This is a genomic window from Trichocoleus sp. FACHB-40, assembly GCF_014695915.1.
In the GTDB taxonomy this organism is placed as follows: Bacteria; Cyanobacteriota; Cyanobacteriia; order Cyanobacteriales; family FACHB-T130; genus Funiculus; species Funiculus sociatus.
This window is the reverse complement of record NZ_JACJPF010000055.1, coordinates 1-115,343: the sequence shown is the minus strand read 5'-3', so window position 1 is coordinate 115,343 and position 115,343 is coordinate 1. Positions and strand designations below refer to the sequence as shown.

The window sequence follows — 115,343 nt, the reverse complement described above, 5'->3', positions numbered from 1 at the left end:
CAGTAGCGATCGCTTTTCGGTAAACTACCTAAAGAAGTATTCTTTAAATGTGGGTGAATCCAGTAGGGAAAAATTTGCCTCTAGTATCGCTAGTGACAAGTATTGTCTGCCTTGGAGCTTGTACAAATCAGCCAACGGATAAGCAGCTGGAGGCATGGCGAACTGAAGCGATCGCTCTCAACGCCCAGATGGTGAAAGCCAATACCAAAACATCACCGGAGGAGTGGAATCTGGTTATTGAGGGGCAAGTTACCAAGGGCAAAGCCGTGACATTGAGCTGGCAACAGTTACAGGCATTGGCAACAAATCATGTAAAAACCACAGATCCCAATGCCGTACTCAACCAAGAGGAGATTTTCGACTTTCGCGGCATCCGTGTATCTACACTATTGAAAAAGTTAGCGATCGCGTCGGATATTACAAATATTACTTTTGTCTGCTTTGACGGCTACCAAGCGACGATCAGCGTGAAGGATTTGCTTGCCTACCCGATTACTTTAGCGATCGCTAGAAATGGCAAACCAATTCCCCGCGATCAAGGTGGCCCTATTTATTTAGTCATTCCGCATACACAATACCCTAATTTGAAAAAAAAGTATAACGAATTATCCTGGGCGTTTTACGTTACCCACATGATAATTGGTACTGAACCAGTAAAATTACGTGTAGGAAAGCGCGAACTAGACTTAGCCGCTCTTGATAAACTTCCCCAAGTTACAATTTTGGAAAATGTCGGCTACAGAATGGGTTGGCCCAGCGGCGAAGTCAAACTTCACGGGGTGCGTGTACGCGATATTCTAGCCTTCGCAGGTATCCAGCTGCCCGCCAATGGGGAAATTGTAGTTCGCGGGAAGGCACCAATTTACCATGACCCCTCCAATCCAGTCCGCTTGGGATCAACCGATTTGCGGGAGTGTGACATTCTGGTGGCGACCAGATGGGGCAATGACAAACAACCTATTCCCGCAAAAATGGGGGGGCCATTGACGCTGGCTTTTAGTTCTGAGTGTCAAGCAGGGACGGGGTTTTCGCGCCCTTTGAATAGACAGCGATGGGTGACTTTCTTAGAAGGTTTTTATCCCTAATAGGAATTAATACCGAACTATTGCCACCCCATAAGGTAAAACTCTGATAGATGTTAACTAGATTGTACCGAGTAAATAGTAATCCTAATTCATTTATGAAATTCTCTTTTTCCCCTTTATGGAGCCTCCTGAATTGGCGGAAACTATTTTATAGAAAAGGTAGCTTGTACCCATTCAATCGGACTGCGACAGTTTCTCAACCATTAGATGTATTTGTACAGCGTTTCTCAGTTGGGTGGAATATATTGTGGTTCTGATGTTCACGCTGCCTTGGTAGGGGCATGGGAATGCCATGCCCTTACAGATGTATCGCACCCAACCCTTGAATTGCTATACATCATCTCTAATAGGTTTATGGGAATATAAATTATGCTATCAATCAAATAAAAGCTTTGAAATATAATCTAAGTTACAGTCTTTCTTCTCAATGTATAATTTTAACTTTTACTTTGCTCATAGGACTCTTCGAGATAGAAACAATAAAAGACTGAGCTATACTATACAAAAAAGAATTAAAAACTTCAATCTCTTTTAAGGATTCCCGATGAACAAACCATTAGATGAAACTCTCTCAAAAGAACTTTCCGAGCGCATTAAAAGCAAAGCAAAAAATCCCTTTGACAATGCTTACAAAGCGGCATTATTAACTGAAGGATGTATGTATGTACAAGGATTTTTAGTTGGGGATGGAAAGCCATACAGACCGATTGAGCATAGTTGGATTGAGCTTGAGACTTGTATTATCGATCCCACACTGCCACACCTCAATAAAAATGCAGAACAATTTTTCTACTTTCCGGCACAAAGTTTAACTGTGAAGAAACTTGTTGCAGCAGTAGAAGAAGCCAAAGAAGATTATCCAGACGATGAGCCACTGCCTGTTTATGATGCTTTACCACATGAATATTACGGAAATTTAATCATGGGTAGTAAAAAGTATTCAGAAGCCTATAAAGAGGCTGAAGCTAAATGCAGAGAGTTGAATAAACCCAAGAAAGAAACTGATTCAACAAGTTAACTTGCCTAAGCGTAGCAAGCCCCATTCTTCTATAAAGAATAGCTTAGGAAGCATAGGTAATAGGTTGTAACTCGTAGGACAAAAGAGCCTATCTACAACCGGAAAAAGATTTCCCACTCCTGCAAAGACTGCTATAGATAATTGGCAGCAACCTATTACCTAAACCAAGATTCCCCAACTCTTCCTTAAATTGCTAAATGACGCTAGTTGTATTTAAACCAAAACAGAATGTTATAAATAAAGCCGGATGAAAGTTTTTGCTTTTCGCTCAATCCACACCCAATTTATGACCGCTACGACGTTGTTGATCGTCGGACTGGTTGGCTCCATAGTCTGGGTTTGGGCGAATACTGAGAGTAACCTCTACCGTCAGCAGCAGCAGAGTCAAGCAAAGTCCTTAGTTAAGTTGTCAGCTTATGCTTTGGGTAACGAACTCTCTGAAGAAAATTGGGGTCAAATCCGCGTGGATCTGGATTTATTGATGAGGGAAAACCAGGATTTTTTATACATTCTTGTTTCTGATGCCCGGAAAAAAAATCAGATTCTTGCCTCGTCGCCCAGCGATTTCCAAAACCAGTATATTCCAGATATTGTCCCAGTAGAAGTGACAAATGCGGCGCTAAAATCCCGACAGTCTCATGCTGTAGAAACATTTCTTCTGCGAGATATCAAGTTCTTGGGGCGTGTGCGGGCGAAGCGTGGCGAACGATTTATAGAAGTAAGTTCGGACATCAAACTGGTATCGGGTGAAACAATTGGCACGTTGCGGATCGGAATGTCGTCACAGCAAATTAACCGTGCTGTTGTCTATGCAATAAATCAGGCTGTGTTAGTAGGTGTTGTGGGACTCGCCGTTAGTTTAGTGTGTGCATATATTCTGGCAAAGCGGTTGAGCGATCCGGTGCAGCGTTTGCAGGTGAGTGCTGCCAGAATCGCCGCTGGGGATTTACAGCATCGTGCAGAAATTAACTTGTCAGATGAAATCGGAGATTTAGCAAAGTCTTTTAACGAGATGTCGGCAGCGTTGCAAGCATCGTTTAGTAAGTTGCACAAGACTTTGGAATCGTTTGAGCGGTTCGTGCCGGATAAATTTCTTTCAGTTATTGCACCAGAGGGAATTGAAAATATTCAGGTGGGTGTATCGGCGACGCGAACTATGACGATTTTGTTTTGCGATATCCGGGGTTACAGTTCAATGGCGGAACAAATGACACCATTCGAGACGTTTTCGTTTTTGAATGACTTCTTGGAATGTATGGGATGGCCGATTGAGAAGAGTGGCGGCTTTATTGACAAATATATTGGCGATGCGATTATGGCATTGTTCGATGATGAAGCAACTGATTCCGCTCTGCGTGCAGCAATTTTGATGCAGGGGACACTCTCTCTTTTTAATGAGGAGCGGGTGGAAAAAGGTTTGCCTGCGATCGCAGTCGGTATCGGTATCCATCGCGGTGACGTGGTGATGGGTACTGTAGGATTTAACTCGCGCATTGACTCTACAGTGATTGGCGATGTGGTGAATTTAGCCTCTCGGGTTGAGGGTTTAACTAAGCAGTATGACTGTCAGATTTTGGTAACAGAGTCAGTGGTAAATAGTTTGTACCACCCAGAAACCTTCTCGTTGCGACTGGTAGATAAGTCGGTGAAGGTGAAGGGGAAAGAGGAAGCGATCGCTATTTACGAACCAAGCTATAAGCAATTAAAAGTTTAAAATATAAACTACCCTATTCTACTAAATAAAAAAATTATTTCTGAGCGAAATACTCTAACAACAATCGGTGAACAAAAATATACCCGCCGCCAACCTTTTGTAAAAAAATGCGCTCAGTAGCATAGTCGAGAAAACGGGCATAATTCCAAGGAATAGAACCACTACAATATAGAATAACTCTCAATACAAAGTGTTTAACGCAAGCTTCCCCGCCACCTGCTGCTACCCCAAACGATAATCCGAAAATTCCCCAAAACCAGGCAGCCCAATTTAATATATTAGCCGATGTGCCTAACACAAACAAGCCAATTAAACCAAATACAAGAGCATTTTTACTAGACTGCCGAATCCCTTGATTAGGAACCGTCCTTGTTTGGATACTAGGAGCAGTTAAACCACTAATTAAACCATAAACTAGCCCCATACTTAGCCCAAAAACTATGCCGCGAGTCAATGAATAAAGCTGTAAGGGTAAGAACTGAGGATAGATTATCTTCCAGTGTAGCGGGTTAAAAATTATTTCATAAGTGACTTTAATAACTAATCCCGAAATCGAGCCAAAAATAATTCCCCGAATCAGACTATTACTACCTTTTTTCCAAGACCATTTGAGATTTTCAACCGTTTTAATACGATAAACACCAAAAATTAGCCAAAAAATTACACTGCTAGAGATTAACGACAAAATCATTTTACTGGTGGGTAGAAGTAGTTCGCCTACTGTTGCAGCCAAAATAAAGAAAGTAAGCCAAATACTAATCGCATAAATTAATTTTTGTCTTTTTTTCTTTAGCCAATCTGGTTGTAGTCGTTCTATTAAAAATACAGTTTGCGACTGCTGAGAGAGTCTTTGCGCCAGCCAACTCAGCCAGCGGATTGATTGCTCTTTTGAATATTTATTATTAATGCCTCGACGCTCAAACATCCTTTGAATATACTTATCAAATAAATGTTGGCGGCGTTCTTCCAAGTTCATTCCTGGCAATTCTGTAATGGACATTCCTTGATAAGCGAAAGTCATAATACTCAGCATCAGCGGTGACTTGGCTAATTCTTGCAGTATGGTATCTGCTTGCAGCGCTGTGTTCACTGCGTCAAGTTCTGAACCTGCATTCTTCAGATATTGATGAATTTGCTCTAGAGTTAGTGGTTGAATGAAGACTGCACCTTGAAATCTCAGGCGATTTGATAATAGCTCGTAATCTTTGACTCGGCTACAAACTACTATTTCGGTTTCTCCGTATTCTTGGCTAAATTTATTAATCGCCTCTACGCAATTTTCTCGCAGTTTAGTGCTAACTTCATCTAACCCATCTAGTAGCAAAATTAATTGTTGATTTTTAATCCAATTTTTGCCAATCTCTTTGGAAACTTGATATTTCACGTTGAGTTCTCGAACTAGCCAATCAGCAATCTTTATCTTCTCTTGTGTCCAAGCAGAGAGGTTAAATACTACCGGAATTGGCTGATTGGTGTCTTGTTCAGCACTTGCAATTAAATCGCGGGTGAGTTCTAGTAGCGTTGTTGTTTTGCCTGAACCTGGAGAGCCTAAAATTAAAAGCGATCGCCCGATTCCCATTTGTTGGAATAAATCGCTAATCCTGATATTATTAGATAGAGTTTCTCGGGCTTGATCGGGGGTTTCCCAGACCATACCCCAAGGACGATCTAAAGCATCTAGGCGTTTTTCTAAACCTAGTTCAATTAATGCTTTACCGTGTAAGGAAGTTTCTAAAACGCCTTTAACCCAGTAATTTTTTACCTTGTTAAGTAATATCTGGCGGTTGCGATATCCTTGTTGGCTGTAGGTGATTTTAGGCGCTGCTGCTTTTTGACTAATAGTAGGAATAGAAACGGGTAAAGTTTCTATATCTGCCGGGTTAATGGTTTCCTTCTCAGAAGGCGGGATGGTTGTTGGAAGTTTTGGCAGAACCCTATCTTGAGTGTGCAAAGCTGCTAACATTGCTTTAGCAGTCGGATAGCGATCGCGTGGATGGTAGCAAATCGCTTTATCTAAAATTGGTGCAATTTGGCTCCCTAAAGCATCGGTGCGCCAATTCATTTCCCCCGTGTCCGGGTTTGTCTGCAAATCTTGCGGACGTTTCCCAGTAAGCAAATAAATCGCCGTCAATCCTAAACTATATAAATCACTAGAATATAGTGGTTTACCTGCCGCTTGTTCTGAAGGCATAAACCCCAACGTACCGACGGCAATTGAGTTAGTAATTTCTCCTTGGGCATCCACGACAGTATTCATCATTTCTTTAGCGATGCCAAAATCAATTAAAACGGGTTTGCCATCCCTTTCTCGCCAAATAATATTGCTGGGTTTAATATCTCTGTGGATAATTCCTTTAGAATGGATATAGTCTAAAACTGGCAAAATATTTACCAGCATTTCCTTAACTAAACTTTCACTTAAAACCCCCTGCTGTTGTAATTTTTGATTCAGGGTGACACCTTCAACCCATTCTTGAACTAAATAAAATTGCTCGTTTTCCGCAAAGTAGGCATATAACCGGGGAATTTGCTGGTTACACTCACCTAGTTCTTCTAAAATTGCCGCTTCCCTATCAAACCGTTCTTGAACGAGTTGATAAACTTGGGGGTTGTTGGTGATGGGTTTGAGTTGCTTAATGACACAAGTGCGACGGGAAGGCATATGCGTGTCTTCCGCCAGAAAGGTTTCGCCAAAACCGCCTGTTCCCAACGCCTGGATGATGCGATAGCGATTGTTCAATAGCGTCGGTGTCATCTGGTTTCACGCTGCTGGTCGTTATCTTAATACAAGAATCATAGCTGAGTGGGACTACAGATTAGTTGTGAAGGATGCACGAGGCAGTTAACGTAGTTCAAGATACTACTTCAACAGGCGTTGCAATGTTTTGTAACTTACAGATTGCTTTTAGAACTTGTAGCAATTGGATTGAAGGTTCAGAGTCAATCAAGTTCAGTGCTAGCAATAGTTGATAGCTTGGGGAAATTCCTTGCTGTAGATACGCGAAACGATAATCCATTCCGTTCGTTGTCAATCCCCAAACTGATTCTTGATACTCTAGACTTTTATAAGCATAAGTGAGCAATTGAGGTAAACCCTCCATTGCGTTAACACTACTGTTTTTAGCTTCAATCATCAAAATCCAGAAAAGTGTATCTGTTGTTGTTTGAGTTTTATTTATTGCCAAAATATCCATCCGTCCTTTGATGATGGTTTCTTCATCTTCGATGGAAATATCAGCAATCCCCTCTTCTAGGGTTATCTTAATACTAGGCTGATAGAACCCAGCCAACCACATCAACCGAGCGACGAATAAGAATTTAACTTGCCCTTCGGAAATTTTACCCTCTGCGTAGTAATCGCGAAATAAATTGCGAATTTGTATAATCTCTTGCTGTTCAAATTCTGTTAAAGGTTCCAGCGTTAGTAATGATGGAATTGAAGCATTGAAATGCTCTTCAATTTTTAAAAGACGATGAACATCTCTCAAGGTTAGGCTTTTTGCGTCTAGATTAGCAGTCATCGCTCTATTGCTATTTTCTAATAAAACTTATAACTATTATTTTATAGCAACCCGAAATAATAGCGAAGGCAAGATCCCCGACTTCTTTAAGAAGTCGGGGATCTGAACCGCTGGCATCTCACCACTCAAATAAAATTGCTATATGCAGTTACATTTTGGCAAAGTGTTCTCTTAGCAAGTCGTGAATGAAGCGATAGCGTCCGCCGACTTGTTTAATCAACCTACGCTCATTTGCATAGCTGAGGAAACGCGCATAGTTCCAGGGAATCGCGCCACTGTTCCACAATATTAGGCGCAAGGCGAAGTGTTGAATGACAGGTACACCAGCAGCAGTGATGCCAAAAAATATTGCCCAACTAAGCCCATTAATTACAATATTAATAGGCTCAATAGACTGTCCATTAGCTACTAGCGGTACTGTGTAAGATAGCATTGCTACAGGCAAGCTAACTAAACTAATGACTATAATATTTTTTGCTGAATCTTTAATCCCTTGATTGGGTTTACTTCTGCTTCTTATCTTTTCTCCTGTCACCCCAAACATCAGCATCAAACTCATCCCCAAAGTTAGTCCTATAATCAGTCCCTTAATTAGTTGTTTATCAGTCAGTCCAAGAAACAGCCCAATTATTATCCCCCCTATCAGCCAACTTACAGCTTTTTGCCAAGTCATATCTAAGCCATCGGCAAGCTTTATTTTATCCCTAGATATCCCAGTAATCCTAATAAAATCAATGCTTATATAAATTATCGCTAATAATAGCCATATTTCTATACCACCAATCAAAGCTTGATTCAACCCATCAATTAATGCAGAACGCACTGTATAAATTAATCCGCCACTCAATCCGAAAAATACTCCGTTAATCAATCGATAAATTGTTTCAATAAAAAGTATGGTCATTAATTGATTTTTAGTTAGAAGTAAAAACTCTGGCTGTATTTTTTCAATAAAAAACTCTGTCTGCTGTTGCTTTTTCAGGGTTTTAGCCAGCCAAATAAACCAGCGTTTACTATCCTTTGGTTTATATCCTTGATAGTTGTGAGGCAGTTCTAAGCGGCGTTTTATGTATGCGTCAAACAAATCTTTACGGCATTTTTCTTGATATACTTCAAGTTCAGCCGGAGAATTGAAGCGTTTAGCTTTGCTTTCTAAACCATTTGGATAAGCTACCGGAATAAGATGTAAAAACAGCGGCATCTTTGCTAACGCTAGCAAACCATCTGGGTCATGCTGAATACCTTGCCAGAGATGTCCGCAGTTCAACCGTTGCAGATAGCCTTTGATCTGATTATCTTCCAGTGGCTTCAGACAAACTGCTCCCCGTAGCGTTAAGATTTCCTCACCTGCTTTGTACTCTTCCTCACGACAGCAGACGACAATTTGAGATAGGCGAGAAGTAGTTTGCAAAAATTTATTAATTCTGGCGATACCTTTTCCCTGACGGCTTTGCAATTCATCCAAACCATCCAACAACGGCAATAATTTACCTGTCTCTAACCACTCGCGAGTAATTGCTTCTGGGATATTATTGCGGAACTTCAAGTCAGCTACCAGCCAGTCAGCGATCGCTTGCTTATCATCTTTCCAGCTAGAAAGTTCAAATATTACCGGGATTGGCTTTTCTGGCTGCTGTTGGGCAGCTGTAATCAAGTCTTGCGCTAGTTCCAGCAGCATCGTAGTTTTGCCCGATCCGGGCGCACCTAAAATTAGCAATCTGCCAGCAATATCATCTCGCTCAAAGACATCTATAATTTTCTTGCCAGGTTCAGACTCAGCGGTTACTCGTATAAATTTTGGTAGCTTCTCCCACCAAGCGGGAGACGGTTTAGCATTCACCGTTACTTCTGGAGGTCGTCCTACCTCTTCCCGTTGGTCTTCCATCAGCAGCGGAATCAACTGATCATCATGCAGAGAGTCTTCCATCCGCACTGTTACATCAGTTAGCATAATTGCCAACAATTCCTGCCGCCATCGCTGTGAAATTGCCTCTGGCATATTGCTGGAAGTTTCAGCGTTATTTCCTTGCCTACTTCTGAGCAAATACAGCGTCGTTGGCACCGCAAAGACGTAGCCAAAGCCCAAAGTCCAGTAAACGTTCTGAATCCAGTCAGCGTTTTGCTCTGCCTGTGGTGTACCGAGTAACGTGGCACCAACGATGCCTATCACTCCAAACGACATTCCTATCCCAAAGATGAAGCACTTGCCGCGTAAGGAATTCTGTTTATCAAATGCGCTAGGCAGAAGCCCCCCAATCACGGCAAGCAATCCCAGCAGCAATAAAAGCAGTAGCGGAAGCAAGTCAGGAGTTGTCATATTTGGAGATAAAGAGGTGTGGATGCGAAGCGGAGGATGCAACGAAGGTGCGATCGCGTTCTCCTGACTCGTTACTTAAACCAGTCATAGGCATTAATCATATTCAGGCAGTGGCAAGTAAATAATTTGGTCTTGATACTCTTGATCAAAAGACCCTTCAGCAATCAGAATTAACTCATCGATAGTCTGACTAATACTGAGCTTATCGTTCAAAATTAAAATACCCGGTATGTGACGGCCTTGTGCAATATGGTCAGTCAAATGTATAGGCATAGATGTGCGGTTATTTGTCACCAATACGAAGTTATGCTCCTCGCACCAGCACAAAATTTCTGGGTCTAGCGTGCCTCTTGTGGGAGCGCCAGGATCGCCAACCACCCACATGATTAAGCTGGGATTTTGCCGGAGGAATTGACGCTGATAGACTTTATCAACATTTTCATCTAGCAGATATTTCAGACTCATTTACTTTCTTAATTTCTTCTCTTTCAGTTTTTAGTTTCATAAGTTTAACAACAACGGGTGAAGGATTGCGTCGCTGTTCTTCTCGCATTTTATGATCATGTTCTAGCCAATCAGCTATGTAAGCGCTGACAGATTCTTTATTATGCAGATAATAGAGAATAGTGGCATAGACCTGTTCTAAATTGATTGTGGGATAACTTTGGGCAATTTCTTCGGGAGTCCGACTCCGATGAATGAAATCATAGAGGATAGTTTCAATTCCTACTCTTGTACCTTTCAACCGAATATCATCGGGGCGCTGAAAGTCGAAATAATCTTCTAGTTGCATGGCTCACCTCGTTATAGGTTTATGAGATAATCTTACATTTTGGGAAAATGTTCGCGTAGTAAGTTGTGGAGCGTGCGACCAAGGAGCGATCGCGTTCTTGACCAGAAGCATTCTCGCAATATAACCAAAGACATAACACCGCTACACTTTCTCCGGGTTCTCAGCGCCTCTGCGGTTCGATATTCTTATCACTGTGCTAACCTGTTGAGAATCCTTCACTGATACACCTGTACTTTCCGGCAACGCCCAGCGCCTATGGTCTATATCAAGCGCGTGGAACTCACCAACTTCAAATCCTTCGGTGGCACGACGAAAATCCCCTTGCTGCCGGGGTTTACTGTCGTATCGGGCCCAAATGGATCGGGTAAGTCGAATATTCTTGATGCGCTGCTATTTTGCCTCGGACTTGCCAGTTCTAAGGGAATGCGGGCGGAACGCTTGCCCGACTTGGTGAATCACAACCATCCCCATCGAGGGACTGTAGAAGCCAGCGTCACAGCTACGTTTGATTTGTCAGATGTTAGCGGTACGGTTGTTGGCAATAGCAACGGACATCGGACAACGGCGGGAGATTCCCCCCAACCCACCCTAGAAAAGGGGGGGCTAGATATGACGGAGAAAGAGTGGAGTGTGACGCGGAAGCTGCGCGTCACCCAGCAGGGAACTTACACCTCGAATTACTACATCAACGGCGAATCCTGCAACCTGACGGAACTCCACGAAAAGCTTAATCAACTGCGAATATATCCCGAAGGCTACAACGTGGTGTTGCAAGGCGATGTCACCGGGATTATTTCTATGAACCCGCGAGAACGCCGGGAAATTATTGATGAGTTGGCTGGTGTGGCGGCGTTCGACAGAAAGATTGTCCAGGCGAAAGAGACGTTAGACTCAGTTAAGGAACGGGAAGATAGCTGTCGCATTGTGGAGGCAGAATTAATTGCCCAACGCGATCGCTTATCTCAAGATCGCATCAAAGCGGAAAAATACCAAAAACTCCGCGCCGAACTTCACCAGAAAGAACAATGGGAAGCTGTTCTCAAATGGCGAAATCTTCAGCAACAAGAATCGAAACTGCGCGAACAAATTGAAGCAGGCGATCGCACTTCAACTGAATTAACCGCCCAACTTCAAGCATTACAAGCGCAAATTCAGCAAGCAACGGCAGAACTCGATCAACTTAATGCCCGTGTGAAAGCTTTGGGGGAAGAAGAACTCCTGGCTTTGCAATCACTTCTGGCAAATCAGGAAGCCGAACGGCGTAATTTACAACGCCAGCAACAAGAGTTAGAAACAGCAGCTCATCATACCACTGGCAATATAGAACAAGAGCAGCAGTTAATTCAACAACACCAGCAAACTCTACAACAACTGACTGAAGAACAGCAGCGCGGACAAATGCTGATCGCGCCTCTGGAGGAACAACGCAACCAAGCGCAGCAAACTCTATATCGGCATCGGGAAGATGCGGAAGCGATCGCATCTGCGTCCGAAGCTTGGGTGCAGCAACAAACTGCCCTAAGTCGCCAAATCGAAACTTTATTACAAACTGTCGAACCCCAGCGCACCGAACAAGCTCAACTGAGAGAGCGTTATACCAATCTGGGGCGGCAAATCGAGGAGCAAAGTCAACTTTTACAAACAATTGAGCCGGAAATTGCCGCAAAACAGTCTCGTTTGGCTGATTTTGAAATACAATTATCTGATTACGCCCAAGAAATTCAATCTTTAGCTCAAGGTTTGGCAGCAGGCGATCGCGATCTGCAAATTCAGCAAGACACGCAAAAGCGCCTCTTACAAGAGCAACGGGATAAACAACGCCAACTCGATAAACTAGAAGCCCAAGCCCAAGCTGAACAGGAAAGCTTAGGCACCTTCGCCACCAAAGTTATACAGCAATCAGGATTACCCGGCGTGTGCGGCTTAGTTGCCCAATTGGGGCGAGTCGAACCCCGCTACGCCTTGGCGCTGGAAATTGCTGCTGGTGGGAGACTGGGAAATCTAGTGGTGGAAGATGACGGCGTGGCGGCGGCGGGAATTGAACTGCTGAAGCAAAAACGGGCAGGGCGGATTACATTCTTACCCTTAAATAAAATTCAGCCACCGCGATTTGCGCCAATGGTGGCGCTGCGTTATGCCGACGGATTTGTCGATTATGCGGTGAATTTGATTGAATGCGATTCCCGTTATCGGAATATCTTCGCTTACGTCTTTGGGAGTACCGTTGTCTTTGAAAATATTCATGATGCTCGTCGTCACTTGGGACAACACCGCATCGTAACCTTAGAAGGGGAACTGCTGGAAAGTAGCGGCGCAATGACTGGCGGTAGTAGCAGTCAACGTTCTGGGCTGCATTTCGGTACTGCTGACGCGGGAGAATCTGCGGAAGCGATCGCGTTGAGAAATCGCCTACAAGAAATTGACCGAATTTTAGAACGTTGTGGCGAGGTGATTTATACCCTTTCTGCAAAGACAAAGCAACTGAATTTAGAATTGACAGAAGCGAAGGCTAAGCGGCGGGAGCAAGAGTTACATTTTGAACAGTTACAGAAGGAAATTAAGAGTTTAGTTGCCCAAGCTGAAACAACGCGATCGCTTCTTTCAAAAAATACCCAAGAATTCCACACTGCCGAATCTCGCTTACAATCTCTAGACGCTGAATTACCCGTACAAGAAGCACAATTGCAACAATTGCGGCAAGCTTTGGCAGAATTAGAGCAATCTCAGACGCATAGCGAATGGCAACAAATTCAGGCAACAATTAAAACTGATGAGCAACATCTCTCTGAACGGGAAAAAGCTCTCCGCACCGCCGAACAAAGATTAAAAGATTTAGAAAATCAGCAGCAGCGTCTGCAAGAAAAAAGTCAAGAATCCCACCATCGTTTGCAGGAATATCGCACCCAGCTATCAGGAGTTGTAGAGACGCGAAATTTCGCATCTCTACAGTTGTCAACACTCAGCGAACAAATTAGCCAAACTCAAACAGGCTTGAAACAACAAGAGGAAAGGTTGGGCGAAGCAAAAATACAACGCGACGCCAGCGAAACTCAACTGCGAGAACGTCATCTTTCTCAACAGCAGCTGGAATGGCAACTGCAAAAACTCCAAGAAACGCAACAATCGCGGCGGGAAGAACTTACTGCTGTGAAAATTCAACTGGAAACGCAACAAGCAGAATTACCCGATCCTCTGCCAGAAGTGCCAATGCTGGTAAATCCAGAATCTAGTGAGTCAAATGCGATCGCATTTGACAAGTTAAGCGATCAACTAGAACAAATGCACAAAGAGATGCGTAACCTTACCAAACGCCTGCAAGCAATGGAACCTGTAAATATGCTGGCATTGGAAGAACACAACCGCACCACCACCCGACTTGAAGAACTAACTCAGAAATTAACAACATTAGAAGCCGAACGCACCGAATTATTATTACGAATTGAAAACTTCACCACCCTGCGCTGCCGCGCTTTCCAAGAAGCATTCGACGCAGTAAACGAAAACTTTCAGGCAATATTCGCCGAACTCTCCGATGGAGACGGTTATTTACAACTTGATGATTCCGAAGATCCGTTCAACGGAGGACTTAACTTAGTCGCCCATCCCAAAGGCAAACCTGTGCAGCGGCTTGCTTCCATGTCTGGCGGCGAAAAATCTCTAACCGCCCTTAGTTTCATCTTCGCCCTGCAACGCTATCGCCCCTCTCCTTTCTACGCCTTTGATGAAGTTGATATGTTTTTAGATGGAGCAAACGTAGAGCGATTAGCTAAAATGATCAAACAACAAGCTATGCAGGCGCAGTTTATTGTTGTAAGCCTCCGCCGCCCAATGATTGAATCATCTGAGCGCACTATCGGTGTCACTCAGGCGCGAGGAGCTTACACCCAAGTTTTGGGGCTAAAATTGCATTCCTAAAAAGAGTCTGTATGATTTGATTTAGCAATCTTCGCCGAAAGTCCGACACCATAGCGGTATTTCGTTTGGTATTGGGATGGATAGGCGGTCAATCGATGGAGTTCAATACCCCGGAGATTGGCAATCTCCTGCTAAGCAATAGTCGGATTCGCTGAGAAACCGACACAATACCTGTACTCAGGTTATTGTAGGAGTATGTCACTATAAATAACTAATAAGATTCGAGATCGGGATTGGGCCTCCAATGACATCTGAACAAATCCTTCAACGCTCTGACATCTTAAATACCCAAGTCATTACCCGCGACACTGGTAAGCGCTTGGGGATTATTAAGGAGCTATTAGTAGACATCGACCAGCGGAAAGTTGTAGCACTGGGTTTGCGAGACAACCTACTCTCGATTGCGGGGATGCCACGGTATATGCTCCTCAGCAGCGTTCGTCAGATGGGTGATGTCATCCTAGTTGATAATGATGACGTTATTGAAGATATCGACGTTGAAGCCTACAGCAGCCTGATCAACAGCGAAGTAATTACCGAAACAGGTGAACTTTTAGGCAAAGTGCGGGGTTTCAAGTTTGATGGTGAAGACGGCAGAGTTTTCTCGCTGATTATTGCTTCTTTAGGGCTGCCGCAAATTCCCGATCAGGTTGTAAGTACCTATGAGCTGCCAATTGATGAAATTGTCAGCAGTGGCCCAAATCGTCTGATTGTTTTTGAAGGTTCCGAAGCACGCTTGGTTCAGCTAACTGTGGGTCTTTTAGAGCGTCTTGGCATTGGCAAAGCCCCTTGGGAACGCGACGAAGAGGAAGCTTACTTCCAACCAACAGTCCGTCCTGAAAATCAACTGCCTACTGGAATTCCCGTCAACGCGAAACCAGCAACCTCTATTCGCGCTTCTGCCCCTGTAATTGAAGAAGCTCGCTGGAGCGAGGACGAGGAGTATTGGGAAGAACCAGAACCACAGCCAATTCGGGCGCGGCGGGCGGAATCAATTTATTACGAAGAAGACGAAGAAGAGGATAACTGGAGCGAAGCGACAACCGAGACGCGGCGAGTAGTTCGCTATGAAGAAGAGCGAACCTATGTAGAACCGGAACTATACGAGGACGAGTACGAAGAAGACGAATACGAAGAGAAAGATGTTTGGGAAGATGCTGAGGAGCCACCTTACAAAGCACCTCGGATAAACATCCCTGAAAAAACCAAAGCGCCAGAATACGAAGACGGCGCTTATTAAAAGGCAAAAGGCAAAATTCCCTCGTTCCCAGGCCGCAGCCAAGGAATGAGGGAATTTTGCACCTAAGCTAACTCAAAACTCAGCACTTTTTTAAGCGCGTCAGTAGCAGCACAATTTCATCAATTGCCTGCCGTACCGTCGCCGCCGATTGGTCGGATTGATTCACAATAATGCTAAAAACGATAGTTTCATACTCTGGGTGGCTCATATACCCCGATAAAGAAACTACTCCGCTCATCGTTCCTGTCTTCGCTTGCACAATACCTTGAGCTGGCGTATTTTGAAAGCGATTTAGAAGACTGCCACTTTTTCCAGCCACAGGTAATGATGCTAAATATATAGCTGCTTCTGGAGTCTTTGCGATCGCTTTGAGAGTTTGCACCAGTGCTGCTGGACTCACCAGGTTATGGCGAGACAGCCCAGAACCATCATCTAGCACGTAGCTGCTAGGATCTACTCCTAATTCTGTTAATGTCTGTTTAAGGGCAGCTAAGCCCTGTTGTAGGGATGAATCACTCTGGACTGTGGCTGTGGCACCAAGCGATCGCAACAGCACTTCCGCATATAAATTATTACTATTCTGATTTGTCTGAGCCAACAAAGTCCCCAAGGGCGGTGATTCCACAGCGGCTAGTTCCTGAGTTGGAAGTTGAGAGTTTGATCCAACCATTGCCTCTGCAACAGTAATTCCCTCAATTGCCAAGGCGCGTCGCAAGTGTCGCAAAAAGTAATCTGCTGGATTAATAATTGCCATATTCAAAGACACAGGTTTAGCATCAGCAGGCAATTGTCCTTTAATCTGTAACACTGGTTTCCCTAACACAGCATTAAGTTCTATGGAGGCTGGCGATTTTGCTTCTGTTGTTACCGAATTATTTTCAATTCTCCATTGAGTTAGTGCCAGAGGATCTGCCCACGATGTTTGCAATGGTTTTCCTGGGGTTTGCGGTGATATTGTCAGCGTCGCAGCATTTTGATTCAAAATCAAACTATTAACTGGTGCGCCATAGTTTGCCTGCAAATCTCCCCATTCCCAACTGGTATTTACCGCCTGTCCTTTAAAATAATCGTCCTCTACAATTAACTGTTTTACCTGAGTAATTCCCCGCCGCTTCAACTGTTGCGCCAAATCTCTCAATTGGGTATCCGTTAAACTGGGATCTCCTCGTCCCACAACGCGCAAAGAACCATCACCCGTTCCATAAATAGAGGTGCGAATCCGATACTGAGAACCCAATTTGTGTAAGGCAGCAGCTGTTGTTAGCACCTTTACATTAGATGCTGGTATGAAGTAACTTCCTTGTTCGCGGCTGTAGAAGATGCTATTTTTAGTTAACGGTTCAATCAAAATCCCCCAACGAGCGCGACTCCACTGCGGACGGTTTGTAATAGCATCAATTGCAGTTGTTAGTTGGGAAGGACATAAAGCAGCAGCTTGAGGCTTTTGGGTTTGAGAAACTTGTGCTGTATTCAGCTTATCTGGATGGGACGATTGATTATTTGCTTGCGCTGCTTGGTGCCACGATAGCAACGGAGTGTTTAGTATTAGTATCAGGCTACTAATTTCACTAATTTTAATTAATCTTGAGTAACCTTTTCCTTTCTTAATAGACGTAGCGCAGCCATCTTGCCTGCCTTGCTGAGAACCAGAATTGGGATGTCCTGTATCCTTAAAATCTGATTTTTCCCGATGGGCTGCTATCTCACTTATTTTTGATGATATTTTTATCATTAAGATTTTTTCTGAATAAAAATGCTTGGGATTTTATAAATCTTACCGGAGACAGGTGGCAATATCAAGAATAGTTTATAGCAATTCTATTTTATGTATAGAGATGTTGCATACAACGTCTATAGTTTTATACGAACCGTAGAGGCAAGAGAGGACACAGAGGAAAAAAACAGAAAGTTTATAAATGAATTGCCAGTAGTTCAGATACCCGACTTCTTAGAGAAGTCGGGTATCTCGCCTTCACAAATCATTTAGGAGTGCTATAGCAATTCTATTTAAGTTGTGAACGAGTATTCACCCTGGTGTAGGGACATGGCATTGCCATGTCCCTACAGGGGTTCAGAAACCATTTAGGACTGTTATATATTTATGAAAATATTTCTAATGATAGAGCTTAGTAGGCTTCGTTAATATAAATAATATACATAATAATCAAATTTTTATATTTTCAACAAAAGAGATTTAGGTAATTATAATCATGGCGATACAAGAGCGAGATGTTGACAAAAATAATATTCCAAGAGAGCGATACCGGGACAACAACGGGAGAAAATATCTTTGGGTCGTCTTAGCGAGTGTACTCTCGACCTTGGGTTTAGTGGCAGCTGGCTTCTGGCTGTATCAGCGGCTGGCATCAAGAGATGCGATCGCACCCGTTACTACCGTCAGCCCTTCTATCAGTCCGACAGTTGAACCACCCGCCGCATCTCCCCTGCCTAGTGTTGGCATTCAACCCGCTCAATTTGTCCAGCCTGCTTTAGGCAACAAAGCGCAAGTAGAATTAACCGCAGTCCGGAGAGTTCTCGGCGCACCCGATGAAGTTACCGTTGAGATGCGAATTAATCGTCTTTCAGACGATGTTGGGGGTAGTGACATTATTAGTCCTGGGTCTACAACCGCCCGTAATCCTATCACCAACGAAACTTACTATGCAGTAGATGTTCTTAATCGTTCATCCGGATCAACTTCTTTATATCAGTTGAGTCGAGGTCAACCACAGGAAGCTTATGTTGTGTTAAATGTGCCAGCAGGCATTAACACTATTGACATTTTTGTTGAGAACACGGGAGTATTTAGGAATGTGCCAATTGCTGATGCCACCGCTAATCCAGTGAGTAGAATGGCACCCGCACCTCCAGCACCCATTAACACAGCGCCAATTGCCCCAGTTCCCCAATCTCAAGTCCCGTATAGCACAGCCAGTACGCCTCGCCGCAACGTTGGAATTCAACCAGGTCAATTTGTGCAGCCTGCTTTGGGTACAAAGGCACAAGTAGAGTTGCTTTCAGTAAAGCGGGTCGCAGACCCAGAATTGAGAACCCGCGACGTAGTGAACGTGCAGATGCGCGTCCGCCGTCTGGCAACGGATAACATAGTTGGGAGTGACATTATCTCTGTAGGCGGGACAACAGCCAGAAATCCTGTCACCAGCGAAACCTACGAAGCAGTTGACTTGCTTAATCGTTCCACGGGAAACGTTTCTTTGTATTTATTGCGTCCCCAAGCTTCGGGTGATGCGTATGTTTGGCTGAGGGTACCAGAGGGAACCAACACCCTTGACATTTACATACCTGAGACGCAGGCATTTAAGAATGTGCCTATTTCCAATTAGATAGGCGTAATGAGATAGTTATGAGTTGTGAGTTTGAAATTCATAACTCGTAACTCCTAACTATTAAGAGCGTATGAGCAATTTTTTATCTGGCGTGGCTGTTGTACTTTCTATTTTGGCGTTGATTACCAGCAGTTACAGTGCCTATCAAGTTTTGGAACTGAGAAAGGACGTTGATACTGCTGATAATTTACAAAGCAATGCAACGGCTACTGATAATCAAACACCTGTGCCAACACCTGATGCACAAACCACTCCCGAAGCCAATAGTACGATTCAACCAAGGCAGTTTGTTCAGCCTGCTTTGGATGGTAAAGCGCAGGTAGAGTTGCTTTCAGTGCGGCGAATTGCACACCCTGATAATGGATTGCGAAATGTGGTAAATGTGCAATTTCGGTTACGACGTGTGACACCGGACGTGGCGGGGTCAGAAGCTTTATTTCCGGCAGCGACAACTGCTAGTAATCCCATCACAAACGACAGCTATAAAGCTGTTTGGGCTAATCGTGCCACGCCGTCTATTCCTCTGGATAGTATTGGCCAAAATGCCTCAGTTGATGCTTATGTTTGGCTGCAAGTACCGCAGGGAACCAATTCGCTAGATATTTACGTTCCCAACACGCAGCCGTTTAAAAACGTGCCGATTTCAAACTAAAAACCGAAAATAAGGGTGGGCTTTTGAAGTCCATCTCACAAAATTAAAACAAAATTGCTTACTTATGGGGCAGGTATCTTGTCTGCCATTTTAGATAAATTTTTAAAGTAAAAATAAAAATCATGGATCTCATGCAGATGAGCGGTTCGTTACCTAACAACTACGTAAAAAGCACTAGCACACCACCTGAATTAGGCTTAGTTTGCATCACCACGTCTGATAAAGTGCGTTATCGCGCCCTGACGCGCAAGCGACTATTACAGCTGCCGACTGTGGAGCAAGAGCAAGTTTTGCGGCAGTTGTATACTGATAATTTGCAACGCTTGAATGCGGCAATAGATTTCTGTAAAGAGAATAATATTAGGCTTTATCGAATCCCCTCTGGGTTGTTTCCGTTTGCTGATACGGAACAGGGGGAGGCAATACAGGATGAGTTTAAGGAACAGATAAAAGCCACAGGCGATCGCGTTCGTCTTTCTGGCATCCGATTGGTGGTACACCCAGATCAATTTGTGGTACTCAGTTCCGATACGCCGTCTGTGATTGAGAACAGTATTAAGATTCTCCAGATGCACGCCCGAAATATGGATTTACTGGGGATGCCGCGATCGCCTTGGGCGATGATGGAGATACACGGTGGTAAAGGCGATCGCGCTGAACGTCTGATCAATGTCATCCGCGATCTACCTGATGAAATTCGCTCTAGATTAGCACTAGAAAACGATGAATACGCTTACAGTGCAGCAGAAATTCTGGCTGTTTGTCGGGAAGCTGGCGTACCAATGGTTTTCGACGCACACCATCATGTAATTCACGAGAAGCTGGATACTTACGAAGATGCCAGCATTGCCGAGATTTTAGCAGCCGCGCGTACTACTTGGCCTGTACCTGAATGGCAACTGGTGCATATTTCCAACGGGCGGGAAGAGTTTGGCGATCCGCACCACAGCGATTTTATTACAGTGATGCCGAGTTCCTATCGAGATGCTCCTTGGATTGAGGTGGAAGCTAAGCTGAAGGAAGATGCGATCGCTAAACTGCGCGAAATTTGGCCTCCTGTCTTTGGTACTGCACCTGCACCGAAACCGGCAGAGGACAAGCCAATAGACGAAACTCCCCAGAAAACTAAGCAAAAGAAACGTTCTCTTAAGAAGGTTGAACAATTGGAGGATCAACCTCAGAAAACTAAGCAAAAGAAACAACCAGCCAAAAAGGTTGCAAAAAGCAACAGTGAAGTTTTGAGTGCAAACTTAAGCGGCGAGTAAAGGTGATAGTGCATCCCAGCAAAATACCAGGAGAAAAGGAAGTCTGTGGGCAATTTGCAAATACGGGATGCTCCCACCCCTCATCCCAAGCTACAACTTATTTACCGCTTCTGGTTCTAGCTTCTGGACTTCTCTCAATCGTGCGACGGATATCATTAAGCGATCGCCCTTCTTGCAACGCTCTCAATTGGCTTTGCATACCATTGCTATCGGCATCGCGTCCCAGCACTTCCCGATAGATTTGGTTAATTTTGTCACGGGCTTCTTGACTTTGAACAATCGAGCGACGAATATCCTGAAGTGACTCACCATCTTGTATAGCTCTTACGTGACCTTGGATGCCTCTGAAATCACCATCCCGTCCCAGGACTTCTCGATAAATTTTATTTATCTCCGAGTAATAATTCTTTGTTGAATTACCTTGCTGCGAAGTGTTGGAACGCCAAATCTCATCCTGAGTTGCTGGCCGTCCGCAAACTACTTGGTTGGAGTTATCCACGATACATAACCGTTGCTGTGCGCGGACTGGGGCTACAAAAATAGGTGTAATCAATAATGCTGCGGTGAAGAGGGTTGTTAACTTCATATGTTTTATCCCCTGAATATTTGTTGTATATTCACAGTACAGTTGACTTCTGTTTCCTCTCTTCACCTAAGTTACTCATCCAAGTGGGTGATTGGCAAGATCAGCAGAACTGGGGATAAATCTGTCGCCACGCCAGCACCGTAAATATAGTGTTTCTCAATTGAAGTCCAATACAGACCTAACCCCCCAACCCCCTTCCCTTGTAGGGAAGGGGGAGTTAGCCACTGCCCTTGTAGGGGTGGTTGGGAGAGGTCAGATTGTATTGCATCCAAAGGGTTAGGCGTAACCTTAACCCATCCTAAAGCTACTTATTTGCTGTCATCGTTGCCTATTACCTTCTCAACCAGTTCTTTTGCTCCTTCAATCAACCCAGGATTGGATTGATTGGTTGCTTTGACACTTTCTTGGTAAATTTCATCCTGCTTTTGCGGATCGCGAGCCTGCTCTGCGGCTTCTTCATAAGATTCTTCCCGAAGCTCAATTGCTGCGCTGTTTCCAGAGGTACTGTCAACTTCCTGTGCAGTCAACTGTGATGCTGCATAAGCTGGCTGACTGGCAAAAATGAATATATTTGACAGAGTAAGCAAACTTATCAAACCTACAACCAAAATGCTCTGGCGAAATGCTTGACGTAAAGCTATTAAAATGCGTTGCATATAAATCTCCTCCCAATCGTTTTTGGTACAATCTGACGCTAAGCGCGATCGCATTTGTCGCCTGGTGCGACATCGCTACACTGACCAAAGGCTATCTCTTAACGTCAGAAAAATCTCTTGACCAGAGAGATTTTAAAGGTTTAACTACAACACTCCCTTCTGCCGCAAGATACATTCAAGCACTGGGAAAAATTAAGGATTGTTATCGCTCGATTACGAATGGGAAAGTTTTAAATTAATAACTTAATAACTCATAGCTTTTTTTAATTTTTCAGGTAGTAAGATTCGGTTGAGGCAATTTCCCAAAAGCATCTAAGAGCAGTTGCGGAATCGCTTTTGGGCGCATCGCTGTTATATCCACCCACACCCACAGTGCCTGGGCTGTCACCAACAGCTTTTCCTCTGGCTGTTTGCGAATTTCATAGCGGCGAATGGCACGCGGGCCACGCATCTCGGAAAGCCAGGTGGTGACTTCCAGCCACTCGCCTGCAACGGCTGGGCGCAGATATTCTATCTCAATCCGCCGCATCACGAAGACACCGCCCAACTCTTCGCAGCGTTGCTGGGTAAAGCCGAGGTGTTCTGAGTGTTCAACAGCCGCCTGTTCTAGGTAATGCTGATAAACGGCGTTGTTGACGTGGCCGAGGGAGTCCATCTCGTGATATCGTACCCGCAGCTGAGTTTTGAACGGTTGCATGCGATCGCTTAGTCAAGATATTTCTTTTCCATTTCCAGGCTAACTGATACCGTCCCGCCTCTTATGCTTTCTTCTGGTATAAATAGCGTTTCTCAGTTGGGGTTACACCCATAAGAGTTTGCCGTCCATCCCTATGAATTTGCTTTGGCGATGGGAAATTCGACAATTCTTTTTCTAGGAATTGGTAATTGGGAAGATATCTTTCCCAATTACCAATCCTCAATCCCCCTTTTTTAGCCCTCTTCATCCGGGGAGTCATTCTCATCAAGTCGCTGCAACAAAGCTAGATGAAAAGCTTGCCGAGTTTGAGCATTCAGATATCTCTCTTGTAACGGTTGCCATTCCTGCCAAGCTTGGTAAGCAGTTTGATGCAGCTGTTCGGCAAGAGTTGGAAGCTGGTTTTTGACCTTAGAGTGTAAGACATCAGTCAGCACTTCGGCTAACACTACACTGTCTTGAATTTGCCCCAAAATTTCCTGAATTGATTTCACATCTTGCAGATAACCTGCATAAGCGGGGCCATAGAGGTCTGTAAATAGTTCCATCTGATAGCGGACGCGCTTTGCTTCTTTACGCAAACTGTGGAGAGCTTCCCCTTGATCTGCTAAAAGTTGCGTTACAGCTTCTGGTTCTAAATCTTTGGCAATTTTAATTTCTGCTGCTTTGACATCAGTTCCTAGCAACCAACCAGGGTGGAGAAAAAAGCGACTGACTTCCGGTAAAAGTAAATCTGGTAGAACCTGACGTAAAGGCATCTGAGCAATTTCTTGATAACTTGGATGCTTTAGCCATGTTTGGAACGACTGCTTCAGTTTCTGGTAACGCTGATGATCTAAAGTTTGGCGTACTTGCTCTAGGGCGTGGTGACGCTGTTTATTTAAAGATGCGATCGCTTCCTCTAAGGTTTTTTGCTCTTTTGAGGGTAAATTAGGATAATAACGATTTTTTAGCGCTTCCTGAAGTACGTCTATATCTCGCAACTCCCCAAGACTATGACCTATTTTCCCAATCTTGTTTTCTTGGGCTGACTTAGGAAGATCCAGTGCTGGAGCAAAGCCTGTTATTGCTGAACGCAAGCGACGCATCCCGACGCGCATCTGGTGTAAGGCTTCTGGGTCTTTGTCTTTGATGACGTCGCTTTCGTGTTTAAGCGTTTTGTGAAAGTGTTTTTCAATCGCTAGGTAAGCCCAATCTCCTAGATTCTGGGCTTTTTCTAATGCACTCTTTTTCATGGCAATATTGCCTCACCCGTGTAAAAAATTAATAAATCCTTAAGATGGAATTAAGCTGAATGTTCACACTAGCACATTCCTGCTCAAATTTCGGTATTTCACTTTAACGCAACCAAATAGGATTTATGATATTACCTGGGGAAGAGATCCATAAGTCGTATCGGGTTAGTGTTTCCCCAGTTTGCAGGTTTTTGATGAATGGCTTGCCAGTCCAGATTTGGCAGCTACAGAGATTTTTCGGTTCCTGAATCTCAAAGTCACCCTCAGTTTGTTGCAACCGGAAAAACTCAATATGCCAGTGAGCAGGTTCAACAGCAACACACTCGTTTGAATGTTGCCGTTGAACCTGCTTAATTGCAGTGGGCAGAAAATCGATATCTAGCACATATGATTGATAGTTATGCTGGCAGGCAAATTCTACAACTTTCTGCCAGTCATAGACTGGATCTTTCTCGCCATGAAGTTTGCTATCGTCGCCAAAGCAGTAACCTCCAAACAGCCAAACCAGTTTTGATAAGATGGTTTCTTGGCGGATGCGATCGCTTCTTAAAAGTTCTAAATCTTCCTCTAGGAGGACGCGATCCGGAATGCACCACCAGTATTCCCAATAAATTTGTGCATCTAATGGTAGCGTCCGCTTGATGACTCCGGGGATGCGATCGCGTCGCTGAATCAAGCGTATTTCCTCCTTAGATGCACTCCTACCATCCGGAATCGGCAGATCCATATTTGCCGCCAGAGGATGTTTCGGCGCGATCGTCATCTCATTAGGGACGAAGGAGTCGAGGTTCAACACAGATACTCTCCGAATCGGGCTACTGCAAATGTAATTTTCTACTCTATATCTTAGAATAGGTCGGTTTTGGCTATAAATTTTTATATATAGCAATTCAAGGGTTGGATGCGATACCTCTGTAGTGACATGGCAATGCTATTCCCTACCAACGTTAGAACCGCAATATATTTTACCCAACTGAGAAACGCTATATTAAATTTAAGTTTAAGCTTTTATTATCTTCGGGGAAATTAGCTAACCTGAAATCAGACCTGATGCACGACTATCTGAATCGGGTAAAATTCCGTGATTATTAAGAAGAGGTAAAGGAGCGTGTCGGTAACGATCCTCATTATTTTTTCTCTAGGGTTGATGCCACTGTTGATTTCAATGTGGGCGATGCGTAAAGCAGAGGAACGAACGCGATCGCGGTTGAGATCGGCTATGCGGAGGGTATCTGCTAGAGAGTTGCAGAGAATGTCAACTTCTATAGATCAGCATTATATTGAAGGAGTTGGTTATTTAATTGGCGATATAACTTGTCAATTTAATGCCCACTCTCCTTACATCCGTTGTGCTATTAATCCTAGTGGCCCTTGCCAAGATTGTTACCACTATCAATCAAGGGAATATAATTAATTTTACTCGGTAACAATCCGCCCAGAAAGATAATTTAAACCCAAGAAAATAGCCGCAATTGTTCCAGAAACACAAATTTTTCCTTTTGTTATTAATTCCATAACTTCTGTTATAGGAATTAACACAACTTCAATGTTTTCGGTGATATCCAAATTTTGTTTACTTCTTTGCTGAACATTTTTAGCTAAACATAAATGTATTTTATTAGTGTCTTTGGGCGGGTTATCGTATAACGTCGCTAGTTTAATTATTTGGTCAGCCACATAGCCTGTTTCTTCTTCTAATTCTCTAGCGGCGGCAACAATACTATCTTCTGATTCTGAAAAAGCCCCAGCCGGAAGTTCTAATAATATTTCTTCGACTGCATGGCGATATTGCCGCACAAAAACAATTTCTTTTTGTGGGGTTATTGGTAAAATTACAGCAATATCTGGTCTAATATTTACAAAGTAGTCGTCTATTATTTGTTCGGTAGGTAATTCTATTTCATCTTGCCGAATTTTACACCATTGGTTGTTGACAACCAATTTTGATTTAAGAATTTTCCACTTTTTGAGAGGTTTCATATAAGAGAATAGATAAAAAACGGCATACACCTTAATTTACTGTGGGGCAGGTGTCTCGCCTGCCATTATAAAACAGGTAACATACCTGTTTTATAGCGTTTCTCAGTTGGGTAGAATATATTGCGGTTCTAATGTTGGTAAAGAGTGGGAATGCCATCAAGGTTTTAGGGACATGGCATTGCCATGTCCCTACAGATGTATCCCACCTAACCCTTGAATTACTGTACTATCGCGTTAACAATCAATTTGGAACTCTTCTCCAACTCGGTTGGGTGACAGAGGACGAGAAAAGAAGGATACAACAAATAATATGCGAATTAGTATTGAAACCTTCACAGTAAACAAGCGATTTCCTCTAACCATCAGTCGCGGTACGACAGCGCAGACGACTAATGTGTGGGTACGTGTAATTGAAGATGGGATTGAGGGATGGGGGGAAGGAACGCCCTTTTCCATCGGCGAACAGCGGCAAACGACAGAGAGTATTTTGGAGCAATTGCAGCAAATCGCGCCAAGTTTGGAGAAATTCCATACCTGGGAGAAGCAGCAGATTGAAAGCGTGTTGCAAGAGGCACTTCTTCCTTCCTCAGCGCAAGCAGCAATTGATGTGGCATTGCACGATTGGATGGGAAAGCGGTTGGGATTACCTCTGTGGCGGTTGTGGGGGTTGGATTGCTCGCGGATTGTCCCGACCTCTGTCACAATTGGGATTAATTCTCCGACAGCAGCCGTAGAGCGATCGCGCGACTGGCGACAACTGACTGGGGCAAAAGTTTTAAAGGTAAAATTGGGTAGTTCGCTGGGCATTGAAGCAGATCAGGCGATGTTGATGGCAATTCGGGAAGACGCGCCAGAGGCAATTTTGAGTGTAGATGCCAACGGTGGTTGGAATTTGGAAGATGCTGTGACGATGTGCGCTTGGCTGTCGCGTCTTGGCGTTAAATATGTCGAACAGCCGTTACCGCGAGGAGAAAATTTAGGAGTAATGGGAGAATCGCCGCTACGGGAACTAAAAGCGCGATCGCTTCTCCCAATTTTTGTCGATGAAAGTTGTTTTACCAGCAGGGATATACCTCTACTCGCAGATAAAGTTCATGGCGTTAATATCAAATTAATGAAATGTGGAGGTTTAACTGAGGCGATTCGCATGGTGCATACAGCGAAAGCTTGTGGGTTGCAGGTAATGTTTGGTTGTTATTCTGACAGTGTTATTTCTAATACGGCAGCAGCGCAGCTTTCGCCACTAGCTGATTATCTGGATTTAGATTCTCACTTAAATTTAATAGACGATCCTTTTACAGGTGCATCCTTGCAAGATGGGCGACTGTTACCGAATGATTTGCCAGGGTTGGGAATAAGTAAAAATTAGAAATTAAAAATTAAATGCTAAATCCTAAACATCGAGTTGCAATTCTGCTGCATGAAGGGATTCGCGGCATTCATGGGAAAACTGGATTGGCGCTATTACGTTACAGTGAATCGCCAACAGTGGTGGTAATCGATCGCCAGTGTGCGGGCGAATCTTTACGACAATTGACTGGTATTGAGTGTGATGCTCCGATTGTGGCTTCAGTTACAGAGGCGCTAACCTACGCACCCGACGTACTTGTAATTGGCATTGCGCCGTCTGGGGGTGCGTTACCGGAGGAATGGTGGCAAGAGGTGAAACAGGCGGTGGCTGGGGGTTTGTCGGTGGTGAATGGACTGCATACCCCGATGGCATCACCGGAACTTCAGGCATTGTTGAAAGAGGGACAGTGGATTTGGGATGTGCGCCAGGAGCCAACAGAGTTAAAAATAGGGAGTGGTTTGGCGCGATCGCTTTCTTGTAAGCGTGTCCTCACTGTTGGCACGGATATGAGTGTTGGCAAAATGTCAACCAGTTTGGAACTAAATAAAGCAGCAACAAAGCGGGGTTTACGTTCTAAGTTTCTTGCTACTGGTCAAGCTGGTTTAATGATAGCGGGTGATGGTGTGCCGTTAGATGCCGTGCGCGTGGACTTTGCCGCTGGTGCAGTTGAGCAGTTGGTGATGCGTTTTGGGCAAGAGTATGAGATTTTGTTTGTTGAGGGACAAGGTTCCCTATTGCATCCCAGTTCAACAGCAACGCTGCCACTGTTGCGCGGAACGCAACCAACGGGGTTAATTTTAGTGCATCGAGCGCAACAAGCAGCTATTCGCAATCATCCTCATGTGGTAATACCGCCGTTACCAGAGGTGATAAAGCTTTACGAGACAGTAGTGGCGGCTGGTGGTGCTTTTGTGGCGGTGAAGGTGGTTGCGATCGCTCTGAACACTGCTCATCTGGACACTGCAACTGCACAGCAAGTTATCGCGCAGATACAGACAGAAACTAAATTACCTTGCACAGATCCAGTCCGTTTTGGTGCCGAGTTGCTGTTAGATGCTGTTATGAATAATTAGTCAAAGATAACTCACAATTAGGGGTTGAATTATCGAGATAAATATTTCGTCTTCCAATTTCTAAAATTACCTGTTGGGATTAGCGCATTGCTTCAAGCATTTGGCAAAATATGAATACACTAATAGAAAAATAGATATACTATCCACCGCTATGAAACCTATCTGGAATTCCCTGTTTGCTCTTGTCTTGTTGTCATCTTCTCCCGCAACGGTGCTAGCTGAACCGACATCGCCTCCCACGGTAATAGTTACTCCAGTTCCCAAAAAGACTGAAACCAAACCAGAAGAAACTACCACCCCCGAAGTTAAACCATCTGCGGAAGAGGCGGAACCGCAACCGGGTTCGGAAGCTACCCAAAAGCCGGACACCAAACCAGAGTCCGACGCTGAGGAAAAACCAGAGGAGGAACCGGAACCGACTCCAGAAGAAATTGCCAAGCAGCAAAAACTGATTGAAGCTGATAGTCTTTATCTGGGGGGACAATTTGCTGAAGCAGAAAAGCTGTATCGGGAAGTTAAAGCGCCATTTGCTAACGCAACAGAAAAGACTGAACGCAAAGAGCCAATTACCGATGCGGAACTATTACCACCTGCGGGTAAAGTTTACTGGCGCGAGGCGCAAGCTGGTTTAGAACAAAAGCTGGAAAGTAAAATTTTCGTACCGCTGCAATTTTTGGTAGAACAGTATCCGGAATTTATCGCCGGTCATGTGCAGTACGCCAAAGCGTTGCAAGAATATAACAAGGCAAAAGAATCTATACAAGTTTTGGAGAAAGCAACAACTTTATATCCCGCCGAACCAACCTTACTTAAAGCAAAAATTGAAGCTTACAGAAAGCAGGAGGCGTGGTTAGAAGCTTCGCTGGCGGCGCGTCAATTTGCTTTATTAAACCCGAATCATCCGGAGGCGGCTGAATTTACAACTTTGGCGGATGAGAATTTGAAACGTTACAGAAAGCATCTTCGTGCCGAGTTGAGGGGGAATGCGATCGCTAATGCGATTACAGGCGCTTTAAGCTATGCAGTTACTGGCAGTTTATATGGGCCTTTAACTGCTGTTGAAACTTCTGTATTAATGCTGCGTGGCGAATCTGCTATTGGTGAATCGGTAACAAAACAGGCAAAACGCCAATTGCCTCTGGTTGAAGATGAAGAGGTGTTAAAATACGTTCGCGACATAGGAAATAAACTGGCAACTGTGGCGGGACGTAGTGATTTTGAGTATGAATTTTACGTTGTCTTAGATGACAAACTAAATGCTTTTGCTCTCCCAGGCGGCAAAGTTTTTGTAAATGCAGGTGCAATTACTCGCACTAATTCAGAAGCAGAATTAGCTGGTTTATTGGCCCATGAATTATCTCATGCTGTATTATCTCATGGGTTTCAACTGGTAACGCAAGGAAATCTTACTTCCAGCGTGACAGGATTTATTCCCTATGCGGGAGGTACTGTCACCAATCTCATCGTTTCCGACTACAGCCGCGACATGGAACGTCAGGCGGACATTCTCGGAACTCGCCTAATTGCTGCTACCGGATATGCTGCTGATGGGTTGCGTAATCTGACGGTAACGCTGAAAGAGGAAGATAGCGATCGCCCAATTTTTACTTGGCTCTCAACTCATCCTGTCACCGATGAGCGGATTCGTTATTTGGAAAGTTTGATTGAAGGCAACGGTTACAACCGCTATGCTTATGAAGGAGTAGCGCGACACAATGAAATCAAGGCTAAAGTGAAACAACTCCTAGATGAGGCTAAGAAGAAGGAAAAAGAACGCAAACGACAACGCGATCGCAATTAGATGTAGGTTGGATTGAGAAACCTCACCCAACATTGATATGGGTTTGATGGGTAACTACAAATAATGATCTCCATCTACTTAGTAATTAGTAATCAGCCATGCAAAGAATATTAGAACCCGAAGTCATGGACAGTTGGGAAGAAGCAACTGAATATGACGCAATGGATTTCACTCAGATAAACGCGGCTTTTGCTCAACGTGCGATTGAGTTAATAGACTCCCCAACTGCAACCATTCTCGATGCTGGAACTGGTACGGCGCGAATTCCTATTTTAATTGCACAGCAGCGAAGTCAATGGCAAATTATCGGCATTGACATGGCAGAATCTATGCTACAAATCGGCAGGAATAATGTAGAGAAGGCAGGCTTACAACAACAAATAAGCTTAGAATTAGTTGATGCCAAGCACTTACCATATCAAGATGGTAAATTTGATATGGTTATTTCCAATAGCCTTATCCATCACCTGCCAAATCCACTGCCTTTTTTACAAGAATTGCAGCGAGTGCTAAAGCCTAATGGTGCGATTCTCCTCCGAGACTTAATTCATCCTCCTAGTGAAGAAATTATCAATTCTCTGGTTCAAAGTATCGGAGAAGAGTACAACGAACACCAGAAAAAGTTATTTCGCGATTCTCTCCACGCCGCCTTTACTCTAGATGAGGTGAACGAGTTGGTGCAACAGGCTGGATTGTCCAATGTTACAGTTTATCAATCAAGCGATCGCCATTGGACAGCAGAACGATTTTGGAATGCCTAATTTATGACTTTTGCTAACATCAATAGGAAGCTGTTTTACCTCTAAAACAGCTTCCTTAAAAATATTAACTTTGTTCCAAAGAACGTTGACAATTTTTGAAATTCATACTTTAATATAAGTGGTATTGACAGGGTAGGCATGATGCCTGCCCTCTCGCTTTTTTAGTCTTAAGATTTAGTCGGGTCGGCATTGCCAACCTTAGAGTCCAACACCAGTTTTTAGAGGTCAGGGTAATTGTGAAAGTAGGATTTTTAGGAACTGGGTTAATGGGACAGCCGATGGTTAAAAGGCTGTTAGAAGCTAAAATTTCGGTGGTTGCATACAATCGCACCCAGTCGAAATTAACACCTTTGCGAGATGCGGGTGCTAAAATTGCCGACTCTCCGCAAGAAGCAATTCGCGAGTCTGAGTGTGTAATTTTGATGCTGACAAATGCTACAGCAATTTATGATACTTTATTGTCCGAAGCTTCTCGACAAGAATTAAAAGGTCGGACAGTCGTTCAAATGGGGACGATTTCGCCAAGCGACAGTAAAGCGATCGCATCTGAAGTTGTTGCTGCTGGTGGCGAGTATATTGAAGCACCCGTACTGGGAAGTATTCCGGAAGCCGAGGCAGGTAAATTAATGGTAATGGTGGGTGCTTCTGGCGAACAATTTCAAAAGTGGTTGCCATTACTAAAAAACTTTGGTTCAGAACCCCTGTATATTGGTGAAATTGGTGCTGCTGCTGCTGTGAAATTAGCACTCAATCAACTGATAGCTTCTTTAACAAGTACCTTTGCACTAAGTTTAGGATTTGTTCAGAATCAAGGTGTCGAAGTCGATAAATTCATGCAAATTCTGCGACAAAGCGCCCTTTACGCACCAACATTTGATAAAAAGTTGCAGCGGATGTTAGATAGAAACTATGAAAATCCCAACTTTCCGACTAAACATCTGCTGAAAGATACTAACTTATTTCTTAGTGAAGCTAAGTCAGAGAGTTTGAATGTCAGCAGTTTGGAAGGCATTCGCGAAATTTTAGAACTAGCACAAAATATGGGTTTGGCTGATGACGATTATTCAGCCTTGTTTTCTGCTATTAATCCAAAAAATGAATAATTAAACGCAGAGGGAGGCAGAGGATTATTTGCCTCCCTCTGCGTTAAAAATTCCCTTAGAAAAAATAAACTGTACACGCCATAATAATTTCTGAACAAAGAATTAACTAGAAGTTAATCAAAGCTTTGTCTAAGGTTGATGAACGCCAATTAAGCTGTTCTACGCATAAATCCGGAGAACACCATGTCTTTATCACGGCGGCAATTCTTCACCTTAGCAGGCACAAGTGCTGCGGGTGTTGTTTTAATGTCCCCTCTAGAAGCTCTTTATACCAGAGTAGCCAACGGTCAATCAGTGAGTGGGGGAGGTTATGGCCCGCTTATTCCAGACCCTAACGGTTTATTAGATTTACCTCGCGGATTTCAATATCGCGCCTTCTCTCGCACCGGGGACATGATGAACGATCGTAACCCAGTACCCGGTGGTCACGATGGCATGGCTGCTTTCCCCGGCCCCAATAACACAACTATCTTAGTTCGCAATCACGAATTAAGCCCGAATTCCACCACGCAAGTTGCCGGACTCAAGTACGATAATCTCTGTAAAGGTGGCACAACAACGCTGATTGTAGGGCCGGATCGCCAATTAAAGAGTCATTTTTCTTCCCTAGCGGGAACCTACCGTAACTGTGCGGGTGGCCCTACTCCTTGGGGTTCGTGGATTAGCTGTGAAGAAAATACCTCGACTCCCGCTACAAACGATCCAGTTAATACGACGGGTAATGTCGAGAAACGTCACGGTTATAACTTTGAAGTTCCGGCGGAGGCAAAAAGAACAGTGGTTCCTGTGCCTCTAAGAGCAATGGGGCGTTTTAACCACGAAGCAGTTGCAGTTGATCCCAAAACTGGAATTGTTTATGAAACTGAAGATAGAGGAGATAGTCTCTTCTATCGCTTCATTCCAAATCAACCGGGCAAACTTGTGGAAGGCGGTGTTTTGGAAGCTTTGAAAATTAAAGGAATGCCCCAGGCAATTACTAAAACTAATTTCCCGGTGCGTAAGCCGATGGAAGTTGAATGGGTTCGCATCGACAATCCTGATCCTGATACGGATACTTTCAATCGTCTTGCTACACCAGAAAGCACTCGCGCCCAAGGTTTTAGCAAGGGAGCAGCCCAATTTACACGCGGGGAAGGAATCTGGTACGGCAAAGGGGAATTTTACTTTTGCTGCACGGATGGTGGAGAAAAAGAATTGGGCCAAGTTTGGCGCTACGTTCCTGGTACAAATGCACAAGAAGGCGGTACTCTCGAACTATTTGTTGAACCAAACAATGAAAATGTATTAGAGGGCCCGGATAACATTGTTGTGGCTCCTTTTGGCGATTTGATCATCTGTGAAGATGGTGACGACGAGCAATTTGTAGTCGGCGTGACTCAAAAGGGCGAACTCTATCAATTTGCTCGGAATGCGATCAATGATAGAGAGTTCGCTGGTGCCTGTTTTTCACCCGATGGACAGACCATGTTTGTTAATATTCAAACCCCAGGCATCACGTTTGCTATTTGGGGGCCTTGGGCAAGAGGATAAGAATTGGTAATTGATAATTGTAGAGACGTTTTTATGACATCTCTACAATTATCAGCCCCGATTACCGATTATCTGCAACGTAAACATTGGTGGTATAGACTAAATAGACAAAGCCTCGCTCATTACAAGCGCTTGCATATAGTTCTTGTAAATCAGAGATGAGTTGTTGTTGTGCTTGTCCTTCTTTTGGAATGTAGGATACACTTTGCACTCTGCCAATTAATCCCTGTAAATCTAACTCTTGCTGATACTCAAAAGTTAGGCAGCGGACATTAGGAAAATGGGAATTGGACAAAAGCGGATCTGCACAAACCATCCGCTTTTCTGCTGGATGATTGTTTGATGCAGCCTGAATTATGCGGCTGTAACTTGCTGTGAATTCGTCGTTGCACTCTCGATTATTCCACACTACAGCTAATCTACCATTGGATTTAAGAATGCGGCGAAACTCTTGCAAAGTTGGTTCCGGATTAAACCAATGGAAAGATTGGAAACAAGTTACCAAGTCAACTGATGCTTCGGGTAAATTAGTTGCTTCCCCTGTCCCTTCACGAAACTCCACTACCGGATGCGGTAATGCAGCTTCTCTCATGGCTGCATTTGGTTCGATAGCAATTACCCGCACCCCACGTTCAGCTAAAAGACGTGAAGATATACCCGTACCCGCGCCAATATCTGCTGCTACCAGTTGCGAAGGTTCTCCCAATCTTTCCAGAATAGCGTCAATGGCAGGGGTTGGATAACTCGGTCGATGTTTCGCATAATCCGCCGCCCTGTCAGAAAATCGCGAGAGGGGATTCATTGCGTGTAGGGGAGTGTCTTTTGAGTTAGTTTCGTTCACGAGTAGCACCAACTAACAACTTTTCACTATAGCAGCCCTATTTAATTTGTAAAAAAAACGAACCGCTGAGACGCAGAGAACACAGAGAAAGAGACGGGGGAGAATTTTACAACTATTGCAAGGATTGTTATATATCAAGTCAAAAAGACTAGAGGAAGTAACAAGAAAATACGCAAGTGTGTTGTTTAAAATTGGCTTATACGTTGTGTCTCCATAATAAGAGAATAGATGTATCGCGCTATAGTGATAATTGCTATATAAATTATCAAAATTGGCAAGGTTTTTTCCTAGCTCTAGACTTTACTTTGATGTTTATGATACAATAATTCTGACTAGGAATAATTAGGCTTTAATATTCTTCAAGACAGACTTCTATTATTTTAATAATAGCCCTATAACAGCCGCTTTTTAGTAACATTCAATACAAGGTTTTAATTTCAGATGGCGTTTGGTGGGAGATGCCCACCAAACAAAACCTACTTAAAATTCCCCTAGAGCATCGCTACGTTTTCTTCTGGTTCGTCTCCGTAGTTTCTGTGCCACCAAAGCTGCTTCTCGTTCAGCTTTATATAAATCAATTGGTCGCGTGGTTAACACTAATGAGCCATCTTGCTTTTGTTTCATGTAAGGTACAGTCCTTGTTTTGTATTCGCAAATTTCAGCCTTCTTGTTGATGGCTCTCAATTCAGCGTTAATTTGAGTGGAGATGTCTTGGAGTTCAAGGATTGCCGCATCTAACTCACTTGAAAGTTGATTGATGCGTTGTGCTTGTGCCTCCAAGCTTTTCAATCTGTCATTCAGCCTTTGCTGTAGCAGTTCTTTGTAGCTTTTTACTGGCAAAGATGGAATAAACCTCGATGAGTTAGCTGTCGGTTGTGGCAGTGCTTTAGTAGTGGTAATAGTTTGCAATGAAACGCATTTTTGCTGAGAATCCAACTGTGCGGGATGCCGTTTTGATTTGCCGCTTAAGAGTGGAACTACTTTGAGGTTTGCTTGCCCTTTTCTCATGTCGAGGCTCGGATTAGCTTAATAATACAAATGTACTATACAACGAGTGCGATCGCTACCCGCTATAGCAATTTGCATTCCTGTAAAGCAATATAGGTGGGAACGCAGTTAACAAACGGAGTGCATATAATGGCAAGAGTTGCCTCAACCATGTTGCCGCTAGGCACATTAGCCCCCGATTTCCAACTACCGGATGTTTTTGGTGAAACAATTTCCCTCGCCACCATGAAAGGGAAACAAGGATTATTGGTGATGTTCATCTGCAAGCATTGTCCATTTGTCAAGCACCTAGAGGCACAATTAGCGCAAATTGGTAAGGATTACGAAGATAAAAATCTTGGAATTGTGGCAATCAGTGCCAACGATGCCAGCAACTACCCGGATGATGCCCCCGACCAACTTCAGGCAATGGCTAAAGAGTTGGGATTCACTTTTCCCTTGTGCTATGACGAGACTCAGGAAACTGCCAAGGCTTACACAGCAGCTTGTACTCCGGACTTTTTTCTTTTCGATGGAAACAGAAGTTTAGTGTATCGCGGTCAATTGGATGATAGCCGTCCTGGTAACGATAAGCCTGTAACTGGTCAAGATTTACGAAATGCGATTGATGCAGTCCTGGCAGGTAAACCAATCTCCGATGTCCAGAAGCCCAGCATCGGCTGCAACATCAAATGGAAACCCGGAAATGCACCAGCCTATTTTTCATGAGGGATGAGGGATGAAGGATGACTAAAAAATTCGCCCTCTGTCCCTCTGCGCCTCTTGCCGTTTGCCTTTACTTGCTTGCCTTACTTGCGGGATGTGGGGATAGTCCAACAGATGCCCAGTTGGAGGAATGGCGAAAACAAGCGATCGCGCGAAACACGACGATGATTGCTGCCCATAAAAAAAATCGGCAGCAACAACAGTGGGAACTAACGATTCAGGGGCAAACCGCTAGGGAAGTAAGATTATCTATGCAACAATTAGATGCCCTAGCAACTACCCGTATAAAGACGCGATCGCCTCATAACACCAACAAAGCTGATGAAATTCTCGACTATCGAGGCGTTGCCATCTCAAAGCTGCTGGAATTGGGTACCACTCCCGCTACTGAAATTACCTTTGTATCTTTTGATGCCTACCGAGCCACAGTTAGCCGCGAAGATTTGCTTAAGTACCCAATCATCATCGCCTTAGAAAGCAATGGTAAACCGATTTCCCGCAGCGACGGTGGCCCGCTTTCCCTAGTTTTCCCCTATACTAAGTACCCGCAACTCCAGCAAAATTATCCCGACCGCTTTTGGGCATTTTACGTTACCAACATGATAGTTGGCACCGAGCCAATACAGTTGCGAGTAGGAAAAAGCCAGCTTAACGCCAAAGACCTCGACCAACTAGAACAAGTCACCATTGAAGAAGCCGTCGGCTACCCAATTGGCTGGCCGATCAGCAAAGTGAAACTTCAGGGTGTGCGAGTGCGAGACGTTCTGGCGGCTGCTGGTGTGACCCTGCCAGAAGTTGCTGCGGTTGTATTTCGGGGGAAAGCGCCAGCCTCCCGCGATGCCAAGAATCCGATTAGTATCTTGGCAAAAGATATACGTGAGTGTGACATTCTACTTGTCACACGCTGGGGCGACAAACTCGACCCTATTCCTGCCAAGATGGGTGGCCCGGTAACGCTGGCGACAAGCAGCACTTGTCAACAATCAGGTGGCAATCGAGAACGCGCACCTCAACATCAGCGCTGGCTTACTTTTGTTGAGGAACTAGAAGTCAGCAAATAATGGGGACTGGGGATTGGGGACTGGGGACTGGGGATTGGGGATTAGGAACTGGGGACTGGGGACTGGGGATTAGGTAAAACTTTTCCCAATTAGCAATTAGCAATTAGCAACTAGCAATTATGAAGGTTCCCGCGTTCCGTTCTATTCACACCCAAATTATGACCGCCACAACACTTCTGATTGTGGCGATTGTCTCCTCTATGGTGTGGCTGTGGGCTAAGAACGAGAGCCGTCTTTACCGCTACCAGAAGCGGCGCGAAGTTCAGCAACTTACGGTAGCTTTATCTAATGCCTGGACGAACGAATTACAGGATCAAAACTGGGGACAGATCCGGCTGGGTGTGAATTCACTTGCTAGAAGAAACCAAGATTTTGTTTACATTTTAATCTCAGATGTGCGGTTATCAAATCAAATTGTTGCCGCCAGCCATAGCGATTTTCAAGAACAGTTTTTTCCGGATATTATACCTGTAGAAATTACCGAATCTGCCCTGGAAGTATATGATCAAACTCTGGTTGTAGAAACATCGCTTTTACGGGATATTAGCTTCAACAGCAAGACAAGGGCGCGTCGAGGGGAAAAAATAATTGAAACTGCCGCAGCTATCCGCGACTCATCAGGGCAAAAAATCGGAACTTTGCGGATTGGGATGTCTTTGCGGCAGGTAAATCAAGCGGTAGCGAACGCAGTGGAAAAAGCCTTTTTAGTTGGGGTTTTCGGACTTTCCTTCGGGCTTTTCGGGGCATACCTTTTGGCAAAGCAATTGAGTAACCCGGTGCAGCGACTGCAAATAAGTGCTGCCAAAATTGCCGCAGGCGATTTAGAACATCGCGCGGAAATCCACCGCCGAGATGAAATTGGCGCACTAGCGATCGCCTTCAACGAAATGTCAGCCTCGCTACAGACTTTATTCAACAGATTCCAGAAAACCATCGAGTCGTTTTATCGCTTCGTGCCAGAAAAATTTCTATTGGTGATTGCACCCGAAGGCATCGAAAATATCCATGTAGGTTTCGCCTCAACACGCATTATTACCATTCTGTTTGCCGATATTCGCGGCTATACAGCAATGTCGGAACAAATGACACCGTTGGAAACATTTTATTTTTTAAACGATTACCTTGCCTGTATGGGGCAGGTAATTGACAGCACAGGCGGCTTCATTGACAAGTATATTGGCGACGCAATTATGGCGCTATTTGACGATGAAGCGACCGACAGCGCCCTCATAGCGGCTTTAGCTATGCGGCAGCAACTAAAAGTATTTAATGAGGAGCGAAGTCATCGAGGTTTGCCAACCATCGACATCGGCATTGGCATCCACCGGGGCGAAGTAGTCATGGGTACAGTCGGTTTCAGCTCCCGCATCGATTCTACAGTCATAGGCGATACAGTCAACGTAGCCGCTCGTGTAGAGAGCCTGACCAAAAACTACGACAGCAGCATTTTATTAACGCAGCCAGTCGTCACCGCCCTACGGCATCCGAAAACCTTTCCCCTGCGCCTAGTAGATAAGTTTGTCAGAGTCAAGGGCAAAGAAGAACCTGTAGCCATTTACGAACTAGATGGTTAAACAACGTTGAGTTTTACAAAGCCCTAGACTTCCATTGCTCCGGAGTTTTGAATTCAAAACTCAAAACTCTTACAGTGCTTGCGCCCGCAACCAAGCGACGGGCAAACTCAGCAACTTTCGGGGAGTAGGGACATAGGCTCTTTTGGTAAATACGTCGTAATCATTTTTTTCAATCGCATCAAGAATCTGGCTGTACAACATTAAAGCTGCCCAGACAGGCCAGCGAACCTCCGGACTCAGATAGCTGATGCCTTTTTCTGCCTCCCTATAAAATTTACGCGCTCGTTGAATTTGGAATCGCATCAATTCGCGCCAGCGCTCGTCAACCACACCATTGATTAAATCCTGTTCAGTGTAGTTAAAGAGGGCTAATTCGTCTAGAGGGAGGTAGATCCGGCCCCGACGGGAATCTTCCCCAACATCTCGTAGGATGTTGGTAAGTTGGCTGGCAATTCCCAGTGCGATCGCTTGCTGTGTGGGAACATAAGCATCTTCATTCCAAGGTGTCACGTACTGCTTGGTATCGACACCCATCACAGATGTTGACATCAAACCTACAGTACCAGCCACCCGGTAACAGTACAGATGTAGCTCCTCAAAAGTCTTGTACCGACTGCGGTATAAATCCATCCGTTGTCCGGCGATCATATCCCGAAACGGCTCAATATCTATTGAGAAGCGTTGCAGCGCATCCACCAACGCCACATCTGGGTCATCTACTGGCTCGCCAGCAAAGACCGATTCCAGCTGTTGTTCCCACCGATCCAAAGTTTCAGGGGTTGTAATTCCGGCTTCGGAGCCGTCTACCAGTTCATCCGTTAGCCGACACCAAGCATAGATAGCCCAAATGGCTCGCCGCTTGGGTTTTGACATCAGCAGCGTACTCGGATAAAACGTTTTCGCGTACTTAGCCGTAATCTGACGGCAGAGTTCGTAGGCATCCTCTGTTGAGGCCAGCGTTCTCATGCGGGGGAGTTTAGACAGTTGCAGCATTCATTGCAGGCTGAAAAGTGGGTCAGTTGTTAGTTGTCTATTGTCCGTTGTTTGTTGCCAGTTGTCTGTCCTCTGTTGTCAGTTGTGGGTTCTGTGTTGTCAAATTTGAATGTTGCCAGGTTGGAAGGTTGTTAGAACGAAAATCCCTACCCAAACTTTCAACTTGGCAACTTGACAGCTGTTCCCTGACGACCGACGACTGATGACTGACTGCTGACGCTTGGCAACTGACGCTCGGCGACTAAGGACTGATCGCTTACAATTGCCTGCGCTGTCAGCTTACCAGAAAGTACGGCACCCTCCATACTTGCCAGGAAACGCTGCATTGTATAATCGCCTGTCAGATAGAAATTTGCAATCGGTGTTTTTTGTGACGGGCGATACTGTTGACGGCCTGGAATTGCCTTGTAGACTGAGCGCGGCGTTTTTACAACGTGATATTTCAGCAATTTTGTGGGGTTATCGCAGCCGAAATGATCGGGGAAAAGTTTTTTCAACTCATCCATCGTCGCATCGATAATTTCCTGGTCGGATTTGCTAATCCAATCTTTTGCAGGTGCTAGAACTAATTCCAGCATGGATTTATCCGGGTTAGCGTAACCGCGACAAGTGTTGCTCATATCAGCATATACGTTCAAAAGAGGCGATCGCGAAAACAGCAATTGGTCGATTTGCGTCAGCTTTCGATCAAACCACAGATGCACGTTAATGACCGGGACACCCTCTAAACCGTCCAGCTTTTGAAAATACTCCATCTTTTGCCAAGGCTGGGGTAGCATCACCTTCAGGGGGTCTACAGGCATCGCCGAGACGTACATATCAGCCGTGAGAATTTCATCCTCAGCACCATTCAACCCGCGAATCAGAAATCCTCGCACCGTGCCATCTGGATTTAGTAAAAATTCTTTAATTGGTGCATTCAAGCGCACTTCACCGCCACGCTCGGTGATATAATCCACCATCGGCTGACACAACCGCTCTGTCGGGGAGCCATCCAGAAAAGCCATTTTCGAGCCATTCTTTTCCTGAAGGAAGGCTCTTAGGGCAGTTAGCAGAACTACAGCCGAAATCTCATCTGGATTGATAAAGTTTAGCGATTTAGATGCAGCGATAAAGATATCTTGTTGTACTTCCTCACTTACACCTTGCCGCTTCAGCCATTCAGAAAAGGTATAATTATCCGTTTCGTCAACATACTTTTGCCCCCGCAGCATCGCTGGAACCAAACCTTTAGCTAACTGGATTTTCTCACCCCAGGTCAGCATATCGTTGTTCCGCAAAATTGCTACTATCCCATTCAAGGGCGCAGGCAAATCGGGAAAATCAAACCTACTATAAGTACCTGGTTTTTCGGGCTGGTTGAAGATCATAGTGTGTTCTTTCCACTGCAATCGATCTTCGATATCCAGTTCCTTGAATAACTGCAACATATTGGGATAAGCCCCAAAAAAGACGTGCAGCCCAGTTTCGTACCAGTCGCCGTCAGCATCTTTCCAAGCAGCAACTTTACCGCCCAGTACGTCCTGCCGTTCGAGGACGATGGGAGTGTGTCCGGCATCTGTCAAATATTTAGCGCAGGAAAGTCCTGCTAACCCCGCCCCAGCGATCGCAACGCGCATTTGATGGTCTACCCTTATAGGTGAAAAGCGTGTTTTCTCGCTCTCATTATACTTTGCATTTCGTAACAAAACCTAGAGGCCGAAAATAAGTGCTAATTAGAAATTGCTAATTGGGAAGATATTTTTCCCTCCTCCCCAGTCACCTCTCCAATCTCCAGTCCCTAGCAACAGATGAGTCAAGACAACCCCGATGCACCTCAACCGCTCTCTGAGCAAGATACAGCACTCTCTAGAGAGCTGGCGGCAGTACGGGATCAACGACACCGCCTGTATTTAAAGCTTAATGGCTCGCTCAAAGCGTTGTTTAGTCATTGTGAATGGAGAATTACTCGTCACGACAACGGGATGACTGAACTGGAGGTAATTTGTCCAAGTATGGTGGTTTATAAGCGGCTATTACAAAAAGTGATTATGATTCAAAGCCGCTTGGAGGATACAGTGAGGATTAAGCACACTAAATTTACTCTTTGTTATCCGCCAAATCCTCAAGCTTATTATGAGCATGAAGTCACTTTTCAACAGTGGTCAAATACTAATTCTTATGATGAGGATCAGGAGTTTTAGGTTTAAATAAAAAACCTGCTCTTTAGACGCGAAAAACTAGCAAATTCCCTTATATTGCGGAATGCTGGGTGTTTAATATCGCCATGCCTGAGCGGGTGCATCTTATGTTTTGCAAAAATAGTTAGCGATTCCAGTCTGTGGGCGTGCAAATACGGGATGCTCCCTGTCTGAGCCTTTTTGCTAAGTATGCGCTCAGTTGCAATTGCCCATAGAGTGTTATTTCGTCCGCTTGTTTTATCAACTAAAATAACTTTTTAGACGTTTAGCTTCATCGAAAACTACCAGTAATTAATAATTCCCATGTATCTCTCATTTCGGCTTACCTTTAATTTAACGCCAAAGAAATCGCTTTACGTAACAAAGAAGCAGCATTATTCTGGGAAAATTATTGCTTACCTTTGCGTTAAAAATTCTTATCAAGGCCAAGGAATCCTGGGGTCGCGGGCGATTCTATTTGCCACAGCAGCAGCACCAAAACGATTTAGATGGCTGGGGTCGGCAAAATAACCATTTTGGTTGCGCCACTGTCCAGATAAGTCTAGAAAGACAAATCCTTTAGCAGTGGCTTGTCGCTGCATATATCGCCGAAATTGTTGCTCATACCTTTGGCGGGTTCGATCTAAGTAATCCTGACTCAAAGGTAGGTTGACGAAAACTACAGGAATTCGCCGCTGTTTGGCGAATATCATCATGTTATTTAAAGCTACTTCTTGCTTACCTCCTAATTGGAATGCAGCATAATCAGCATCGTAGAGTCCGGCAACTCGCGGCTTTTGGCGATAGTAAATTACCGGATTGAAACGGATATTTACCGGGAGAAATCCATTAGCGTCAACAGCAGCTATGGAATAGTCAGTAGTCAGACCTTCTACATTGTTCTGAGCTATTATTCTTTCACTGTTGGATGGCAAAAGGTTGAAAGAACTAACACTGTTAGAAGTAACATTGTTTATCTGATTCTGTGCAACTAAGTTGTTCAAACTCTTAGCGTGGATGGTATTTGGGTCATCTGGTGGAGAACTACTCTGGGGGCGATCGCCACTTATTAAGCGCTGATAACCAGGAGATGCCAAAATAAGGTTATAAGTTCGATCGGTTCGTCCACTGTTAAAGGCTCTGACTCCATCCGCCCACACAATTAATTTAGGCAACTGGTCTTGTGTCAAGAGTCGCCGCACTAAAAAATCAATTACTTGGGCCGTTGCGCCATTTACCCCAAAATTAAAGATTTTCTTTCCCGAAATCCCTCTTGCTGCCAAAGCTTGCTGCATTTGTCTGGGGTCAACACCCTGCAAAGATCGGGAACTGCCGACAATTAAAATATCAGGTGGGCCAACAGCAGCCACGTAGGATAAATAAAGTACCAGCTGATTGTCAAGCAACTGGTTATTAAAAGTAGGGTATTGTGATTGATAGCTGGTTGCCGCTGCTCTTTGTTGGGCTACCTCCAAAGACCGCATGTACTCGGTGACTTTTTTTTGGGCGTAGACTCGTTCGGGGCTATCTGGTGAAATTGATTGCAAAGATGCGATCGCACTTAACCATCCTTCGGCAACTTCATCCCAGTCTTGGGCAGATTTAGCCGATTGAGCCTTGAGAGCAGCACTCATAGCTTGATTTATTCCTTCCGTCAAGCGATCGCTCATGTTGGCCGCTGTCGTGGCCGCCAAAGGCTGGACAACCGCATTTGAAGGGGTAGCTTGGATTAGGTGAGTGCGAGAACAACCAATAAATAACAGGCAGCCTGTCATTATGGCAGCAAAGCGGTAAAAAAAGCTTAAGTTGGCAAAAATCATAGAGTTTCATGGAGTCAACTAACTTTCTGGCGTTGCCAAATACCGTGCAATCCCTGACAGCAAGATAGAATAAATCCAAGCATTTGTTCTCAAAATATCAAGGAAAGGCAAGGAGAACACACTAGGCATGGGTAAAGTAGTCGGCATTGACCTGGGAACAACCAATTCAGTAGTAGCTGTCATGGAAGGCGGCAAGCCCGTTGTCATTGCCAATGCAGAAGGCATGAGGACTACTCCCTCCGTGGTTGGTTTCAGTAAAGAAGGAGAACGCCTCGTCGGACAAATGGCGCGACGGCAAGCTGTTCTCAACCCGCAAAATACATTTTATGCGGTGAAGCGCTTCATCGGGCGCAAGTACAGCGAACTCACCCCGACATCGAAGCAAGTCCCATACACGATTCGCAAGGATGAGGAGGGCAACGTTAAAATAAAATGCCCTCGACTCAAGCGGGAATTTGCCCCAGAGGAAATCGCGGCAATGGTACTGCAAAAGTTGGCAGCGGAAGCGAGTCGCTACTTGGGAGAGCCGGTGACGGGGGCGGTGATTACAGTTCCAGCTTATTTCAATGATTCTCAGCGACAGGCAACAAAAGATGCTGGGAGAATTGCCGGACTGGATGTATTACGGATTCTGAATGAACCAACGGCTGCATCTTTGGCTTATGGGTTAGATCGCAAAGATAGTCAAACTATTTTGGTGTTTGACTTGGGCGGCGGTACCTTTGATGTCTCCATTCTAGAAGTAGGGGATGGAGTTTTTGAAGTTAAGGCAACTAGCGGTGATACTCAGCTGGGCGGTAACGATTTTGACAGAAAAATTGTGGACTGGCTGGCACAACAATTTTTAGAAACAGAAGGGATAGATTTAAGACGCGATCGCCAAGCCCTACAGCGCCTCACAGAAGCTGCGGAAAAAGCGAAAATTGAGCTTTCTGGGGTCGGCGTCACCGATATTAACCTCCCCTTTATCACCGCCACGGAGGAAGGCCCCTTACACGTAGAAACCAGGCTGACTCGCTCCCAATTTGAAGGTTTGTGTGGGGATTTGGTGAGTCGATTGAAGGCACCTGTAAAACGCGCCTTAGTTGATGCCAATCTCACTCCATCCAGAATTGACGAAGTGGTATTAGTGGGTGGGAGTACCCGGATTCCCCTGGTAAGACAGCTGGTACGCAGCTTAATTGACAGAGAACCAAACGAGAACGTTAACCCGGATGAAGTGGTAGCGGTGGGTGCGGCAGTTCAAGCGGGAATTCTAGCTGGTGAAGTTAAGGATGTACTGCTGCTAGATGTAACTCCCCTATCCCTTGGTTTAGAAACCATCGGCGGCGTGACGAAGAAACTTATTCCGCGTAACACGACTATACCCGTGCGACGTTCGGATATCTTCTCGACATCGGAAAATAACCAAACGGTGGTGGAAATTCACGTTCTCCAGGGCGAACGAGAAATGTCATCTGATAATAAATCTCTGGGAAGGTTTAAGCTGACTGGCATTCCTCCTTCCCCGCGAGGAGTCCCCCAAGTTCAGGTGGCTTTTGATATTGATGCCAACGGAATTCTACAGGTGACTGCCTTAGATAGAACTACCGGGCGAGAACAGAGCGTTACTATTCAAGGGGCTTCTACTCTCAGTGAGGGTGAAGTTAACCGGATGATTCAGGATGCGGAAGAATATGCCGCAGAAGACAGACAACGACGGGAACGGGTGGAGAAGCGCAACCGTGCTGAAGCGGAAGTTCTGAAGGCAGAACGGCAACTCAGGGAAGTAGCGCTGACTTATGGGATGCAGTTTGCAGCCGGACAGCGGCGGCGCATAGAATCTTTAGTTCAGGAACTGCGCGAGAGCATGAAGCGTGACGACGATCGCGCGATAGATCGGGCGCAAGGCGATCTTCAGGATGCCCTTTATGAGCTTAACCGAGAGGTGCGGCTGGAAGCGACTGAGGATGAGGATGACTTTTTTGGATCGATCCGGCGCACGTTCTCTGGAGAGGGTGATTCGCTGTTTGGTGAGGGATTGCGTGATCGCGATCGGGATGAAAACATACGGTATCGCGATCGCGATGATGACCGTCGCTACTCCGGAGGTGCAGGTAGAGAGCGGTATAGTCGTGATAGCGGCAGTTCCTATCGCCCTACTTCCAGAAAAGTCCAACCTAATGATGATTGGGATGATGATGATGATGATGATTGGCTCTAAGGATTTGGGATTTGGGATTTTAGATTTTGGGTTGCCATCTACAATCTAAAATCTAAAAACTAATTTCTAAAATCAAAAATAGACGTATGCAAAATTTTCGGGACTACTACCAGATTCTAGGTGTGAATCGAGATGCTACCGGTGAAGAAATTAAAAAGGCGTATCGACGGCTAGCGAGGCAGTATCATCCCGATGTTAATCCGGGAGATGAAACAGCAGAAGAAAAGTTCAAGGAAATCGGTGAAGCCTACGATATTCTCTCCGATACGGCTAAGCGATCTGAGTACGATAAGTTCAGTCGTTTCTGGAACCAGAGAGGATTTGGCACCAGAAGGACGGGAAAAACTACAACTGGGAAAAGTTGGAGCGATCGCAGTGGGAATGGTCGCAGTTCCACTGAAGAATTAAATTATGAGGAGTATCCGGACTTTCCCAGCTTTGTCGATACTTTGTTAGGTCGTCGCCAAACAAAGACGGCACAAACGCCTCCAAGCAGTACAAACCCTAGAGTTGCTGCCTCTGACGAATTTCGCCCCGGCAACACCAGAACCGCTTACACTATTCCTTCACGCCAAACTCGTCGGGATGTGGAAGCTAGATTAACGATGCCACTAGAAAAAGCTTATCAGGGAGGGCGAGAACGAATTCGTCTGGAAGATGGGCGAAGTCTGGAAGTTGATATGCCACCGGGAATGTTAAATCAGCAACGCATCCGGTTAAAAAATCAAGGCATTGGTGGTGGCGATTTGTATCTGAAAATTACCGTATCCTCCCACCCTTTCTTTAAACTAGAAGGGTCAGATATTTTCTGCCAATTACCAGTTACGCCGAGTGAAGCGGTGTTGGGAGGAGCTGTGGAAGTTCCGACTCTCGATGGTATGGTGAAAATGAAGGTTCCAAGCGGTGTCGGACACGGGAAGCGTCTGCGTCTGGCTGGTAAAGGCTACCCTACTGGTAATGGTAATCGCGGCGATCAGTTAGTCGAGATTCAAATTGCGGTTCCCCCATCTGTCAGCCCCCAGGAACGGGAACTTTACGAAAAGCTGCGCCAAATCGAAACCTTTAAACCTCGTTTGGATCTTCCTGTTTAATGGATGCAGAGCATACAAATACTCGTTCCTAGTCTGAGACTAGGAACGAGTAAAATATTTTACAACTTGTTTAGAATTCCTATATTAGCGATCGCGATCGCACAAACCTAACAGCGTACCGCTGGCAATAAGTTTCACTGCTTCTAATACCCAATAACCTGCGTGTAGCTGATTCATACCCGCCGGAGTCTCGGCAACAGCATCAAAAAGATTGAGTTGTATTCCCAAAGCACTCATATGCGGTGTTAAGAAATATGTATCAATAATGGCGATTGTTAGCAACAGCAAAGATAGGAAAATAACTTTGCGTCCTGCCAGATAAGATGCAATATGAGTGCGGTTTAGAACCAAAATTCCTGTTAATACTAAAGCGGCGCACAACAACTCGATACGATTAAAAATCCAGAAGATTGAATAAGCTGCTGTGGCGAATCCAGGTTCAGTCATCATCCCTGTAGCAAACATACTGGGCATAATTACCCAGTCCAAAATCAGACTGCCACTTAGCCAGAAGGCCAGCGTAAACATGACTGTTCTTTGCCATGCCGAGCGCTTTAAGTTAGCACCAGAAAAAGCGGTCATAGAATTTCCTCACCTTTGGCGTCTTCTTTTAGCTTAACCAATAGGCTTGAAGAAAAATATGAAATAATCTTGCATTTTTTTAACGTTAGGCTCTTAACATTTATTAGTAATAATAAATGTTAAGAGCCTAATTGGTTATGAAAAATCATGTTATTAGACATTTAGCATCTACAAGAGGAAGGGCAAAAAAGGCAAGCATTTAAGCGATCGCTGTGATGGCGCGTAGTGTTATGTAATATAGATCGCCCTACCAAACATCTGTAGCACCTAAGATGTTTACTAGAATTGAAGTAATGATTCGCTCACCGTGGAGAGTTTTATGTATGGATTGGTGAACAAAGCCATTCAAGATATGGTGTGCGATCGCTTCGGGGAAGAAACCTGGGAGGAAATCAAAAAAAAGGCACAGCTAGACGTCGATGTTTTTATAAGCATGGATGGGTATCCGGATGATGTCACCCATCGCTTAGTTAAAGCAGCAAGCGAAATTCTGGCAATATCGTCCTCAGAAATTCTGCAAGCTTTTGGAGAATACTGGGTGCTGTACACAGCCAAAGAAGGCTATGGCGAAATGATGGACATGGCGGGAGACAACCTACCAGAATTTCTCCAGAACCTAGACAGTTTGCACGCTCGCCTTGGTTTGACCTTTCCTCAACTTCAACCACCCTCTTTTGACTGCACAGAAATTGAAGACGATTCTCTGAATTTACACTATCAATCTACTAGAGAGGGACTTGCTCCGATGGTAATCGGGCTGGTGAAGGGGTTGGGAGCGCGATTTAATACAGAGGTGGATATTAAACAGACGAGTAGCCGGGAACAAGGAAGCGATCGGGACGAGTTCTCGATTGATTACAAAGAAAACGAATAGTTTAAAGTGGTCAGGGGAACTTTCGAGAAAGCAGACCAAAACCCATTTTATAATACCATAAAAGCTTATATATAAAAGCAGCCAAATAGCAGATCCGTTTAAAATGGCAGCTAAGTAATAATTCACTTAATATTCTTGAGGGCAAGCGTTCCCGGCTGCTCTCCATCTAAACGTAAGCTACTAAAGGCAAAAACTGTGGAACTGTACGTTAGTAGCAGCGTCTGTGAATGTTTAAAAACTTAGCCAGACTTTTTAGAATTGCAACCTGTTATGGTTCCACCAAGTTTCAGTTTACCACCGGAGCAGCTAGCAGAAATTTTCCCCTTCCATTTAGTTTTCAATCGCCATAAAGAAATTGTGCAGATTGGGGACGTTTTGCAGCGTTCCTGTCCCGGATTATCTGTAGGTAGCCAGATAGAAGAGCATTTTCGGTTCAATCGTCCCACCGTTGCAGTTGAATTTGATGCCATCCGAAAACAGTCTCACGCCCTCTTCCTTCTGGAATCTGTGCATAATGGAATGCAACTTAAAGGACAGGTAGTGTACGTAGAAGAGTCAGATGTCATCTTCTTCCTTGGCTCTCTCTGGGTAACAGATATAGCAGATTTAAAACCACTTAAAATTAAGCTCAAAGACTTTGCAATTCACGATCCGATTGGGGATTTTCTCTTCTTATTACAGGCACAAAACACCGTGGTGTCCGATGCTAAGAAGTTGGCAAACCAATTAACTCAGCAACAGTCAGAACTTCAAGAAGCGCTAAAAGTCAAAGAAGAACTCGCCGCAACTGCTCAGGCACAAAGCTTGAAATTGGAACGAACTCTACTAAAACTACGAGAAGCTCAAATTCAGCTAATTCAAGCTGAAAAAATGTCTAGTTTGGGACAATTGGTAGCTGGCGTAGCGCATGAGATAAATAATCCCGTCAGCTTTATTTACAGCAACCTCAATCCTGCCAAAGAATATACACAATACTTGCTAGAACTCATCCGCCTATATCAGAAATTTTATCCCAAGCCTGCTGAGGAAATTCAAAAGCATAGCGAAGACATTGACCTAAATTTTATCATTGAGGATATGCCAAAAGTGCTGGAATCAATGAACAATGGGGCGGACAGAATTCGTCAAATTGTCCTATCTTTACGAAATTTCGCCCGACTTGACGAGTCGGGAATGAAGCGGGTAAATATTCACGAAGGAATTAATAGCGCCCTACTAATTTTGCAGCATCGGCTGAAATCTAAAAAGGAGCATCCCGACATTGAAATTGTCAAAGAATTTGGCGTACTACCACCTGTTGAGTGTGATGCAGGACAGCTAAATCAGGTTTTTATAAATCTTATTGCTAATGCGATTGATGCTTTTAAGGAGTCAGCAGCCAGTGGAAAAATAATTGACGCTCCTCGGATAACTATTCGCACAGAGGCAGCGCACCCATATTATGTCATGGTGCGGATTGCTGACAATGGGCTAGGGATGATTGAAGAGATGAAAAAACGAATATTTAACCCCTTCTTTACTACGAAGTCAGGAGGTAAGAGGACGGGATTAGGATTATCAATTAGTTATCATATTGTGCAGAAGCATAAAGGGATACTGCGGTGCGTGTCGTCACCTGGGAAAGGTACGGAGTTCTGGATTAAGATTCCGGTGCGACAGCATTTAGGAATGTCTGCTGGTTAACTTCGGGAGCCATACTCGCAAGTAGTTATCCCATATTCGGCTAACTCTGTCAAAGCCATTTGTGTTGACATTGAAATTCACCTAATTTGTTTTAATTCTAGGTTAACTACCCTAACTCATCAGTTGTAACGATTGCTGTCATACCTTCAATGACGGCTTCGGATTGGTGAACTAAGCTTCGCAGTTTTTCCAGTATTTCTTTATCAACGTTTTGCCACAAACCGCGTTGATTGGCTTCTAACAATCTTTCTGCCATGTCTCGTAACGCCCAAGGGTTCTTCTGCTGGATAAAATCTTGTACAGCGGAGTCAAACAAATACGCCTCTGCTACTCCTTGATACATGAAATCTTCTACGCAGTTAGCTGTCGCATCGTAGGCGAATAAATAATCTACTGTTGCTGACATTTCAAATGCGCCTTTGTAACCGTGACGCATAGCACCAGCAATCCATTTAGGATTCACGACGCGGGAACGATAAACTCGTGCAATTTCTTCGCCCAGTTGCCGAACTTTGGGATTTTCCGGAAGAGAATTATCGCCAAAATATGTTTGCGGATTCTTGCCAGTTAAAGCCCGAACCGCTGCTGTTAAACCGCCTTGAAATTGATAGTAATCATCAGAATCTAGTAAATCGTGTTCGCGGTTATCTTGATTGTGCAATACTATTTGCATTTGCTGTAGACGCTTCTGGAAGGCTTCTGGGGCGCTAACCCCCCCAAGCTCCCCTGTCAAAGGTTGGAGAGGGGTGCTAGTGTAAGCGTAACTGCTCCAGTTGATGTAAGCACGAGCTAAATCTTGGTCATCTGTCCAATTTTGTGCTTCAATTAAACCTTGCAATCCAGCACCATAAGCACCAGGTTTAGAACCAAAGATGCGATAACGCGATCGCATTTGGGCTTGTTCTTGACTCAACCCGGAATTTTGCCAAAACTCGGTTTCTTGGGATACTTGCGCTGCTAATGGGTTTTGTTCTGCTGGTTCCTTTAACGCCGCCACTGCTGCTACAGCTTGATCGAATAAATCGATTAAATTAGGGAAAGCATCGCGGAAAAAGCCAGAAATTCTCAGCGTCACATCTACGCGGGGACGACCTAAAACTGAGACTGGCAATATCTCAAAGTCTACCACTCGTCGCGAGGCACCATCCCAGACTGGTTGCACTCCAATCAATGCCATTGCTTGCGCCAAGTCATCGCCACCAGTCCGCATGGTACTCGTTCCCCATACTGACAATCCGAGGGTTTTTGGATACTCGCCGTGTTCCTGCGTGTATTGTTCAATTAAAGCTTCAGCCGCTTTGCGTCCGACACTCCAGGCTGTTTCTGTGGGAATTGACCGGATATCAACTGAGTAAAAATTGCGACCAGTAGGCAAAACATCAGGTCGTCCTCGCGTTGGTGCGCCAGATGCGCCACTGGGGACATATCGCCCATCTAACCCGCGTAACAAGTTGGAGATTTCTTGGTTGGTTTGTTGGAGGGAAGGGAGCAGGTAGCGACGTATCCAGTCTAATTCTCTTTTTACGGTTCCCTCGTTGACGGGGAGGTTAGGGAGGTTTCCCATCATCAGCTGTTCTACTAACACACTGGCTTGTTCTTCCAATGCCTCAATGACATCGCCAACAATCTGATATCTTGTAGGACAGGGCTGTCCTACAAAAGGTTGAGAAGGATCTGCTGTGAGAGGGTCGAAATCTAGATTAGAATCAAGAGCGATCGCTCTCGTTAAGCCTTTGCGATCGCTTCCGGGATGACGTGCGATCGCCACTATCAAATCTCGCAGTTGTCGCCCTTGCGGACATTGCCCAAAAATGTGCAATCCATCCCGTATTTGAGCCTCTTTCAATTCGCATAAATAACCATCCAGATAATTTAAAATTGACAACTCAAAATTATCTTCTTTTTTGATTTTCAAATCTTGGTGTAAATTTTCCTGAAAAACTAGATCGGCAATGCGAGAGCTGATCGCTGGTAATCTTGAAGGATCTAAACTTTCAGCCTGATAATATTCATCAATTAAACCTTCCAACTGTTGCAAAGGGCCATAAAGTTCAGCCCTGGTCATCGGCGGAGTTAAGTGGTCTATAATTACAGCTTGAGCGCGACGTTTAGCTTGAGAACCTTCCCCCGGATCGTTAACAATAAAAGGATACAAGTGAGGCAAAGTCCCAAACACTGCTTCCGGATAACAATTACTTGAAAGACCCACACTTTTACCCGGAAGCCATTCTAGATTCCCGTGCTTCCCCACATGAACAAACGCATCAGCCCCAAAAACTTGCCGCACCCAATAATAAAAAGCGAGATAACTATGAGGCGGCTCCAAATCTGGAGCATGATAATTTAAACTAGGGTCGATATCATAACCACGCGCAGGTTGAATCCCTACAAAAACATTACCCAACTGTAAACCAGCAACAGCAAAAAATTTCTCTTCCTCTGCGTCCTCTGCGCCTGGGCGGTGCATTTCCAAAACCGAACCCCAGCGATCGCATACTCCCTGCTGCACCGCTTCTGGCAAACTAGAAAAATACTCTTGATACTCCTGAAAAGCCAAACTCTGCTGCACCGAACGCAATTCTCGCCCCTCCGGATCGTTAGTCACCCCAGCAGTCAAACGCGAAATTAACTCATCCCCAGTAGCGGGAATATTTTCCACACAATACCCAGCCTGTTGCAAAGCCTTAAGTATTTCTACACAACTTGCTGGAGTATCCAACCCGACACCGTTAGCTAAACGCCCATCGCGATTAGGGTAATTTGCCAAAATTAAAGCAATTTTTCGCTGTTGTGGTGGAGTTTGGCGCAGACGTACCCAGTTAGATGCTAAATCAGCGACAAATTGAATGCGATCACGCACAGGTTCATAAACCACAACATCCGTTTGCAGCAGAGGATTTCGGGTTTGCACAGCTTTAAAAGAAACTGCACGACTAATAATTCTCCCGTCCACCTCTGGTAAAGCCACATTCATCGCCATATCCCGCGGCGAAAGCCCTTGAAATCCACTCTTCCACTGTTCCACGGTACCGCCGCTGAAGATTACCTGCAAAGTAGGGATATCTAGGGATAAAGGAATGGTAGGAGTAGGTTTTCCCGATAGGTCGGAAGAATCGACAATTGAAGCCGCCCCATCGTTGGGGTTCAGGGGAGAGATAGAAAAGCTGGTGGTGTTGAGTAAAAGCTGGATTTCCTCGCCGTCTTTCGGTTGGAAGTATTGCAATAATTCTTCTTGTACATCGCGATCGCGCAGAGAAGAGACAAAAACGGGAATTGGTTCTAAATTTCGCTCAGCTAAAGCTTGACATATTGCATCAATTGGCGCTGTATTTCCCGCTAGATAATGAGCGCGATAGAACAAAATACCAATTTTGGGGATTGGGGATTGGGGATTGGGGATTGGGGATTGGGGATTGGGGATTGGGGATTGGGGATTGGGGATTGGGGATTGGGGATTGGGGATTGGGAATTGGGGATTGGAAGAACTCTTACCCAGTCCCTTGTCCCTAGTACCTAGTCCCCAGCCCCCAGTACCTAGTCCCCAGTCCCCAGTCCCCAGCCCCCAATAAACCCCGACGCGGGGAACTTCTTGCGGTGGCGGAGGATTGTAGGTATTTCCCAGACAAATATCAGCGACAAATTTTAAGGCATTAACGAAATTTTCTACGCCCCCTTCGGTAAAGTAGAGCCACAGCTGGTTACTAGATGCCAGAGTTACGGTGGAGTGGCTGATTAAATCTGGGTCTGGACGATCGTCTCCAGGTAAGACAAACAGCGACTTCTGGGTACTTTCCACTGTCTGGCGCACCACTTCTAATCCATAAGACCAGTAGGAACGTCCTCCCAGTAGCCTTAAAATAATTACCTGTGCCTGCTCTAGCACTTCTTCAGCGTAAGTATCAATACTGAGTTGTTGCTGCAACTGCAAGAGATTAACGACTCGTAGCGCCGGAAATGAGTCTGGCAATTTGGATACTGCGGCGGCGAGGGTTTGAATATCGGTATCCGCTGCGGTGAGCAAGACGATGGGAGCAGGTGTTTGCTCAATAAAAATGACACCCTCAGCTTGAGGATTCCATCCCCCAGGAGTAGCGGCTAGACGATGCACGATTTTGTTTTCCCCCGTAGCAGCGAGATATTAAACGCTTTGAGTCAAGGCTTGATTGTATCTTGTCAGGCTCCGGTTGAGTCGCCGCTGCACGAGCCGTCAGTTATTGCCGCGATCGCGCACGCTTCTGTTCTCAATGGCGCTGTTGGTGTGCGTATTGATACGCCAGCTCATATAAAGGCAGTGCGCGAAAAGGTTAAACTACCGATAATTGGTCTGTGGAAACAACAAATACCGGGTTACGAAGTATACATCACTCCGCAGTTTCATCACGCGGAAGCGATCGCGATCGCTGGTGCAGACATTATCGCTATTGATGCCACATTACGCGATCGCCCGGATGGCGAGACACTACAAACACTGATTAGCCGAATTCACGATGAATTGGGTAAGCCAGTGATGGCAGATGTGGATACGATAGAGAATGCTCTAGCCGCCGCCGCCGCAGGTGCAGACATCGTAGGCACCACCCTTTACGGCTACACCCCTGCTACACAACATCTAATTCCCCCAGGCTTTGACTTACTAACCCAGATGGTAGAACAGCTAAACGTTCCAGCTATTTGTGAGGGTGGCATTGCCTCACCCCAGATGGCAAAGCAAGCGCTGGAACTGGGAGCCTATGCCGTCGTTGTTGGTACGGCAATTACAGGTATCGATATTAACGTAAAAGCCTACGGAGCTGTTTTTCCTAATAGCCACCAAAAATAGTTCTTAGCCATATTGGCAATGTATAAAATCGAACTTTAATAATTTGAGCCTAAGTAGTTCACCAAATTCCACAACATTTTCTTAAGTACCTAGGTAATTTCCTGGATATACTACTATAGGTAGATGCCACCAGAAGATGACCGTAGTTAAGTTGGTGGTCAAAAAAAGTATTCGGAATTGCCGGAAGGCACTACTTAGGGTAATTTTATGAACACGTTGCCACGAGCCATAAAAAAGACAGGTTTTATATGGGCGTTGGTTGCAGTAGGTGCTATTCAGGGATTGCTGATTACCTGGATGCTGCCAGAACAGAGTTTAGATTTTAGAACACCACCCCAATCTGTGCGCGCAGTCGAAGGTAGATAAATATAAAAAGAGAGACGCGAAATTTCACGTCTCTGGTTTGGTAGGCGCATGACAATGCCATGCCCTTACCAATCGCAAATTCTGTAAGTTATTAAATCCACGTTCCTAACCTGCGGCGAGTACGCGGCGCTTGAGAATTACCATTTTGTCTCCCACCACAGGAGAACGAGCTAAAAGCGCACCTTGAGAATCAGAGATTTCCAACTTGCTAAAGTCGAGTTCTTTAGCGCGTTGCAACATTTCGCCTGCTAACTTGTCCTGTTTGGATAAATTGAGGTCGTACCAAGCATTACTGACTTGGACGACTAGAAGACTAGCGGGAAAGTTAGCTTGAATAGACCCAATTAGCCCATTTGCATATTGGGTAGTAGTTTGGGCAACTTGATCTTGAATAGAAGCAATCAATTTTTGTTCTGGGGTTAGCACCGGGGGAGGCGGTGGGGCAATTTCCACGGCTTGGGGTGCTTCTGGCGCTTTTAATTCTGGAGGTGTGTCGATGTTGGCGGGAGGCGGTGTTGGTTCCGGAACAGGCGCAACGGGAACAGGCGTTGGTGCAGGAGAAGATATCTGTTCGGGAACAGGTGTTGCTGCGGGAGGAACCTCAGCTACTTCAGTCGTCCCAGGTATAAGGGTAGTTGTTGTCCAGAGTAGTAGAACGAGAACGACTGCGATCGCGCCACTCAAAGCTGTATCAGAAAGCTTTTGATTCAGCGATGTTGGCAGCAAAGAGCGGATTATCCCTATAATGCCATTCCACAAACTTAAAAAACGTTCCAGAAGGCTTGGCTTGGCAGTTGTAAGTTGGGAGGTAGCCGTTGGTGGCTCCTCCAATTTCTCCACTGTCCCTTCAAGCAGTCTAATTGTCCCCCGCAGAATCTTAATGCTTTGAGCTTTCAGAAACGATTGGCGGATAGGCGGTGGTGTCACCTTTTTCGGCGCTGGTGGTATATTTGGCTGATTTGTTTGATCTTCTGACATGAAATCTCCCTTAAAAGCAGCAAAAATAATTGCGATCGCCTCCGGCGTAGGCGCGTATGCGCTACTCGCGGTAGATTCTTACCGGATGCTGCCTTCACAGCCCTAATCTACCACTTTGCTATTCTGCTTTTATCTGACTTGCCATCAACTGACTTAACTTTTAATCTATGCCCCTTAAACGCCGTCACTTTCTAGTTTTAAGTACCCTCAGTGGTTTCGGTCTAGCTTTTCTGGCAAAGGCATTCCGCAGTCAAAGGGCTACGAGTGCTGTCTCTTTCAATCTTGCCGCCGAACCAGCAACGCCTGAGTCAACGCTAGGAACCCCGCGACTGCGCTTTGTGTCCGTGGCAGACACGGGAACTGGTGCAAAAGGTCAATATGCTGTAGCAGCAGCCATGACTCGTTATCAGCAGCTAAAGCCCTTTGATTTGGCAATCCTGGCTGGTGACAACATCTACAACAATGGTGAAATTGAGAAAATTGTTGATGTTTTTGAGCGCCCTTATCAAGTTTTATTGCAACAGGGTGTCAAATTTCAAGCTGTTCTAGGCAACCACGACATCCGCACAGATAACGGCGACCCCCAAGTTAATTATCCAGGCTTTAATATGCAGGGGCGACGTTACTACACATTTCGGCGCAACTCAGTACATTTTTTTGCTCTAGATACCAATAATAATGCTGACTGGAAGGCTCAACTAACTTGGTTAGAACAAGAACTCAGCAGCAGCGATGCGCCTTGGAAAATCGTTGTTGGTCATCATCAGATTTACTCATCTGGTGAATACGGAGTAAATGAACCTTTTATTGAAACACTAACTCCGCTTTTCCAAAAATACCGCGTGCAACTTTACATCAACGGTCACGACCACAACTATGAGCGCACAAAGTCTATTAACGGTACTACCTATCTAACTTGTGGTGCTGGCGCAGGAGTTCGTAAAGTTGGACGTTCAGAATGGACGGCGCATTCTGTCAGTGAGTTGAGTTTTGCTGCATTGGATGTGTTTGCAGACAAAATAGTAATTAGCGGCATCGGCACGAATAACCGCGTTTTCGACAAAGGTGTTATTCCACTTCAATCAGCTTAATTCAAACTTATGAAAGTCAAGCGTCTAAAAATGACTTCGTTCCGGGGAATCAGCGATTTGACGCTAGATTTCCAAACAGAGGAGCCAAATGTACTCATCGGTATTAACGGAGTGGGAAAATCAAGTATCCTTGACTGTCTCGCTATTGTCTTCTGTCCTCTCATAGAGCTAATTCGACTCAACCCGGACTACTACAAATTTCTGGAGAGAAAGAGTATCGTACCTTCATTTACTTGGCTAGATATCAAAAATGGGTGTAATAATATACGCACCGAAATAACGATTTCAGGGGACGGATTCCCAGAGGTGAGTTGGTCTATAATTACAACTTACCAAGAACGGCACATAGAGACAAACGTTGACATTATCCAGTTAAAAGCCTTTAGTGAAAATATTCACAATCAGTTAAAAATAAACCCGAACGCTACAGTACCTCTTGTAGTTTACTATCCGGTCAATCGTGCAGTTCTTGATATTCGCTTAGAACTTCCTAATCAACATCCGTTAACAGGAATTTTAGACGAAGAAACTGATGATGAGGGGGATTTACAACCTCAATTTCCTAGTCTCAGTGCCAAGAGGGTAATCTATCCGGTTGATGTTATTGATCAGATAGATGCGTATGCTCAGGCACTTACGGAAAAACAAATCGGCTATGTAAGGTTCTTCCAATGGTTTAGAACTTTGGAAGATGTGGAGAACGAAGAGCGGCGGGACAATCCCGATTATCGCGATCGCCAGTTAGAAGCAGTAAGACAAGCCATATCTTCATTAATGCCTGGTTTCTCCAACTTACGGGTTAGGCGATCGCCCTTGCGAATGACTGCAAAGAAACAAGGTCAGGAACTCATCGTCAATCAGCTATCAGATGGTGAAAAAGGCTTGCTGGCAATGGTGGGAGATTTGGCAAGACGGTTAGCGATCGCAAACCCTGGTCTACCAAATCCGCTCCAAGGCGAAGGCGTTGTTCTCATTGACGAAATTGAACTACATCTTCACCCGAAATGGCAACGCGAAATTATTCCCGCACTAACAAGAACATTTCCTAATTGTCAGTTCATTGTCACAACCCATTCGCCACAGGTAATCAGCGAAGTCAAACCTAATGGAATATACATTTTAGAAGCAACATCTGAAGGAGTTGTTGCCAAACGTCCAGAAAGTTCTTATGGGAGAGACAGCAATCGTATTTTAGAAGACCTCATGGGTGTTCCAGCCCGTCCCCAAGAATTTAAGGACGATCTTCTTGAATTGTTTCGACTCATCGACAAAGGTGATCTTGATGGTGCTAGGCAATTACGTCAACAAATTGCTGATGAAATTGGAGCTGATGAGCCTGAGTTAGTCAAAGCAAGTGTGTCCATCCGGCGCAAGGAGATTCTGAGTCGGTGAGATACATCCACAAGGGTAAGGAACCGACAGACTTCTCAAAATGGAAAGGTCGGAAAAACGAAGATTGGACACCTGCTTGGGATGACCTACGCACACCACAGAAACCAATGGTGCATGATGCTTTGTTGCGGGAGCAGGGTTATATCTGTTGCTACTGCGGGAGGAGAATTACCAGAGACACCAGCCATATCGAACATCTAAAGCCCAGGAAAATTTATCCAACCTTAGCACTGGAGTACACAAATTTATTGGCTTCATGCCAAAGAGAAAGAGAACGTAGGGAACCCCTGCATTGTGGAAGTAAGAAAGATGATTGGTACGACGAGCATCTTATGGTTTCGCCTCTAGATGCGAACTGTGCGGAGTTCTTCAGATATACCGATGATGGACAGATTCTAGCAACAGAGGTTACAGCGAAAAAATCTGCTGCCCACACAACAATTGATAAACTCGGACTTAATATTGATAAGCTGAATGCCATGCGTCGTGCGGCAATTGAAGATATCTTGGAAGTCATTGACTCCCTGACAGATGAGGAAAAACAGAAGCTGCTTCTAGGCTTCGAGCAACCTGATGCTAATGGCCAATACGAAGAATTTTGCGATGCGATCGCGTATATCCTCAAGGCGTACTATCCTTAATTTACTCGCCGTGCGCGATCGCGATCGCAGATAGAATGGCAATTCATACTGTCACTGATTATAAAAACTTCAACCAGTCAGGTTTTTATTGGTAAGGGGAGCTGGGGACTGGGGGCTGGGGACAAGTGACTGGGTAAGATTATTCCCAATTCCCAATTCCCAATTCCCAACCGACTATAAACAAAGCAATAAGCCGGACATAATATTAATTCTTCCGTTTCTCAGAGGATGAATTAAGGGGAAGGCGAAAAGTGAAAGTTGTACCTTGAACAGGGGCGCTACTAGCGGTAATAATTCCGCCGTGTGCTTCGACAATTCGCCGCGCGATCGCTAACCCTAAACCAGTACCAGTGCCTTTGCGGGAACGATCTGCGGTATAAAATTGTTCAAAAATGTGGGGAAGATCGCGATCGCTAATTCCCGCTCCTTGGTCGCAAATTTGCACAGAAACCTGAGAACCTTCTACACTTCCAGAAATATAAACCTGAGAATCCGCTACCGAGAACTTAATCGCATTATCAAGTATATTCAGAAAAGCTTGCAACAACCTTTCTGGATCGCCTTGTAGCGCAACATCGGGAACATTGATGCTGATGTCTACACCCTTAGAGCGCATCCGAGACTCCATTGCTCGCGAAGCACGATTAATCAAGTCTCGCAGATTGACGGGTTGCTTCTCAAGTACAGTTACACCTGCTTCCAGTCGTCCCAAATCTAGCAAATCCTTAATTAGCCGGGACAGGCGCATAGTCTCTTCCTGTGCAGTTTGCATGAAGCGATCGCGTAATTCCGGTTCCTCATCAGCGCCACTCGAAAGCGCCTCCAAAGTCACATGGACGTTACTAACTGGAGTCCGCAACTCGTGAGACACATTCGCCAAGAATGCTCGCCTCTCCTTATCCAGCGAAGCCAGCCGTTCGCTCATCCGGTTTAACTCAATCGCTAACTGACCTAGCTCATCGTTTTGACGGATATTCAGCTTCTCGCCTAAATGACCAGCACCAACTTGAATAGCAAAGTTGCACATCGCCTGGATTGGTCTTGCAATATTGCGTGCAAGTCGTTCGCTAATAAGCGCACACAACAAAACAGTCAAGAAGAGAGTTCCCAGAACAGTGAAAATAATTATCCGGAATTGACGCTGAAACTGATTAAGCGTTATCGACATCCGCACAACACCAAGCAAGCGACCATTGCGGGATATCGGCTTCGCTGCATACAACCTGTCATCATTTGACAGAACACCTTTCGCCACCCCTTGCATCGGCTGATTTTGCAGCGCTTCCCTCACTCCCGGAACGCTTAACCAATTGGTTATCTGCCGATCTAGCTGGGGAGCGGAAGTGAACAGCAGGCGACCATCTGTCCCAAAAATCCGCAGAGTTACTGATTCCGGTGAACCGTAGCGTTGTACTAGCAATTCCACCCGCCGGAGATCGTTTTCCTCCAACGCATCAGCTACACTTTCGCCCAAAGCAGTAGTCCAGACATCTAAATCACCCTGTCTCGTCCTCATAAAATAGGCATGGAAAGAAAACAGGATATAGCTTGCCAAAATTGATGTCCCCAGTGCAGTGAGCGCCAGGTAAGTAAGAAAAAGTTTTCGGTAAATTGAATTCCAGCGGATGCGAATGGCTATCAACTCCTCAGATTTTCAAAATGTGCTTTTGATAGACTTCTGACAAATTGCCTGAAGGTAGATATGGGCGGGCTAAACACAGGTAAATCCCTATTATTGATTGACATTACCAGCAGCACGACCGCGTAAAACAGCTTTTATCCGTGCCAAAAGTTCGCGAGTATTGAAAGGCTTGGTAATGTAGTCATCTGCACCCGCTTCTAAACCCCAAACTTTATCAATGTCCTGGTCTTTAGCCGTCAGCATCAAAATAGGAATATTAGAAAAAGCTCGGATGCGCCAACACAATTCCATCCCATCTATCCCAGGTAACATCAAATCTAAAATCATCACATCCGGCACCTGTTTATGAAACAATTTCAGCGCCGTCTGTCCATCTGCCGCAGTTGTCACCTGATAACCTTCTTTGATTAAAGCATAGCTGAGGCTAGCTCGTAATGCCTCTTCGTCATCTACCAGTAAGACGTGTGTCATGTTGATACCTCTTGCTTAAAGTGTATTTATTTGGGCTAGGTTTCGGTAGTTAGCACTTTAAGGAAAATGTTTCTGAATTGGGAATGCTGACTTAAACCAGAAAACATCATGAATCAATATCTATTTCAACCACCTTATTCCTAGACGATAAACCAAACTTAATGCTAATTCTCGATTTTGACACCTCAAATTTTTTCGCCAAAATTTGAATTGACTCCTCATTTGCCTTACCATCCACAGGCGGTGATTTCAGATTTATTATAAGGCTACCATCCGCAGCTTCCTCAATGTTTTGATTTTTGGAATTTGGTTTAACCTTTACTTGTTTCTTCATGGTTTCTTTAAAATATTTCTGTCGGGTGGGCAATGATACCCCTATTACTTATTTTCGAGTTGTGATTTTCCTCTAGCCAAATTTTCCAATTTTCCGCAAAAATAACCAGCCGATGATGCAGCCCACAGCGTAATGAGGGAAATCCCACCAGCTAAAGGTAGTTCCCAGCAGCAATTTTCCCAACACGGTTGAGCGAAACGAATCCAAAACAGGTTGGTGCCATAGTTGCAAAAATTCTATCGCGCAGATGACACTAAATACCCACAATGGAATTTGGTTTGCAGCTTGGCGAGTTGGAATCAGCAAAAATACTAATAAACACCAGAATATTTCGTATAAAATATCTCCTGAGGAATCATTTATCCACTTGGAAGCAAAACCGTCGTATCTTTTTGACAATAACCCTAATGGCACAATGACGAGCATGGTGATGAGTATACGCCAGCTTTGGATTCCGTCTCGAAGCATTAGCTATTTCCAGCGTGAAGTTATGCACGATATCCGTATATATTTCCCTTGTTTTTTCTGGTATCAATCTATACCCTAGATGGGCTAGTTATTTTATATATGAAAAGTTTAACTCTAAAGATAGAGTATATAATTATACAAAAAAATTACAATCTGATGTAATAAAGCTGCTTTGTTAGGAGGAAATAGTCATGAATAATGAAACCAATACGAATTCAGAAGTTAGTGTAGATGTCGATACCTATGACAGAGGTATTGTACCCGCTGAGACGGCAGCACGTAAGGAAAGAGAAGGTAATGCTTTTAAAACTACTCCATCACAAAGAGATGAGGAAAAGTCTCCAACTAACGATCAAACAGATGGTGGAAGCATCAATACCACAGATGGTTACACGGTAGACAAAGAAGGTCTACTAAATAACTATGCTATTGAACCCGAAATGTATGTCAACGAACCCGGAGACTTAAGGGAACAAGAGCAAGCTGAAACTGCCCAACGCGCTGAGGAACTAGCCAATTTGCAGCACGATGAGGAAGGAAACCTAACAGATGATGGCGATAAGCGTCCGAAAGGGCAAGGATTTATCTAACCTTGGCAACAAAGGGAAAGGCAAAAGACCAAGAAAAAATTATTCAGCTTTCTCTTTTCCTTTTACCTTTTTCCTTCGCTATGCCCGTAATACTAAAACTATAAAAAAGATTGGGGATTTTCCCCAATCTTTAATTATCTGTTCGGATCGCCGTAGCCAATCACAGCCACTTTATGCCGATAAACTAGCTCGGCTCCGTACCAACCGGAAAGACCAAGAAGCGCCGCTACAATTATTGAGAGAGTGAGTCCTAAAGGTAATATTGCCCCAGAAGTGTTGCCCCAACGGAATATTAGGTTGACAATGGTCAGCACCATAGCGGTGACATTAAGTACCATGTGCGCCCAGCCAGCGCTACGCTTGCGGACTCGTTCAATTTTCAGGAAGTCCATCATACCTGTGATGGCTGCTACTACAGAAGTTGCCAAGCCAACGATTAACATCCAGAAAGCCCCTTGCGCCCAAAAGACATCTTTAGTCCACCAGTAGGCGAGATCAGCTGCGGGTGCTAAGGAGAGAAAGGCAATGGGGAAGGTAACGATTAAAGGATGCAGTGGATGGGCTGCGATCGCAACCGTACTGGTCACGCCACTGTCACGATAATCTGACTCATCACTTTCAATAAGCGGAGGGACATTTGGAGTCTGCGTCATGGTGATTAGTAATTGGTAATTGGCTAATAGCTAATTGTGTATTGCTAATGGCCATTTTTCAAGGACAACCGATAACTGACAAATAACAAATAGTTAACTTGAAGGGATTTTCTCGACGTGTGCTTCCGCAAGCACTGTTAATTTGCCTGCTTCCGCATTCAGCTGTTTGATCCGCAGCGACATTCCCTCCAAGTCGAAATTGCTGAGATTTAAAAGCTCGCTTGCCTTATCTAACAACGCTTTTGTTAGTTCTGCCGATAGTTCCTCGCCTTCGGTATACTGAACGTCTTCCAGAGAAACGTTCTGCCCATTGGCACTAACTCTGGGTACTGCTGTGAAGGAAACTTGCTTAGTTTCTCCAGTTTCGCGTAGGAATACGGTGGTATTCAATGCTACTTTGCCCTCACCCGGTAGCTGGAAATCTACCTTTTTGGTGTCAATTGTCATTGGTTGCCCATTGACCTGCACCTGCTGGTTTTGTAGCATACTGCCAACATATTCCGAGTTGAAGGCACGGTTGATGTCCGCTTCCGTCAGCACCACGCGGGTACTTGCCTGGGTGGGTTTGTTCAGTTCAATTTTGCCGAAAGCAGCGCTGAGAGGATTGATGTCTATGTTCGTCATTTCCATCTCTAGTTCCTCCATGCGGAGGTCACCCTGCATCACCAAACCTTCCCCTTCAATGGTGACTGACTCCACCTTTCCCTGCACCAGGGAAAGTGGATCGGCTGCAACGTCCACCTCCAATTTGTCCGCTTGATCCAATTGGCTGGATAACCCAATTTCTGCTGCTTTATTAAGCGCCTGTTGCCCTAAAGAAGAATCGTTATTAGTCGTCACAAGAGCGAATTCCTGGTGTCCTGTTATTGAGTCAATCTAGGCGATCTGTATTAAGAAGTGTATCTGTCTGGCGGGGGAAGGAAGGTTAGGCTTTTATTCTCAATAAACAAGCAAAGAGCTATTCCTCTAGAGGTAAATATAAGTACCTATAACTAAATAGTTGATTGTTATGGTTCAAAATCCTATTTTAGATAGATGATATTTTTTTTAATATAAACATCACTACACTCAATACAACCATAGATAAAATAAGCATTTTGTATAAAATTCTGTTTTTAGATTTTTGTATAAGGTAGTTACCGTTTCTAGAGTTTTCCTAGATAACCAGGGGTATCAGTCAAAAGAGAGATGAATATACTGAAAACGAATGTGATCGTATGTATAGATTCCGATCCTATGTTTATCAGTGGAGAACAACGAATGGTAACGACAATTGATGATGCAAAGCGCATGGCAATTGGCATGAAGTTGGCAGACATGAAAGCTCTGCAAAATCTTCTTATTGCCAACGAGCAAAAATTTATCTCTGCGGTTCCCGATGATGATATTCGTCACCGCATACAAGATATGCTCAACGACGATCAGAAAAACCTTGGCGTTCTAGACACTGTAATTGTGCAATACGGTATCAAATCCGAACCCTCACAAGGAAGCACAAAAGTGATTGAAGAAGCTCAGAAACTAATGGAAAGTTCTGAACTTACTATTTTTGAAAAAGTAGCTCAGCATGAATTGCTTAAGCATAAGCAAACTATGACTGGACTGCTCATTCATAAAGCTGCACAAGTTGTTGGTGCTGATATTGAAGCTGCCATCACTCCTTTAAATACCCTTAACTTTGAGAACCGCGCTCACCAAGAGCAACTAAAAGGTATTCTAGAAATCCTAGGCGTTCGCGAACTGACTGGGAAACAGCCAGATCAAGGGCTGTGGGGTCGCGTACAAGATGCTGTTGCTGCATTAACTGGTGTGGCGGGTAGTGTGGTTACTCGCATTGATGATGAGATGAAGATCCGCGATCTTATCAGAATGGATCACGTTAAAGTAAATACCCTGTTCGCGCAAGCTCAAGCTACTGACGATCCTCAAAAGCTGCAAGAATATTTCGGTCAAATCTACAAAGACCTAACTGCACACTCTGAAGCTGAAGAACAAATTGTTTATCCCGCAGTTCGTTCTTACTACCAAAACACTCAGGATCTGTACAATGAGCAAGCTGAAATGAAGCAGATGTTGGAGCAAATTAAGTCTCTCAACCCCTCTGCCTCCAATTTCAAACAACAGCTTTCTCAGTTGATGCAAACTGTTATGCATCACGTACAGCAAGAAGAAAACGAAATGTTTGCGAAAATTCGCGACAACTTCAGCGACGAGCAAGAGAAGCAAATGGCTACCGAGTTCAAAACTGCTAAGAGCAAGGTACAAGATCAGTTTGCTGCTTCCAGTAAGTAAGCTGAAGCAAAATCATAATAGGGGCAATTTAATAATCGCCTTTAAAGGCTAGAGTTCTTTACTTCCACCACATAGTTAGTGGTGGAAGTTTTTTTATTAGCCTCTCTATCAAGGTGCATATAGGGATGCTATTTCATTTGTAAAACTGTACAATATTCATCCTGCCTGCCGTCAAAAGTATTGCCATGTTTAATCAAAAATTAGCATTTTTGATCGGTCGAGAGAAGGATGTTATTAGTAAAATTCCTGTGACATGATTGTAATATATCTTTAATGACAATTTAACAGGAGAAATACGAATGGTAACGACGCTTGATGATACAAAGCGCATGGCGATCGCACAAAAATTGGCCGATATGAGAGCGATCCAAAATTTATTAATTTCCACTGAGCAAAAACTGATAAGTGCGGCTCCCGCTCAAGATGTTCGGGAACGCTTGCAAAATATGCTCAGTGACGACCAGAAAAACTTGGGCGTTCTGGAAACAGTTCTTGTTCAGTACGGAATTCAGTCTGAACCCCACGACACAATGAAAAAATTTGTGGAACAGGCTGAGCAAATGATGTCAGGCTCGGAACTGTCTTTTTACCAGAAATTAGTTCAACACGAACTGCTTAAGCACGGTCAGGTAATGAGCGGAATTGTTGTTCATAAAGCGGCTCAAGTTGTTGGCGCTGATATTGAAGTGGCAATCGGGCCTTTGAACACAGTTAACTTTGAAAACCGCGCTCATCAGGAACAGCTTAAAGGTTTGCTGGAACTTGTAGGTGTCCGCGAACTGACTGGCAAAGATGCAGATCAGGGACTGTGGGCGCGGGTTCAGGACGCTGTGGCAGCACTATCAGGCGTAGCTGGTAGCGTCCTCACCCAAAACACTGACAAACAGGATATGAACATCCAGACCCTAATCCGGCTGGATCACAACAAGGTTAATACCCTGTTTACCGAAGTTGGTGCTACTAAAGATCCTCAAAAACTCCAAGAGTATTTTGGACAGATTTACAAAGATTTGTCCGCTCATGCTATAGCAGAAGAGCAAGTCGTGTATCCGAAAGTTCGCCCCTTCTACGGTGAAGGCGATACTCAAGAGCTGTTCGATGAGCAAGCTGAAATGAAGCAGATGCTGGATGAAATCAAGTCTATGAGTCCTGCTGATGCTGATGCGTTCCGCTCGAAAATTAAACAGTTGATGGATGCAGTTGGCGATCACATTCGTCAAGAAGAAAGCACCATGTTCGCCGCAATTGACAAAAATTGCACCGACGAGCAAAAAGAACAAATGGCTACTGAATTTAAAGCAGCTAAGGCTAAAATTCAGGAAGAAATGGCAGCTTCTATGAAGTAATACCATTTTACTTTTGTGAGGCTACACATCTGATCCCTGAACCCCCTTTAAAAAGGGGGGCTAAGAAAAGGGGTTAGCGCAGGATAGAAAAAGGTGAAGTCTAACTACTATAAGTAGTTAGTTTAAGGAAAGAGGGGGATGCGATCGCATCCCCCTCTTTTTCTAATGGACAGCCTGGTTTTGACTACTGAGCGCGTTGAATGTAAGTTTCTACATTGCGAATCGCTTGTGTAGCATAAGAATCGTTAGGACGTGCCTGAAGCGCTCTTCTAAAGTTAATCAAAGCAGTTTGGTAGTCTCCTCTTTGGGTTGCAGCATACCCAATTCTCATGGCTTGAGTATAATTCTGCGCCCTATTGGATCGCCCATTGCTCGGAGTAGAGGCACCGGGAGTTGTATCTGCACCACCGGGAGTTGTTGTGCCACCGGGAGTTGTTGTACCTGCACCACCGGGAGTTGTTGTACCACCGGGAGTTGTTGTGCCACCGGGAGTTGTTGTACCACCGGGAGTTGTTGTACCACCGGGAGTTGTTGTACCAGGAGTTGTTGTACCTGCGCCACCAGGAGTTGTTGTACCTGCACCACCGGGAGTTGTTGTGCCTGCACCACCGGGAGTTGTTGTGCCACCGGGAGTTGTCGTACCTGCACCACCGGGAGTTGTTGTACCACCAGGAGTTGTTGTACCACCAGGAGTTATTGTGCCACCGGGAGTTATTACACCGGGAGTTGTTGTACCTGCACCACCGGGAGTTATTGTGCCACCGGGAGTTGTTGTACCTGTGCCACCAGGAGTTATTGTGCCACCGGGAGTTGTTGTACCTGTGCCACCGGGAGTTGTCGTACCTGCACCACCGGGAGTTATTGTACCTGTACCACCGGGAGTTATTGTGCCACCGGGAGTTGTTGTGCCACCGGGAGTTGTCGTACCTGCACCACCGGGAGTTGTAGTCGTGCCACCGGGAGTTGTAGTCGTGCCACTGGGAGTTGTCCTTCCCGGAGTAGTGGTGCTACCGGGAGTTGTAGTTGTTCCACCGGGAGTAGTCTGAGCTAATAATTGTCTGCTTTTGCCAGTAGAATTAGCACTGCTACTGACTTCATTCAGAGATGCCAATGCTGGGAAACTGAGTAAAACACTAGCGCTGGCAACTCCGAGCAAGCTAAAAAGCGTTTTGATAGAATTTTTCTGATTTCGGGTATTCATGGTAATCTTTTGAGTTTTTTTTTCAGTAAAGCAGGCAAGCATCTTGCCTTACTTTGAACGAGTAACGAGACTGTCTTGAATTGTTAGCCGTTGACGACTTCGCCGCCGTTGGGATGCAGAATCTGACCTGACATATAAGAAGAGTCATCCGATGCCAAAAAGACATAGCTTGGTGCAAGTTCTTCAGGTTGTCCAGCCCGCTTCATTGGCACTTGTTCACCAAAGTTTGCAACTTTTTCTTCTGGGAAAGTTGAGGTAATTAGCGGTGTCCAGATGGGGCCTGGTGCCACGCCATTAACGCGAATTCCTTTTTCAATTAAGGATTGAGAGAGCGATCGCGTAAAGGCAACAATTGCCCCTTTAGTGGAGGAATAGTCGAGCAACTGCTGATTTCCTTTATAAGCCGTTACCGAAGTCGTGTTGATAATCGCGCTGCCTTCTTTAAGGTGCTTGAGTGCAGCTTTGGTCATGAAAAACATTGAGAAGATGTTGGTGCGGAAAGTGCGCTCCAACTGTTCGGCGGTGATATCTTCAATGCTTTGTTGAGGATGCTGTTCGGCGGCATTGTTGACGAGAATATCAAGTTTTCCAAATTCGTCAACTGTCTGCTGTACAGCTTGCTGACAAACTTTTTCGTCGCCAATATCGCCAGGAATTGCGATACATTTACGCCCTTCTTGTTCGATTAGCCGCTTGGTTTCTTGGGCATCATCGTGTTCATTTAAGTACGAGATCGCAACATTGGCTCCTTCTTTAGCAAAAAAGATGGCAGTCGCACGACCAATACCGCTATCACCACCAGTAATTAGCGCTACTTTGTCGCGTAACTTATCACTACCGCGATATTTAGGATCGTCGGACTTGGGTTTTGGTGTCATTTCTGACTCACTACCCGGTCGATTATCTTGATGCTGGGGTGGCTGTAAGGTTTGCTCTGGTGACATACAATTCTCCTTGCGCGTGAGTGAACTTTTAAATTGAAAAAAACCGTTCCCTTGAATTACACTCAATTCAAGATTTAAAGTTTACATAGATATAGGCATCTATATCTATGCTTGATTTGGGATAACCTTGTCACAATAGAAATCTATACTTCAAAGCGCTCAGCCCTAAAGTTGTATCCCGTATTGGTAGTAATAAAGTACAGAAAGCGACAAAAACGTACAACTTATTGCTACTTTTGCATCAAGAAAGCATTTATCCTATGGATTAAACTTCTTTCTACATACGATGCTGAGCTACAGCTAGATTATCCTCATCTAATGCACGGTTGTTTGTGGTTGTCACTGTTAAACAGTAGCAACCACTCAAAGTGAGTTTATCAACCTGTGGGTTGAAACCGAAAAACTATTTACTCAACCTTTGGATGTATAACTATTAGGAAGTTGTTTTTGATCCAAATCCTTAATTGGCGGCCCATTTAATACGTCACCCGTAGGGCTGAAACGTCCCCCGTGGCAAGGACAATCCCAAGTATTTTCGGCGTTGTTCCAGTTAACAATGCACCCAGCATGGGTACACACTGGAGACAGAGAGCAGAGATGACCAGTTTCATCACGGTAAACGGCATATTTTTTCCCGTCGATGTCAAGAATTTTGCCTTCGCCTACTTGAACTTCAGACGGTTCCTCTCCATCCGACTTGAATAACCTGTCAGCGATAAAGTGTTTGGCAACTCCCAAATTTTCTGTGACAAACTTTTGGGCGCTGGCGAGGAGGTTGGCGCGGTTAGGGTCAAAAACTTCCCTCCAGGGGTTTTCGCGCCCCAAGATGAGGTCGCTGACGAGCATTCCGCCAACGGTGCCGAAAGTCATGCCGTTGCCAGAATAACCTGTAGCAATGTAAATGTGAGAGTGGGCTGCGGTTTTGCCGATGTAGGGTATACCATCGACTGGTTCGTAAAGTTGGGCTGACCAGTGATAATCGATGGATGCGACATCAAAATGCGATCGCGCATACGCTTCCAAATCCCGAAAACGATCCTCGGTATCCACATCCTCCCCTGTCTTATGGTCTTCACCGCCGACAATCAGCAAATCTTTGTAGCTGCGGGTGTAATGATAAGGCTCATCTGTATCCCAAAATAAACCGGAGGGTAAGGCTGAATTCAACCGCACGCCCAGCACGTAAGAACGATACGGGGCAATTTTTGTAGTCATTACATACAAGTCTGGGAGACTCGATAAGTCATGAATTGGCGTATGAGTGGCAATAATGACATTTTGAGCCGTCACAGTACCTTGTTCGGTAGAAACCCGACTCGGTTTGTCGCCAGTAATATCGACAACAAACGAATTTTCAAAAATGAAGCTTTCACCGTCTTTGGTAATAGCCTTAGCAAGCCCTTGCAGGTAACTAAGAGAATTGAACTGCCCTTGATTTGGGAACAACACCGCAGATTCTACTCCGAATGGCAGCGGCACATCTTTGGTCAAAGCACTAGGAATTCCCAACTTACTTGCTGCTTCCGCCTCTGATTCAATTTCAGAAACATCGTCAGATTTCTGGGTGTAAAGATATCCCGGCACTCGCTCAAAATCACAATCAATTTGCTCCTCACTCACAAATTGAGCAATACGTTCAATTGCTGCCCGACTAGATTCTGCTACCAGCTTGGCATTTTCTTCCCCCAGCGAAGAAATCAAATCCTTGTAACGTTCGTCAGCAGCTTCGGTGATGTGTGCAGTAGTGTATCCTGTGACACCGCTACCAATTTGCGATGCTTCAATAACAGCAACCGTTAACCCAGCGCGTTTCAGCAGCAAGGCAGCAGTCAAGCCAGTGATACCGCCGCCAACAATGGCAACATCTACATAAATATCATCTGCTAATTGAGGAAAAGAAGTGCCTGTAGTAGTGTCCAGCCAAACAGATACAGATGTCCCAGATAAAGTCATTAAGTGTTCTCCTTGCAAAGGATAATTTGATACCTTTTTATGGGATAACGTTGTAGGTACTACTTAGGGATCGGCTACTAGAAGTAATTCCACACTGGTAGTGTTCCAGAGGAACTCTGTAAACAGCTAGATGATTTTTAGCAAGTTTTAGGCAACTTCGCTTTTATTTCTCTTCCCTGTGCCTTCTGGCGCGCCTCTGGGGTTAAATTTTTTTCGATGGGTAGCACACCCTACTACTTGTCACTTTGTGCAGGATCTCGGTTAAAGTGGCAATGCCCTTAAATTACCGCCAGAACTCTATGAAAATAAAGAAATTAATTTCTTTGGGACTGTTAATCTTTATCCCCATCTCAATTGCAGCGGAATTTTTTAAATGGGGTACGCTAAGTGTATTCATCACATCAGCTATAGCGATTGTACCCTTAGCGATTTGGTTAAGCACTGCCACTGAAGAAGTAGCTGTCGTTACTGGCCCTTCTATTGGCGCTTTGTTAAATGCAGTTTTTGGGAATGCGACTGAGTTAATTATTGCTTTAGTTGCCCTAAATGCAGGATTGGTTGATATTGTGAAAGCAAGTATTACTGGCACGATTATCAGTAACTTACTGCTAGTAATGGGACTTTCCATGCTTTTAGGCGGTCTACGCTACAAGGAACAGGATTTTAAACCAATTGTGGCGCGGGTGAATGGTTCCTCGATGACGCTGGCAGCGATCGCTATCATCTTACCTACAACAGTAATCTACACCTCAAATGGGGTAGAGCCTACAGCGATTCGCAATCTCTCCCTCACAGTAGCTACAGTTTTAATCGTAGTTTATGCTTTAACGCTGCTGTTTTCCTTGAAAACTCACAGCTATCTTTACGATGTGGGATTACTAGATTTAGAGGCAGAAACGCCACCCGGTTCTGGAGGTGAGGCGACTGAACACAAGCCGAATTTATGGCTGTGGATGGGTGTTTTAGTTGCCGCTACTATTGGGGTTGCTTTTGAGTCGGAGATTTTTGTCGGAGTTGTAGAGGAAACAACAAAACAACTGGGCTTAACTCCACTTTTTACAGGTGTTATTCTTTTGCCTTTAGTTGGCGGTGCAGCAGAATATGTAACGGCGGTTAGTGTAGCACTGAAAAATAACATGGATCTATCGGTTTCTGTAGCGATGGGTTCCAGCTTGCTAGTTGCCTTACTTGTAGCGCCGATTTTAGTTTTGGTAGGCGTTGTAATTGGTCAACCAATGGATTTGAATTTCAATCCTTTTGAGGTTGTGGCGGTAGCGATCGCAGTAATAGTTGCCAATCTTATCAGTCTAGACGGACGTTCTAATTGGTTAGAAGGGGTGCTACTTTTGGCTACTTACACAATTCTAGGAGCAGCTTTTTACTTCCATCCAGCGTAATAAAAAGGCAATACCCCCAAGCCCCCTTAAAAAGGGGGGCTAATAAGAACTTTACCTTCTAAAAAAGGGGGCTTGGGGGTATCAAATTTGTTGCATCAAAACGCGAGAATATGTCACGCGATCGCCATCTCTGGATGCTCGATCTTCGTTCCCAACAGTTTCAGAAATTCCGCCAACCAGCGGGGATGTGCAGGCCATGCTGGTGCTGTCACCAAATTACCATCAACCATTGCCTCATCTGGGGGAATATGCACATAAAGACCCCCAGCGCGGGTTACATCTGGCCCGCAGGCGGGATAAGCCGTACAACTTTTGCCTTCTAAAACCCCAGCAGCCGCCAAAACTTGTAACCCGTGACAAATTGCAGCAATAGGTTTATTTGTTTCGGAAAAGTGGAGGGTTATTTCTAACACTTTCTCGTTAAGACGAATATATTCTGGCGCACGTCCACCAGGAATTACCAAAGCGTCATATTCTGTCGCTTCTACTTCATCAAAAGTAGCGTTTAAGATGAAGTTGTGACCGGGTTTCTCGCTATAAGTTTGGTCGCCTTCAAAGTCGTGAATCGCTGTCCGCACTTTTTCCCCAGATTTCTTGTTGGGGCAGATAGCATGGACGGTGTAACCAACCATTTGCAATGCTTGAAAGGGAACCATCACTTCGTAGTCTTCCACAAAGTCGCCCACAATCATTAATATTTTCTTTGCAGCCATTTTCTGTACTCCTGCTTTATTAATCGGATGTTGGAGATTTTGGCTCCACGATTGAACCCATAAATAGCACAGTTCCAGTTTGATTGTCCCGGATGCAGCAGAAGAATGGGCGATCAACAATCATGGTAAAAGTTGGTGCTGAAAGTCCTCTTTCCATCTCCACAGCAGTGACGGCGGCGGCTTCGGTGCCTTCTTCGTTGACTTCTAAAAAGGTTTTGTGGATAACCTTTCCCACACAAACGGGTTCCCCACACATCTGGTCAAAATTTCCCTCCTCAAAAGCTGCTCCCATGCCCAAGGCAATCAGGGCATCTTTGAGTTCTACTTCATACTCCAATTGAAAGCGAGGTAAAATGACCTTTCCTTTCATCTTGTCGAACTGGTTCATCCATTTCTCCCAGTTCTCAGCGTTCAGATTGGTGTGGAATGCTTCCAGGTTTGAATCTTGATCTGGGAGGAAGATATACATACTCACCCGTCCAGTACCATAAGGCAAGCTGACCGCCTGAAAGTTATCACCTCGATAGTAGCGGTGGTCGGTTTCGTCCAGAGACATCATCGGGTGCTGTGTGGGCGTGCCATCAAGCAGGGTAAAAACTCTATTGTGCGTATTTTCTTTGTCGAAAGGGTTTGTCCAAATACCTTTGAAATAGATGGCGTTGATCAGGATTAAAATCGTTTGGGAGTTGAGTTTGTTGAGTATTGTCTTGATTTTGCCGTTGGTATTTTTGCTCACCCAGTTGTTAATAGTTGCCAGCGAATCGGCAGCACTTAAGTCGAGATTGGTAACTTTGGCTTTGTAGAAATCCTGAGTTCGTTGTAAAAAATCTCGCTTAAACGGGAATTCCTGCTGCGCCCAAAGTGAATTAGCGATCGCTAACTCCACCTGACCGTCCAAGTTTTCTAGCGTCTTCAATAGCTGTGCATTAGCTTCGTTGACTTGTAGCAAGCTCATTTCTTGCAATTCCAAAGCGATCGCCATTGCCGCTTGTGTCTGTCCCACAGCACCGTTATAGGTCATCGCCAGAGCGATACCTACACTTGCTGGCGAGATAAAGATGTTTTTGTCAGGTTCCTGTTTTGTAAGTTTCCCAAAAAGCTTAAAGGCAAATTTAGTGTTAGCAGCAACAACTTTATTTTTCATTCAGCTAACTTTCCCTACTCATAACAAGGCGATTTAAAGCTGTCAATAATTAAATTTTTAGGGTAATTTGTAGCTAGCCACTCGCAAGATTAATTCGCCTTCTTGGGGGTTGCGGCTAAAGATAAATGCGCCTTCTTGTTTTTCACCGCCGGAGAGAAAGTCGATATTCTGTTCCCCAGTTTCCTCCACTTCCCCATTGACGCGCAATTCGGCGATAATCTGCACTGATTCTGCTGTTTCTCCGCCAGAGTTGGTAATTTCAAATGGGACGTAAAATTGCCCTTGTTCCTGCCTAATTTCAGCGTTGGGCGTGACTGATAGAACTGGTGGACGATCTTTATCGTTAACCCAGTTATAAAGCAGCAGCCCGACGAGCGCCGCCAAAATAGATGTAGCTATACCAAAGCTAGTCCATTCCGCAGGCGATCGCTGCGGTTGCTTTTCCTCTTTTTCTGATGAATTGCTGTCTTGATTTGTCTGAGTCATACGGCTAACCTTCCGGCAGCACCGCCAATTGTTGCTGGTAGTCCTAGTAATAATATGTAGCTCAACCAAGTTTGCCACGGATCGTCAAAGCTTAACTTGTGGAAGAACCACAACATCAATGTTGCGGCAAAAAGCGACACTAAATAGGACATAACAGTTTCACTCAGGGGACGCTGAAAAAGACCTCGCTGCTTGATGCGCTTGCCTTCACCAGTAAAGCCAGCCTGAAACACGATGCCATAAGAAATCAACAGCGATGCAGCGATAATAGCCAGCTGCCAAGGGGGTGAGGAGGCGGCGGCAAGCATTGGTACTTCGTCAGTCGGCGCAATATTAAAACCAACGATGGTGGCACCGATTAAAGTGGCACCGATGTCTGCAAGCGTGGCATTGATGCTGGTTTGGTTTGCGGGTGGAGGCGTATCCTGACCATCTGAAGCCTGATAGCGATCGCCACTCAACAAGGCACGAGAAAGCGCCACACCTAGCGAAAATGGGATACCCTCGAAAATCGCTTTTCCCACAGCCTCACTCAACGAGGTATCCTGGGTGATTTCGCGCAACAAAATCAGGATAATAGTAGCGCAGACGATGCCGATAGCGATCGCTTCCACGCTATCCATCAGTGCATCACTTGCTTTAATTCCCTTGGTTTTGCGGAATCCTTCGGTACGATTTAGCAGAAAAACTCCAACAAAACTGGATGCGATCGCCCCCAAAAGTACGGGCGGTTTGGTAAACGATCCTATCCACCAAACTTCCATCGTATACAGCAGCGGAATTCCAAATAAAAACCCACCCGCTGCGCCCCGAATTAGGTCGTTGCATTCCTTCGACCATATATTTTCGGCTTTACGTTTTCGAGTGTGTTTGTACATGATGAAAATTTTAAAAAATGCTGCCTCTAAATGGCATCCACTTTTAGGTATAGGGTGCGGTAGTCGCAACGTAACATCGCACCTAAATTTTAAATAAAACTGTGATATTTAGATTTATTCCTCGTTCCTATACTTACCTTAGTAACGAAGATTAGGAGGCTTTGTATTCTTCTTATTGCCCCTACTATGTGTAAATTTTCCTTAATTAAGATTCCGTAGGGTGAGCATTGCCCACCCTACTCAATTATTACTTTTGGTTACGCCATCTTTTGGCAAACTCTTCCAGAGTTGCTTTAGGAACTTGCGTTTGCAGCCACTCCATCGCATCATCTTGGTGAGGCAATCCCTGGTAATATTTACACATATTAACCAGATTAATTGGAGGCGGTGTAGCAGGTTTTGTTAACGCATTCCAGGTAGTAGTACCAACAATTCCATCAGCCTTTAGCCCTTGCGACTTTTGAAAAGCAATTACAGCGGTTTCTGTACCGCTACCAAAACTCCCGTCAATTGGCCCAGGATTAAAGCCTCTGTCTTTCAACAACTGCTGCAACTCTTTTACTTTTGCACCACTAGCTCCTACCCTTAAAGAGTCATCAGTTAGCGGCACACCTCCTGTAGACAACTTTTGGCGCACAGCTTGACGTAAACGTGGCAGTTGAGCATATAACCAATCACCAGGACAATCAGTAGCAGAAAAGTCTCGATGTCCTTTGATATTGTCAGGAGAAATTTTGCAGGAATCGCAAATCGAAACACATAATTCCACTAAGCTATTCCATTGTTTTTCGCCCATTTGGTAGGTCATGAACCTGCCTTCATTTTCTATTCCCGGTGATTCGTTACCAACCGGGTTGCCAGAATGAGCTGATTTAACGCATAAACCCCGCTTGACTTTTGCTAAAGAACCCTGTCTTCCTTCTAAAAGAATGCCCCCAGTTGTGTTTAAGAAGTTGTGACCGGAATCATCCCATCCAAAAACATCCATATGTGTATTCTGGACACTTTTGGCAAATCTTTTAGCTCCATCCACAGTTGCTTTCGAGATATCAGTTGGGGAATTTGGCGTATCGGTGTGGTGAATAATGACGTATTTAGGCACTGTTTCGGCAGGCCACTTTTTAGGAGGTCTGGCTCCCCATTCTTGGGCTGAAATGACGCTAGCGGTGAAAGGCATTTTGATACTTCCTCTAATGCTTACTGGCAGATGAATTACGAGTAGTAGGGCAGGCAAAAGCCCACCCTACAAGAACATTATTTGAAGGTGCAACGCCAGAATAAGAGCGTAAATGCACTCTAAGCGCCTCATTTTTAACCAAATAATTATGCTGTAGCAAGGTTGGAGGAAGATTTTTTACATTTCTTGATGCCTTACATTAGGTGAAATTCCTTGAGTGCTGGTAAAAAGTTCATGTTTTCGTGACTGGGGCGACTGAGTTTAATTAGGGCAAAGCGTTGGGCGGGAGTCAAGGCTGCCCACTGTTGGCGAGTCACCGTTACCCCTAATTCAGCTGCTTTTTCCTGAATACTATCTGGCACGTTGATTGCATCCATCCAGGGGGGGTGAGGTTCTACTGGCAAGTCAGTTGGGGGAATGCCTGTGTGTTCGATAACGCGCTGGTGGAGAAATTGGCGATATGCTTGAATTTCGTCTGGTGTGGTGCAGGGCATATCTACCACAGATTGACGCTCAGCTTGGCTAAATTGATACCAGTGGGGTAATTTTAATTTTACGCCGCAAGTGTCTAGTTTCATCCGCACTTGCATGGGAATGCAGCGTAGCGAATCTACGAAGTCTGCTTCAAATTGAAAGAAATCAGCCATTTGATTTTAGATTTTGGATTTTGGATTTTGGAGCCATTTTTGAGGAGATTAATTCTTCCCAAAACATCGCGCGCGTGATTTTGCCAACATCGAATTTGTTCGTTACTCCGACGATTGATTCCAAAACTGAAGTTAAGAATAATTGTAGGTTAGGGAGCCACCCCCATGCGCGGGTTTCCCTGGTTGAGAAACTAATAGCAATTCACTTTTTTACCGCTAAGCTAATGGCTTTTCTTAGTCCCTTGTCTTGCCCGAAGATTTGGGTAAGTGCCTACACTCAAATTTGGGGCGGTTTTTTAAGGAGATTGAGGGATTAGATGTAGTGTTACCCAAAAAATACTGATATTACGTTGGGTTTTTGGACTAAAAGCAACAACCTACTATAACAATTCCACGGTTGGGTGGGATACATCTGTAGGGACATGGCATTGCCATGTCCCTACCAAGGTGACAAAAACAAAAGAACCGCGATATCTTCCACCTGACTGAGAAATGCTACATTCTTAAGTATTTGCAACACCAGCAGGTAATCTTACTTCCGGGGATTTTCCGCCAAAGACAGTACGCGATCGCTGCGTTTTAATCAATGATACTTGAGTGGTCAACAGGAAACTGACAAAACTGGCAATTACCAGCACCGGAACCATCGCTGTATCGGAGAGGACGCCCAAAATTACAGTGGTACTGATGGGCGTTTTTGTCACCGCCACATTCACCGCCGCCATCATGCAAATCATCCCAATTGTCGGATGGATTGCGGGGAAAGCCAGTGAAATAGCTAAACCCACCGCCGCACCAATGTAAAACAGCGGAAAGATGAATCCACCCCGGAAACCAGAGTGCAGGGTGCAACATACCGCTAACATTTTCGCAAAAGCGATCGCAAGCAACATCGTCATCCCAAAAGTAGAACCTGTTTCAACGACGGTTTGAATTTCTTTCTCGCCAAAAAACAGCGTTTGGGGGAAAACCAAAGCAATCAAACCAATTGATAATCCTCCCAGCGTGGCCAGTAGAATTGTCTGGTGTCGCAGGTACTCACTCAGATGTCCGATCATCCGGAATAGATAAATAAAGATGACAGCAATTAGCGCCCCTAATATTCCTAGCATTGCACCCTGAGCTAAATTAGTTAGCGACAGTTTCGGAATAGCAGCAAAGTGGTACATCCCACCAATCGTTAACCCGGTGTTAAACCGAAACACAACAAAGCTCAAAATCGCTGAAAGTACGGCTGGGATTAGGGCTTCGTAGTATTCCAAGCCTCGACGATGGGGAAGTTCCAAGGCGAAGAGTGCGCCGCCAAGAGGCGCACCGAAGAAGGCTCCAAGGGCAGCACTCATCCCGCAAAAGGTCAGCACGCGGGTCGCTGTCAGGGTTAGATGGAGCTTTTGACCAAGCCAGCCGCCAAAACTGCCATTAATCTGTACAAGTGGGGCTTCTGGGCCAGCGCTACCGCCTGCGGTAATCGAAAATAAGGATGCTAGAATCATCGCTGGAGTTTGGCGCACAGAAATTCGCCCTGGATCGTGTACTTTATCGACGACAAAAGAAACTTCACCAGGAAGTCCCATTAAGTGCAGCGTAACACCAACCAGAAATCCGCCAATGGTAGTGGCTATCCACACGTAATTCCATGCGGGGAAGTTGCTGGGGAAGTAGGGGTTGAGAACATCAGGAAGTGTGTGCCAGACAAAATGTAAACTTCCTTCCAGCACGTAGTAGTAAGCTGTTGCAACTAATCCTCCAGCAATGCCAATTACTGCGGCACAAAGGATTGTTTGCTGGTAGGTAAGTTCGCGATCGCTACTTTGTAGTGTATCGGCCGCCGTTGTTTGAGATTGAGCATTTGATGACATGAAATATCCTCAATTTTAGTAGCCATCGAATCAGAAGAGTTTCTCGTTTGTAGTTGGAGACAAAGAACGAGGGGAAAAATTGCTAATGCCCGATTATTGCTGCATCGTCTAGGAAATTTTCCTAATTAACTGTCTGGGGTTCTTTGAGAAGAAATCCGCTGTTTTTCCCCAGATAGTTGAGAGGATGTCCCAGAAGTGTCAAAAGTTAGCTTGAGCCCCCCAACCCCCCAATTCATAGGGGGGAGAATCAAGTCTTAGTCCCCCTTTTTCAGGGGGATGCAAGGGGGATCTCCACCGTCTAAGCGTCTCGATTATGACTTTTCAGACATCCTCTGAAATAATGAATGGCCTTTTTCAAATCTCTAGACAATTAAACCTACCCAAGCAGTAAAAGTGAAAATGTATTGAAAGTAGCTTTTAGGGCTGAAGTTAAAAATAGATGACATAACCCGGACGCCAAACTTGCATCCGGGTTAGCTCAAACCGCATTTTCCACAGACGCGATCGCTTCCCAAACCCAATACTGGGTTAAGACTCGCTCCTGCCTAGCCTTTTCATCACTAACTGAGATGTATTGTTAGCAAGCCTTCCTGATCGAGGCAATTCCAAAATTGCCCCGATCTGGTGATGAATGTCTAGTCCCAGAAATGTACAATAGTATCAATGACTACAAAATACTTTTAAAATTTGTGCAGCAGGGAAGGCAGGGAAAATGGTTTTAGGTATAACACAGGCACGGTTTAACGCTTTCAGCTTGTCGAACAGCCCAACAGGCGTTCAATCAGCTATGAAATTCAAACTTAATTTTCTAGCTGCGTGTTTAGCGGCTTGGGGATTGCTTGCTTGTGCGAGCGCATCTGCGGCTAGCGTGGAGCCGGTTTTAGATGCAGAACAGGTACAGCATTTATCCTGTGTAAAACAGGGAGAGCGTTTGCTGTGCGAGGTGGAAAAGACTAGCGATCGCGCTTCGGCTCCTAACCAAGCACCTGAAAGCCTAAAATCATCTACTGTCACTATTAATTTGCAAATGCTTACTCCCCAAGAGCAAGAGTCACTTGCAAATATCCTTCTCTGGCTTACCTATCTTATTCCTAGTGGCGCTTGTGTAGGAATATTGTTGTATGACAAGTATTGCCTTCATCGCACTACGGCTCTCAATCAGAAAATAGAGGTTTTGGAGAAGTTGTGGAAGCAAACTACCCAAAACTAATCCCTTGGTAGCCTTCCACTTTTAGAAAAATAAGACTGAAGCCCGATGACTGTACACGAGAGCTTGCGCTCTCTTCAGTTAATCGTGCCTCTCGCGTATAAAGCCCGCTTTCGCGGGCTTTGTTTGTGTAGCCACACCCTTGTAGGGTGTGGCTGTATTTGGTAGTAGTTGAAATTAATGTCGTTCCTGTTCGTGGGAAAAAACTTCAGTTTTTGGAGATAAAACTTCTGCTTCTTCACCTTCATGAGAGTCTTCCGGTTCTTTGAGGAAGAATGCACAAAAACTAGCTGCAATTAAGCCAACTAAGCCTAGCATCTGGAAAAAGATGCGATCGCCCGCAGCACCTTGAGGTAACAAGCTATATACAGTGAGGAAAATTACCGCCCCCACATTGCCGTAAGCACCGACGTTACCAGCAATTTGTCCCGTCACTCGCCGCTTAATCAGCGGCACAATCGCGTAAGTTGCTCCTTCTGCTGCCATCACAAAGAAGGAAGCAATCATGGTCATAATTACTACAACCAAAAGCGGTATATTACCACCCAAACTGCTAAATATTAAATACCCCATTCCGGTGCCTGCCAGCGTCGCCGCCAGCGTCCATTTTCGGCTTCCGATTTTGTCAGAAATCAAACCACCACCTGGACGAGCTACTAAGTTCATAAATGCGTAAGTTCCAGCAACTGCCCCAGCGATCGCCGCCGTTAAGCCAAAGCTTCTTTGAAAAAATGTAGGCAGCATGGAAACAACTGCCAGCTCAGAACCAAAACAAGCGAGGTAAGCCAATTCTAAATTAGCTACTTGCGAAAATTTGTAGCGTTCTTCAGCAGGATATCTTTTTGTACCATTCATCAATTTCTTATTGGCTTTCCAGCAATTGTAGGACTGGAACGCATATAAGCAGACCAGCAGAAACCAAGCGGTATACAGTTGCGTAGTGTTGATGAAGTTAACTCGATTTAAACGCCAAGCAATTAAGCCCAAAACCCCAACTAAGGGAATGTTCATCAGCATCATAAACCAGAAATCTTTCTGAGTTGTGACTTCCATCCCCGCGCTGCTTTCTGGGCGCTCGTAAACTTTGCCGGGGGGCGTATTTTGGACGTTGAAGTAATAAATTACCCCGTAAATAGCGGAAACAATTCCGGTGAGTGCGATCGCAAACCGCCAGTTAACTTGACCCGCACTTAAAAAGGCGACGGCGGCGGCAATAGTCGGTAAAGTGAACGCAGCACCCGCCGACCCAAAGTTACCCCAGCCGCCATAGATGCCTTCCGCTAAGCCAATTTCTTTGGCAGGAAACCACTCCGCCACCATTCGGATACCAATCACAAAGCCACAGCCAACAATACTCAATGCCAAGCGGCTATAAACTAATTGTTCAAAGTTCTGTGCCAAGGCAAACGCTAAACAAGGTATGGCAGCATAAACTAGCAGACATGAATAGGTAATCCGAGGGCCAAAGCGATCTAATATCATCCCCACAATAATTCTGGCTGGAACTGTGAGAGCGACATTACAAATAGCCAAAGTTCTAAGTTGTGGTTCCGTTAAACCCAAATCGTCTTTCACTGCTGTGGCAAATGGGGCAAAGTTAAACCAAACCACAAATGTCAGAAAGAAAGCAAACCAGGTTAAGTGTAAGATGCGGTATCGACCGCTAAATGACCATACTCCAGACATTTAAAAATCTCCTTTTTTAAAACAAAGTACAACAGTCTTCCTCTCACAACTAGATTGGGCATAAACTTAGTAAAAACAAAACTTTTGTTTACCCAAAAACTAATTTTGAATACTTAGGCGTTCTTTAATTGTTCAATATCAATTTTTTTTTAGGGATTTGAGTTGAAATGCAGGTAATTGATTTCATTTTGTTCTAGAGAAGGCTTTCCTGTTAGATTAATTAGGTTTGTGTAGGATTTTCGTATACTTTGTTACCAAAGTTCAAATTATTTTTAAATCTCTTTTATTTTGATAATTGAATCTATTTTTATAATTATTAGCTAATCCAGTATTGCAATTTACGCAACCATAGGATGCAAAAAGTGCCTAATGCGTTGTGCTATACAACCCCAAAAAGCCCAATTTGTGTTATCACAACAAGTTGGCGCGTCCGAAGCGATCGCGTCCTCTAAACATCTGCTAATTTATAATCCAATACAGTTTACTGAAAGCTAAAAATCCAAACCCTACCTAGAGAATGGTTGAACAACGTGAAACCCAACAGCACTCATGAATTCCTTGGGTTTCCTGATCACCCAACCATTCCCCACAAACTAATAAGGGTTATAGGATACCAACAGCATCCATTCCAAGGGCTTAACTTACAATTAATCTTGAGATAATAGAAAAGTTGCCACTATTTTGATGTTTTTGTTAACTCATATCTTCCACCTGCCCTAGCGTTTTTATTTTGATGCCATCCTTCCCCCCGTTGCGGAGGGGCTGAGGAGGTAAAAGACTTTTCCTCAAACCGAAATTGGTGGAGAAAAAGTCTCAGAATAAGCGTTTGACGGCAGATACTCAGATGAATCCATCTGGGTTGCAACGGGTACAAGTTGCACCGCACAGGCTTTTAACTCTGGTTGCAGGGATTGAGGACAAGAGACTGGATGGGTAAGGGCGTTGGCTTCTGCCTTGTCTGCCCAAAGAAAGCCCCAGTGTATGGGGACAAAGACAGTTCCAGGGGAAATTGTCTTTGTGACTTTAGCTGGAAATCTGGATGTACCACGACGACTTCGGACTTCCAGCAAATCGTTCTCCTGAATACCCAGCTTTGTAGCATCGCGGGGATGAATCTCAATAAACGGATTCGGGTGCATCTGCCGAATTTTCTCAATGCGTCCAGTACGGGTTTGAGTGTGCCAATGTCCGTAAAGTCTGCCAGTAGTGAGGACAAAGGGATAGTCTGGATCTGGTGGTTCTGCTAAACCCCGTGAATGATGGGCAACAAAACGCGCCCTTCCATCAGGCGTGGAAAAACGGGAATTTGTATACAGCCTTTTCACCGCCTTGGGTAAAGATTGCAGTTCTTTTTTGTCCGGTTCGGGCCATTGTATAGGGCCTTGTGCTGCTAACCGTGCATGACTGATGCCAGTTTGTTCGCAGACGCGATCGCGTGTCAACTGCACAAATTCCGCATAAACTTCCGCTGAAGAAGTAAAAGCAAAGTGTTCAGCAAATCCCAAGCGACGACCGACTTCTGCAAAGATTTCCCAATCTGCTCTCGCCTGTCCTACTGGCGGACGGAAAGCTGGACAAAGCGTTACTACTCGCTCAGAATTGGTCATCGTGCCAGTTTTTTCGCCCCACTGCGCTGCTGGTAACAAAACGTGAGCAAATTCGGCAGTTTCTGTAGGATAGTAAGCGTCTTGATAGACAGTAAAAGGCGAAATCTTGAGGGCGGCTTTTGTCCGTTCCAGATCCGGCATACTCACGGCTGGGTTAGTCGCCGCAATCCACAAAAATTGTACTTCTCCCGTCTCTAGTCCAGTAATAATTTCCCAAGCGCTGCGGCCGGGAACGGGCGAAATTTTCCCAGGTTGTAATCCCCAAAACTGCTCAACTTCAGTTCGGTGCTGCTCATTTTTTACCAAACGATACCCAGGTAAAAGATGCGCCAAACCGCCAACTTCCCTTCCTCCCATCGCGTTCGGCTGACCTGTCAGCGAAAAAGGGCCGCTTCCGGGAAAGCCAATTTGACCAGTCATGAGGTGCAAATTGATCAGACTGCACACTTTGGCGGTACCTTCTGAAGACTGGTTTAAACCCATTGTCCACATAGACAGCACACGCTTCGATTCAGCCCAAGCTTTTGCGGCTGTTATCAAGTCATGGATGGAAATACCGCATCGTTCAGAGACAACTTCCGGCGGATACTGCTGAATTACCTCAGTGTAGGATGGAAAACCTGTAGTGCATTCGTCTACAAATTCGATGTTGAGACGGTTCCAACGCAGCAGCAGATAAGCAATACCATTGAGTAGATCGATGTCTGTACCTGGTCGAATTGCCAGATGCAAATCTGCGGCTTCAGCTGTGGTGGTGCGGCGCGGATCGACCACAATCATTTTGACATTCTTGTTTTGCTTGTGGTGTTTCCGCAGTCGGTTGAAGATAATCGGGTGACATTCTGCCGTATTGGAACCGATGATAAAGGCACAATCTGTTAATTCCAGGTCTTCGTAGCAACAGGGGGGGCCGTCTGAACCTAAGCTGTAATAATACCCGGCTGTGGCGGAAGACATACACAGACGCGAGTTGGTATCAAAGTTATTAGTACCCAAAATACCTTTAAAAAGTTTTTGGGCAAGATAATAGTCTTCCGTGAGGAATTGACCGGAACCATAGAGGCAGATTGCATCTGCACCAGAAGTATCGCGCACAGTTTTAATGCGACTTGCGATCGCATTTAAGGCTTCGTCCCAAGAAGCGCGACGGAAAGGTTCATCCAGGGAATCGCGCATCATTGGATACATCAGTCGGTCTTTACTGATAGACTCTGTAACTGTGGCTCCTTTGACACATACCATACCCTGACTCGAAGGATGAGCGCGATCACCCCGAACTTTCCAGACAGGATTGCCTTTACTATCTCGATTCGTTTCCCGGTTAGCTTGGGCTGGCGGCGAAACTTCTAAACCACACCCAACACCACAGTAAGGGCAGAGCGTTTTGATTAAATCACTCATATTATTAGTTATTTGTTATTGGTAATTAGTCATTTGCTAATGGCTAATGGCAGTTAAGAATTACCTATTACCCATTAGCAACAAACTAACGACTAAGAACTAATGACTGCTTAGGTTTTGCCCCAAAGTGTTCAACCAACAAATCTCGCAGCACTGGCTTAAGATCGTCGCAGGGAATCGATTTCATCACCCGGCTACCAAGTTCAGCTTCATAGCCCACTTTTCCGCCCATCCAGATATCCACGGCTTCGACTACTTTGCCATTTTTGCGTCCCTTTGTTCCCATCAACCCAATATCTGCCACTTGCGGTTGACCGCAGGAATTGGGGCATCCCGTCCAGTGAATTCGTATTGGTTGAGGTAAAGTTAATTCGGCTTCCAATGCTTTTACAAAAGCCAAAGCGCGGTTCTTGGTTTCTATTAGTGCAAAACCGCAGAATTGACTTCCCGTGCAGGAAACTAACCCGCGCATCAAGTTTTCTGGATCAACTGGAAAACGTTCTAAAAGTGGTTCTTTTAAAAACGCTTCCATACGAGTATCGGGGATATTGGGAATAATCAAATTTTGCTCGACTGTAAAGCGAATTTCCCCACTACCATACACTTCGGCAATTCTGGCTAAGTCAAACATATCTTGGGCATACATCCGACCGACGGGAATATGTAACCCCACAAAGTTTAATCCAGGTTGCTTCTGTTTATAAACTCCGATGTAATCTTTCTTTTCCCACAGGAATTCATCTTTTTCAGCAGCCGATTGTAAAGGTATTCCGGCAATTTCACCAAAGCGTTTTTCTATCTCTTCTCTAAACTTCTCAATTCCCCATTTATCAATCAGATACATCAGCCGCGACTTTTGCCGATTTGCCCGAAGTCCGTGGTCGCGGTAAACTTCTAAAATTGCTCGACTCAAAGCCACCACGTCTTCTGGTGGAACCCAAGCATTCATGGGAACTGAAGCTTCGTAACGTTTGGGTGAGAACATCCCGCCGACGATGACATTAAAGCCGATGGTGTCGTTTTTGTAAGCCGGGATGAAACCAATATCGTTAAGTTCGGCGTGAACTGAATTGTCACGACAACCTGCGATCGCAATATTAAATTTTCTTGGCAAATTCGTAAACTCTGGATTCCCTTTGCCCATATTAGTGATCATGTCCTGCACCATGCGACACAATCCCCGCGTATCGATCAATTCATCTGGATCGATTCCTGCTAAAGGTGAACCCGTAATATTACGAACATTGTCCACACCAGACTGAACCGATGTTAATCCAGCTTGTTCTAATTTTCGGTAGATGTCTGGTACATCTTCAAGGCGTATCTGTCGCAGTTGAATATTTTGCCGTGTGGTGATATCGGCGTTTCCCTCATCTCCGTAATGCTGCACAATTTCAGCCAAAACCCGCATTTGGTAAGCACTTAAAATTCCATTCGCCAGCCGCATCCGCAGCATAAATTTGCCTGGTGTCACCGTGCGGTAAAATAAACCCAAAACTCGCAACCGATAGTCTCTATCGGCTTCTTCCATCGCTTCCCAGCCAATCTTTGCTAAATAGTCTAGTTCTTGCTTTAATACCAGACCATCTTTTTCGGATTTAATCCTTTCAAATTTGTTTTGGGTTGGTGTTGCTTCGCCTGCATTTGTCAAATTTTCAGATGATTCGACGGTTGCTGGGGAGCCGTTCGCTTCCACCTGAGCTTTACCTACCTTTCCTGGTACTTCGGTTGCTTCCGTCATAAGTTTTAGCCTCGTTGCATATTATGTATGTAGCGAGTGCGCGACTCGCCTCAACAGCTATTTATCGGACAATCTAGCCAGATTTTTATCTAACCTTATGCCCTCTTATGCCAGGAATCGGTAGACTTTGCTACAGAAGATGCCTATTTCCTTAGAACCCACCTTTTGAAATATTTATAATTTTTTAACTCTTTCTTTTGGAAGATTGCTAAAACTCTCATTGGATGTCTGCTTCTCTCCCTCAGCGCCCTCAGCGCCTCGGCGGTTCGTTCCGCCAAAAAGGACTAATTTTTCACAAATTTCTACCAAGCTAAACTCGTGAAGAAAAAGCCGGGGATTTAGTGTCACAACGCAAATAACCTCCCTCAGATTTTTGGGCAGCAACAGGTACAAGTTTCACCGCACAAGCCTTTAATTCTGGTTGCAGCGAGTCGGGACAGGATATGTGATGAGTCAGGGCATTAGCTTCTGCCTTGTCTGCCCAAAGTGCGCCCCAGTGCATCGGGACAAAGACAGTTCCGGGGGAGATTGCTTTTGTTACTTTAGCTGGAAAACGAGATGTGCCGCGACGAGTTTGCACTTCCACCAAATCATTCTCCTGAACATCTAAATTGGCAGCATCGCGGGGATGAATCTCAATAAATGGATTCGGGTGCATCTGCTTGATTTTATCAATCCGTCCCGTGCGGGTTTGGGTGTGCCAATGGCCGTAAAGTCTGCCTGTAGTTAGGACAAAGGGATAGTCTGGATCTGGTGGTTCTGCCAAACCGCATGAATGGTATGCCCCAAAACGCGCCCGTCCATCAGGCGAAGGAAAGCGCCCATCTGTATATAACCGCTTCACAGCCGGGAGTGTAGATTGCTTTTCCTTTGGGAAGGGCCATTGTAGCGGGCCTTGTGCTGCTAGTCGTGCGTGACTGATGCCACTCATATCGCAGACGCGATCGCGTGTCACCTGAGCATATTCGTCGTAAACTTCAGCTGAGGTAGAGTAGGGAAATTTGTCGCCAAAGCCCAGTCGCAGTGCTACTTCCACAAAGATTTTCCAATCGGCTTTCGCTTCACCGGGAGGAGTACGAAACGCTTTACATAAAGTGACAACTCGCTCAGAGTTAGTCATTGTCCCAGTTTTTTCGCTCCACTGCGCGGCAGGAAGCAGGACATGAGCAAATTCGGCAGTTTCCGTGGGGTAATATGCGTCTTGGTATACCGTAAAAGGCGATCGCATTAACGCTGCCTTAGAACGTTCCAAATCGGGTAAACTCACAGCCGGGTTAGTTGCTGCAATCCAGAGCATTCCGACATCGCCAGTTTCCAGACCCGTGATGATGTCCCACGCCGCCAAACCTGGAACAGGCGAAATCTGTCCGGCGGGAAGTTGCCAAAATTCTTCTAATTCGGCGCGATGTTGGGGATTTTTTACCACTCTATACCCTGGTAGGATGTGGGAAAGTCCCCCAGTTTCCCGTCCGCCCATCGCGTTTGGCTGACCTGTCAGGGAAAAAGGGCCGCTCCCCGGTTTACCAATCTGAGCAGTCATCAGGTGCAGATTAATAATAGTCCGTACCTTGGCAGTCCCTTCCGAAGACTGATTCACGCCCATCGACCACATAGACAGCACCCGCTCAGAATCAGCCCAGTAGCGAGCAGCTGTTTCCAGTTCCTTTACGGATATGCCGCACCGTTTGGCGACAACTTCCGGCGGATAGTGTTGAATCACCTCAGCATAAGCCGGAAAATTGGAGGTGCATTCGTCAATGAAAAAAGTATCAATTCTGCCCCAACGCATCAACAGGTGGGCGATACCGTTGAGTAAATCGATATCAGTCCCTGGTTTTATCGCTAAGTGTAAATCTGCTGCTTCCGCTGTGGTAGTTTTTCTGGGATCGACCACAATCATTTTCACCTTGGGATTTTTCTTGTGGTGTTTCCGCAGGCGGTTAAAAATAATTGGGTGACATTCTGCCGTGTTGCTACCAATGATAAAGGCACAATCGGTTACATCTAAATCTTCGTAGCAGCAGGGAGGGCCATCGCTTCCAAAGCTCTGAGAATAACCCGCCACGGCGGAGGACATACACAGGCGAGAATTGGAGTCAAAATTATTGGTACCCAGACACCCTTTAAGGAGTTTCTGAGCAACATAGTAATCTTCTGTTTGCAGTTGTCCAGAGCCATACATACAGACGGCTTCTGGCCCTTGAGTCGAGAGAACGGTTTTAATCCGACTCGCCACACGATCTAAAGCTTCTTCCCAGGAGGCGCGGCGGAAGGGTTCGTCTAGGGAGTCGCGCACCATTGGATACAGAAGTCGGTCTTTGGACAGAGACTCGGCAACGGTTGCACCCTTGACACACACCATACCCTGACTGGAAGGGTGAGTGCGATCGCCCTGCACTTTCCAGATGGGAGTTCCTTGACTATCCCTATTTACTGCTTTACCTGGTTGTGCTGGAGGTGACACCTCCAGTCCGCAACCAACACCGCAGTAAGGGCAAAGGGTTTTTGTAGTGTCAGTTGTCATTAGTCTATAGTTTATTGCTAATTTAGCAGTCCTATTTGATGAAGAAAATGAACCGCAGAGGCGCAGAGGGCGCAGAGTTAGAGAAGCTATTAGCTATTAGCCATCCTTCAATTAGCCAATGACTATTCATCGTCATGAGCAAATCGGTTATACAGGAAGTCTAGGGCGTAGTTACGCAAGTTGTAGTATTCGGGATTTTCCATGATCTGGGCGCGGTTGCGGGGACGAGAGAAGGGAATATTCAAGACTTCGCCGATTTTCGCTTTTGGTCCGTTGGTCATCATTACTAACCGATCTGCTAAAAACAGCGCTTCGTCGATGTCGTGGGTAATCATTAAGACTGTTACCCGATGTTCCCGCCAAATTGTCAGGAGTTCTTCTTGTAATTCTTCTTTGGTGATGGCATCTAATGCGCCGAAAGGCTCATCTAAAATCAGAACTTTAGGGCGTATGGAAAGGGCGCGGGCGATCGCTACCCGCTGTTTCATCCCGCCAGATAGTTGGGTTGGCTTTTTGTCAGCGGCTTCGGTGAGTCCCACCATCGCCAAATGTTCTTTAACGATGGCGACTTTTTCTTTATGAGGTTTGTCTGGAAAGACGGAATCTACTGCCAAATATACGTTATCAAAGGCAGTCATCCAGGGGAGGAGACAATAATTTTGAAACACCATCATCCGATCTGGGCCTGGTTCGCGAATTGTCGCAGTTTGCAGGCGCACTTCTCCATGAGTCGGCTTGTTGAAACCTGACACCATGTTTAACAGTGTGGATTTGCCACAACCAGAGTGACCAATCAGGCAGATAAATTCGCCTTCGTAAACGGTGAGGTTTACCCCATCTAGAACGGTGCATGGCCCTTGGGCAGAAGGATAGACTTTGGAGACATTCTCAATTACCAAATACGGGTCGCGGTTGATTACCGGACTGAAGGCTGACGGCTGAGGACTAACTGATGAGGTGTTGCTGTTGTTTACAGTTTGCATGAGAAGGATGGGGGATGAAGGATTACTAATTGTTTTTGCCATCAGCCATTAGCTATTTACTAATAACTAATTGGTCGATGTTGATTTCTTCGATGGTGGTTGGGCGTTTAATTTTGACGCTGTTGAGGTATTGCAGGGGGTCGTCGGGGTTGAATGTCGTTCCGTCGAACATTTTGATCGGTTCGCGATCGCGTCCAATATCCGTCAGCCCTAATTCCCGTGCCGCTTGTCCATAAACGTCCACGCGCCGCACCCGTTCTGTAACGTCTAACCAGTTTTTCGGGAACGGAATAATCCCCCATCGTGCCAGCTGAGTCATCACCCATAGTCCTTCCTCCCGTTCTGGGAAGTTTGCCTTGTCAACAAAGAATTGGTTGTAACGCAACATCATCTCAGGTTCTTCGCCTGTCCCGCGATCGTAGGGGTCGATAAAGCCGGGACGAATATGTTCTGCGGCAGCACCTACATAATGAGGCTGACAAAGTAATTCCAGAATTTCTTCCCGATGCCGGTGGTCATCGCAGTATTCACAAGCTTCCAGCAGCGCTTTAATTAAGGCTACGTGGGTTTGGGGGTATTTATTTGCCCATTCTTCCTTGCATCCCAATACCTTCTCCGGATGTCCAGCCCACAGTTGCATATCTGTAGTGACGACAAACCCTAAGCCTTCCTGAACGGCGCGAGAGTTCCAGGGTTCGCCGACGCAGTAACCATCAATATTTCCAGCTTTTAGGTTGGCTACCATTTGCGGGGGCGGAACCACTGTGAGGTTGACATCTCGATCTGGATCTATTCCAGCGGAAGCCAGCCAAGAACGCAACATCAGATTGTGCATTGAAGCTGGATGCACTACCCCGAAATTGTAAACTTTGTCAGGATTTTGGGCGATCGCTCCTTTTAAGTCTGCCAGAGTACGAACGCCTTGATTGTATAATTCTTTACTTAAAGTAATTGCGTTGCCGTTGCGGGATAAAGTCAATGCTGTACAAATTGTTACTGGCGGCTTTCCCCCACCACCCAAAGTCATTGACATCGGCATTCCGGCGACCATTTGGGCAGCATCCAGCCGCCCCGTCCCCACACCTTCTGCGATCGCTTTCCAGCTGGGTTCGCGGTTTAAGGTGACTTCCTCTAACCCGTGTTTGGCAAAAAATCCTTTTTCCTTCGCCACCACCAAGGGGGCGCAGTCAGTTAAAGGAATAAAGCCAATTTCCAGATTTACTTTCTCCAACCCGTTGCGGGAGATTGCCATAGGTGCCTGTATCTGGCGCTTCTTGGCTTTTTTCTGCTGGTTGAGGAAGTAAATCATCTCGTTCCGCAACACGTAGTAGCTGGGATGATTCACCACGTCCATGCGCCTGCGGGGGCGGGGAATCGACACATCCAGAATTTGCCCGATATGCGCTTCCGGGCCATTGGTCAGCATCACGATTCGGTCTGATAGCAACAGCGCCTCGTCCACGTCGTGCGTCACCATAATTGAGGTAACGTGGCTTTCCTCGCAAATTTGCATCAATTTTTCTTGCAAACCGCCGCGTGTCAGTGCATCCAGCGCCCCGAAAGGTTCATCTAACAACAACACTTTCGGACGCAGGGCGAGGGCGCGGGCGATCGCGACCCGCTGCTTCATCCCTCCCGACAGCTGCCCCGGTCGTTTATCAGCCGCTTGCCGCAGCCCCACCATATCAATGTGATGCTCTACAATGCCTTTACGCTCCCCTCTCGGCTTATCGTGAAATACTTCATCTACCGCCAGAGAGATATTTTCCCGAACAGAAAGCCAAGGTAGCAACGAATAATTTTGGAACACCACCATCCGGTCTGGCCCCGGCGAAGTGATTTGTTTCCCCTCTAAAATCACACCTCCTCTGGTTGGTTTATCTAAACCAGCCACCATATTTAATAAGGTGGATTTGCCACAGCCAGAGTGTCCAATTAAAGATATAAATTCACCCTGTTTAATTTTTAAATCAACATTCCTAAGTGCTACATAAGTGCCACCGTTGGCAAGTGGGTAAATTCTGTCTACGTGGTCGATTTCTACAAAAGACATAGGAATTGGGGATTGGGGGATTGGGGATTGGGGGTTGGAGATTGGGGATTGGAGATTGGGGATTGGAGATTGGGGATAATTCTTACCTAGTCCCTATTCCCCAGTCCCCAGTCCCCAACCCCTATTTTTGTTCTTCTGGAACTACCATTGAAGCGATAAAAGCCACCATTCTATCTAGCAGCAGACCAACAATACCGACATACACAAGCGCGATGATAATTTGACTCATCAAAGAATTGTTGTAGGCATCCCAGATAAAGAAGCCGATACCCACACCGCCTACCAACATTTCAGCCGCAACAATCGCCAACCAAGACAAACCAATTCCAATTCTTAATCCCGTAAAAATGTAAGGAACTGCTGCGGGAAGTAGAATTTTCAAGAAATACTTTTGTTTAGATAGCCGCAATACTCTGGCGACATTTCTATAGTCTTGGGGTAGCTGCTGTACGCCTACAGTTGTGTTAATAATAATAGGCCATACTGAGGTAATAAAAATCACGAAGATAGCTGAAGGGTTGCTTTGTTGTAGTGCTGCCAGAGATATAGGCAACCACGCCAACGGGGGAATAGTACGTAACACTTGGAAAATTGGGTCTACAGCCCGATAAGCAAAATCATTAGCCCCAACTACAATACCTACAGTTATGCCAACTATCGCAGATAAAGAAAAGCCAATTGCTACCCTTCCTAAGCTAGCTAAAATTTGCAATGCCAAACCTTTATCTGTACCTCCGTTATCAAAAAACGGATTAATAATGTAAGGGTTCCAAGTATCACCAATCACTTGTATTGGCCCTGGCAAACCTTTAGAACCGGGAGGGCAGAGGAGTTGCCATACTAGCAGAAACAAGGCTAAAGCAACCAGGGGCGGCACAATATATTTAGCTTGCTTCTGAAAAAAGCTTGTCACTAACTGTTGAGGATTGTTAGTTTGCAGGCGGCGGTCAGCTTTAGCAGTCATTCTTCTTCCTAATTGTTGGTTATTAGTCATCAGCTAATTGCTAATTGTTTAAAAGCAATTAGCAATTAGCTATCCTTCAATCAGCCATTTATGCCTTTTTAATCTTGAGACTCTTCAAGTATTCTTCTGGCTTTTCGGGGTCAAACTTGACACCATCGAAGAACGTTTCAATACCACGAGAAGTGCTAGTAGGAATTTCTGCACTGGGAACACCAATCGCTTTAGCCGCTTCTTTCCACAAATCTTCGCGGTTTACTTTGTCCACGAGTTCCTTAAGATTTGTGTCAGCGGGAATATTGCCCCAGCGAATGTTTTCAGTTAAGAACCAGGTGTCGTGACTCTTGTAAGGATACGAAGCATTATCTGCCCAGAACTTCATCTGTAGAGGGCTACCCGTAACCGCTGGACGACCATCGCCGTAGTCAATATTGCCTTTAGAACGCTCGATAATATCTTTAGCTGGCACCTTGAACCACTTCGCCTGGGAGACAATTTGGCACATCTCCTCTTTGTTTTCTGCTTTGTCGCACCATTGCTGGGCTTCTTGTACCGCCATAAGTAACGCTTTGGCAGAGTTGGGATTTTTATCCACCCAATCTTGTCGCATGGCAAAAGCTTTCTCTGGGTGGTCTTTCCACAGTTCACCTGTCAGCAATGCGGTGTAACCCTGTCCTTGGTTAACCAGCTGGGCGTTCCAAGGTTCGCCTACGCAGAAGGTTTCCATGTTGCCCGTTTTCATATTTGCCACCATCTGTGGCGGTGGGATAGGAACAACGGAAATATCCTGGTTAGGATCAATACCGCCAGCAGCTAACCAGTAGCGCATCCATAGGTCGTGGGTGCCGCCAGGAAACGTAATCGCAGCTTTGAGGTCATTTTTACCACCTGCTTTGGCTTTAGCAAAGGCTTCTTTCAGCCCCTTGCTTTCTAAACCAACTTTTGCCTCTTTGTAAGTATTGGCAATGGAAATCGCCTGACCGTTGGTATTCAACCGCGCCAAAATGTACATCGGTACGGGTTGCTTGTTCTTGGTCTGACCCAAGGTCATGAAGTAAGGCATGGGGCTTAAGATATGCGCCCCATCAATACCACCACCTTGAGAGCCTATTTCCAAGTTGTCGCGAGTTACGGGCCAAGAAGCTTGCTTGAGGATTTCGACACCTGTCATGCCGTACTTATCGAATAAACCCTTTTCTTTAGCAATAATCAGGGGTGCGGAGTCGGTAAGAGCGATAAATCCTAACTTGGCGTTGGGTGTTTCTACTTTTGGTGCGTTAGCAGCTAGGGTGGTGGCGGGTGAGGAACCTGAACCACCTGTGGAGCTATTGGCGTTTGTGGAGGTGTTGGTAGGGCCAGAGCTACAGCCATGAGTGAGTAAAGATGCAGCTGTAGCTGCTCCTGCGGTGATGATGAATTGCCTTCTGGAAAGTCTAGTCATTTTGTTTGTTGGTTGTTGCTAATTGCTGACTAATTTTTGATTTCGGCTTTGAATTGCTGGATGAGTAAATCGCGCAATACTGGTTTGAGGTCTTCGCAGGGAATGCTTTTCTGGACGCAGGTGCCGAGTTCGGCTTCTTTACCCACTTTGCCGCCCATGTAAAGATCGACACCTTCAACGGTTTTGCCGTTTTTGCGTACCTTTGTCCCCATTAAACCGATGTCAGCGACTTGCGGCTGAGCGCAGGAGTTGGGGCAACCTGTCCAGTGAATTCGCACGGGTTGGGTTAGAGAAAGTTCTGCTTCTAGCTCCTGAATCATTGCCACGGCACGGTTTTTGGTTTCAATCAGGGCAAAGTTGCAGAACTGTGACCCTGTGCATGAAACAAGCGCTTTTGTCAAAGGTTGGGGACTGGTAGAGAATTTTTCTAAGAGGGGTTCGGCTAGGAATGCCTCCATCCTTGAGCTTGGGATGTTGGGGATGATGACGTTTTGTTCAACGGTGAGGCGAATTTCGCTGCTGCCGTAGACTTCGGCTATTCGGGCGAGGTCAAACATATCTTGGGCAAACAAACGCCCGACGGGAACGTGCAAACCGACGTAGTTTAAGCCGGGTTGCTTTTGAGGATATACGCCGAGGTGGTCGCGTTTTTCCCAGTCGATTTCGTCTTTTTCGACTGCTGGTTGCAGTGGTTTACCGAGATATTTTTCTACTAATGCCCGGAAATTTTCGAGTCCAAGTTCATCGATAAGCCACATCAACCGGGCTTTTTGCCGATTGGATCTGGGGCCTTGGTCGCGAAAAACTTCGAGAACTGCTCTGGATACATCCACAACATCTTCGGGAGGAACCCAGGCATTTAGGGGAATTGCTGCATCGCAGCGTTTTGCGGAGAAGAAGCCACCGACGAGGATGTTAAACCCGAAGGTGCCGTTTTTGAATGCGGGGACAAAGGCGAGGTCGTTGATTTCCGCGTGAACCGAGTTGTCGCGACAACCTGCGATCGCTATATTAAATTTTCTTGGCAGATTCGAGAAGGCTTTGTTGCCTTCCCCCTTACTGGTAATCATGTCCTGAACTTGCTGCACAAGTTCTCTGGTATCGAACAATTCATCCGCATCAATTCCCGCTACTGGCGAACCAGTGATGTTGCGAACGTTGTCCATCCCAGACTGGACGCTAGTTAAACCAACTTGGTTAAACCGATTGAAAATCTCTGGCAGATCCTCAATCCGGATTCCCCGCAGTTGGATGTTTTGCCGAGTGGTAATATCAGCATTGCCATCTTCGCCATACTGTTGCACGACTTCAGCTAACACCCGCATTTGACTAGCTGTGAGAATGCCGCTTGGCATCCGCAGCCGCATCATAAACTTTCCGGGAGTGACTGGTCGAAAGAACACACCCACCCACTTCAGACGGTGGTCACGGTCTGTTTCGTCCATCGCCTCCCAGCCAATGCGGGCGAAGTGTTCCAGTTCTGACTTTACTGCCAGACCATCTTTTTCGGCTTTAAATTTTTCAAACTTGTTCAGACTTGCTGTTGGCGTGGCTGTGCTTGTCATGGGTGTGTCCTCATTACTTAGCGCTCAACTGCCCCCAAACCGATTTCAGGTGTTTCGTCAATCGCTCGTTGATGATAAGTTATGCGGACTGAGTGAGGAAATTCGTATACAAAGTTACAAAATATTAATGTAAATGAAGTTTCTGCATAATTGTTATGCTAATTTGACATCAGCTCCTACTTAAGAAAGATTGATAAATAGGGCTGATTATGGTTATAAAGACTAGGAATTAGGGGATGGAGAGTGAGGAAAGAGAAGATATAAGATTTTTTAATTAATAACTGATAAATAATAACTTTCTTTTTACTACCTAATGTGTAGCAAATAAATACAGAAACCCTATTTAAAAGTTAGAATGCAGCGCTGTTTTGTACGATAAGCATTAGAACGGGTACAAAACTCGGCAAAATTAATGATCATACCGACTTCTGTGCTGACAGAGCTGCTCTGGGCCCTGCCTCAGCTGCGAACCCAAATGTATTTCAAGTCTTCCTTAACGGCACTCTCTCATGCTATGGAAGACCAAATTCTGGCATCTTCAGACAAGCATCTGGTGATTGCCAGCTTCCAGCGAGAGCGTTTCTATCGTCAGGAGGCTCATCGGTATCGACGGATTGCCGAACGAACGGATCAGGTATATGTGATGGCGGCACCGGAAGCATCCTTTACCAACGGATCGGGCTATTACGAAACTGTGGCTTTTGAGCCTGAGGACGGCTTGAGTAAAGAATGGCACTTAGTGGTGATAGGACAGCACTATGCCACCTGCCTAGTTTGTCGGGAAAGAACAGCTGAAGAAACGAAAGTCAAGAAGGAAGAAGCAAGAGGAGAAAAGTCCCGCCTGTCGGCTCCTTTGGAGATGGACACAGCCCGGCGATTTGAGGGAATTTGGACTTTTGATCGGCAAGTAAGCTGTACTGTTGCTGGATTATTACTGAATCGGATTTTACAGTATCGCCCGGAGTTGGAAGAGAAAATCGCTCAAGCGCAAAACGCTTACGGTATTGCTTCGGTGGCACAAGTTGTAGAGGTTGGAGAGATATTAACTCAAAATGCAACAGCCACCAACCCCGATCCGTTTGTTGAGTGCCTGCTGACTTACTTACAAGCTGGGCAGTATAAACTGCTAAAAGCTTATCGTTCTATTTCTGCTCAGGAACGCAAAGAGCGTTTAGTAAACTCGATTACCGCTGCCATTCGCAGGGGTAGCAATACAGGACAGCCGCTACATCCGGATGAAATTCTAGAAGTAGCGGTGCAGGAATTGGGTCAGGCTTTGTCTGCTTGTCGGTGTCTAATATATCGTGTCTCAACGGATACAGCTACGACAATTAATCATGAATTTTTGGGTGTGAGTGGTAGCGGGGATTCTCGACTTGTCTCTACGCTAGGTCAGACTTGGCCTTTGGAGAATAATCCTCTGTTTCAGGAAGTTGTACAGAAGCGAGAACAAGTGTATGTAACTGATACTCATACAGATTCTCGGATTGTCGGGGATGGGTTGAAATCAGGCTCTAATAGCCAGCTGCAAGCTATTGTGAGCAATTTTTCTATTTCTTCGTGGCTAATGGTACCAGTGCTGTATCAGGATCGGTTGCTGGGGATGGTGGAGTTGCATTATTGCGGCGGGACACCGTATGAGTGTGAGGAAGATGAACTGGAATTGGTGGAAGCGATCGCTGCTCAAATTGGCGGTGCTTTAATTCAAGCTGAGGCCTACGCTAACCTGGAAGACCTCAACCAGCAGCTAGAAGCTCTCGACCGCACCCGCAGCAATTTGGTCGCCATTACTGGTCACGAACTACGCACCCCTCTGTCTACCATCCAAGTCTGTTTGGAAAGTCTGGCAACCGAACCGGATATGTCTCCAGAAATGCGCCAGGTGATGCTTAACACTGCTCTCTCCGACGCGGAACGGATGCGTAAACTCGTGCAGGATTTCCTCACCCTTTCGCGGTTAGAAAGCGGTCGCGTACAATGGCATCCAGAATCGCTGGAGTTGCAAGAGTGCATTGACCTCGCCCTCAGCAGTATCCGCGCCCGTCGTTCTGATGGTCAATTGCCAGATATTCTCACAAAAGTCCCCGATTCCCTGCCTTTGGTAAGAGCTGATGGCGAGTGGCTGGTTGAGGTTCTTGCCAAGCTGCTAGATAACGCTTGTAAATTTACCACGTCTAAAGGAAAAATTACCATTAAGGCTCGCAGTAACGGTGGCTCTATGCTGGAAGTCACTGTTGCTGATACGGGACGCGGTATTGAACCCAATCGACTTGAGGCTGTTTTTGATCGGTTCTATCAGGAAGAAGGCGCTTTGCGGCGAACTACTACCGGTACTGGTTTGGGACTGGCAATTTGTCGCCAGATTGTCAGCGGTTGGGGTGGTGAAATTTGGGCTGAATCTGCTGGTAAGGACAAAGGCAGTAAGTTTCACTTCACCGTTCCCATCGTGGCAAAGCAGTCAATGGTTAGTAGTCAGTAACCGTTGGAAGGTTGGAATTTACACTTGCAACCTGCAACCTTCCAACCCCTGGACTAATGACGAACTGTTACAGTTCTTGACAGAGTGGCAATAGAGACGTTTGCTGGGTGATAGGATGCCCTAAAACGTTGGGAGAAAAATCTATGCCAGAAACGGTAGAGACTCTAACTGGACAAACCCCGATATTTGGTGGCAGTACCGGAGGCTTGCTAACAAAAGCCCAAACCGAAGAAAAGTACGCTATCACCTGGACAAGCCCCAAAGAGCAAGTGTTTGAAATGCCGACTGGTGGTTCTGCCATCATGCGGCAAGGCGAAAACTTGCTGTTCCTCGCCCGCAAAGAATATTGCATTATGTTGGGCGGACAGCAACTACGCGCCAAGTTCAAAATAAACAACTACAAGATTTACCGTGTCTTCCCTAACGGTGAAATGGAGTATCTGCATCCGAAGGATGGCGTGTTCCCTGAGAAGGTGAACCCCGGTCGTCCCTATGTAGGTAAGCAAGAACGCCGGCTAGGAGAGAATGTAGAACCTCCAAAAGTCAAGTTTAGCGGTCGTAAAACTTTCGAGGTGTAGCGTCCGTTTTTGGGGTAAATGTCGATAGTTTTGTGGCGCGGTACGCCGTTGTGCATAACTTTAGGCACATAGCTCCAATTGCCCTAAAAAATAAATAAAAAATAGTAGGGCTTACGCACGTCAACACGCTGTAGGAGCATGGCAATGCCATGCCCCTACAACAGAATTAGGGATTCACTAATTCACTGCGTAAGTCCAGAAATAGTAGGGTGGGCAAGAAAAAGGCAAACGGCAAAGGTAAAAAGGCAAAATTATTCATTTTTCCCTTTTTCCTATTGCTTTTTCCTTTTTAATGCCCACCCTATTTGTTTGAAAGGCTTATTGTGTTTTTTACACTTGAGGAACAATACCCGATAAATTTATGATTTTTCCTGACTTTACTCAATTTTCCGATTTAGCTAAAGAAGGCAACTTTGTACCTGTCTACCAGGAATGGGTAGCGGATTTAGAAACCCCTGTGTCTGCTTGGTACAAAGTCTGCGCGGGACAGCCTTATAGCTTTTTGCTGGAATCAGTGGAAGGTGGGGAGAATATCGGACGCTACAGTTTTTTGGGATGCGATCCGTTGTGGGTGTTGGAGGCGAGGGGAGAGAAGACTAGGCAAATTCATCGGGACGGGAATGCGATCGCATTTGAAGGCGACCCGTTTAAGGCATTGGCATATTGCCTAAAACCCTTTCACCCAGTGAAGTTACCTCAATTACCGCCGGGAATTGGGGGATTGTTTGGCTTCTGGGGATATGAATTAATTAACTGGATTGAACCTCGCGTACCGATTTATCCAGCTACTGAAGATGATTTGCCGGATGGGTTGTGGATGCAGGTGGACAATCTGATTATTTTCGATCAGGTAAAGCGGAAAATTTGGGCGATCGCTTATGCAGATTTGCGCGATCCTGATGTGGATTTGGCTACTGCGTACAAGTTAGCCGGCGATCGCGTTAAGCAACTGGTAAGCAAACTCCAGCTACCCTTATCCGGGAAAGACACAGTTTTGGAATGGACTCCCCCAACCGGAGAGGGGAGTGAATATACCAGCAACACTTCCCGCGAACAATACTGCGCCAACGTCCAAAAGGCAAAAGATTACATTCGCGCTGGGGATATTTTCCAAGTTGTACTTTCCCAGCGACTCTCGGCTGAGTATAGCGGCGACCCCTTCGCCTTATATCGTTCTCTGCGCTTAATTAACCCGTCGCCTTACATGGCTTATTTCAACTTTGGCGACTGGCAAATTATTGGTTCTTCTCCAGAGGTGATGGTGAAAGCGGATCTTTCTCCAGAAGGGAAAGCGATCGCTACCGTCAGACCAATTGCTGGAACCCGCCCGCGAGGTAAAACACCAAAGGAGGATGACAGCCTTGCCGAAAACTTACTTCAAGACCCCAAGGAAATTGCCGAACACGTCATGCTAGTTGACTTGGGACGCAATGACATGGGGCGCGTTTGCACCAGTGGTACAGTGAGAGTCGATCAACTGATGGTAATTGAGCGTTACTCTCATGTGATGCACATTGTCAGCAACGTTGTGGGACTCCTGGCCCCCGATAAAACTGCTTGGGATTTACTTAAGGCTTGCTTCCCCGCTGGGACAGTCAGCGGCGCGCCCAAGATTCGGGCGATGGAGATTATTAACGAATTAGAACCTTGTCGGCGCGGGCCATATTCTGGGGCTTATGGCTGGTATGACTTTGAAGGACAATTGAATACTGCGATCGCTATCCGCACGATGGTTGTGCGTCCCCAAGATGGCGGTAAACATACCGTTTCAGTTCAAGCTGGTGCTGGTTTGGTGGCGGATTCTGACCCGGAAAAAGAATATGAAGAAACTCTCAATAAAGCCAGAGGGCTTTTAGAGGCGATTCGCTGTTTAGCTATTAGTCAGTCCGTTGCTACTGGCTAATAATGCCAAATCCGTCTGTCCATAATCAAAGAACCCTACCCCCAACCCCTAGAGAGAATAACCGGGGAGGGGTTGGGGTGACTCTTCATGGCTGGTAATCAACTGGATTTGGCTTAGGCTACAGTTGCTTCATAACCACCGCTTCATACGGCACGACACCAGCTTTTTCACTTTTAAGACAGCGTGCCGCAGTCCGCGATAAATCAAGCGTCCTGGGGGCAATGTAGGGGCCGCGATCGTTGATTCGGACGATGGTAGCATCCCCATTTTTCGTATTTGTCACCTTGAGAAAGGTATTAAACGGTAGAGAGGGATGCGCTGCCGTTAATGCGTACTGGTTATACTTCTCGCCGTTTGCTGTTAAGCGCCCGTGGAAATAGTCTCCATACCAGGAGGCAAAACCTTCAAATTTGTCATCTGTGGAGACTAATCCGTGAAGTTGCGCCTGTGCTTTCACCAAGGTTAAAGGTGCAGCGCCCAAAGCGACGCGGAGATTATTCACCCATTCGATTGCCAATATTTCTCCATTGCGACCGAGATTGGATGCGATCGCTTCATCAATGGCAAACAACTGGTTATTGCCTAACCTCCCCCCAGGCATCCCATAAAACAGCATTGGTTGTACTTGTGAACCATCCAAATTGGGGTTTTGCAGAAGTTTCGCTACACGCTTGGCAAAAGCTTCAGCTTCAACTTTGTCGGGAATTTCGGCAATCAAATTTCCCTTCACCCAAACTTGAAACTGCTCGTGTTCTGTGGCTTTTTTGCCAGAAGAATTCTTTTTTCCCTTCGCCAATGACGGCCAAAATCCTCGCCGCTGACTGAGTTTAGAGCTGTTTAAATTCTCCCCGGCTTCACTTTTGTAGCGAGTCCGAACCACGGCAACAGGCGCAGGCTTTGGTTTTTCATTAGGCTCAAAACGAGCAGGCCAGTTTAACAAATTCTGCACGACCTGCATTATTCTTTGAGAAAAACTAATCTTTGATACTCTACTGCCTGGTACTTCAATCCATGAGGCAGATTTGGAAATGATTGTTGGTGTAAAAGGCGCAGATTCATTGCTTTGCTCTGACGCTGGAACACAGAGATCATTGTCTAACGCATCTATCCAGCGGATAGATTGAAGAGCCGATTTTACTTTGTCTTTGTTTGGTAGAGGCTCTCCTATTCCCGATCCAGCCTGAAAACCCAAGGTAGGCAAAACTGCACTAAATTTCTGAGAATGCAAGCCCCCTAAGTTGAATTGTGCCGGAAAAACTACGGGATTATAAGTTTCCAGGGGATTACCCACAGCCGACAAAACCTTGGACGGAAGAGCAGCCGACAAATAATCTGGTACCCTCAACAACGCCTGGTTAGACGATAAAAAGTAGCTGAACCAGGATGTCACCCAAAAAAGTCCGAAGAATGGCATGAGCAATTAAATATTTGGTTACAATGCACTCTGGGTAGCTAATCGTTACCCAGTATACATAACTCCAATAAGAGTATATCTGCTCAGTCCTTAATTGTACAGTCTAGCGCGATCCCAGCCTCTGGGTAACGTAATAGCGATCGCAACAACGCAACAATTTTTACCAAATATGGACAACCTCACCTTCTACATTGTGGATGTATTTGCTCTAGAAAAATACACCGGAAACCAGTTAGCAGTTTTTACCAATATCGGTGAACTTTCTGATGGTGAAATGCAACGAATCGCTAAAGAAATGAATTATTCAGAAACCACCTTTGTGATATCTCCAAATATTCGCGAAGGTGGTTATGACGTCCGAATCTTTACGCCGGAGCAAGAACTACCTTTCGCAGGTCATCCTACACTAGGTACTGCCTATATCTTGCAGCAGAAAATTATTAATAAACCAGTTGAATCCCTGAATCTAAACTTGAAAGTTGGACAAATCCCTGTAACCCTGCATTATGCTGAGCAAGCAGTTGAATGGTTATGGATGCAGCAAAAAGCGCCTGCTTTTAACCAAAACTTGGAAATAGATACACTTGCAAAAGTTTTAAATCTCGACTCAAGCGAGATAGATAACCGATTTCCAATTCAAGAAGTTTCCACTGGAGTTCCGTTTATCATCGTTCCATTGAAAACTCACTCCTCCCTAAAGCGGATCAAAATCAACAAAGATAAATACTTTGAGCTTGTAGATACCACTCAGGCAAAATCCATACTGGTTTTTTGTCCGGAAACCTACTATGCAGAGAATGACCTAAGCGTGCGCGTATTCGCTGATTATCTTGGGGTTCCAGAAGATCCAGCCACAGGAAGTGCGAATGGTTGTTTGGCTGGATATTTGGCGCAGCATTCCTATTTTGGAGAAAAACCGATTAATATCCGAGTGGAACAGGGATATGAAATTGGCAGACCTTCCTTGCTGTTGTTAAAAGCTGAAAAGAATGCTGATTCAATTGACGTATTTGTAGGGGGAAAGGTGATTATGGTAGCGAAAGGAGAATTTGTTTAATAATAGCCCCGACAAAGGGGAATCCTAGCTAAATAAACAAAGCCTACCTACCCAAGCTTTCAAAATATCGTTCCTAGGCTGCGGCTTGGGAATGAATAGGGAGGCCGAGACTCCTGATAACTACGTACCTAAAATTTGAGATTTGTATGAATATCATATTGCATATCACGAAGCGCGAACAATGGAAAGAAGCACAGTCAACAAAAATATATCGCGGCGATACTTTATACTCTGAGGGTTTTATTCATTGCTCAACACCACAGCAAGTTATTAAAGTAGCTAATAACTTTTTTCGCTACCAGACTGGTTTGGTTATCCTGTGTATTGAATCTGAAAAGGTAGAGCCAGAAATCCGATATGAAGGATTAGATGCAGGAGAGCAGTTTCCTCACATTTACGGTGCTTTGAATATCAGTGCTGTGGTGCGAGTCTTGGATTTTGAGCCTGGCGAAGATGGCTTGTTTACATTGCCAGCAGAAATTGAGTAGGATTAATAAGTTTGTAGGTTGTCTTAAGTCCGAAAGAAACCCAACATGAATTTGACTGGCATAGTTGGGTTTCCCATCCTCAGTCCCAACCAACCTACGCTACTCCTACTACTTTATATTGTGTACTTTCATCAGTTACTCTCGGTGAGAGAATAATATTTTGAATCTTCTATCTACACCGAGTCTTTCTTGAACTACGACAACGCTTGTAAATATCTTGCCCAACAGTATCCGCGCCAATTTGCCCGTTGGTTACTCTCAGTTGACACGGACGATATCCAGGTACTTAAAACTGAACTGAGTCTAGAACCAATTCGCGCTGATTCTCTAACATTTCTGCAAACCAGCAACCAAATCCTGCACGTAGAATTTCAAACCCTACCAGTATCTAATCCGCCATTACCACTGCGGATGCTTGACTACTGGATGAGACTTCATCGCCAGTACGGTTGTCACATTGAGCAGGTTGTCCTATTTTTAAAGCGTACTACCTCAGAAGTTGCTTTTACCGAGCAGTTTGAAGCTGTCAATACCAGACATCGCTACCGAGTAATTCGTCTGTGGGAGCAAGACCCCGCGCCACTCCTGGCAAACCCTGCGCTTTTACCTTTCGCCACTTTAGCTCAAAGTGACTCACCTAACACTTTACTAGAGCAAGTCGCCGCACAAGTCGCTAGGATTGAGTCACGCGAAGAACGAGCGAATCTGTCAGCTTGTGCTGGGGTTCTCGCGGGCTTGCGGTTTAACGATAATTTAATTCGTCAATTATTGAGGGAGGACATTATGCGAGAATCTACGTTCTATCAATATATCCACCAAGAGGGACGCCAAGAGGGAATCCAAGAGGGAGAGGTGGCGTTGCTACTGCGTCAGCTTACTCGTCGGTTTGGTACTATTACCCCTCAATTGCAAGAACAGATTCGTACTCTATCTATCTCCCAATTGGAAGATTTGGCAGAAGCATTTTTAGAATTTTCCAATGTAACCGATTTAATTAATTGGCTAGAGGTTCATTCCTCATAAGCACTCACAGGGGAGACTATTTTTGTCACTTAGTGGGAAAATCAGGAGGGATAGGAAATTGGATTTAAAAGAGCAGCTACATACACATCTTAAGCAGATAGTACGCGATCGCGATCCTTATCTGGCAAGTTCAGGACATTTTTATGTCCAGCAATACATCCGCGAACATTTGGCACAGTGGGGAACAGTAGAAACTTATGAATTCCAGATAAGGGGTAAAACCCATCAAAATTTAATCCTGAACTTACCAGCTAGTGCCAAGAATCAAAAACCACCGATTTTAATCGGCGCTCATTATGATGCTGTACCTGGAACTCCTGGTGCAGATGATAATGCTACTGGTGTCGCCGCACTGTTGGAATTGGCGAGAATTTTCGCGGCAGAACCAATAAAATATCCAATGCAATTTGTGGCATTTGATATGGAAGAATACGGCTTATTGGGTAGTCAGCAATATGCCGCTGATTTGAAGAAACAAGGGCAACCAATACGATTGATGCTGTCTTTAGAAATGCTGGGATATTGCGATTCTACGCCTGGTTCGCAACGCTATCCGGCTGGTTTAGAACGCTTTTACCCGAATCGGGGTGATTTCATTGCTTTAATTGGCAATTTAACGGCAATTCCTGACTTGATTCGTCTTAGCAGTAACATTCGTAAAGTTGGCACGCCAGCTGAGTGGTTGCCTGTTCCGAATAGAGGTTTAATTGTCCGTCAGACGCGACTAAGTGATCATGCTCCTTTTTGGGACAATGGTTATCGGGCGATGATGGTGACGGATACGGCTTTTATGCGAAATCCGCACTACCATCAGACAAGCGATCGCATCGACACCCTCGATTTAGACTTCCTCACCGGAGTTTGTCGCGGTTTAAGCGAGGGTATTCGCCGTCTGTAAAGGGGGAATAATTTTTAACGCAAAGGTAATCGCAAAGGGACGCACAGAAAAATTCTACTTTGCGTCCCTTTGCGTTTTATTAAACTAGCGCGTAAACTTTAGCTTCCCACGGGAAAATTGGCTCTTTCCCAGCCCATTCTCCGGAAACCATGCGTTCTTGCGTTATTTCTTTCCACTGCTTGCCAGGGGGTGTTGCCGGCCAATTTGGTACAACATACTTAGCGTTAGGATTATTAGGATCGGGCGTGCCATATTCAGAAAAATTCGCTACCACGACTACTACGTTATCGTCTTTACCTCGCTGCCAAACAATAACGCGCTTACCTTCATTGAAATCGACATGAATAAAGTTAGTGTCGTTTATTGCTAATGCGTCAGAAGTAGTGCGGAACTTTACTAATCTGGAAACGTAGCCGAAAATACGCTTTCGCCAATCATCATCCATGCGGCTGTAGTTAACTGGATCAACTTGTTTTTTATGGTCATCTGAAGTAGACAAGTCATTTTGATCGGCAAATTCATCTCCTGCTAAAATCATCGGAATTCCTACAGCAGTGAGAAGACAAACAAAAGCTAATTTAATACGATTTTCTGTGTCAAAAACTCCATTGTTAGTCAAGTAGCTGTAAATTCGCTCGTTTCCAAATCCTCCCACATCATGAGAAGTTAGATAGTTAACAGCTTGCGAACCATCTGTAAAACCTAAGTTTCTACAATCAATGAGTTTCCGGACACTCCATTCAAAGCTGGGTTCATCAAAAGCACTATTTCCTAAAATTACCCGGCGGATAATCTGCTTAAACTTTTCGTTCCACAGCCCATCGAGACGATTTTGATAAACTAAATCCAGAGGTACGCTTAGTTCTTCACCAATTACAGTAAATTTATCGCCCTTTCCGCCTCGTTCTTGCCAAAGCGATCGCGCATAGTCTTTGAATTCTTGTAAAAAGTCATAATTGGCAACATTATTAACACTATCCAGCCGTAAACCATCCACACGGTAATAATCTATCCAGTGGGCAATGTGGGCTTTCATGTATTCACGCGCCGGAACAAATCGGGAAAATTTGCCTGTAAGTGGGTGATAACCTTCTACCCAATAATTGTATTTAAACAAATCCCCGCCAAATCCATCCCGGTTTCCTTGTTCGGGATCGCCGCTACCAAACTTGATGTAAAAATCCAGAAAATTGACGTTGTGGTAAGGATTGTTGCGCGAAAAAGCCATCACAACATCAAGGAAAAACCGCACTCCATACTGATGACAAACTCTGATTAAATCCGCTAAATCGATAGAAGCGGTGGGTGCATTCTGACTATCCGGGCGACCTAAATCAAAATCTGCGGTGAAATAGTTAGCTGTACCATAGCCCCAATTTGTTTTATCATCGCTATCTTGCGGTGGCAAAAGTTCTAAAGCATTGACACCCAATTCAACTAAATGGGCATGACCTTGCTGAAGTTCTTCAACTCCAAGAAAACTAGGCGCGATCGCTTGTTTTTCTACTAGCGCCAGTACATCGCGAAAAGTGCCATTTCCTTCGGGAATTTCCCCATCCGAATTAATTTTAGTCCAGCGTGTGGGCAACTCGTAAATAACTAGCCGATTATTCGGTTGCAGCTTTTCTGTAGTATCTCCTTGCCAATTCGCAGTTTGCCCCTCTGGATCGCACGGAATCAGCATTCCATCCTGATAAAGTATTACACTGGCTGGGTCTTTACTACCTTCTCCTGATAATCCCTTCGGAGCAATAAAACGCCGATCAACTGTGTAAGCTGTGGGATCGGTGCAATAATAAATTTCATTTTTACCATGATAAGCATCGGTATCGCGTACTTTGAACCAGTAAAAGTACACTTGTCCTTTTTTTAAATTGCAATCTGCGGCTGGTATTTCCCACACTTCGGGAAATTCTTTCGATTGAATGAGGTCGAATTCTTGAAAATTTGCAAATTCATCTGAACTATTTTTTTGAAAATTGCCGATGTAAAGCGTTGGTGGTGGGTCAATTTTTCCTGGTCGCAACAATACAAAGTGAGTCTGTTTGCGGTTCAATAAATCTGGAAGCATAATATACACCTCTTTAAGAATTTGGTGAGTTACGGAGGTTGCTTACAAGAGAGTATTATGCTATTCCGGATAAAAGTTAGTATGGTGGGTGTTACCCATCATATCAAGCCCGATCTTCAACCCATAATCTCTGTAGAGTGATTGGAGGAACCTCGCGTAAGTTTCATTAAGGTGTGAGTTGGGTTGCGCGATCGCTTAACCCAAGCTACTATTTATGGCTATTGCAAGCAAAACGACTCCTAAAACAAAATATCATCATCCGCCTCATCTTGTTCTTTTTCTCTGAAATTCAGCCGTGAGGTAATGCTTTTCTCCTCTTGTATCGGCAATCCATCTGTTAAGCCTAATTGTTTTTGTAAATTTTGCGTCAGCGTTATCGGAAAATCTAAGTTGATACCTCGCTGTTGTGCAAATTTTGCCAACTCGTCAAAAGATACTTTTTTAGTAGTTTTCTCATAGCTGGAGAGTTTAAAATAATCGCTTTCTGCTAAATTCTGTGCCTGCATTGCTGCTTTAATTCGGTCTTTAATATGGTTAATTTCTGTATCCAGCGATTTCCAATCATGCTCAATTTCTCGATAGCGTTGACCGAGTGCTGTTAAATCTTCATCTGATGGATTTGGATTAATTAGCTGAGTTAATTGCAACAGCCGATGATGTACGTGAGCCAGATAAACTGGATCCATTTTTGCATAGTGTAACTGGCTTTTTGTCAAAGGTCGCTGTCCCCAATCGCTTTGGCTTTGGGTTTTGTCCACATTAGGAAAATAACATAGGTTTTCTGCCAAGGTTTTCAGTTGCAGATTCGGGGCTGGTAGCAGATAGTAGGGAATTGTTTTGGCTATTTCTAAAGTGCAGATTACATTTTTAGCTTTAGTTTTACCCAAAAACTTTAGGTCAAAGCTGGAATTGTGAAACACCTTTTCAATCGCCGGATTTAACATGATTTTTTCTATAAATATATCGGCAATATCCGGGTATTCTAAGATATCTAAGATAAAGACGCGATCGCCACTCAAATCTGTGGATTCATCTAATACCTGAATCAGAGATAATCTCGGTTTTTTGGTCTTGTAGTCAGCAACTTCTGTATCAACCCAGAGAGTTTTCGCCTGAGTATATGCTGCAATCTGTGAACTGATATCGTTAGGGTTGGTGATATATGGCATTGCCGGAAGGAGTGGATATTAAATGTCAGATTAAACCAATGAAAGCAAAATCCTAGTCTAATGACGCAGATTGCTTATTTATTCAATCGGGAAATATATGTATCTTAATCGCAGTTTGGCTGTTCTACTCCTAATTTAGTGTTAGAACAGCCAGCAATTTAACCTTAGCGCCAGAAAGAGGCTGAATTTAAAGCGCATTCAGCTTAATAAACCCACTAACTCCGCCCTAAAAAATCGCCCTACCTCACAGCGTCTATGAGGTAGGGCGATTTTTTAAAAGCAAACTTCAGTTTAACAGGCGGATTCCGCTTTATGCAGGCTGGTATCCAATATCACCAATGTCACCCTGGGCTGTATTTCTCGCCATCGCTGGTTGTCCATTTACTAACGCCACCGCTTGGCGTAATGCGTCAACACGATTCCGCACCAGATGATCTCGTGGGATGAAGCAAAATCGCATCGTCTGCATCGGTAATCGTCTTCACATCTTGAGATTGCACACTCGACAAACGTTCGATTGTCAAGATATTGGCAATGAACATGGCAACGCCGACTGCCACAATCAAGTCAACAAACACAGTTAGAAGTAACACGCCGTACATGATCAGTGAACCCTTGACGGAAACCTGATGTGAGCGTTTCAGGAAACTCCAGTCCAGAATATCCATCCTGTTCCCTGTTTAACAAGGCGGAACTGGATACTATTAAAAGCCTCGCCATTGATGGAGGGTTGGGACGATAAAATTTTCTTGATCAATGACCTCTGAGCAGCATTTTACAAATCGCTTAGGATTGCTATAGAAATCCTTTTATTTTGAGGAGCAATAGCGATGAATACCACCTTTGATAACCGCTGGCAATTCTGGATCGATCGGGGTGGTACGTTTACTGATATTGTGGCGCGTCGTCCCGATGGGCAGTTGGTAATTCATAAGCTGCTGTCGGAGAATCCGGAACGCTACGCTGATGCGCCTGTGCAGGGAATTAGGGATATTTTGGGTATTGCTGCTGATGCACCGATTCCCTCCCAACAGATTGCGGTGGTGAAGATGGGAACGACGGTGGCAACGAATGCGCTGCTGGAACGCAAAGGCGATCGCACTCTCCTAATTATCACCAAAGGTTTTGGCGATGCCCTCCGCATTGGTTATCAAAACCGTCCCGATATTTTCGCCCGTGACATTGTACTGCCAGAGATGTTGTATGAGCGAACGATCGAGGTGGAGGAACGCTACAGCGCCCAAGGGGAAGAGCTAATTCCGCTGGTAGAGACGTATGCAACGTCTCTTCAACAAGCATACGATGACGGCATTCGGTCTTGCGCGATCGCATTCATGCACGGTTATCGCTACCCGGAACACGAGAAACAAGTTGCAGCATTGGCGCGAAAAATTGGGTTTACTCAAGTCTCGGTATCTCACGAAGTCAGCCCGTTGATGAAGTTGGTGAGTCGCGGCGATACCACTGTTGTTGATGCTTATTTGTCGCCCATTCTGCGGCGATATGTGGATCGAGTTGCAAGTCAGTTGGGTAGTACGGGCGGAAACAATATATCTGGGTTAACCTCTCCCCAACCCTCCTATGAGGAGAGGGGCCACTCCTCCTTTCCTAGTAGGGAAGGGGGAGAGGGGTTAGGTTTGCCCAATCCAAACAGTAGTCGGCTTTCCCCGTCCTTACAATTTATGCAATCCAACGGCGGGCTTGCGGAGGCTAAAGCTTTTCAAGGTAAAGATAGCATTCTCTCTGGCCCTGCTGGGGGAATTGTTGGGGCGGTGCAAACAAGCCGGATGGCGGGATTTAACAAAATTATCAGCTTTGACATGGGTGGTACTTCCACCGATGTCGCCCACTACGCAGGCGAATATGAACGCACCTTTGAGACGGAAGTTGCTGGTGTGCGTCTGCGAACGCCGATGATGGCAATTCACACGGTTGCTGCTGGTGGTGGTTCGATTCTGCAATTCGATGGATCGCGATATCGGGTGGGGCCAGAGTCAGCTGGCGCGAATCCTGGCCCTGCGTGTTATTGCAAAAGTGGCCCGTTAACGGTGACGGATTGCAATGTGATGGTGGGTAAGTTGCAATCTGCATTGTTCCCGAAGTTGTTTGGGCCAAATGGGGATTTGCCACTGGATGCAGAAGTGGTGCGGCAAAAGTTTACTCAACTAGCGGTGTCTATTGGGGACAACCGGACACCGGAGGCGGTTGCGGCTGGATTTTTAGCGATCGCAGTCGAAAAGATGGCAACTGCGATTAAAAAAATCTCTCTTCAACGTGGTTACGATGTGTCGGAATATACTTTGTGTTGTTTTGGCGGTGCTGGTGGGCAACACGCTTGTTTGATTGCTGATGCGTTGGGGATGAAGCAGGTGTTTATTCATCCTTATGCTGGGGTTTTGTCTGCTTATGGTATCGGTTTGGCTGATGTGCGAACTATTCGGGAACGGGCGGTGGAGGCGAAACTGAGTGAGGAGTTGGCGTTAAGTCAGGTTTTAACTCAGTTGGAGGCGCAGGGGAGGGAGGAAACGAACCGCAGAGGCGCTGAGGACGCTGAGGAAGAGAAGGAGGAGGTTTTTTGGAGGGTGCATTTGCGGTATGAGGGAAGTGATTCGTCTCTGGTGGTCGATTTTGGGGATGTTGGGGCCATGCGGGGGCAGTTTGAGAGGGCGCACCGTCAGCGTTATGGTTTTGTTGTCCCAGAGAAGGCGTTGATTGTTCAGTCGGTTTCAGTTGAGGTAGTGGGTAAGAGTCAAGTTCTGGAGGAGTCCGTTATTTCGCGTACTTCAGAGGATGCACCTGTGCCGCTTGATACTGTGCAAATATATGCTGCTGATGCGTGGCACTCGACTCCGGTGTATCAGCGAGAAGATTTACAACCGGGAGACTGTATTTCTGGCCCTGCGATCATTATGGAAGCAACGGGGACGAATGTGATTGAACCTGGTTGGCAAGTAGAATTAAGCGATCGCAATCATCTCATTTTGCAGCGTTGTGCCGATATCAATCCAAAATCGAAGATCCAAAATCTAAAATCGCAAGATCCGGTGATGCTGGAGATTTTCAATAATTTGTTTCGCGCGATCGCTGAACAAATGGGCATCACTCTACAAAACACGAGTTCCTCAGTTAACATCAAGGAACGCTTAGATTTTTCTTGTGCTATTTTTGACCAATACGGGCAGCTAGTCGCCAACGCCCCACATATTCCCGTGCATCTGGGTTCAATGAGTGAAAGTGTTACAAGCCTTATTGCAGCGCGTGGCATCACTCTCAAACCCGGCGATGTGTTTGCATCCAACAATCCCTACAACGGCGGTACTCATCTGCCGGATGTAACAGTTATTACACCAGTTTTTGCTGATGCCACTCTCCCCCTCTTCTACGTCGCCTCGCGGGGACACCATGCAGACATCGGCGGTATCACTCCCGGTTCCATGCCTCCCAACAGTACAAGTGTAGAAGAAGAAGGAATTTTACTAGATAACTTCCAGCTAGTTGCTGAAGAAATATTTCGGGAAAAAGAACTAATCGAAGCGCTTTCGCAAACGTCTTATCCAGCAAGGAATATAACTCAGAATATTGCAGATTTGCAAGCACAAATTGCGGCAAATAAACGCGGCGTGCAGGAACTGCAAAAAATGGTAGAACACTACAGCTTAGAAACTGTACAAGCTTACATGGGCTTTGTGCAAGATAATGCTGAAGAATCAGTGCGTCGTGTTATTGAGGTTCTAAATGATGGCAGTTTTACCTATCCTCTGGATAATGGTAGTGCGATTCAAGTTGCCATTACCATCGACAAATATACTCGCAGCGCTAAGATTGATTTTACTGGCACTTCTCAACAGCAAAATACCAATTTTAATGCTCCAGCAGCAGTGTGCAAAGCAGCAGTTTTATACGTTTTCCGTACTTTGGTAAATGACGATATTCCTCTAAATGCTGGTTGTCTCAAACCTTTAGAAATCATCATTCCCGAAGGTTGTATGCTGAATCCGCGTTATCCTGCTGCTGTAGTTGCCGGGAATGTGGAAACGTCGCAATCTATAACCGATGCGCTGTACGGTGCGCTGGGCGTGCTGGCAGCTTCCCAAGGGACGATGAATAACTTCACCTTTGGAAGCGATCGCTATCAATATTATGAAACAATCTGCGGCGGTTCTGGTGCTGGCGCAGATTTCAATGGTACTGATGCTGTACAAACTCACATGACAAATTCCCGCCTCACCGATCCAGAAGTTTTAGAATGGCGCTTTCCCGTTCTCCTAGAAAGTTTTACTATTCGTTCTGATAGTGGTGGTAATGGACATCATCGCGGTGGTAATGGTGTTATTCGTCGTCTGCGTTTTCTCGAACCAATGACAGCAGGAATTCTCTCAAATCATCGCCTTATTTCACCCTTTGGCTTGCACGGTGGTGAAGCGGGAGAAGTAGGCAAAAATAGCGTTGAACGCGGTGATGGAACTGTAGAAAAGTTAGGAAGTACATCTGTTGTGGAAATGCAAGCTGGGGACGTATTTGTAATTGAAACCCCCGGAGGAGGAGGTTATGGAATTGCCAAGAATATGTAACGTATAATTAGTAAATAACAAAAACCACACTTATCTTTTAATAAGGAAGCTAAGCTATGACTCAAACAAAACCAACTCGTTCTCGTGGTAGAGACAGATTATTCCCAAAATACACAATACCGCCAGAAGAATTGGCCAAACACGAAGCTGAAAAAACGCTCTTCTCAGCGTTATCGAGAGATTTTTGCACAAGTCAGTCCTCAATTGATCAACGAACATTACAACTGGTTCATTGTTATTGAGCCGAACAGTGGCGATTATTTCGTTGATATCGATGAAGAAATAGCTGTTCAAAAAGCTCGTCATAAATACCCTACTGGCATGATTGGAATCATGCGCCTTAGTGAAACCGGAACTTGTGGCAAGATATGATTCCAGGCAATTTCAGTGAGATTGGCGAACTAATTTTTGAAATTGATTTAATTGCAGATGATGGAGAAAGATTACCCATTGAAGTGTTATTGGATATAGGATTTACAACGGGCTGGTTAGCACTTGATACTCAAGATGTCCAAAGTCTAGGATAGTTTAAGGTTGAAAGTGAACGAGCTATGCAACTGGCACGAGGAGAGGAGTTTTTGATATATATGAGGGAAGAGTTGTAATAGATGAAGTTGAGTACATTATCCCAGTTTTGGCAGGGGCAGGAATTGGTGAACCTCTAAGCTGTTCAGCATTTAAATAAAGTATAATCCGGAAGTAAATTTAGTCTAACAAGTGAAAGATGCCAGCGAAAAATTATCTCAATCAAGAGCAAGTAGAGAAACTACAAAAAGCATTAAAGGAAGAGGATAATGGACATATCCGAGA

Annotated in this window: 90 protein-coding genes and 3 pseudogenes; 43 read left to right on the top strand and 50 right to left on the bottom strand. The window is 45.1% G+C overall.

All coding sequences use genetic code 11. From position 1 onward, the window contains the following. Positions 1–47: 47 nt before the first annotated feature. The 3 genes from H6F63_RS12630 (at position 48) to H6F63_RS12620 (ending at position 3,817) form a co-directional block, all read left to right on the top strand. The gene (locus H6F63_RS12630) at positions 48–1,085 is read left to right on the top strand and encodes a molybdopterin-dependent oxidoreductase (protein WP_190637828.1); all 1,038 of its coding nucleotides are present in this window, start codon (positions 48–50) and stop codon (positions 1,083–1,085) included. 544 nt (positions 1,086–1,629) lie between these two features. Further along, positions 1,630–2,103, top strand: a complete 474-nt coding sequence (locus H6F63_RS12625) for a hypothetical protein (protein ID WP_190442044.1) — start codon at positions 1,630–1,632, stop codon at positions 2,101–2,103. A gap of 247 nt (positions 2,104–2,350) precedes the next feature. After that, complete coding sequence (locus H6F63_RS12620; protein ID WP_190637826.1) at positions 2,351–3,817, top strand: adenylate/guanylate cyclase domain-containing protein; 1,467 nt, start codon at positions 2,351–2,353, stop codon at positions 3,815–3,817. Between the two features lie 34 nt (positions 3,818–3,851). On the opposite strand, the gene H6F63_RS30970 is transcribed toward H6F63_RS12620, so the two are convergent. From H6F63_RS30970 to H6F63_RS12595, 5 genes are all read right to left on the bottom strand, one after another. Then, positions 3,852–6,572 carry a protein kinase gene (locus H6F63_RS30970; RefSeq protein ID WP_190637824.1) on the bottom strand — a complete coding sequence of 907 codons (2,721 nt, stop codon included), beginning with the start codon at positions 6,570–6,572 and terminating at the stop codon, positions 3,852–3,854. A 97-nt stretch (positions 6,573–6,669) separates the two neighbouring features. Next, complete coding sequence (locus H6F63_RS12610) at positions 6,670–7,338, bottom strand: restriction endonuclease subunit R (RefSeq protein ID WP_190637822.1); 669 nt, start codon at positions 7,336–7,338, stop codon at positions 6,670–6,672. Between the two features lie 148 nt (positions 7,339–7,486). Then, positions 7,487–9,655, bottom strand: coding sequence for an NACHT domain-containing protein (locus tag H6F63_RS12605; RefSeq protein WP_190637820.1), 2,169 nt, complete (start codon positions 9,653–9,655; stop codon positions 7,487–7,489). A gap of 93 nt (positions 9,656–9,748) precedes the next feature. Next, entirely contained in the window at positions 9,749–10,120 is a 372-nt protein-coding gene (locus H6F63_RS12600; protein ID WP_190637818.1) for a DUF5615 family PIN-like protein, read from the bottom strand. Beyond that, complete coding sequence (locus H6F63_RS12595) at positions 10,095–10,448, bottom strand: DUF433 domain-containing protein (RefSeq protein ID WP_190637816.1); 354 nt, start codon at positions 10,446–10,448, stop codon at positions 10,095–10,097. Before H6F63_RS12595 ends, H6F63_RS12600 begins: the two co-directional genes overlap by 26 nt. A 255-nt stretch (positions 10,449–10,703) precedes the next feature. Between H6F63_RS12595 and smc the strand changes: the two genes are divergently transcribed. Both smc and H6F63_RS12585 read left to right on the top strand, forming a co-directional pair. Continuing rightward, entirely contained in the window at positions 10,704–14,363 is a 3,660-nt protein-coding gene (smc, locus tag H6F63_RS12590) for a chromosome segregation protein SMC (protein WP_190637814.1), read from the top strand. Between the two features lie 244 nt (positions 14,364–14,607). Beyond that, a complete protein-coding gene (locus H6F63_RS12585) occupies positions 14,608–15,603 on the top strand; it encodes a PRC-barrel domain-containing protein (RefSeq protein WP_190637812.1) in 996 nt (331 codons plus the stop codon). Positions 15,604–15,682: 79 nt separating this feature from the next. Here H6F63_RS12585 and dacB read toward each other — a convergent pair whose 3' ends face one another. Further along, complete coding sequence (gene dacB / locus H6F63_RS12580) at positions 15,683–17,335, bottom strand: D-alanyl-D-alanine carboxypeptidase/D-alanyl-D-alanine-endopeptidase (protein WP_190637810.1); 1,653 nt, start codon at positions 17,333–17,335, stop codon at positions 15,683–15,685. A gap of 478 nt (positions 17,336–17,813) precedes the next feature. Here dacB and H6F63_RS12575 point away from each other — a divergent pair, with 478 nt between their 5' ends. The 3 genes and pseudogenes from H6F63_RS12575 to uvsE all read left to right on the top strand — a co-directional run. Further along, positions 17,814–18,947, top strand: a complete 1,134-nt coding sequence (locus tag H6F63_RS12575; protein WP_190637808.1) for a hypothetical protein — start codon at positions 17,814–17,816, stop codon at positions 18,945–18,947. Between the two features lie 73 nt (positions 18,948–19,020). After that, entirely contained in the window at positions 19,021–19,602 is a 582-nt protein-coding gene (locus tag H6F63_RS12570) for a hypothetical protein (protein ID WP_190637806.1), read from the top strand. A 137-nt stretch (positions 19,603–19,739) separates the two neighbouring features. Further along, positions 19,740–20,645 (top strand): annotated as a pseudogene (gene uvsE / locus H6F63_RS12565) (UV DNA damage repair endonuclease UvsE); the annotation flags it as partial. A gap of 319 nt (positions 20,646–20,964) precedes the next feature. Here the strand turns inward: uvsE and H6F63_RS12560 are convergent. From H6F63_RS12560 to H6F63_RS12535, 6 genes are all read right to left on the bottom strand, one after another. Continuing rightward, positions 20,965–21,453 (bottom strand): hypothetical protein, encoded by a 489-nt coding sequence (locus tag H6F63_RS12560; RefSeq protein WP_190637804.1) that lies wholly within the window; start codon positions 21,451–21,453, stop codon positions 20,965–20,967. A gap of 71 nt (positions 21,454–21,524) precedes the next feature. After that, the gene (locus tag H6F63_RS12555; protein ID WP_190637802.1) at positions 21,525–21,725 is read right to left on the bottom strand and encodes a hypothetical protein; all 201 of its coding nucleotides are present in this window, start codon (positions 21,723–21,725) and stop codon (positions 21,525–21,527) included. 36 nt (positions 21,726–21,761) lie between these two features. After that, positions 21,762–22,109, bottom strand: coding sequence for a hypothetical protein (locus tag H6F63_RS12550; RefSeq protein ID WP_190637801.1), 348 nt, complete (start codon positions 22,107–22,109; stop codon positions 21,762–21,764). A gap of 271 nt (positions 22,110–22,380) precedes the next feature. Next, complete coding sequence (locus H6F63_RS12545) at positions 22,381–22,806, bottom strand: thioesterase family protein (protein ID WP_190442020.1); 426 nt, start codon at positions 22,804–22,806, stop codon at positions 22,381–22,383. A 233-nt stretch (positions 22,807–23,039) separates the two neighbouring features. Next, a complete protein-coding gene (locus H6F63_RS12540; RefSeq protein ID WP_190637799.1) occupies positions 23,040–24,038 on the bottom strand; it encodes a CHAD domain-containing protein in 999 nt (332 codons plus the stop codon). A 103-nt stretch (positions 24,039–24,141) separates the two neighbouring features. Next, positions 24,142–24,834 carry a hypothetical protein gene (locus H6F63_RS12535; protein WP_190637797.1) on the bottom strand — a complete coding sequence of 231 codons (693 nt, stop codon included), beginning with the start codon at positions 24,832–24,834 and terminating at the stop codon, positions 24,142–24,144. A 312-nt stretch (positions 24,835–25,146) separates the two neighbouring features. Between H6F63_RS12535 and H6F63_RS12530 the strand changes: the two genes are divergently transcribed. After that, positions 25,147–25,452 (top strand): DUF6464 family protein, encoded by a 306-nt coding sequence (locus tag H6F63_RS12530; RefSeq protein WP_199297982.1) that lies wholly within the window; start codon positions 25,147–25,149, stop codon positions 25,450–25,452. Positions 25,453–25,454: 2 nt separating this feature from the next. Here H6F63_RS12530 and H6F63_RS12525 read toward each other — a convergent pair whose 3' ends face one another. Continuing rightward, a complete protein-coding gene (locus H6F63_RS12525) occupies positions 25,455–26,018 on the bottom strand; it encodes an NUDIX hydrolase (protein WP_190637795.1) in 564 nt (187 codons plus the stop codon). Between the two features lie 310 nt (positions 26,019–26,328). Between H6F63_RS12525 and H6F63_RS12520 the strand changes: the two genes are divergently transcribed. The 6 genes from H6F63_RS12520 (at position 26,329) to H6F63_RS12495 (ending at position 33,637) form a co-directional block, all read left to right on the top strand. Further along, positions 26,329–27,387 carry a dipeptide epimerase gene (locus tag H6F63_RS12520; RefSeq protein ID WP_190637792.1) on the top strand — a complete coding sequence of 353 codons (1,059 nt, stop codon included), beginning with the start codon at positions 26,329–26,331 and terminating at the stop codon, positions 27,385–27,387. Positions 27,388–27,401: 14 nt separating this feature from the next. Beyond that, entirely contained in the window at positions 27,402–28,442 is a 1,041-nt protein-coding gene (locus H6F63_RS12515) for a DUF1611 domain-containing protein (protein ID WP_190637790.1), read from the top strand. A 151-nt stretch (positions 28,443–28,593) separates the two neighbouring features. Next, a complete protein-coding gene (locus tag H6F63_RS12510) occupies positions 28,594–30,243 on the top strand; it encodes a M48 family metalloprotease (protein WP_190637788.1) in 1,650 nt (549 codons plus the stop codon). Between the two features lie 98 nt (positions 30,244–30,341). Further along, positions 30,342–31,004 (top strand): class I SAM-dependent methyltransferase, encoded by a 663-nt coding sequence (locus H6F63_RS12505; RefSeq protein ID WP_190637786.1) that lies wholly within the window; start codon positions 30,342–30,344, stop codon positions 31,002–31,004. 236 nt (positions 31,005–31,240) lie between these two features. Next, positions 31,241–32,107 (top strand): NAD(P)-binding domain-containing protein, encoded by an 867-nt coding sequence (locus H6F63_RS12500; protein WP_190637784.1) that lies wholly within the window; start codon positions 31,241–31,243, stop codon positions 32,105–32,107. A 183-nt stretch (positions 32,108–32,290) separates the two neighbouring features. Next, entirely contained in the window at positions 32,291–33,637 is a 1,347-nt protein-coding gene (locus H6F63_RS12495; RefSeq protein WP_190637782.1) for an alkaline phosphatase PhoX, read from the top strand. A gap of 61 nt (positions 33,638–33,698) precedes the next feature. On the opposite strand, the gene H6F63_RS12490 is transcribed toward H6F63_RS12495, so the two are convergent. Continuing rightward, a complete protein-coding gene (locus tag H6F63_RS12490) occupies positions 33,699–34,439 on the bottom strand; it encodes a class I SAM-dependent methyltransferase (RefSeq protein ID WP_190637837.1) in 741 nt (246 codons plus the stop codon). A gap of 519 nt (positions 34,440–34,958) precedes the next feature. Next, positions 34,959–35,486 (bottom strand): hypothetical protein, encoded by a 528-nt coding sequence (locus H6F63_RS12485; protein ID WP_190637780.1) that lies wholly within the window; start codon positions 35,484–35,486, stop codon positions 34,959–34,961. Between the two features lie 129 nt (positions 35,487–35,615). Here H6F63_RS12485 and H6F63_RS12480 point away from each other — a divergent pair, with 129 nt between their 5' ends. From H6F63_RS12480 to H6F63_RS12470, 3 genes are all read left to right on the top strand, one after another. Further along, positions 35,616–36,194 carry a thioredoxin family protein gene (locus tag H6F63_RS12480; protein ID WP_190637778.1) on the top strand — a complete coding sequence of 193 codons (579 nt, stop codon included), beginning with the start codon at positions 35,616–35,618 and terminating at the stop codon, positions 36,192–36,194. Between the two features lie 17 nt (positions 36,195–36,211). Continuing rightward, positions 36,212–37,252 carry a molybdopterin-dependent oxidoreductase gene (locus H6F63_RS12475; protein WP_190637776.1) on the top strand — a complete coding sequence of 347 codons (1,041 nt, stop codon included), beginning with the start codon at positions 36,212–36,214 and terminating at the stop codon, positions 37,250–37,252. 119 nt (positions 37,253–37,371) lie between these two features. Continuing rightward, complete coding sequence (locus H6F63_RS12470) at positions 37,372–38,826, top strand: adenylate/guanylate cyclase domain-containing protein (protein WP_190637774.1); 1,455 nt, start codon at positions 37,372–37,374, stop codon at positions 38,824–38,826. A gap of 69 nt (positions 38,827–38,895) precedes the next feature. Here H6F63_RS12470 and crtB read toward each other — a convergent pair whose 3' ends face one another. After that, a complete protein-coding gene (gene crtB, locus H6F63_RS12465; protein WP_190637772.1) occupies positions 38,896–39,819 on the bottom strand; it encodes a 15-cis-phytoene synthase CrtB in 924 nt (307 codons plus the stop codon). A gap of 158 nt (positions 39,820–39,977) precedes the next feature. Continuing rightward, positions 39,978–41,438: a 15-cis-phytoene desaturase gene (gene pds, locus H6F63_RS12460; RefSeq protein WP_190637770.1), complete on the bottom strand. Its 1,461-nt coding sequence runs from the start codon at positions 41,436–41,438 to the stop codon at positions 39,978–39,980. A 171-nt stretch (positions 41,439–41,609) separates the two neighbouring features. Here pds and H6F63_RS12455 point away from each other — a divergent pair, with 171 nt between their 5' ends. Then, positions 41,610–42,002 (top strand): hypothetical protein, encoded by a 393-nt coding sequence (locus tag H6F63_RS12455; protein ID WP_190637768.1) that lies wholly within the window; start codon positions 41,610–41,612, stop codon positions 42,000–42,002. A gap of 416 nt (positions 42,003–42,418) precedes the next feature. Here the strand turns inward: H6F63_RS12455 and H6F63_RS12450 are convergent, their stop codons facing one another. After that, positions 42,419–43,798: a D-alanyl-lipoteichoic acid biosynthesis protein DltD gene (locus H6F63_RS12450; protein ID WP_190637766.1), complete on the bottom strand. Its 1,380-nt coding sequence runs from the start codon at positions 43,796–43,798 to the stop codon at positions 42,419–42,421. Between the two features lie 127 nt (positions 43,799–43,925). Here H6F63_RS12450 and dnaK point away from each other — a divergent pair, with 127 nt between their 5' ends. Both dnaK and H6F63_RS12440 read left to right on the top strand, forming a co-directional pair. Continuing rightward, entirely contained in the window at positions 43,926–46,001 is a 2,076-nt protein-coding gene (gene dnaK / locus H6F63_RS12445; protein WP_190637764.1) for a molecular chaperone DnaK, read from the top strand. 86 nt (positions 46,002–46,087) lie between these two features. Continuing rightward, on the top strand, positions 46,088–47,092 hold the full coding sequence (locus H6F63_RS12440; protein WP_190637762.1) for a J domain-containing protein: 1,005 nt from the start codon (positions 46,088–46,090) through the stop codon (positions 47,090–47,092). An 84-nt stretch (positions 47,093–47,176) separates the two neighbouring features. Here H6F63_RS12440 and H6F63_RS12435 read toward each other — a convergent pair whose 3' ends face one another. Further along, positions 47,177–47,674, bottom strand: a complete 498-nt coding sequence (locus tag H6F63_RS12435) for a hypothetical protein (protein WP_190637760.1) — start codon at positions 47,672–47,674, stop codon at positions 47,177–47,179. 319 nt (positions 47,675–47,993) lie between these two features. Between H6F63_RS12435 and H6F63_RS12430 the strand changes: the two genes are divergently transcribed. Both H6F63_RS12430 and H6F63_RS12425 read left to right on the top strand, forming a co-directional pair. Next, on the top strand, positions 47,994–48,548 hold the full coding sequence (locus H6F63_RS12430; protein WP_190637759.1) for a heme NO-binding domain-containing protein: 555 nt from the start codon (positions 47,994–47,996) through the stop codon (positions 48,546–48,548). A 270-nt stretch (positions 48,549–48,818) separates the two neighbouring features. After that, positions 48,819–50,231 carry an ATP-binding protein gene (locus H6F63_RS12425; protein WP_190637757.1) on the top strand — a complete coding sequence of 471 codons (1,413 nt, stop codon included), beginning with the start codon at positions 48,819–48,821 and terminating at the stop codon, positions 50,229–50,231. 106 nt (positions 50,232–50,337) lie between these two features. Here the strand turns inward: H6F63_RS12425 and cobN are convergent, their stop codons facing one another. Continuing rightward, positions 50,338–54,339, bottom strand: a complete 4,002-nt coding sequence (cobN, locus tag H6F63_RS12420) for a cobaltochelatase subunit CobN (RefSeq protein ID WP_190637755.1) — start codon at positions 54,337–54,339, stop codon at positions 50,338–50,340. On the opposite strand from cobN, the gene H6F63_RS12415 reads away from it, so the two are divergent. Together H6F63_RS12415 and H6F63_RS12410 are read left to right on the top strand one after the other, a co-directional pair. Next, entirely contained in the window at positions 54,334–55,050 is a 717-nt protein-coding gene (locus H6F63_RS12415; RefSeq protein WP_190637753.1) for an N-acetylmannosamine-6-phosphate 2-epimerase, read from the top strand. The two genes, cobN and H6F63_RS12415, sit on opposite strands and share 6 nt — an antisense overlap. 207 nt (positions 55,051–55,257) lie before the next feature. Then, the gene (locus H6F63_RS12410; RefSeq protein ID WP_190421004.1) at positions 55,258–55,416 is read left to right on the top strand and encodes a hypothetical protein; all 159 of its coding nucleotides are present in this window, start codon (positions 55,258–55,260) and stop codon (positions 55,414–55,416) included. Positions 55,417–55,521: 105 nt separating this feature from the next. Here H6F63_RS12410 and H6F63_RS12405 read toward each other — a convergent pair whose 3' ends face one another. Beyond that, positions 55,522–56,394: a hypothetical protein gene (locus H6F63_RS12405; protein ID WP_190637751.1), complete on the bottom strand. Its 873-nt coding sequence runs from the start codon at positions 56,392–56,394 to the stop codon at positions 55,522–55,524. Positions 56,395–56,561: 167 nt separating this feature from the next. Here H6F63_RS12405 and H6F63_RS12400 point away from each other — a divergent pair, with 167 nt between their 5' ends. Genes H6F63_RS12400 through H6F63_RS12390 form a run of 3 tightly spaced genes read left to right on the top strand, consistent with a single transcriptional unit; the run spans position 56,562 to position 59,518 of the window. After that, the gene (locus H6F63_RS12400) at positions 56,562–57,485 is read left to right on the top strand and encodes a metallophosphoesterase (protein ID WP_190637749.1); all 924 of its coding nucleotides are present in this window, start codon (positions 56,562–56,564) and stop codon (positions 57,483–57,485) included. Between the two features lie 9 nt (positions 57,486–57,494). Beyond that, positions 57,495–58,877 carry an AAA family ATPase gene (locus H6F63_RS12395; protein WP_190637747.1) on the top strand — a complete coding sequence of 461 codons (1,383 nt, stop codon included), beginning with the start codon at positions 57,495–57,497 and terminating at the stop codon, positions 58,875–58,877. Beyond that, on the top strand, positions 58,874–59,518 hold the full coding sequence (locus H6F63_RS12390) for a retron system putative HNH endonuclease (RefSeq protein ID WP_190637745.1): 645 nt from the start codon (positions 58,874–58,876) through the stop codon (positions 59,516–59,518). The genes H6F63_RS12395 and H6F63_RS12390 overlap by 4 nt, the downstream gene beginning before the upstream one ends. A gap of 205 nt (positions 59,519–59,723) precedes the next feature. Here the strand turns inward: H6F63_RS12390 and H6F63_RS12385 are convergent, their stop codons facing one another. The 4 genes from H6F63_RS12385 to H6F63_RS12370 form a co-directional block, all read right to left on the bottom strand. After that, entirely contained in the window at positions 59,724–61,034 is a 1,311-nt protein-coding gene (locus H6F63_RS12385) for an ATP-binding protein (RefSeq protein WP_242019708.1), read from the bottom strand. Between the two features lie 216 nt (positions 61,035–61,250). Then, positions 61,251–61,631 (bottom strand): response regulator, encoded by a 381-nt coding sequence (locus H6F63_RS12380; protein WP_190441953.1) that lies wholly within the window; start codon positions 61,629–61,631, stop codon positions 61,251–61,253. A gap of 106 nt (positions 61,632–61,737) precedes the next feature. Then, a complete protein-coding gene (locus tag H6F63_RS12375; RefSeq protein WP_190637741.1) occupies positions 61,738–61,965 on the bottom strand; it encodes a DUF167 domain-containing protein in 228 nt (75 codons plus the stop codon). Positions 61,966–62,037: 72 nt separating this feature from the next. Further along, entirely contained in the window at positions 62,038–62,433 is a 396-nt protein-coding gene (locus tag H6F63_RS12370) for a DUF2809 domain-containing protein (protein ID WP_190637739.1), read from the bottom strand. A 191-nt stretch (positions 62,434–62,624) separates the two neighbouring features. Here H6F63_RS12370 and H6F63_RS12365 point away from each other — a divergent pair, with 191 nt between their 5' ends. Beyond that, the gene (locus H6F63_RS12365; protein WP_190637737.1) at positions 62,625–63,023 is read left to right on the top strand and encodes a hypothetical protein; all 399 of its coding nucleotides are present in this window, start codon (positions 62,625–62,627) and stop codon (positions 63,021–63,023) included. Positions 63,024–63,157: 134 nt separating this feature from the next. On the opposite strand, the gene H6F63_RS12360 is transcribed toward H6F63_RS12365, so the two are convergent. Next, entirely contained in the window at positions 63,158–63,676 is a 519-nt protein-coding gene (locus H6F63_RS12360) for a DUF2231 domain-containing protein (RefSeq protein WP_190637735.1), read from the bottom strand. A gap of 93 nt (positions 63,677–63,769) precedes the next feature. Then, on the bottom strand, positions 63,770–64,516 hold the full coding sequence (locus tag H6F63_RS12355) for an LmeA family phospholipid-binding protein (protein WP_190421015.1): 747 nt from the start codon (positions 64,514–64,516) through the stop codon (positions 63,770–63,772). A 420-nt stretch (positions 64,517–64,936) separates the two neighbouring features. Here H6F63_RS12355 and H6F63_RS12350 point away from each other — a divergent pair, with 420 nt between their 5' ends. Continuing rightward, complete coding sequence (locus tag H6F63_RS12350; protein ID WP_190637733.1) at positions 64,937–65,968, top strand: hemerythrin domain-containing protein; 1,032 nt, start codon at positions 64,937–64,939, stop codon at positions 65,966–65,968. Between the two features lie 299 nt (positions 65,969–66,267). Beyond that, the gene (locus tag H6F63_RS12345; RefSeq protein ID WP_190637731.1) at positions 66,268–67,314 is read left to right on the top strand and encodes a hemerythrin domain-containing protein; all 1,047 of its coding nucleotides are present in this window, start codon (positions 66,268–66,270) and stop codon (positions 67,312–67,314) included. A 184-nt stretch (positions 67,315–67,498) separates the two neighbouring features. Here the strand turns inward: H6F63_RS12345 and H6F63_RS12340 are convergent, their stop codons facing one another. From H6F63_RS12340 to H6F63_RS12330, 3 genes are all read right to left on the bottom strand, one after another. Next, on the bottom strand, positions 67,499–68,515 hold the full coding sequence (locus tag H6F63_RS12340; RefSeq protein ID WP_190637729.1) for a hypothetical protein: 1,017 nt from the start codon (positions 68,513–68,515) through the stop codon (positions 67,499–67,501). 83 nt (positions 68,516–68,598) lie between these two features. Next, entirely contained in the window at positions 68,599–69,459 is an 861-nt protein-coding gene (locus H6F63_RS12335; protein ID WP_190637727.1) for an SDR family oxidoreductase, read from the bottom strand. A gap of 411 nt (positions 69,460–69,870) precedes the next feature. After that, positions 69,871–71,412, bottom strand: coding sequence for an FAD-dependent oxidoreductase (locus H6F63_RS12330; RefSeq protein WP_190637725.1), 1,542 nt, complete (start codon positions 71,410–71,412; stop codon positions 69,871–69,873). A 299-nt stretch (positions 71,413–71,711) separates the two neighbouring features. Between H6F63_RS12330 and cax the strand changes: the two genes are divergently transcribed. Next, positions 71,712–72,809 carry a calcium/proton exchanger gene (gene cax / locus H6F63_RS12325; RefSeq protein ID WP_190637723.1) on the top strand — a complete coding sequence of 366 codons (1,098 nt, stop codon included), beginning with the start codon at positions 71,712–71,714 and terminating at the stop codon, positions 72,807–72,809. 113 nt (positions 72,810–72,922) lie between these two features. Here cax and H6F63_RS12320 read toward each other — a convergent pair whose 3' ends face one another. From H6F63_RS12320 to H6F63_RS12290, 7 genes are all read right to left on the bottom strand, one after another. Further along, a complete protein-coding gene (locus H6F63_RS12320; RefSeq protein ID WP_190637721.1) occupies positions 72,923–73,522 on the bottom strand; it encodes a DJ-1/PfpI family protein in 600 nt (199 codons plus the stop codon). 19 nt (positions 73,523–73,541) lie between these two features. Continuing rightward, positions 73,542–74,666, bottom strand: coding sequence for a serpin family protein (locus tag H6F63_RS12315; protein ID WP_190637719.1), 1,125 nt, complete (start codon positions 74,664–74,666; stop codon positions 73,542–73,544). Positions 74,667–74,723: 57 nt separating this feature from the next. Beyond that, positions 74,724–75,152, bottom strand: a complete 429-nt coding sequence (locus tag H6F63_RS12310; RefSeq protein WP_190637717.1) for a TIGR02588 family protein — start codon at positions 75,150–75,152, stop codon at positions 74,724–74,726. Further along, positions 75,149–76,030, bottom strand: a complete 882-nt coding sequence (locus tag H6F63_RS12305; protein WP_190637715.1) for a TIGR02587 family membrane protein — start codon at positions 76,028–76,030, stop codon at positions 75,149–75,151. The genes H6F63_RS12310 and H6F63_RS12305 overlap by 4 nt, the downstream gene beginning before the upstream one ends. Positions 76,031–76,277: 247 nt before the next feature. Beyond that, positions 76,278–77,207, bottom strand: a complete 930-nt coding sequence (locus H6F63_RS12300) for a peptidoglycan-binding protein (RefSeq protein ID WP_190637713.1) — start codon at positions 77,205–77,207, stop codon at positions 76,278–76,280. Positions 77,208–77,401: 194 nt separating this feature from the next. Beyond that, a complete protein-coding gene (locus H6F63_RS12295; RefSeq protein WP_190637711.1) occupies positions 77,402–77,854 on the bottom strand; it encodes a nitrate reductase associated protein in 453 nt (150 codons plus the stop codon). Positions 77,855–78,357: 503 nt separating this feature from the next. After that, on the bottom strand, positions 78,358–79,713 hold the full coding sequence (locus tag H6F63_RS12290; RefSeq protein ID WP_190637709.1) for a chloride channel protein: 1,356 nt from the start codon (positions 79,711–79,713) through the stop codon (positions 78,358–78,360). A gap of 712 nt (positions 79,714–80,425) precedes the next feature. Here H6F63_RS12290 and H6F63_RS12285 point away from each other — a divergent pair. Further along, positions 80,426–80,923 (top strand): hypothetical protein, encoded by a 498-nt coding sequence (locus tag H6F63_RS12285; RefSeq protein WP_190637707.1) that lies wholly within the window; start codon positions 80,426–80,428, stop codon positions 80,921–80,923. Between the two features lie 174 nt (positions 80,924–81,097). Here H6F63_RS12285 and H6F63_RS12280 read toward each other — a convergent pair whose 3' ends face one another. From H6F63_RS12280 to H6F63_RS12240, 9 genes are all read right to left on the bottom strand, one after another. Further along, positions 81,098–82,606: a NarK family nitrate/nitrite MFS transporter gene (locus H6F63_RS12280; RefSeq protein ID WP_190637705.1), complete on the bottom strand. Its 1,509-nt coding sequence runs from the start codon at positions 82,604–82,606 to the stop codon at positions 81,098–81,100. A gap of 785 nt (positions 82,607–83,391) precedes the next feature. Then, on the bottom strand, positions 83,392–85,614 hold the full coding sequence (locus tag H6F63_RS12275) for a nitrate reductase (protein ID WP_190637703.1): 2,223 nt from the start codon (positions 85,612–85,614) through the stop codon (positions 83,392–83,394). Between the two features lie 85 nt (positions 85,615–85,699). Then, positions 85,700–87,265: a ferredoxin--nitrite reductase gene (locus tag H6F63_RS12270; protein WP_347276789.1), complete on the bottom strand. Its 1,566-nt coding sequence runs from the start codon at positions 87,263–87,265 to the stop codon at positions 85,700–85,702. A 400-nt stretch (positions 87,266–87,665) separates the two neighbouring features. Next, positions 87,666–89,879, bottom strand: a complete 2,214-nt coding sequence (locus H6F63_RS12265) for a nitrate reductase (RefSeq protein WP_190637699.1) — start codon at positions 89,877–89,879, stop codon at positions 87,666–87,668. Between the two features lie 122 nt (positions 89,880–90,001). Further along, complete coding sequence (locus tag H6F63_RS12260; protein WP_190637835.1) at positions 90,002–90,862, bottom strand: nitrate ABC transporter ATP-binding protein; 861 nt, start codon at positions 90,860–90,862, stop codon at positions 90,002–90,004. Between the two features lie 52 nt (positions 90,863–90,914). Further along, on the bottom strand, positions 90,915–92,915 hold the full coding sequence (locus H6F63_RS12255) for a nitrate ABC transporter ATP-binding protein (protein ID WP_190637697.1): 2,001 nt from the start codon (positions 92,913–92,915) through the stop codon (positions 90,915–90,917). A gap of 121 nt (positions 92,916–93,036) precedes the next feature. Next, positions 93,037–93,879: a nitrate ABC transporter permease gene (ntrB, locus tag H6F63_RS12250; protein ID WP_190441874.1), complete on the bottom strand. Its 843-nt coding sequence runs from the start codon at positions 93,877–93,879 to the stop codon at positions 93,037–93,039. Between the two features lie 88 nt (positions 93,880–93,967). Further along, on the bottom strand, positions 93,968–95,317 hold the full coding sequence (locus H6F63_RS12245) for a CmpA/NrtA family ABC transporter substrate-binding protein (RefSeq protein WP_190637696.1): 1,350 nt from the start codon (positions 95,315–95,317) through the stop codon (positions 93,968–93,970). A 29-nt stretch (positions 95,318–95,346) separates the two neighbouring features. Further along, the gene (locus H6F63_RS12240) at positions 95,347–96,882 is read right to left on the bottom strand and encodes a ferredoxin--nitrite reductase (RefSeq protein WP_190637694.1); all 1,536 of its coding nucleotides are present in this window, start codon (positions 96,880–96,882) and stop codon (positions 95,347–95,349) included. A gap of 412 nt (positions 96,883–97,294) precedes the next feature. Here H6F63_RS12240 and H6F63_RS12235 point away from each other — a divergent pair, with 412 nt between their 5' ends. From H6F63_RS12235 to trpE, 3 genes are all read left to right on the top strand, one after another. After that, on the top strand, positions 97,295–99,361 hold the full coding sequence (locus tag H6F63_RS12235; protein ID WP_190637692.1) for a DICT sensory domain-containing protein: 2,067 nt from the start codon (positions 97,295–97,297) through the stop codon (positions 99,359–99,361). A 143-nt stretch (positions 99,362–99,504) separates the two neighbouring features. Next, entirely contained in the window at positions 99,505–99,939 is a 435-nt protein-coding gene (locus H6F63_RS12230; protein ID WP_190637690.1) for a photosystem I reaction center subunit II PsaD, read from the top strand. Positions 99,940–100,300: 361 nt separating this feature from the next. Beyond that, positions 100,301–101,842, top strand: a complete 1,542-nt coding sequence (gene trpE / locus H6F63_RS12225) for an anthranilate synthase component I (protein WP_190637688.1) — start codon at positions 100,301–100,303, stop codon at positions 101,840–101,842. Between the two features lie 118 nt (positions 101,843–101,960). Here the strand turns inward: trpE and H6F63_RS29985 are convergent, their stop codons facing one another. Then, positions 101,961–103,256 (bottom strand): septal ring lytic transglycosylase RlpA family protein, encoded by a 1,296-nt coding sequence (locus H6F63_RS29985; RefSeq protein WP_190637686.1) that lies wholly within the window; start codon positions 103,254–103,256, stop codon positions 101,961–101,963. A gap of 169 nt (positions 103,257–103,425) precedes the next feature. On the opposite strand from H6F63_RS29985, the gene H6F63_RS12215 reads away from it, so the two are divergent. From H6F63_RS12215 to H6F63_RS12200, 4 genes are all read left to right on the top strand, one after another. After that, entirely contained in the window at positions 103,426–104,313 is an 888-nt protein-coding gene (locus H6F63_RS12215) for a PhzF family phenazine biosynthesis protein (RefSeq protein WP_190637833.1), read from the top strand. Between the two features lie 146 nt (positions 104,314–104,459). Beyond that, positions 104,460–104,801, top strand: a complete 342-nt coding sequence (locus H6F63_RS12210; protein WP_190637684.1) for a DUF952 domain-containing protein — start codon at positions 104,460–104,462, stop codon at positions 104,799–104,801. A gap of 189 nt (positions 104,802–104,990) precedes the next feature. Beyond that, a complete protein-coding gene (locus H6F63_RS12205) occupies positions 104,991–105,824 on the top strand; it encodes a DUF4351 domain-containing protein (RefSeq protein WP_190637682.1) in 834 nt (277 codons plus the stop codon). Between the two features lie 58 nt (positions 105,825–105,882). Then, positions 105,883–106,722, top strand: a complete 840-nt coding sequence (locus H6F63_RS12200; protein ID WP_190637681.1) for a M20/M25/M40 family metallo-hydrolase — start codon at positions 105,883–105,885, stop codon at positions 106,720–106,722. Between the two features lie 79 nt (positions 106,723–106,801). Here the strand turns inward: H6F63_RS12200 and H6F63_RS12195 are convergent, their stop codons facing one another. From H6F63_RS12195 to H6F63_RS12185, 3 genes and pseudogenes are all read right to left on the bottom strand, one after another. After that, positions 106,802–108,793, bottom strand: a complete 1,992-nt coding sequence (locus H6F63_RS12195) for an alpha-amylase family glycosyl hydrolase (protein ID WP_190637679.1) — start codon at positions 108,791–108,793, stop codon at positions 106,802–106,804. A 239-nt stretch (positions 108,794–109,032) separates the two neighbouring features. Continuing rightward, positions 109,033–109,962 (bottom strand): ribonuclease D, encoded by a 930-nt coding sequence (locus tag H6F63_RS12190; RefSeq protein WP_190637677.1) that lies wholly within the window; start codon positions 109,960–109,962, stop codon positions 109,033–109,035. A gap of 443 nt (positions 109,963–110,405) precedes the next feature. Further along, positions 110,406–110,630 (bottom strand): annotated as a pseudogene (locus H6F63_RS12185) (sodium-independent anion transporter); the annotation flags it as partial. 162 nt (positions 110,631–110,792) lie between these two features. On the opposite strand from H6F63_RS12185, the gene H6F63_RS12180 reads away from it, so the two are divergent. The 3 genes and pseudogenes from H6F63_RS12180 (at position 110,793) to H6F63_RS29370 (ending at position 115,060) form a co-directional block, all read left to right on the top strand. After that, a complete protein-coding gene (locus tag H6F63_RS12180) occupies positions 110,793–114,533 on the top strand; it encodes a hydantoinase B/oxoprolinase family protein (protein ID WP_190637676.1) in 3,741 nt (1,246 codons plus the stop codon). Between the two features lie 56 nt (positions 114,534–114,589). Next, positions 114,590–114,905: pseudogene (locus H6F63_RS12175) on the top strand (hypothetical protein). Next, a complete protein-coding gene (locus tag H6F63_RS29370) occupies positions 114,902–115,060 on the top strand; it encodes a hypothetical protein (RefSeq protein ID WP_199297980.1) in 159 nt (52 codons plus the stop codon). The pseudogene H6F63_RS12175 and the gene H6F63_RS29370 overlap by 4 nt, the downstream one beginning before the upstream one ends. Positions 115,061–115,343: the final 283 nt, after the last annotated feature.

Bases quoted from the DNA above. Each gene is read 5' to 3' on its own strand.
- H6F63_RS12210 (WP_190637684.1), top strand. From the start codon at position 104,460: ATGAATATCATATTGCATATCACGAAGCGCGAACAATGGAAAGAAGCA.
- H6F63_RS12400 (WP_190637749.1), top strand. From the start codon at position 56,562: ATGCCCCTTAAACGCCGTCACTTTCTAGTTTTAAGTACCCTCAGTGGT.
- H6F63_RS12510 (WP_190637788.1), top strand. From the start codon at position 28,594: ATGAAACCTATCTGGAATTCCCTGTTTGCTCTTGTCTTGTTGTCATCT.
- H6F63_RS12375 (WP_190637741.1), bottom strand. From the start codon at position 61,965: ATGAAGAAACAAGTAAAGGTTAAACCAAATTCCAAAAATCAAAACATT.
- H6F63_RS12345 (WP_190637731.1), top strand. From the start codon at position 66,268: ATGGTAACGACGCTTGATGATACAAAGCGCATGGCGATCGCACAAAAA.
- H6F63_RS12300 (WP_190637713.1), bottom strand. From the start codon at position 77,207: ATGCCTTTCACCGCTAGCGTCATTTCAGCCCAAGAATGGGGAGCCAGA.
- H6F63_RS12600 (WP_190637818.1), bottom strand. From the start codon at position 10,120: ATGAGTCTGAAATATCTGCTAGATGAAAATGTTGATAAAGTCTATCAG.
- H6F63_RS12620 (WP_190637826.1), top strand. From the start codon at position 2,351: ATGAAAGTTTTTGCTTTTCGCTCAATCCACACCCAATTTATGACCGCT.
- H6F63_RS12330 (WP_190637725.1), bottom strand. From the start codon at position 71,412: ATGACTTTATCTGGGACATCTGTATCTGTTTGGCTGGACACTACTACA.
- trpE (WP_190637688.1), top strand. From the start codon at position 100,301: ATGATTTTTCCTGACTTTACTCAATTTTCCGATTTAGCTAAAGAAGGC.
- H6F63_RS12575 (WP_190637808.1), top strand. From the start codon at position 17,814: ATGGCGATACAAGAGCGAGATGTTGACAAAAATAATATTCCAAGAGAG.
- H6F63_RS12310 (WP_190637717.1), bottom strand. From the start codon at position 75,152: ATGACTCAGACAAATCAAGACAGCAATTCATCAGAAAAAGAGGAAAAG.
- H6F63_RS29370 (WP_199297980.1), top strand. From the start codon at position 114,902: ATGATTCCAGGCAATTTCAGTGAGATTGGCGAACTAATTTTTGAAATT.
- H6F63_RS12480 (WP_190637778.1), top strand. From the start codon at position 35,616: ATGGCAAGAGTTGCCTCAACCATGTTGCCGCTAGGCACATTAGCCCCC.
- H6F63_RS12515 (WP_190637790.1), top strand. From the start codon at position 27,402: ATGCTAAATCCTAAACATCGAGTTGCAATTCTGCTGCATGAAGGGATT.
- H6F63_RS12180 (WP_190637676.1), top strand. From the start codon at position 110,793: ATGAATACCACCTTTGATAACCGCTGGCAATTCTGGATCGATCGGGGT.
- H6F63_RS12260 (WP_190637835.1), bottom strand. From the start codon at position 90,862: ATGCAAACTGTAAACAACAGCAACACCTCATCAGTTAGTCCTCAGCCG.
- H6F63_RS12585 (WP_190637812.1), top strand. From the start codon at position 14,608: ATGACATCTGAACAAATCCTTCAACGCTCTGACATCTTAAATACCCAA.
- H6F63_RS12295 (WP_190637711.1), bottom strand. From the start codon at position 77,854: ATGGCTGATTTCTTTCAATTTGAAGCAGACTTCGTAGATTCGCTACGC.
- H6F63_RS12370 (WP_190637739.1), bottom strand. From the start codon at position 62,433: ATGCTTCGAGACGGAATCCAAAGCTGGCGTATACTCATCACCATGCTC.
- H6F63_RS12425 (WP_190637757.1), top strand. From the start codon at position 48,819: ATGGTTCCACCAAGTTTCAGTTTACCACCGGAGCAGCTAGCAGAAATT.
- smc (WP_190637814.1), top strand. From the start codon at position 10,704: ATGGTCTATATCAAGCGCGTGGAACTCACCAACTTCAAATCCTTCGGT.
- dacB (WP_190637810.1), bottom strand. From the start codon at position 17,335: ATGATAAAAATATCATCAAAAATAAGTGAGATAGCAGCCCATCGGGAA.
- H6F63_RS12380 (WP_190441953.1), bottom strand. From the start codon at position 61,631: ATGACACACGTCTTACTGGTAGATGACGAAGAGGCATTACGAGCTAGC.
- H6F63_RS12320 (WP_190637721.1), bottom strand. From the start codon at position 73,522: ATGGCTGCAAAGAAAATATTAATGATTGTGGGCGACTTTGTGGAAGAC.
- H6F63_RS12630 (WP_190637828.1), top strand. From the start codon at position 48: ATGTGGGTGAATCCAGTAGGGAAAAATTTGCCTCTAGTATCGCTAGTG.
- H6F63_RS12440 (WP_190637762.1), top strand. From the start codon at position 46,088: ATGCAAAATTTTCGGGACTACTACCAGATTCTAGGTGTGAATCGAGAT.
- H6F63_RS12570 (WP_190637806.1), top strand. From the start codon at position 19,021: ATGAGCAATTTTTTATCTGGCGTGGCTGTTGTACTTTCTATTTTGGCG.
- H6F63_RS12190 (WP_190637677.1), bottom strand. From the start codon at position 109,962: ATGCCATATATCACCAACCCTAACGATATCAGTTCACAGATTGCAGCA.
- H6F63_RS12495 (WP_190637782.1), top strand. From the start codon at position 32,291: ATGTCTTTATCACGGCGGCAATTCTTCACCTTAGCAGGCACAAGTGCT.
- H6F63_RS12430 (WP_190637759.1), top strand. From the start codon at position 47,994: ATGTATGGATTGGTGAACAAAGCCATTCAAGATATGGTGTGCGATCGC.
- H6F63_RS12485 (WP_190637780.1), bottom strand. From the start codon at position 35,486: ATGAGAAAAGGGCAAGCAAACCTCAAAGTAGTTCCACTCTTAAGCGGC.
- H6F63_RS12360 (WP_190637735.1), bottom strand. From the start codon at position 63,676: ATGACGCAGACTCCAAATGTCCCTCCGCTTATTGAAAGTGATGAGTCA.
- H6F63_RS12520 (WP_190637792.1), top strand. From the start codon at position 26,329: ATGCGAATTAGTATTGAAACCTTCACAGTAAACAAGCGATTTCCTCTA.
- H6F63_RS12395 (WP_190637747.1), top strand. From the start codon at position 57,495: ATGAAAGTCAAGCGTCTAAAAATGACTTCGTTCCGGGGAATCAGCGAT.
- H6F63_RS12245 (WP_190637696.1), bottom strand. From the start codon at position 95,317: ATGACTAGACTTTCCAGAAGGCAATTCATCATCACCGCAGGAGCAGCT.
- H6F63_RS12610 (WP_190637822.1), bottom strand. From the start codon at position 7,338: ATGACTGCTAATCTAGACGCAAAAAGCCTAACCTTGAGAGATGTTCAT.
- H6F63_RS12230 (WP_190637690.1), top strand. From the start codon at position 99,505: ATGCCAGAAACGGTAGAGACTCTAACTGGACAAACCCCGATATTTGGT.
- H6F63_RS12490 (WP_190637837.1), bottom strand. From the start codon at position 34,439: ATGAATCCCCTCTCGCGATTTTCTGACAGGGCGGCGGATTATGCGAAA.
- H6F63_RS12560 (WP_190637804.1), bottom strand. From the start codon at position 21,453: ATGAAGTTAACAACCCTCTTCACCGCAGCATTATTGATTACACCTATT.
- H6F63_RS12195 (WP_190637679.1), bottom strand. From the start codon at position 108,793: ATGCTTCCAGATTTATTGAACCGCAAACAGACTCACTTTGTATTGTTG.
- H6F63_RS30970 (WP_190637824.1), bottom strand. From the start codon at position 6,572: ATGACACCGACGCTATTGAACAATCGCTATCGCATCATCCAGGCGTTG.
- H6F63_RS12605 (WP_190637820.1), bottom strand. From the start codon at position 9,655: ATGACAACTCCTGACTTGCTTCCGCTACTGCTTTTATTGCTGCTGGGA.
- H6F63_RS12525 (WP_190637795.1), bottom strand. From the start codon at position 26,018: ATGAAACCTCTCAAAAAGTGGAAAATTCTTAAATCAAAATTGGTTGTC.
- H6F63_RS12240 (WP_190637694.1), bottom strand. From the start codon at position 96,882: ATGACAAGCACAGCCACGCCAACAGCAAGTCTGAACAAGTTTGAAAAA.
- H6F63_RS12410 (WP_190421004.1), top strand. From the start codon at position 55,258: ATGAACACGTTGCCACGAGCCATAAAAAAGACAGGTTTTATATGGGCG.
- H6F63_RS12470 (WP_190637774.1), top strand. From the start codon at position 37,372: ATGAAGGTTCCCGCGTTCCGTTCTATTCACACCCAAATTATGACCGCC.
- H6F63_RS12475 (WP_190637776.1), top strand. From the start codon at position 36,212: ATGACTAAAAAATTCGCCCTCTGTCCCTCTGCGCCTCTTGCCGTTTGC.
- H6F63_RS12415 (WP_190637753.1), top strand. From the start codon at position 54,334: ATGCACGATTTTGTTTTCCCCCGTAGCAGCGAGATATTAAACGCTTTG.
- H6F63_RS12315 (WP_190637719.1), bottom strand. From the start codon at position 74,666: ATGAAAAATAAAGTTGTTGCTGCTAACACTAAATTTGCCTTTAAGCTT.
- H6F63_RS29985 (WP_190637686.1), bottom strand. From the start codon at position 103,256: ATGCCATTCTTCGGACTTTTTTGGGTGACATCCTGGTTCAGCTACTTT.
- pds (WP_190637770.1), bottom strand. From the start codon at position 41,438: ATGCGCGTTGCGATCGCTGGGGCGGGGTTAGCAGGACTTTCCTGCGCT.
- H6F63_RS12280 (WP_190637705.1), bottom strand. From the start codon at position 82,606: ATGTCTGGAGTATGGTCATTTAGCGGTCGATACCGCATCTTACACTTA.
- ntrB (WP_190441874.1), bottom strand. From the start codon at position 93,879: ATGACTGCTAAAGCTGACCGCCGCCTGCAAACTAACAATCCTCAACAG.
- H6F63_RS12405 (WP_190637751.1), bottom strand. From the start codon at position 56,394: ATGTCAGAAGATCAAACAAATCAGCCAAATATACCACCAGCGCCGAAA.
- H6F63_RS12455 (WP_190637768.1), top strand. From the start codon at position 41,610: ATGAGTCAAGACAACCCCGATGCACCTCAACCGCTCTCTGAGCAAGAT.
- H6F63_RS12335 (WP_190637727.1), bottom strand. From the start codon at position 69,459: ATGTCACCAGAGCAAACCTTACAGCCACCCCAGCATCAAGATAATCGA.
- H6F63_RS12265 (WP_190637699.1), bottom strand. From the start codon at position 89,879: ATGACAACTGACACTACAAAAACCCTTTGCCCTTACTGCGGTGTTGGT.
- H6F63_RS12505 (WP_190637786.1), top strand. From the start codon at position 30,342: ATGCAAAGAATATTAGAACCCGAAGTCATGGACAGTTGGGAAGAAGCA.
- crtB (WP_190637772.1), bottom strand. From the start codon at position 39,819: ATGCTGCAACTGTCTAAACTCCCCCGCATGAGAACGCTGGCCTCAACA.
- H6F63_RS12385 (WP_242019708.1), bottom strand. From the start codon at position 61,034: ATGAGGACGAGACAGGGTGATTTAGATGTCTGGACTACTGCTTTGGGC.
- H6F63_RS12275 (WP_190637703.1), bottom strand. From the start codon at position 85,614: ATGAGTGATTTAATCAAAACGCTCTGCCCTTACTGTGGTGTTGGGTGT.
- H6F63_RS12255 (WP_190637697.1), bottom strand. From the start codon at position 92,915: ATGTCTTTTGTAGAAATCGACCACGTAGACAGAATTTACCCACTTGCC.
- H6F63_RS12215 (WP_190637833.1), top strand. From the start codon at position 103,426: ATGGACAACCTCACCTTCTACATTGTGGATGTATTTGCTCTAGAAAAA.
- H6F63_RS12450 (WP_190637766.1), bottom strand. From the start codon at position 43,798: ATGATTTTTGCCAACTTAAGCTTTTTTTACCGCTTTGCTGCCATAATG.
- H6F63_RS12285 (WP_190637707.1), top strand. From the start codon at position 80,426: ATGGTTTTAGGTATAACACAGGCACGGTTTAACGCTTTCAGCTTGTCG.
- H6F63_RS12550 (WP_190637801.1), bottom strand. From the start codon at position 22,109: ATGCAACGCATTTTAATAGCTTTACGTCAAGCATTTCGCCAGAGCATT.
- H6F63_RS12235 (WP_190637692.1), top strand. From the start codon at position 97,295: ATGATCATACCGACTTCTGTGCTGACAGAGCTGCTCTGGGCCCTGCCT.
- dnaK (WP_190637764.1), top strand. From the start codon at position 43,926: ATGGGTAAAGTAGTCGGCATTGACCTGGGAACAACCAATTCAGTAGTA.
- H6F63_RS12290 (WP_190637709.1), bottom strand. From the start codon at position 79,713: ATGTCATCAAATGCTCAATCTCAAACAACGGCGGCCGATACACTACAA.
- H6F63_RS12435 (WP_190637760.1), bottom strand. From the start codon at position 47,674: ATGACCGCTTTTTCTGGTGCTAACTTAAAGCGCTCGGCATGGCAAAGA.
- H6F63_RS12305 (WP_190637715.1), bottom strand. From the start codon at position 76,030: ATGTACAAACACACTCGAAAACGTAAAGCCGAAAATATATGGTCGAAG.
- H6F63_RS12625 (WP_190442044.1), top strand. From the start codon at position 1,630: ATGAACAAACCATTAGATGAAACTCTCTCAAAAGAACTTTCCGAGCGC.
- cax (WP_190637723.1), top strand. From the start codon at position 71,712: ATGAAAATAAAGAAATTAATTTCTTTGGGACTGTTAATCTTTATCCCC.
- H6F63_RS12350 (WP_190637733.1), top strand. From the start codon at position 64,937: ATGGTAACGACAATTGATGATGCAAAGCGCATGGCAATTGGCATGAAG.
- H6F63_RS12595 (WP_190637816.1), bottom strand. From the start codon at position 10,448: ATGCAACTAGAAGATTATTTCGACTTTCAGCGCCCCGATGATATTCGG.
- H6F63_RS12340 (WP_190637729.1), bottom strand. From the start codon at position 68,515: ATGAATACCCGAAATCAGAAAAATTCTATCAAAACGCTTTTTAGCTTG.
- H6F63_RS12545 (WP_190442020.1), bottom strand. From the start codon at position 22,806: ATGCAACCGTTCAAAACTCAGCTGCGGGTACGATATCACGAGATGGAC.
- H6F63_RS12540 (WP_190637799.1), bottom strand. From the start codon at position 24,038: ATGAAAAAGAGTGCATTAGAAAAAGCCCAGAATCTAGGAGATTGGGCT.
- H6F63_RS12365 (WP_190637737.1), top strand. From the start codon at position 62,625: ATGAATAATGAAACCAATACGAATTCAGAAGTTAGTGTAGATGTCGAT.